Origin of the sequence: Kitasatospora sp. NPDC057936, from assembly GCF_042887525.1 — a bacterium.
In the GTDB taxonomy this organism is placed as follows: Bacteria; Actinomycetota; Actinomycetes; order Streptomycetales; family Streptomycetaceae; genus Kitasatospora.
This window is the reverse complement of record NZ_JBHVPD010000005.1, coordinates 111,467-193,123: the sequence shown is the minus strand read 5'-3', so window position 1 is coordinate 193,123 and position 81,657 is coordinate 111,467. Positions and strand designations below refer to the sequence as shown.

Here is an 81,657-nt window from a genome sequence, read left to right as displayed (position 1 = left end):
GGAGAGAATGCTCCGGAGCGCGCGGGAAGTCGGCGGGATGAGGGCGGCGCGGAAGGTCGGCAGGATCGACTTCCCGTGCGGGGGAAGGAGGTTGGCGAGGGCGCGGGAGGGCCTGGGGGCGGGCTGTGGCGGTCCGGAAGGCGCGGGAAGTCGGCGGGGGCGACTTCCCATGCGGGGGAAGGAGGTTGGCGAGGGCGCGAGAGGACCTGGGGGCGGGCTGTGGCGGTCCGGAAGGCGCGGGAAGTCGGCGGGGGCGACTTCCTGTGCGGGGGCTCGGGGGTGGGGGCGGAGGGAACGTTTCTGCTGGGGGCTAGTGTGGCGGGGCTGACTGGGGGGTCATGACCGGGGACCGCCCACCCGTTTGGTGGAGGTCCTGTTGCCCGCGCTGGTCGGGAGGGTGCGGCGGTGGTACGGGCGGCTGTTGGACGGGGACGCTCGGGCCGGGCGGGACGCGCTCGTCGTGCTGCTGGTGCTCACGGTGGTGCTCGGGCTGCTGCCGCTCGCGTTGCCGTACAGCTGGCCCCCGTCGGCGCTCGTGCTGCCGCTCGTGGTCGGCGGGCTCGTGCTGCCGCGCGGGCGGTTGCTGGTGCTCGTGTGCGCGGCCCTCGCGGGCAGTGCGCTCGGGGCCGCCCTGCAGGACCCGCACTGCGTACGGCTCGGGGTGACCCTCGTCCTCGCCGCCACCGGGGCGACGGTGCTGGTCGCGAACCGCTTCCGGCACCGGCTCGGGCTGCGCGGCACCCAGGGCGACTCCATCCTCCTGGAACTCGCCGAACACGCCAGGACCCTCGCCCGGCTCCCCGACCGCCTCCTCGACTGGCACTTCGACAGCGCCCTCGCCCCCGCCGGCGGCACCTCCTTCTCCGGGGACTTCCTCCTCTGCACCCACCGCCCCGAGGACGACCTGCTGGAGCTCCTGCTCGTGGACGTGTCCGGGAAGGGCAGCCGGGCCGCCGCGCGGTCCACGCACCTGTCGGGCGCCTTCGGGATGCTGCTGGGGCGGGTGCCGCCGGAGGCGTTCCTGCCGGCGGCCAACGACCACCTCGTCCGGATGGGCTGGGACGACCACTTCGCGACGGCGGTCCACCTCGCGCTGCGTCCGGCCACCGGCGACTACCGCCTCTTCAACGCCGGCCACCCGCCGGCCGCGCGCTTCCGCCGGGCGGACGGCGGCGGCTGGGACCTCGCCGCGCACGGGGGCCCGGCGCTGGGCCTGATCCCCGGCGCCCCCTACCCGGCGTCGACCGGGCGGCTGGCGCACGGGGACTCGCTGCTGCTGTTCAGCGACGGCCTGGTGGAGGTGCCGGGCCGGGACCTGGACGAGGGTGTGCTCCGGCTGCTGGCCGCTGCGGAGCCGGAGCTGCGGACCCACCGCACGCAGCAGGAGCTCACGCGCGGCGCGGCGGAGCAGCTCGTACGGACCGTGGCGCGGGATGTCGCGGACGACCGGACCCTGGTGCTGGTGCGTCGGCTGGGGCCCGCAGGTGTACCCGCCCCCGACCTCCCCGGACGCGGAAAACGCTGAAGGGAGGGGAGGGAAGGGGAACGGAGCGGAGGGGAAGCAGGGAAGGACGCGGAGGCACGAAGGCCGCAGCGGCGCACGGCGTGGGAAGTGTGGGCTGCCGGCTGCTCGGGCCGTGAGCGATCGAACAAGGCTCGCCGGGGTGCCCGTGCGCCGCTGCGCGGACGCGGGGGAGGGAGAAGCACCGCCCCCGCGGGCAGGCGTCGCGCTGGGGGAAGGCGCGCGGGGGCGGGGGCTTGCCGGGGCTGCGCCGGCTCGGAGTGCGCGCGGGTCGGGTGGGGGTGGGAACCGGCGGTGGGGGTGGGGGCGTGGCAGGCAGGGTGGGGGGTCGCCGGGGGCTCGTGGGGTGGGGAAATGGGGTATGAAGAATCAATGGCTCCCGTCGAGGATGAGAACCGCGCGGTGCGCAGTGCGATGCGCTGCGTGCGGTTATTGCTGGGCTGCACGACGGCGGCCGAGATGCTGGCCACCGTCCTCGCCGACGGGCCCAGTTGGATCACCGGGGAGGGTTCCGCGCTGTACCTGCTGGACTCCGCCGGGATGCTGCGGCTGACGGCCTCGCACGGGCTGCCCGGGTGGGCGCACGAGCGGTACGGGACCATCGATCCGGGCAGCGACCTGCCGGCCGCGGCGGCGCTGCGGCTGCGGCGGCCGTACCTGTTGTCGCCCGAGCACACGAGTGCCGACTACCCGAACGAGGACGCCGGGCTCGGCACCGGGATGGTCGCGGTGATCACCCTGCCGATGATCGTGGACGAGCGGCCGATCGGAGTGCTGGCGCTGGCGCTGGCCCACCGGGGCACGGTGCCGCTGCGCGACCTGGACGTGCTGGAGACGATCGGCGACGCGTGCGCGCACCGGCTGGCGCACCTGCTCGATCACGCGGACGGCCGACTGCCGCAGAGCGCCCAGGCTCCGGCGGGGCCGGCCGGGGCACCGGGCCGCCCGGTGCTGTCGCTCGCCGCGCGGGCCGCGCGGCACGGGGCGTTCGAGCGGGACCTGGTGACCGGCGAGACCGCGTGGGACGCCGAGGCGTTCCGGGTGACGGGCCAGCCGGTGGCGCCGGACGGCTCGGCGCCGGAGCTGGAGCGGATCGTCCACCCGGAGGACCTGCCGGACGTGCGGGCGGCGATGGCGGAGGCGCTGGCCGTCGGGGGGCCGTACCGGATCGAGTACCGGGTGCTGCGCCGGGGCGGCGGGGTGGTGCGGGTCGAGGAGTCCGGCGAGGTGATGCTGGACGTCCACGACCGGCCGGTGCGCGTCGCGGGGCTGCTCGCGGAGCACGGCGACGCGCTCGCCGGGGAACGCGCGGGGCAGGAGGAGCCGCAGGACGGACCGGCGCGGCAGGACAAGGCCGGGGCGGCGCGGACGGCGCTGCTGCTGACGCTGACCCGGGCGCTGTCGCGGGCGGTGACCGTGCGGGACGTCACCGCCGCCGTGACGGACGTGGCCCGGCCGTCGTTCGGGGCCGCGAGCATCGTGCTGGACCTGGTGGACGAGGGCCGGCTGCTGCCGGTCACGCACACGGTCTACGGGGGCGCGCGCCGCTCGGAACCGACCCGGCTGGCGGACCTGTCCGAGGACGTGATGCAGTCCTCGCTCACCCGCTCCGCCCCGCTGTTCAGCGAACCCGGGCGAGGCGAACCCGGGCGAGGCGCGCCCGGAGGCACGACCGGAGGCCCGCCCGGGGGCCCGGCCGGGAGCCCGGCGGCCTGGGCGGTGCTGCCGCTGGTCGCGTCCGGACGGCAGGTGGGCTCGTGCCTGATCACCTTCGCCACCGAGCGGAACTTCGGCCGCGAGGACCGCACCCTGTACTCGGCGTTCGCCGGCATCCTGGCGCAGTCGCTGGAGCGGGCCCGGCTGTACGACACCCACCACCACCGCGCCGGCGAGCTGCAGCGCGCGATGCTGCCGCGCACGCTGCCCCGCCTGCCGGGCATCGCGAGCGCCGCCCGCTACCTGCCGAGCACCGAGGGGATGCAGATCGGCGGCGACTGGTACGACCTGCTGAAGCTGCCGGACGGCCGGATCGGTCTGGTGATCGGCGACGTGCAGGGGCACAACGCCGAGGCGACCGCGGTGATGGGCCAACTGCGCAGCGGCCTGCGGGCGTACGCGACGGACGGGCACGATCCGGCGGCCACCCTGGCGCGGACCAGCCGGCTGCTGGCCGAGCTGGACACCGAGCTGTTCGCGACCTGCCTCTACCTGACCCTGGACCCGGCGGACGGCCGGCTGACCGCGGCCCGGGCCGGCCACCCGGCGCCGGTGCGGATCGCCGGCGCGAGGGCGGTCGAGCTGGATCTGCCGGGCGGCCCGCCGCTGGGGGTGGACCCGGGGCAGCCCTACGACCTGACGACCGGCCGGCTCGCGGAGGGCGAGACGCTGCTGGTGTACACGGACGGGCTGGTGGAGGACCGCGAGGAGGACTACGACGAGTCGGTGCAGCGGATGCTGGACGGGCTGGAGCTGTGGGCCCGGCAGACCGGTCCTGGCCGGATCGGTCCGGCGCCCGCGCTGGAGCGGCTGGCGGACCTGCTGACCCTGAACGTGACGGAGCGCCGCTCCCGGCCGGACGACGTGGCCCTGCTGCTCCTGCACCGGATGTGATCCCGTCCGCAACACCGTGCACACGTTCCCCACACATCCCGGGGCGCGACTCGGCCATCCCGCACGTGTCCGAAGTGTCCGAGTAGGGAGGAACCGCGGGGGAAGTGTGGTCGCCCGGCGGCCCGGTCGGGGGCGAACGAGGTTGGATTGGCGCCGAATTGACTGGATATTGACGAGATCCGGTCACTTGGCGAGATCCGTTCACACCTTCGTAGGATCATCGCCCTAGAATTCGCCGCGTGACGATGACTCAGTGGTGCGCAACGGCAGCCGGCGTGCTCGCGGCGCTCGCCCTCGTGACCGCCGCCCGCTACCACGCGGTCTCCGTCACCCACCGGCGCCGGGCCGAGCGGCTGCGCCGCGACGTCGCCCGGCTCCAGGAGCAGCTGGCCGCCGAACTCTCCCGCCGGGGCGAGGAACTGGCCGTCGTCCAGCAGGAGCAGGAGCACACCGCCTCCACCCAGCGGGCCTTCCTCAGCGTGGCCCGCCGGATCCTCGTCATGGCCCACGACCAGCAGGCCCTGCTCGACGAGATGGAGCGCACCCACGACGACCCGGCGCTGCTGGAGGGCCTGCTCAAGGCCGACCACGCGGCGGCCCAACAGGCCCGGCTGGCCCAGACCCTGGCCGTGCTCTGCGGGGCGCGGGCCGGACGGCACTGGCCCGAACCCGTCTCGCTGGAGGACGTCGTCCGCGGCGCCCAGTCACGCATCCTGCCGTTCCAGCGGGTCGTGGTGCGCAGCCGGATCGAGACCGCCGTGGTCGGCGCCGCCGCCGAGGCGCTGATCCACGCCGTCGCCGAGCTGCTGGACAACGCGACCCGCTACTCCCCGCCCAGCACCCAGGTGTTCGTCACGCTGATGCCGGTGCACAACGGCGCCGTCATCGAGATCGACGACGGTGGCGTCGGCATGCCGGAACAGGCCGTCGCCAAGGCGGGCGCCGCGCTGGCCGGCGGCAGCACGCTGGAGGTGTCCCGGCTGGGCGAGGTGCCGCAGCTGGGCCTGGCGGCGGTGGGCCGGCTCGCCGAGCAGTACGGCTTCCGGGTCACGCTCAGCTCGGCGCCCTCCCCGTACGGGGGCGTGCGCGTGGTCGTTCTGCTGCCGAACGCGCTGCTCACCGAACCGCTTCCGCCGACCGTCCCCGGCCTCGGGCCGGACGACCGGGTGTTCGGCGCCGGCCCCTACCACTCCCCCGTGGTGGGCGGGCACCCCCTGCTGGACACCCCACCGCTCGCACCCCCCCTGGCCGCCGGGCCTCCCCCCTCCGCCGGTCTCCCCTCCGCCGGTCTCCCCGCCGGCGGTCCCCCCTTCGCCGGTCTCCCCGCCGGCGACCCGGCCCCGCCGCCGCTGCCCCGCCGGAGCCACCGGCGCGACCGTGCCGGCACGACCGCGCAGCACGCCGCTCCCCCGCCTCCGCCGCCCGCGCCGCCGTACCGCTCGGCCCGGGACGCGCAGGCGTTCATGGCGATGTTCCAGGCCGGCACCGCCAGCGGCCGCTCGGCCGCCCGGGCCCAGGCCCACGACGACCCGTTCCGTCCCGCGTCCCCCCGACTTCCCCAGCGCTCCGGAGAGTTCCATGACCACCACCCCTGATCTCGGCTGGCTCCTCGCCGACATCGTCGCCGTGCCCGAGGTCCAGCACGCCGTCGTCGTCTCCAACGACGGCCTGGAGATCGGCCGCACCCCGGGCATCGTGCGCGAGGACGCCGAGCGGCTCGCCGCCGCCTGCTCCGGCCTGCAGTCGCTGGCGCGCGGGGTCGCGGTGGGCTTCGGCGGGCCCGCCAGCGCCACCCGGCAGATCATCATCGAGTACGGGGGCGGGTACCTGTTCATCGTCGCCGCCGGGGCGGGCGCGCACCTGGCCGTGGTGACCGGCGAGGCGGTCGACGCCGGGCTGGTCGCCTACCAGATGCAGGTCCTGGTCGAGCGGATCGGCACCCACCTCACCAGCCCGCCGCGGGTCGACCACGCGGCGGGGGGCCCGCGGTGAACGGGCCGGTCCGCCCGTACGTCATCACCGGCGGCCGCAGCCGCTCCACCCGGCCCGAGCTGGCGGTCGAGAGTCTGGTCAGCGCCTTACCGGACCTGCCCGAACTCCCCGACCACGCTCCGCTGAACCGGGAGCACCGGCGCATCCTCGGCCTCTGCCGCAGCCTGCTGTCCATCGCCGAGGTGGCGGCCCACCTGGTGCTGCCGCTCGGCGTCGTCAAGGTGCTGGTCGGCGACCTGTGGGACCTCGGCGCCGTGCAGGTGCTCCCGCCCGTCCCGCAGGCCGAACGCCTGCCCACAACACTCCTGGAAGAGGTGCTCGTTGGCCTCCGCCAACTCCGCTGAAGCCGTGCCCGCCGAAGCCGTGCCCGCCGAGGTGCCCGCCGACCCGCAGTACCTGCCGTCCTCCGTCCAAGGGGCGGTGAAGATCCTGGTCACCGGCCCGTTCGGGGTCGGCAAGACGACGCTGGTCGGCTCGCTCAGCGAGATCACCCCGCTGCGCACCGAGGAGACGATGACGGCCGCGAGCAGCGGCGTCGACGACCTCGCGGGGCGCGGCGACAAGACGACGACCACGGTCGCGCTGGACTTCGGCCGGATCACGCTCAACCCGCGGCTCGCGCTGTACCTGTTCGGCACGCCCGGGCAGCAGCGGTTCTGGCCGCTGTGGGAGGACCTGTCGCGCGGCGCGCTCGGCGCCATCGCGATGGTCGACCTGCGCCGGCCGGACGAGAGCTTCGAGGTGCTCGGCCGGCTGGAGGAGCAGCGGATCCCGTTCGCGGTGGCCGTCAACGTCTTCCCGGACACGCCGACCTACCCGGAGGAGGAGCTGCGCTCGGCGCTCGACGTGCTGCCCGAGGTGCCGATCCTCTACTGCGACGCGCGCGACCGGCGGCAGTCCTACGACCTGCTGATCGACTTCGTGGACCACCTGCACCGGACGTCCGTGCTGGAGCTCCAAGGATGAACGCGCCCGAACCGCCGACCACGTCCGGGTGCCCCGTCGGCCACGGCGGCGGCCTGCCCGCCGGAGTGCCCGCGGGCGGCCCGCTGACGCCGCTGTACGGCGCCGCCGTCGCCGAGGACCCGCACGGCCTGTACGCCCGGCTGCGCGCCCGCTACGGACCGGTCGCGCCGATCGAGCTGGAGCCGGGGGTCGAGGCCTGGCTCGTCCTCGGCTACCCCGAGCTGCTCGAACTCACCCGCAACGAGACGCTGTTCTCCAAGGACTCGCGCCGCTGGCGGGTGCCCGCCGAGGGCCGGCTGGCGGCCGACTCCCGGCTGCTGCCGATGACCGCGTGGCGCCCCACCCTGCTCAACCTGGACGGCGCCGAGCACCAGCGGCTGCGCGCCGCCGTCGCGGACACGCTCGCCCAGATCGACCACCACCAGCTACGCGGCACCACCGAGGCCGCCGCCAACGGACTCATCGACAGCTGGGGCCCGGACGGCACCGCCGACCTGGTCGCGCAGTACGCCCGCGCGCTGCCCCTGCTGGTCTTCACCCAGCTGGTCGGCCTGCCCGCCGCGGCCGGCCCCCGGCTGATCGAGCTGATCAGCCACTTCGTCGACAGCGGCGCCGAATCGGTGCGCGCCAACGCCGAGTTCCAGGCCATCCTGGTCGACCTGGTGCGCCGCCGCCGGGCCGCCCCGAGCGCCGACCTCACCTCCTGGCTGCTCGCCCACCCGGCCGGGCTGACCGACGAGGAGGCGGTGCACCACCTGGTGGTGCTGCTGGTCGCGGGCAACGAGACCAGCATCAACTGGACCGGCAACACCCTGCGGCTGCTGCTCACCGACCGCCGCTTCCGGGCCACCCTCACCGGCGGCCGGCTCACCGTCTCCGACGCGCTGGAGGAGGTGCTCTGGCGCGACCCGCCGACGCAGAACTTCCCCGGCCGCTGGGCCACCACCGACACCGTGCTCGGCGGCCAGTACATCAGCGCCGGCGACATGCTCGTGCTCGGCCTGGCCGCCGCCAACGCCGACCCGGCCGCCCAGGGCGTCGCCGCCGCCGCGCACGGCTCGCTCGGCGGCAACCGCGCCCACCTGGCCTGGGGCGCCGGCCAGCACGTCTGCCCGGCGCAGCACCCGGCCAGGATCATCGTCGAGACCGCCGTCGAGACCCTGCTGCACCGGCTGCCGGACCTCCAGCTCGCCGTCCCGCCGGTCGAACTGGCCTGGCGTCCCTCCCCGTGGTCGCGGGCACTGCTCAGCCTGCCGGTGCTCTACAGCGCCTTCACCCCGCCCCGACCGCCCGCCCCCGAGAGGCCCGCATGGACACCGCCGACGCTCCCCGAGGAACCGGCCCCCGGCCCGTCCGACTCGACCCCTTCGGACGGGACCAGCACAGCGAGAACGCCCGGCTCAGGGACGCCGGCCCGGCGGTCCTGGTGGAGCTCCCTGGCGGGGTGGTGGTCTGGGCGATAACCCACCACGACACGCTCCAGGCGCTGCTCGCCGATCCGCGCGTCGGCAAGAACGCCCGGCTGTGGACGGACTTCCGGGAGGGCCGGCTGCCCGAGGGCTGGCCGCTGCTCAACTTCGTCACCGTGCCCGGGATGGTCACCGCCGACGGCGACGACCACCGGCGGCTGCGCGGGCTCGTCAGCCAGGCCTTCACGCCGCGCCGGATCGCCGACCTGGCGCCCGCGATCGACGCGCGGGCCGTCGCCCTGCTCGACGCCGTCGCCGAGCTGGAGGGCCCGTTCGACCTGCGCGCGCACTTCGCGTACCCGCTGCCCATGCAGGTGATCGGCGAACTGCTCGGCCTCGCCGTCGAGCAGCAGGACGACCTGCACGAGCTGTCCGACACGCTCGTCTCCAGCTCGGCCACCCCGGCCGCCGCCGTCGCCGCGCAGCGGGACCTCAACGCGCTGCTCGCGTCCGTCGTCGCGGCCAAGCGGGCCGAGCCCGGCGACGACCTGACCACCGACCTGATCGCCGCGCGCGAGGCCGGCGACGGGCTGAGCGAGGCCGAACTCGTCGGCACGCTGCTGCTGATGCTGGTCGCCGGGCACGAGACCACGCTCAACCTGATCACCAACGCCGTCCGCGCCCTGCTGGCCCACCCCGAGCAGCTGCGGCTGGTGCTGGACGGCGAGCAGCCGTGGTCGGCGGTGGTCGAGGAGACGCTGCGGTACGACTCCCCGGTCGGGCAGTTCCCGCTGCGGTACGCGATCGAGGACATCGAGGTCGGGGACGTGGTGATCCGGCGCGGGGAGGCGATGCTCGCCTCGTACGCGGCGGCCGGGCGCGACTCCGGGCACCACGAGGACGCCGACGCCTTCGACCTCACCCGCCGGCCCAACCGGCACCTGTCGCTCGGGCACGGGCCGCACTTCTGCCTCGGCTCCGGGCTGGCCCGGCTGGAGGCGGAGACGGCGCTGCGCCACCTGTTCGAGCGCTTCCCCGGCCTCGCCCTCGCGGAGGACGCGGAGGGCGCGGAGCCGGAGCCGATCGCCTCGTTCGTCAGCAACAGCGTGCGGACCCTGAGGGTGACGGTCTGAGCCGTCCGGTTACCCGAGGGCGGCCCGGGTCGTTCGGCAGGGCATGAAGAAACTCGCCACCCTGGCCGCCCTCACCATGGCGGGCCTCGCGCTCGCCGCGCCCGCCGCCTCCGCCACCAGCCAGACCGCCGCTTCCCCGGACGCCGCCGGCGGTCTCACCGACGGCCTCACCGTCTCCCCCGCCGACCTCGCCATCCACACCGCCGGCCAGCTGCCGGTGGTCGGGCACACCGCCCAGGAGGTGGAGAAGATCGGGACCAACCAGATGACCCACCCCGGGCTCAGCGGGCAGATCGGCTGACCGACCCCCGTGCGGTCAGCCCGTCCGCCGTCGCCGGCAACGGCGTTCAGCCCTGGAAGAGCCCGTTGAGCTCCGGGTAGGTCAGCCCGCCGTCGAGGGCGGTGTACGTGCCGCTCGCGTACACCTCCTCGGCGGCCCGGCGGACCGCCGCGAACGCCACCTTGGCGAGGCCGGGACCGAGGCTCACCCGCGCGACGCCGAGCTTCGCCAGCTCCGGGACGGACGGCGAGCCGGGCGCGGCCAGGACGTTGAGGGGGGCGGGGACCGCCCGGACCAGCGCGGCGATCGTCTGCGGGTCCGCCACGCCGGGGGCGAAGACGCCGTCCGCACCTGCCTCGACGTAGGCCCGCAGCCGGCGCACCGCCTCGTCCGGCCGGCCCTCCGGCTCACCGAGCTGGTGCAGGAAGACGTCGGTCCGCGCGTTCACGAAGAGCGGCACGCCGGCCGCGTCCGCCGCCGCCCGGGCCGCCGCGATCCGCTCGGCCGCCTCGTCGAGCGGACGGCCCTCGTCCTCCAGGTTCACGCCGACGGCGCCGGTGCCGAGCAGCGCGGTCACCGTCTCGCCGACCCCGGCGGCGGTCCGCGCGTAGCCGCTCTCCAGGTCGGCGGTGACCGGCTGCTCCACAGCGCGGACGACCAGCGCGGTCTGCGCCAGCACCAGGTCGCGGTCGGCGCCGCCGCCGTCCGGGCTGCCGAGCGTCCAGGAGACGCTCGCACTGGCCGTCGCGACGGCCCGGGCGCCGGCGTCGGCGACCAGGCGGGCGCTCACCGCGTCCCAGGCGTTGGCGAGCACCAGCGGCTCGCCGGCGCGGTGCAACTCGTGCAGGAGCCGGGCCTTGTCCTGCTGGCTCGTCACGGCGGTTCCCCTCACTTCGCGGCCGGGCTGAGGCGCGAGGTCACGCCGATCCGGTTCCAGGCGTTGATGGTCGCGATCAGGGCGATCAGCTGGGCGAGTTCGGCCTCCTCGAAGTGGGCGGCGGCCTCGTCGTAGACGGCGTCCGGCACGTGCCCCCGGGTCAGCAGGGTGACGGACTCGGTGAGCGCCAGGGCGGCGCGCTCCTTCGCGGTGAACCACGGGGTCTCGCGCCAGGCCGGGAGCGAGATCAGGCGGTGGTCCTGCTCGCCGCCCTGCACGGCGTCGGTGGCGTGCATGTCGATGCAGAAGGCGCAGCCGTTGATCATCGAGGCGTGGACCTTGACCAGCTCGGCGAGCCGGGGGTCGAGGCCGGTCCGGGAGGCGCGGTCCACGGCGATCATCGCGGAGTAGTACTCGGGGGCGAGCCGGTGCATCGCGAGGCGCTGAGCGGGCGCGGGGACCGGCGCGTCCGCGCCCTCTGCGGTCCCGTGCGCCGCGGTCTCGTTCGTCGTCGTCATGATCACCAGCCTAGGGACGGAGTGGCCCTACCGCCTGGTGCATTCACGTGCGGCGTTCCTGGGCCACTTTCCGGGCCCCCACCACTGTTCCGATAGGCGAACTGGCGTGCGAGGATCGCTGAACAGAGCGAAACCGGGGGACAGGATCGTGTGTACGGCGTTCGTCAGCATCGAGCCGGGGTCTGCGGTGCCCGTCCTGCTCCTCTCCGTCCGGGACGAGTACCTCGGGCGCCGCTGGCTCCCGCCGGCCCACCACTGGCCGGAGCACCGGGGGCTGGTCGGCGGGCTCGACCTCGCCGCCGGCGGCACCTGGCTCGCCGCCGACCCCGGGCGGCGCTCTGCCGCCTGCCTGCTCAACGGCTTCGGGCCGCTCGCCCCCGCCGAGACGCGGCTCTCCCGCGGCCGGCTGCCGCTCACCGCCGTGCGCGAGGGCGGCGTCGGCCACCTCGACCTCACCCCGTACGACCCGTTCCACCTCGTGCTGGCCGGTCCCGACGGCGCCCGGGTGGCCAGTTGGGGCGACGGGCGGCTGGTCGAGCACCACCTGCCCACCGGCCTGAGCGTCGTGCTCAACGACGGCCTGGAGGGCCGCGCCCACAGCCGGACCACCTCCGAGCGGATCCGCGCCGTGATGGCCGCCCGCGCCGCGCACTTCCGGGCCCGCTTCGAGGCCGAGCCCCGGCCCGAGCCGGGCGGCGCCGGGACCGTCGAGGACGCGTGGGGCGCCTGGCTGCCGGTCGTCTCCGGGGACGGGCTCGCGCCGGACGACGACGCGGCGCTCGTCCAGCGGCGCGACTTCGGCGACGGGCGGATCTGGGGCTCGTCCTCGATCTCGCTGCTCGCCCTCGGACCGGACCGGCTGCGCTACGACTTCGGGCCGGCGCCGGTGGCCGCCGGGGAGGCGGCGTGGCAGCGGGTGGCGCTCGGCTGACCCGGGCCGGTTCGGGGGCCGTCGGCGGATTCGGGGCCCGTCGGCGAACGAACGCTTGAACCTGCCGCAGCGGGAGGTTGCATCGTGGTGCCTCGTCGACCACGAGGGAGGACCACGATGAACCGCCCCCGCCCCGCGGACGTGCTGCCCGCCGCCCTGCTGGTGGCCGGCACCGCGCTCGTCGCCGCGGGCGCCGCGCTGGCGCTCAGCCACGCGGCCGAGCGCGCCGTGTCGTCCGGGGTGCTGCTCGCCGTGTGGGTGCACGTGCTGCTCACCCACGCGCCGGCCGCGCACCCGGCCGCCGCCTGAGCGGGCGCCCGAACGCCGGGTGCCCGAACGCCGGTCGCCCGGCCCGGGTTTCGGCGAGACGTCCACTCGGTGAATTTCCGGCCTCAGACCTGCCGGGCGTCTACATCCCCGTAGTAGCTTCGCCGGGGCTCCCCCTGATCAGACCTCCGAGCGAAGGTGCGCGATGTCCACCCTGACCTACCCGGAAGCGATAGGCGTCGGCCTGCTGCAGGGTGTGACGGAACTCTTCCCGGTCTCCAGCCTGGGCCACAGCATCCTGCTGCCGGCGATCATCGGCGGGAAGATCCAGCACGACCTGGACATGACCGCCGAGGGCTCCCCGTACCTCTCCGTGCTGGTCGGCCTCCACCTCGCCACCGCGCTCGCGCTGGTGGTCTTCTTCTACAAGGACTGGCTCCGGATCATCAGCGGCCTGATCAGCTCGATCCGCCACCGCCGCGTGGAGACCCGCAACGAGAAGCTGGCCTGGCTGCTCATCGTCTCCACCATCCCGGTCGGCATCGCCGGCCTCGCCTTCGAGAAGGCCCTGCGCAACGCCCTCGGCAAGCCGATCCCGGCCGCCGTCTTCCTCGCCCTCAACGGGCTCGTGCTGCTCGGCGCCGAACGCCTCAAGCGCGGCGGCACCGGCCGCCGGCGGGCCGGCCACGCCGCCCCGGTGGCCGACGAACCCGGACTGGACCCGGCGATCGCCTCCGACCACCGGCTCGCCCGGCTCGGCTACAAGCAGGGCGTCTGGATCGGCGCCGCCCAGATCCTCGCGCTCTTCCCCGGCATCAGCCGCTCCGGCGTCACCATGAGCGCCGGCATCCTGCGCGGGCTGCACCACGAGGACGCCGCCCGGTTCTCCTTCCTGCTCGCCACGCCGGTGATCATCGCCGCCTCGGCGCTCAAGGTGCCCGAGCTGTTCAAGCCGGAGAACTCCGCCGTCCTCGGCCCGGTCGTGGCGGGCAGCATCGCCGCCTTCGTCGCCGGGTACGTGTCGGTGCGCTTCCTCACCAAGTACTTCGAGACCCGCAGCCTGACGCCGTTCGCGATCTACTGCTTCGTGGCCGGCGTCGGCAGCGCGGTCTACCTCTCGCTCTAGTTCCTCACAACTCCTGGAGGACGGCCGCGAGTTCGTGCGGCTGGGAGAACATCGGCCAGTGGCCGGTGTCCAGTTCGACCAGCCGCCACCGCTCGCCCGCCAGCAGCTCGGCGGCCCGGCCGAACGGCTCGGGCCAGTCCAGCAGGCACTTGACGTACGTCACCGGCAGCTCGGGCAACGCGTCGCCCAGCACGGCCGGTTCGGTCAGCGAGGCGCCCGGGTGCGGCGTCGAACCGGCGACGATCCGGGCGACCTGCTCGTCGGTGAGGCCCTGGCCGGCGAAGTCCCCGGCCGCGAGCGGCGGCCACCAGCCGCCGTTCCGCGCGATCGCCACCGCCACCTCCTGGCCGTTCCCGGCCACCGAGACGAACGACTCGCCGTCCCGCGGCACGTCGGCGTCCACGAACACCACCCGGGCCAGCCGCTCGCCGATCCGCTCGGCGGCCTGGCCCACCGGGATGCCCGAGTAGCTGTGCCCGACCAGGACGACGTCGCGCAGGTCGAGCCGCTCCACCTCGGCCACGATGTCCCGCACGTGGACCTCCTGCCCCGCCGGAGCCACCCCGTGCCTCTCCGCGAGCCCGGACAGCGTCAGCGGGTACGCGCCGTGCCCCGCCGCGCGCAGCTCCGCCGCCACCTCGTCCCACGCCCACGCGCCGAGCCACGCGCCTGCCACGAGTACATAGTTCGCCATGGGCGGCACGGTAGCGCGGGGATGTGACACCACGCAGGCGGAGCCCGCCGACGGACGACAGGCCCACCCGGGTCCGACCGGTCTCCGGCCGGGCGCTACCGTGACCGGCCGTGATCAACGAAAACCCGCCTCCGACCGTCTACGCGCTGTCGAGACGCAACGCGCTCCTCCTCCTGCTCGCCTCGCTCGGCTTCACCGTCGGCGGCGCGCTGCTGCTCTGGCACCACGCCACCGTCAAGGGCCTCGTCGGCGGTGCCCTGGCCGTGCCGTTCTTCGGGTTCTGCTCCTTCGCGCTCGCCCGCCGGCTCGTCCGCAACCGGCCCGAACTGGTGCTGGACGCCGACGGCCTGGAGCACGTCCAGCTCGGCCGCATCGCCTGGAGCGAGATCGCCGCCGTGGGGATCCGCAGCATGACCGTCCGCGGCAGCACCCAGCGGATGATCGCGGTCGTGCTGCACGACCCGGCGGCCTACCTGGCCCGCGCGCCCCGGCTCGTCCGGGCGAGCGCCGGCCTCAACCGCTCCCTCGGGTACGGACCCGCGAACATCGCCGCCAACACCATCCCCGTCCCGCTCGAAGAGGTCCTCGCGGCGATGCACCGCCACCACCCGCGGCTCGGCGCCGACGCGGGATAATCCCGTCGATGAGCACTTCGTGGAGCGCGTTCGGCGGCGACCTGCACCTCGACCTCACCGGGCGGCGCGCCGCCGGGACCGGGCTGCGGGCCGCCCTGGAGGACGCGCTGCGCGAGGCCGTCCAGGACGGGCGGCTCGCCCCCGGCACCCGGCTGCCGTCCTCACGCGCGCTCGGGGAGGACCTCGGGATCGCCCGCAACACCGTCGTGGAGGCGTACGGGCAGCTCACCGGCGAGGGCTGGCTCACCTCCCGGCAGGGCTCCGGCACCACCGTCGCGGAGCGCGCGGCACCCCGGCCGCCGGCGCCCAGGGCCACCCCGCCGGTGCGGGAACGCCCGGCCGCGCGCCACGACCTGATGTCCGGCCGGCCCGACCTGTCGCTCTTCCCGCGCACCGCCTGGCTCGCCGCCGCCCGCCGGGCGCTGGCCACCGCCCCGCACGAGGTCCTCGGGTACGGCTCGCCGCTCGGGCGCCCCGAGCTGCGGGAGGCGCTGACCCACTACCTGGCGCGCGTGCGCGGGGTCCGCACCGACCCGGACCGCCTGCTGGTGTGCAGCGGCGTGACGCAGGGCCTGGGGCTGCTCTGCGCGGCCCTGCGGGACCGCGGGGCCGGCGCCCTCGCCGTCGAGGAGTACGGCCTGCCGCCGCAGCTCGCCGTCGCCCGGGCGGCCGGGCTCGCGACCGTACCGCTCCCGCTGGACGACGCGGGCGCCCGGGTGGAGCTGCTCGACGACCGGGTCGGGGGCGTCCTGCTCACCCCCGCCCACCAGTTCCCCACCGGCGCGCCGCTGGCCGCCGACCGGCGGGCGGCGGCGGTGCGGTGGGCGCGCGAGCACGACGGGTACGTCGTCGAGGACGACTACGACGGCGAGTTCCGCTACGACCGGCAGCCGCTCGGCGCGATGCAGGCGCTCGACCCCGAGCGCGTGGTGTACGCCGGGACGGCCGCCAAGAGCCTCGCCCCGGGCCTGCGGCTCGCGTGGCTCGCCCTGCCGGACGCGCTCGTCGAACCGGTGGCCCGGCTGAAGCAGCTCGCCGACATCATGTCGCCGGTGCTCGACCAGCTGACGCTCGCCGAACTGATCGCCTCCGGGACGTACGACCGGCACGTGCGGCGCTGCCGGCTGCACTACCGGCGGCGCCGCGACCGGCTCGTGGCCGCCCTGGCCGAACACGCCCCGCACGTCCGCGTCACCGGCATCGCGGCGGGACTGCACGCGGTGCTGCGACTGCCGGCGGACGGACCGTCGGAGGCCGAGCTCCTGGCGCGGGCGGCGGCCGCCGGGGTGTCGCTCAACGGGCTCTCGTGGCACCGGGCGGACGGGGGCGTCGCGAGCGGGCCGCCGTCGCTGGTGATCGGGTACGGGACTCCTGCGGAGCACGCGTTTCCGGCTGCGCTGTCGGCGCTGTGCACGTTGCTGCGCGGCAGGTGAGTGCAGGGTGCTGCGCGGCGGCTGGGTGCGGCTCCGCGCCTTCCGTTTCGCGCAGTTCCCCGCGCCCCTTTCGGGGCCCAGGGAACGAGAGAGAGGGGATTGAGGAGGATGGCTAGGGGACAGGGACGCGGGGATCGGAGCGGCTGTCCCATGTCTCAACTACTTGTTGCGGCCGCCGAGTTCGAACAGCAGCATGATGAAGCCGGCGAAGGCGTGGATGCCCGCGGTGTAGATGACCAGGCGGACGGCGACGCGGCGGTTGGCCCACTTGCCGGCGTCGATGGTCTTGGGGGCCTCGGGCGTCGAGGTGTGGGTGGTCGGGTCAGCGGCCATGGTTGCCTCCTCAGTGCGGTGCGGCAGGGCCGCCGCCGAGGCAGAGTTCGCCACCGGGGCTCTGCAGCAGGGTGTGGACGAAGAGCAGCTCGACCCCGTGCGCCGACTCGGCGGCGATGCAGTGCGGGGTGAGCGAGTCGAAGTGGGCGGAGTCGCCGACGGCCAGGTGGTGGACGCGGTCGCCGAGGGTCAGCCGCAGGGCGCCCTGGAGGACGTACAGCCACTCCTCGCCCGGGTGGACCCGGACGACGGCGTCCTGCACGCCCGGCGGCACGTGGACCCGCAGGGCCTGCATGGCCCGGCCGGGGGCGCCGGCCCGCCGGTAGCCCCAGCCGCCGGCCCGGCCGGGCTCGATGACGCCGCCGCGGACCACCGGGTCGGGTTCGGTCATCGCCTCGCCCAGCAGCCCGGAGACGGACGTGCCGTAGGCGCGGGCGAGGCCGAGCAGGACGGGCAGCGACGGCTGGCGCCGGCCGGTCTCCAGCCGGGACAGATAGGCTGGGGACAGTCCGACCCGGGCGGCCGCCACCTCCAGCGTGAGGCGGCTGCTGTGCCGGTGCTCGCGGAGCCTGGCGGCGAGGCCGGCGACCTCCTGGTCGTCGAGCTGCTCGCCTGCGGCGGGGGCGCCGGTGGGGCTGGTGGTCATGTGACCAGTGGACACCTCGCGTGCCGCACGGGCAAGAAATTTGCCCCTCAGGCAAATCCGCGCGGAGGGCTCAGGGCCGCGGGATGTTGCGCAGGTTGCTCCGGGCCAGGTCGATCATGCGTCCCACCCCGCCGGAGAGCACCGTGCGGCCCGCCGCCAGGGCGAAGCCCTTCAGCTGGGCGGCCGTGATGTGCGGCGGGATGGACAGCGCGTTCGGGTCGGTGACCACGTCGACCAGCGCGGGCCCGGGCCGCTCCAGTGCCTCGGCCAGCACCTCCCGCACCCGGGCCGGCTCGGTCACCCGTTTCGCCGGGATGCCCATCGCCCGCGCGATCCCGGCGTAGTCCACGTCGCCGTTGTCGATCTGCCACTCGGGATAGCCGGAGACGAGCATCTCCAGCTTGATCATGCCGAGCGCGCCGTTGTTGAAGACCACGGTCTTCACCGGCAGCCGGTGCTTGGCCACCGTGAGCAGCTCGCCGAGCAGCATGCCGAGCCCGCCGTCGCCCGCCATCGCGATCACCTGCCGCCCGGGGCAGGCGAGTTGGGCGCCGATCGCGTGCGGCAGGGCGTTGGCCATCGAGCCGTGCAGGAAGGAGCCGATCACCCGGCGGCGGCCGTTCGGCTGGAGGTAGCGGGCGGCCCAGACGTTGTTCATGCCGGTGTCCACGGTGAACACCGCGTCGTGGGCGGCCACGTCGTCGAGCACCGAGGCGACGTACTCGGGGTGGATCGGCAGGTGCGACTCGATGTCCCGGGTGTAGGCGCCGACGACGTCCTCCAGCGCCTTGCAGTGCTTGCGCAGCATCTCGTCCAGGAACGACCGGTCCGGCTTCGGCTCCAGCAGCGGCAGGACGGCCCGCAGGGTCGCGGCGACGTCCCCGTGGACGGCCAGCTCCAGGACCGTCCGGCGGCCCAGCCGGGTGGCGTCGTGGTCGACCTGGACGGTGCGGGCCTGCGGGAGGAACGAGTCGTACGGGAAGTCGGTGCCGAGCAGCACCACCAGGTCCGCGCTGTGCAGGGCCTCGTGGCAGGCGCCGTAGCCGAGCAGGCCGCTCATCCCGACGTCGTACGGGTTGTCGTGCTGGATCCACTCCTTGCCGCGCAGCGAGTGGCCCACCGGCGCGTTCAGGGCCTCCGCCACGGCCAGCACCTCGGCGTGCGCGTCCCGGACGCCGGCGCCGCAGAACAGGGTCACCCGGCGGGCCGGGTTGAGCAGTTCGGCGAGCGCCCGCACCTGCGCCCAGGGCGGGGCGGCGACGGCCTGCTCGGTCAGGAAGTGGCCGCTGCCGGTCGGGCCGGCGGCGGGCAGCGCGGCGACGTCCCCGGGGAAGGCGAGGACGGAGACGCCGCGGGCGCCGAGCGCGTGCTGGATCGCGATCCGCAGCAGGCGGGGCAGCTGGGCGGGGGTCGAGAGCATCTCGCACCAGCTGCTGCAGTCGGTGAACACCCGCTCGGGGTGGGTCTCCTGGAAGAACCCGGTGCCGATCTGCCCGGACGGGATGTGGGAGGCCAGCGCGAGGACGGGCAGGCCGCTGCGCTGGGCGTCGTACAGGCCCTGCACGAGGTGGGTGTTGCCGGGGCCGCAGGAGCCGGCGCAGACCGCGAGCCGGCCGCTGAGCTCGGCCTCGGCGGCCGCGGCGAACGCACCGGCCTCCTCGTTGCGGACGTGCACCCAGCCGATGCCCTCCGCGCGGCGGATGGCGTCGACGACCGGGTTGAGGCTGTCGCCGACGACGCCGTAGACCCGCTCCACGCCGGCCTGCCGGAGCACTTCCACCATCTGTTCGGCCACGCTCGCCACGGGGTCTCCTCGATCGGCTGCCGGATGACGCGGGACACCTGCACCCTCCGGGGAGGGGGGTGCAGGTGCACGGCGGGGAGGCCGAACGGGTGAACGGGCGGAGGCCCGGAAGTCGGGCCGCCGCTACTCCGCCGCCAGGTGGTCGGGGTTCTGGCCGCCGACCTTGCCCGCCGCGAGACCGGCCTGGGGCTGGCGGCGGGCGGGTTCGCGGCCGGGGGGCTGGGCGCAGCGCTCCTGGGCGGGCGGGGCGGTGGTCGGGAGGGTGACCGGCTCCCCGGCTTTCAGCTGGACCGTCTCGCCGTCGTGCCGGAGGTGGATCACCTCGCCCCGGCGCAGCGTGTAGGTCGTCCCGTCGTGGGTGATCTCGACGCCGAGCAGCATGCCGCGGACCATCAGCGAGAAGCCGAGCTTGGTGAGCCCGGCGGGCAGCCGGGGCCGGAAGGAGAGCGTCTCGCCGTGGTCGCGCAGGCCGCCGAGGCCGGCCACGAGGGCGATGCAGGCCCCGGCGAGGGAGGCCATGTGGAGGCCGTCGCGGGTGTTGCCGCCGAGGTCGTGGAGGTCCATGAGGGCGGCTTCGGCGGTGTAGTCGTACGCGAGGTCGAGCTGGCCGACCTCGGCGGCGATGACCGCCTGGGTGCAGGCGGAGAGGGAGGAGTCGCGGACGGTGAGGCGCTCGTAGTAGGCGAAGTTGCGGGCCTTCTGCTCGTCGGTGAAGGCGTCGCCGCGGACCTGCATGGCGAGCACGAGGTCGGCCTGTTTGACGACCTGCTTCCGGTAGAGGTCGAAGTACGGGTAGTGCAGCAGCAGCGGGTACTTCTCGGGCGGGGTGCGCTCGAAGTCCCAGACCTGGTGGTGGGTGAAGCCGTCGGCCTGGGGGTGGACGCCGAGGCTCTCGTCGTAGGGGACGTACATCGCGGCGGCGGCGTCGCGCCAGGCGGCGGTCTCCTCGGTGTCGACGCCGAGGTCGGCGGCCTCGCGGGGGTGGCGGCCGGCGGCCTCGGCGGCGGCGCGCAGGTTCGTCTGCGCCATGAGGTTGGTGTAGACGTTGTTGTCGGCGACGGCGCTGTACTCGTCGGGGCCGGTGACGCCCTCGATGCGGAACTTGCCGGCGGCGTCGTGGTGGCCGAGCGAGCGCCACATCCGGGCGGTCTCGACGAGGAGTGCGAGCCCGTACTCGCGCTCGAACTCGACGTCGGCGGTGGCCCGGACGTAGCGGGCGACGGCGGCGGCGATGTCGGCGCCGATGTGGAAGGCGGCGGTGCCGGCCGGCCAGTAGCCGGAGCACTCCTCGCCGCGGATCGTCCGCCAGGGGAACACCGCTCCGGCCAGGCCGAGTTGGGCCGCTCGCTCGCGGGCGAGCGGGAGGGTGGTGTGCCGCCAGCGCAGGGCCTGGTTGACGGCGGCGGGCAGGCAGTAGGTGAGGACCGGCAGGACGAAGGTCTCGGTGTCCCAGAAGCTGTGGCCGTCGTAGCCGGGGCCGGTCAGCCCCTTGGCGGGGATGGCGCGCTCCTCGCTGCGGGCGCCGGCCTGGAGGACGTGGAAGACGGCGAACCGGACGGCCTGCTGGAGTTCGACGTCGCCCTCGATCTCGATGTCGCTGGTCTTCCAGAACTCCCGCAGGTAGTCGGCCTGTTCGGCGACGAGGCCGTCCCAGCCGGTGTACCGGGCGGCGGTCAGCGCGGCCTCGACCTGGTCGCGGACGGCGGGCAGCGAGCGGGTCGCGGACCAGCCGTAGGACATGAACTTGACCAGCCGCAGGCGCTGTCCGGGGGCGAGGACGGTGGTGACGCTGATCCGGCACTGGTCGGCGCCGGCCTCGGCCACGGTGTCGAGCCGCTCCGGGCCCTCGATGACGTGGTCCATGCCGGCCGCGACCCGGATGCCGCTGTAACGGGTGCGGTGCACCAGGACGGCCTTCGTCCCGTCGGCGTGGTGGGCCTCGGGCTGGAGGGGCGCCTCCAGGACGGCGGCGGCGCGCGGGTCGCCCTCGGGGCCGCCGGGGAGCTGCTCGTTGGCGACGAGCTCGGACTGGAGCACGATCCGCACCGGGCCGTCGACCGCCTCGACGGAGTACTCGACGGCGGCGATGGCGCGCTGGGTGAGCGAGACGAGCCTGGTCGAGCGGACCCGGATCGTGCGGCCGGCCGGGGAGGTCCACTCGGCCTCGCGGTGCAGCAGGCCGTCGCGGAAGTCCAGCCAGCGCCGGTGGCCGAGGAGTTCGCCGTAGCGCAGGTCGAAGGGCTCGTCGTCGACGAGCAGCCGGATGATCTTGCCGTTGGTCACGTTGATGACGCTCTGGCTGGACTCCGGGTAGCCGTAGCCGCCCTCGCCGTAGGGCAGCGGGCGCAGTTCGAAGACGCCGTTGAGGTAGGTGCCGGGCAGGCCGTGCGGCTCGCCCTCGTCGAGGTTGGCGCGCAGGCCGATGTGGCCGTTGGAGAGCGCGAACACGGACTCGGCACGGGCCAGCGCGGCCGGGTCGAGGCCGTGTTCGGAAACCTGCCACGGGTCGACGACGAAGGTGTCGGACGCGGTCATGCCTGCTCCCCCAGCAGTTCGGAGAGGTCGTCGACGACCACGGTGGCGCCGTCCCGGCGCAGTTCGGCGGCCTGGCCGGTGCGGTTGACGCCGACCACCGCGCCGAAGCCGCCGGCCCGGCCGGAGGCGACACCGGCGAGGGCGTCCTCGAAGACGGCGGCGTGCGCGGGTTCGACGCCGAGGACCTTGGCCGCGTGCAGGTAGGTGTCGGGGGCCGGCTTTCCGGGCAGGCCCTCGCGCTTGGCGACGATCCCGTCCACGACCACGTCGAACAGGTCCTCGATGCCCGCGGCCCTGAGCACGTCCCGGCAGTTCGCGCTGGAGGAGACCACGGCGCTGGGCAGCCCGAGCGCGCGCAGCCGTCGCACGTAGGCCACCGAGCCGTCGTACGGCTGGACGCCCTGCTCGCGGATCATGCGCAGGACGGTGTCGTTCTTGGCGAGGCTGATGCCGTGCACGGTGGGGGCGTTCGGCGGGTCGTCGTCGGTGCCCTCGGGCAGGTCGAAGCCCCGGCTCCGCAGGAAGGCGCGGGTGCCGTCGAGGCGTGGGCGACCGTCGACGTAGGTGTCGTAGTCGGTGACGGCGTCGAAGGGGACGAACTGCCCGCCGGTGCGGGCTGCTTCGGCGCGCAGGAAGGTGTCGAAGGTGTCCTTCCAGGCCGCGGCGTGCACCACGGCGGTCTGGGTGAGCACCCCGTCGAGGTCGAAGAGGAAGGCGCGGATGTCGTCCGGTAGGCCCAGCATGGGTGCAGTCTTACCCGGGATGGCCCGTGATGCCGGGGAAGCCGCCGATTTCCCGGCGGCGCGTCGCGGGACGGGTGGCGGCATCGGGGCCTCCCGTGGGCTTGGGGGGCGGGGCGGGGCGGGGGCGGGTTCGGGGTACAGGACAACGATCGGCCCGCGGCGGCGATCCCGCCACCGGGCGGGGGCTCGGGCGGGGCTCGGCGGGCTCAGGTGGGGCTCGGGCGGGGCTCAGGCGGGGTCGTGGCGCCGGGCGGTGACGAAGTAGGGCTGGACCTTGCCGCTCTGCGCGTAGTCCTTGAGCCGGACGACCAGTTCCGCCCAGGTGCCGGCCACCATCGGGACGCCGTCCTCGCTGCCGGGCTGCCAGCCGCCGTGGCGGAACAGCAGCCGGGTGCGGTCGGGGGCGTCGGGCTGTTCGGCGAGGTCCCAGGTGATCCAGGTGCCGGCCCAGTGCGGCGGGAAGGCGCCGGTGTTCGCCCACACGACGCGGTCGAGGTCGGCGCGCTCGCGGCGCAGCCGGAAGGGCTCGGGGACGTCGGGGAAGTCGAAGAGCAGGATGTCGTCGTCGCGGTCGACGGCGGTGGTCCACCAGCTGGTGAGGCCGTCGTGGGTGTTGAGGGCGGCGAGGACGACGTCCCGGGGGGCGGCGATGTCGATCTGCAGGGCGATCTCGGGCATGGGATCCGCCTTTCGTGGCCCGCGGTCCCCCTCAGCCACCATGGCACGACCCCGGGACGGACGCGCCCCGGAGTCGTGCGATGCGGTGTACGGGTGCGGTCAGCCGCCGCTGCCGTAGGTGGTGTTCGCGCAGATGTCGTCGTCCGCGGAGCGGGCGTCGTTGGTGACGGTGGTGGGCAGCGGGGCCGGGGTGCCGGGGGTGCCGGCCGCGGGCGTGCCGCCGGGGGCGGCGGCGCCGTTGGCGGCGGCGAAGTCCTGGCCGACGATCACCGAGATGCCCCGCGAGCTGCTGGGCTCCAGGCTGGCGCCGGGGAACAGCGCGGCGACCTTCTCGGCGTTCGCCTTCTGGCTGGCGCTGTACTCGATCGTGGTGGTCTTGTACTTCGTGCTGGCCGCCTGGCCCGCCGTGGTGGCGGAGAACTTGGCGGCCTTGAGCTGCTCGGTCGCCTTGCCGGCCAGGCCGTTGGCGATCGTGCCGTTGTAGACGGCCACCTTCACGGACTCGTTGGAGGCGTCGCCGGCCGGGGCGGTCGAGGTCGGTGCGGCGGGCTGCGGCGAGCTCGGGGCGGCGGGGGCGCCGTCCTGCTGGCCGGTGGCGTTCTGGCCGTCGATGGTGTGGTCGGCCTTGAGGGTGTCCCAGAGCTTCTGGACGTCCGGCTGGACCAGGTCGATGTTGGCGTCCTGGGTGCGGTAGCGCCAGGGGGCCGTCACGAACTTGAGGTTGTGCATGTCGATGTTCTTCAGCGACAGGCCGAAGGACAGCAGCTTGTCGGCGGAGCTCAGCCCGGGGTCGACGGTCAGCGACTTGGTGGCGGCGTCGGCCAGCGGCAGCAGGTTGGTGGGGCTCAGCCCCTCCGACTTGATCTTGTTGGCGAGCGAGCTCATGAAGGCCTGCTGGCGCTTCATCCGGCCGATGTCGGAGCCGTCGCCGATGCCGTGCCGCAGCCGGACGTAGTCGAGCGCCTTCTGCCCGTCGACGGTCTGCTTGCCCTGCGGGAGGACGAGCTCGCCCTTCTTGTGCAGGTTGGGGTTGATGTCGCCCTCGTAGATGGCCTTGGGCAGGCACACGTCGACGCCGCCGACGGCCTTGGTCATCGAGGAGAAGCCGTTGAAGTCGACGACCATGGTGTGGTCGACCCGGATGCCGGTGAGCTTCTCGATCGTGTTCTGGGTGCAGGCGGGGTTGCCGGCGTCGCTGCCGCCGACCGAGAACGCCGCGTTGAACAGGTCGTTCCCGGCCTTGGTCCACTTGCCGTTGGGCAGCTTGCAGGACGGGATCTGGACGATCGCGTTGCGCGGGATCGAGATGCCGACGGCGTGCTTGTGGTCGGCGTAGACGTGCAGCAGGATCGTCGTGTCCGAGCGGGCGCCGCCGTCCTCGCCGCCGCCGAGGTCGGAGTTGGAGCCGCCGCGGCTGTCGGAGCCGATGAGCAGCACGTTGACCGGCTTGTTGCCGTCCGCGTCGGCCTGGGCCTCCGGCGGGCGGTCGGTGGCTATCGCGTCCGCGTCGAAGGACTTGATGTTGGCGTTCAGCTTGAAGTAGATCGCGCCGCCGGTGCCGGCGAGCAGCACCAGGACGCCCGCCGCCGACCAGGCGACGATCTTCTTCACGTTCTTCTTCGGCTTCCGGCTGTTGCGGGCCGCCGCGCGGCCGCCGCCGCCCGCGGACGGGGCGCCCTTGCCGCCCTTGCCCTGTGCGGCCCGGCGGGCCTCGGCCCGTCCGCCGGCGCGCGGCTGCGGGACGGCGCTGTCGCCGTCCGTGGTGGCCGCGTCGGGCGCGTCCTCGCCACGAGCCGGGCTCTCGCCCCGTTTGCCTGCCATCCGCGTACCTTTCACCGCCGGAAGCGCTGCCCGTGATGATCGGGCACACCGTACTCTGGGAGACGGTCGGGACCGCACCCGGGTTGCACAATACGAAGGCCATATAAGAACTACGGCCATCACCGGAGAATACAAGCCGGTCGATCGCGCACCGTGTGACCAAGGTCTCCGGGACAGGCGGCGCAGCGCGGGCGGGAGCCCGGCCCGCCGTGCGCGAACCGGGATCCCGGGAGGTGGGGCGGTGTCTCAGCTCTCGATCACGCGGCGGAACAGCACGGTGTCGAAGACGTCCTCCATGCGCACCGCGCGGCCCCCGCGCAGGGTCCAGGAGTGGATGAACGGCAGCGTCACGGTCGTGCCGCGCTTCGACGTGACCTCGCGCACACCGAAGACCACGACGCGGTCCCCGGCGGCCACGAACTCCTGTGGTCGCAGGCGCATTCCGCCGAGCACGGAGGGCACCTTCGCGAGGAACTCGCGCACGCCCGCGTGGCCGTGCTTGGTGCCGCCGAGGCCGTACTCGGCCATGCCGTCGGGGTGCACCCACTCGACGCGCGGGTCGAGGGTGTCCAGCAGCGCGGCGACGTCGCGGTCGTGGAAGGCCCGGTAGGCGCGCTCGATCAGGGCGCGGCTGCCGGTGGCGGCGGCATCGGCGGTGAGAGCGATGTCGGTCGGAACGGTGTCGGTGAGAACGGTGTCGGTCATGTCGGTCAGCGTCCCTTCGTCATGCTCTCGCCGCCCACGCGGCGGCCGTCCAGGTACTGCGGGTACATCACGCGCAGGGTGCGTTCGATGCCGTCGCGCCAGTCGACGGTGCACGGGCCGGTCAGCTTCCGGCGCAGCGTGGGATCGAACCGGTACGTCTCGCGGGTCACCTCGCTCGGGACGAGGTCCGCCGTCACACCGGTGAGCCGCTCGATGTGGCGGATGCAGTCGGTGACGCCGACGGACTGGTCGCCGCCCCAGTTGACGACGGTGGCCGGGGTGGCGGCGGCCGCCCAGAGGCGGGGCACCTGCGCCACCAGGTCGTCGGTGTGCAGGAGGGAGCACCAGTTCTGGCCCTCCAGCGGCACCTGGATCGGCTGTCCGGCCAGCATCGCCTTGAAGTACAGCATCGGCACGCCGCCGTAACTGCCGGGCCCGTAGGCGATGTTGAGCCGGGCGATGGTGGTGGGCAGGTCGAGCACCCGGGCGAAGGCGCGCACCGCGCCCTCGGTGGCGAGCTTGCCCATCGGGTAGGCGGGCAGCCAGTCGGCGGAGCCGTCCACCGGGTCGTCCTCGGTGTAGGCGTGGTCGAGGGTCCGGCGCTTGTAGAGCGCGCCGGTGGAGACGAACAGGAACGCCTCGGCGGTGCGGCAGTGCTCCATCAGGCGGCCGGTGGCGACGGCGTTGATCTCGGCGGTGGCGTTGAAGTCGCCGTCCTCGCCGCGGTGGACGGCGGAGTGCAGGACGTGGGTGAAGTCCCGCGGCAGTCCGGCGAGCGCCCGCTCGGAGCCGTCGGCCATGTCCCAGTGCCGGGTGCGGATGCCCCGGTCGGCCAGTGCCCGTTCGACGCCCGGCGTGCCGAACCGGCCGATGCACCAGACCTCGGCGTGTTCGGCGAGCGCCTCGGCGACCGGCCGGGCGACCTGCCCGGTGCCGCCGGTGATCAGGATCTTCTTCCCCCGCATGGTGCTGCTGTGCTCCTTCGTCATCGGTGCGCGGCCCGCCGGCGGGCCAGTTCGTCGGCCCCGGCGAGCGCGTGGTCCAGTTCGCGGCGCAGGACCGCCTGGAAGGCGGCCACGTGGCGCGGGCCCATCAGGGTGTAGTGCTCGCCCGGCACCTCCACGTACCGGTTCTCCTCGCGGGCGTGCTCGTCCCAGCGCCGCAGCTCGTTGTCGAGCCACTCCTGGCGGGTACCGCGCAGCGGGAGCGCGTGGAACACCGTCATCGAGCGGACGGCGCCGCTCGGCCGGTACTCCCGGCCCAGGCCGGTGAGGGTGTCGGCGATCTCCGCCCAGGCCGCGAACCGGTCGGCGTCCAGGTCGAGTTCGGCCAGCCGGTGCGGCGGGGCGAGGGCGACCAGCCGGGCGGCCTGCTCCTCGCGCGGCAGGTGCCGCAGCGCGTCGGGGAGGTCGACGGACTGCTTCTTGTCGATCAGTTCCAGGAAGAGCGCCAGGTGGGCGGCCGTCTCGGCGTACCCCAGCTCCTCCATGCGGTACTTGATGTGCGGCGGCAGGTTGAAGCTGCCGACGAAGTCGACCCGCTCGCCCCGCGCCTCCAGGACCTTGGCGATCTCGAAGGCGACGGCGGCGCCGTAGGAGTACCCGGCCACCGCGTACGGGCCCTCGGGCTGCTCGGCGCGGATCGCGTCCACGTAGGCGTCGACCATCTCCTCGAAGGAGACGAAGGGCTTCTCGCCGTCGTTGAAGCCGCGGGCGCGCAGCGCGTGGAACGGGCGGTCGCCGACGAAGTACCGGGCGAGGTTGACGAAGACCAGCACCTCGCCGACGCCGGGGTGGACGCAGAACAGCGGGGTCTTGTCGCCGCCGGTCTGCATCGGCACCAGCGGGTCGTACGGCCGGGCGGCGCCCGGGGCGGCGGCGGGCTCGGCGAGGCGGGCGGCCAGGGCGCGGACGGTCGGCGCGGTGAGCACCGTGATGACCTCCAGGCCGGTGACGCCGAGCCGCTCGGCCACCCTGGCGCGCAGCCGCAGGATGTCGAGCGAGGTGCCGCCGAGGTCGAAGAAGCCCGCGGTGGCGCTGATCGCGGCCGGGTCGCAGTCGAACAGCTCGGCGTAGATCGCGGCGAGGGCGAGCTCGACCGGGCCCTCGGGCGCGGTGTACCCGCCGAGCATGCGCGTCGTCAGGTCAAAGACGGCGGACTGCTGCCCGGCGTACGCCCCCTCCTCCAGGCGGCGGCGCATCAGGGCGCGCTGGATCTTGCCGAGGCTGGTCTTGGGGAACGCCTCGGCGGGCAGGGGCAGGACCAGGGCCGGCCGGAAGCCCCAGTGCGTGACGACGGTCGCGCGGACGGCGGTGAGCACCCGGTGCAGGGCGGTCTCGTCGCCCTCCGGCAGGTCGGGGTGGAAGGCGATCACCAGCTGCTCGGTGTCGCTGCCCGCCGGGCGGGTCGGGAAGGCGGCGACGTAGGAGCGGGCGACGCCGTCGAGCTGTTCGAGGGCGGCCTCGACGTCGTGGCTGAAGTACGTGACGCCGTTGACGATGACGCTGTCCTTGCTGCGTCCGACGAGGGTGAGCCGGCCGCCGTCGATCCGGCCGAGGTCGCCGCTGCGGAACCAGCCGTCGGCGGTGAAGGCCCCGGCGGTGGCCGCCGGGTCGCGGAAGTAGCCGCCGGTGATCATCGGGCCGGTCAGCTGGAGCTCGCCGACCGCGCCCTCGGGCAGCGGGCGGTCGTCCGGGCCGGCGATGCGGACGGACAGGCCGGGGACGGGGGTGCCCAGGTTGGCGAACTCGGCGCCGCGGTCGGTGGCCGGGAAGCCGTGGCGGGAGTAGACGCTGCCGGCACAGGTCTCGGTCATGCCGAAGGCGGGCCACAGGGCGTCCCCGGCCAGGCCGTACGGCGCGAGCCTCTCCAGAAACGTTTCTCCGGTGCTGACCAGGACGGCCTCGCCGCCGCTGATGATCTGCCGGACCCGGCTCAGGTCGAGCCGCTCGTCCCCGGCGTCCAGCCGGTCGGCGGCGGCGGAGACCAGGCCGAGGAGGAAGTTCGGCGCGAAGGTCATCGTCACGCCGTGCCGGGACAGCAGCCGCGGGAACTCCAGCGGGTCGGCGAGCACCGCGGCGGGGGCGACGTGCAGCTGGCGGGCGCCGACGGACAGCGGCAGCAGGTGGCACTCCAGCAGCGCGGCGACGTGGTCGAAGGAGACCCAGTTCAGCGTGACGTCGGCGGCGTCCAGCCGGTGCGCGGCGTTCTTGGCCGCCATCGAGGCCAGCAGGTTGGCGTGGCTGAGCATGACGGCCTTGGAGTTGCTGGTGGACCCGGAGGTCAGCATCAGCACGGCGGTGTCCCCGGGGGCGGCACGGTGCAGCTCCGCGGCGGGCTCGCCGGACAACTCCTCCAGGACGGCGAGCGGGCGGTCCCGGTCGGGCGGGAGGGCGGCGGCCAGGCCGGCGGTGGTGACCGTCAGCGGACCGTCCAGCAGGGCGTCGACGTGGCCGAGCCGGGCGGCCCACCGCTCCGGGTCGGCGGCGGCCGGCGCGGCCAGCGGGCACGGGACGAAGCCGCCGAGCACGGCGCCCCAGAACGCGGGCAGGAAGTCCTCGGCGCGCTCCAGGATCAGCACCACCCGGTCGCCGGGGCGCAGACCGCGGGCCCGCAGGCCGGTCAGGACGCGCCGGGCGGCGTCGAGCAGGGCCGGGTAGCTCTGATCGGTCGGACCGGCGCCGGCGGCGCCGGGGCCGTGGCCGAGGCCCGTCGCCGGATGCCGCTCGGCGACGTCCAGCAGCAGGTCGGTGAGGTTGGTGGGACGTGTCACGGGCCGTCTGTCTCCTGGCTTCGGGGCGCGCCGGGGCAGCCCGCCTGGCACGCCGAACAGGGGTGAGGACCACAGGGGTGCGGATGTCCGCAGCGTGGCGCGACCGGACGGTTCAGCGCGGGGACGCAGGCGACGGCACCGCCCGCCACCGCGCCGTCGCGCCGGTGGCCGGCCGGGCCGGCAAAGTTATGGGCCGAAAAGTCCCCGTCTGACGTATGGTCACGCCGCTTACCGTAAGGTCGGACCAGTCCAGGCCGGCCGGGCGAGTTCAGGGTTGGCCGGAAGGGGACAGGGCCGCGACCGGCGGTGAGGGGCGGGCTACTTCTCGTGAGGAAAACGGAATGCCGACCGCTCCTTTCCGGTGCCCGAGTGCAGGTTGATGCCAGGGCGGCTGGAGATTCGCCAGGTCGGTGGTGGGAAAATCCCGGCCTGATATATGCCCGTCGCGATGTCGTTCGCGATGTCGTTCGCGATGCCGTTCGCGATGTCCTTCGAGCCCACCCCGCGACGCACCCGCCGAGTGCGGGCTCAAAGGCCCTTGACCTGCGGTTTTGAGCAAAGGTTGACTGGCTTCGAACAGCCGAACTACTGTCAGTCGCAGGTGGTCTGATCAGGTGTCATCTGACATGTTCTTGATTAAACAGTTGAACGTCGAATGAACGGAAAGACCACCACCGTAAGGGGGGACGCAAGTGACCAGTGCAGCCGGTTCGCCGAACGGCCCTGGCCAGGAGGAATCGACGCCGGGCGATCACGCCGCGCACGTCGAAAAGACCCTGCTCCAGGCGCGGGCACTGATCGAATCCACCGTCTCGCTCTACCGGCAGCGCCCCGACCAGGGCCCCCCCGCCCCGCACACCGATGTCACCGCCCTCGGCGAGGCCGTCGAACAGCTCGTGCACGGCGCCCGGCACTCGGTCTGCGTCGCCGTCACCGGCACCGGGCCCTTCGAGCAGATCGCCCGCGACGCCCTGACCACCATGCGCCCCGGCACCGTCGTCCGGGTCCTCTGCGCCCCCGGCGTCGCCGACTGCGCCCTGGCCAAGCTCGCCCACGCGCCCGGCGCCCGCTTCGAGATCCGCGTCTCCGAGGCCGACCTGCGCGACATCGTCATCTCCGACGGCGCCGCCGCCCTCGTCCGCGCCTCCGCCGGCAACGCCAAGGGCCAGGCCACGCTGGTCAACGACCGGGCCGCGGTCCGCGCCCTGGAGCTGCTCTTCGCCGGCGCCTGGTCGCTCGGCCGCAAGCTCGACGACCACCTCGCGCTCAGCCCCCGCCTGCTCGGCGACCTCACCCGCAGCATCCTGGAGCGGCTGCGCAGCGGCTACACCGACGAGGCGGCCGCCCGCGACCTCAGCATGTCCCTGCGCACCTACCGGCGCCACGTCGCCGAGATCATGCGCGAACTCGGTGCCAGCTCCCGCTTCCAGGCCGGCGTGCGCGCGGTCGAGCTGGGCCTGCTCCACGAGTGACAGCCTGTCTTCGGCGCCCCTGCGGGCCCTGCGGGACAGGGCCGGGCGCCGTCCCCGACCACACGGGGAGGACCGCGGCCCACCAGCCGCGGCGCAGTGAGTAACACCAACGGGGAAACTGGTGAGTACGACGTGCCCATCGAGGCAGAGGACGAACTGGAAAGAGCACTCCTGGAAGTGCGGTCGCTGATCGAGTCGACGGTGGCCATCCACCGCGACCGCAGCCACCGGGCCCAGCAGATCGCCACGGTGGAGGGCGGCTACCGGGCGGTGCTCGACACCGCCGCCGCCCTCATCCGCAGCGCCGTGCGCAGCATCGACATCGTGCACGCGCGAATGCCCGGCGCCGAGGAACAGGAGCCCGGGCTCAGCGAGTTCGCCGAGCGAAGACTGATCTACGGCGCCGCCGAGACCATCTCCGTGCGGCTGCTGACGAACCCTTCGATGATCGACGAGGACTTCGTCCGCGAGCAGCTCGCCAAGGAGCGGCCGGTGGCGATCCGGGTGGCCCGGGTGCCCCCGCTCCAGGCGCTGCTGGTGGACGGCACGACCGCGCTGGTCGTCGCCGAGTCGGCCACCGGCGTCCGGGCCTCCGTCATCCGCGAGCCCAAGGTGGTCTTCACGCTGGGCTCGCTGTACGAGAGCGTGTGGCGCAACGCCGTCCCGGCCGGCGAGCGGATCGTCTTCGGCGACCGGGACCGGGCCGCGCTCGCCCAGCAGATCCTCGGCGCGCTGCGGGCCGGCGTCACCGACGAGGTCGCCGCCCGCGAACTCACCGTCTCGGTGCGCACCTACCGCCGGCACGTCGCCGAGATCATGGCGATGCTCGGCGCGCAGTCCCGCTTCCAGGCCGGCGTGCGCGCCGCCGAACTCGGCCTGCTGCGGCCCGCCCGGCCGGGGCCCGGCGGCGGCCCGGGCGCCTGAGGCCGCAACGTTCCACCGGGCGCCGGGCGAGTGGCAGCTTCCTGAAGGGTCTGTTGCCGCTCCCCCGGCGCCCTCGGTTGTATGGGCCGCGGAAAGGGGTCCGGGTACCGCACGCACCCGGAAATCCCCTTCCCGATGGCCTGCCGTACTCCCCCGAAACTGCCGGCCGTCGGCACGGGGACCCGCCCTCCGGAAAACCTCCGGCGGCGGGCCCCCGTACCCACCGGTGAATTCGGCGCGGAAGGCGGGTCAATGGACCAGAACCCGATCGGTCTGGTGTTCCCCGGCCAGGGGACGCAGAAAGCGGGAATGGGCGAGCCCTGGCGGGAAACCCCGTCCTGGGAAATCGTCACGGCAATCTCCGGGGTCACCGGGGAGGATCTCGCGGAACTGCTCCTGGACACTCCGGACGAACACCTGCGGCGCACCGACCTGGCGCAGCTCACCGTGTTCACGGTGGCCATGGTCGCGTACGCCGAGGCGGTGCGCCGCGGCGCGCTCGACGGGCCGGTGGCCGCCGTGGCCGGCCACAGCCTGGGCGAGTACGCCGCGCTCACCGCCGCCGGGGCGCTCACCCTGCCCGACGCCGCCGCGCTGGTGGCGGCCCGCGGCCGGGCCATGCGGGACGCCGCCGACGAGCGCCCCGGCACCATGGGCGTCCTGGTCGCCGCCCCGCTGGAGCAGGTCGCCGAACTCACCGACCGGATCCGGGCGCGGGGCGCCGAGGTGTGGGTCGCCAACGTCAACGCGCCCGGCCAGACCGTGGTCTCCGGCTCCGCCGAGGGCATCGAGCTGATCGGCGCCGAGGCGCCCTCGATCGGCGCCAAGATGATCCGGCTGTCCGTCGGCGGCGCCTTCCACAGCCCGTACATGGCGCCCGCCGCCGAACGGCTGCGGACCGCACTGAAGAACACCGCCTTCGCCCCGGCCCACCTGCCGGTCGTCGCCAACGCGGACGCCCGCGCGTACGCCGGCGACTGCGACTGGCCCGCCCTGGCCACCCGCCAGCTCACCTCGCCGGTGCTCTGGGAGCCCTCCGTGCGCACCCTCACCGGCGAGCTCGGCTGCCGCCGGCTGGTCGAGATCGGCCCCGGCAAGACCCTGGCCGGCCTGATCCGCCGGATCGCGCCGGAGACCGGGGTGGTGTCGCTGAACAGCCCGGCCGCGCTGGGCTGACCGGGGCCGGGAGGGGTCCGAGGACCGGCCCCAGCACCGAACCGGACAAGGAGAACCACCCCGATGACACAGGCCACCGAGAGCATCTGGCTGCGCCGGTACCCCACCGCGGCACCCCCGCGGCTGCGGCTGCTCTGCCTGCCGCACGCCGGCGGCTCGGCCGGCTTCTTCCACGGCTGGGGGCGCGCCTTCGGCGAGGACGTCGAAGTCCTCGCCGTGCGCTACCCCGGCCGCCAGGAGCGGATCGCCGAGGACCCGTGGACCCGCCTGGAGGACCTCGCCGACGCGATCACCGCCGAGCTCGCCCCCTGCCTCGACACCCCGCTCGCCCTGTTCGGCCACAGCATGGGCGCCACCGTCGGCTACGAGATCGCGCTGCGCCTCGCGCAGCGGCACGGCATCGCCCCGGCGCTGCTGGCCGTCTCCTGCCGCAAGGCCCCGCACCTGCTGACGCCGCGCACCGCCGCCTTCGGCAGCGACGACGACCTGCTCGCCGAGGTCGGCCGGATGGGCGGCACGGACGCCGCGCTGCTGGCCGACGAGGACCTGCGCGAGCTCGTCCTGCCCGCCATCCGCGCCGACTTCCGGGCCGTCGCCGGGTACGCGCCGCGGCCCGGCGTGCCGCTGCCCTGCCCGGTGGCCGGCTACGTCGGCGACGGCGACCCCGACGTCGCCCCCGACGAGGTCGCGGCCTGGGCCGGGATCGCCCCGGCCGGCTTCGACCTGACCGTCCTGCCGGGCGGCCACTTCTACCTGGTCGAGCAGCGCGAGGCGCTCGTCGCGGACCTCCGCGCACGGCTTTCCGCGACCGTCCGCCGCTGAATTCCCGGACGCCGGTGGCAGGTTGTTGCAGCCGCCGTTGTGGGCCCGGAAACCGGGCTCGCAGAATTCCATCCGCACGGTTATTCGATCCGGCGCGGCACCCCGCGCCGCATCCCGCACCACATCCGGCAATGCATTCCGCGCGGCCCGGGAACCGGGCCGGACAAAGGAGAAGACCATGACCACCGCCACCCGCGACGAGCGCCTCGAAACCATCAAGGAAATCGTCTGCGACATTCTGGAGATCGAGGAGGACGAGGTCACCGAGACCAGCCTCTTCAAGGAGGACCACGACGCCGACTCGCTCCGCGCGATCGAGATCCTCGCCGCCCTGGAGAAGGAGTTCGGCGTCGTGATCAACCAGAGCGAGCTGCCCCGCATGGTCAACCTCACGGGCGTCTACGAGGTCGTCTCGGAGCCGGCCGGCTGGTAGTCCCGACAACGCTGCGACGGATGGGGAGGGTCGCCATGACGGCGGCAGGAAACGGCACCGGGCACACCGGGCCGCAGCGGCACCGGGTGGTGCTCACCGGGCTCGGGGTGGTGTCCAGCATCGGCCTCGGCGTCCGGGAGTTCCTCACGGGGCTCCGCGAGGGCCGCAGCGGGGCCCGGCCCATCTCGGTGTTCGACACCGAGGGCTTCGCCCACGCCAACGGGTGCGAGATCACCGACTTCGACCCGCGGGACTGGATCCGCACGCTGGAGGTCGAACAGCTCGGCCGGGCCGCGCAGTTCTCGACCGCGGCGGCCCGGATGGCCCTGGAGGACTCCGGCCTCGACCTGGCACTGCTGCGCGGCCGGCGCGGACTGATCTCCATCGGCACCACCGACGGCGAGAGCTACGACCTCGACCAGCTGGTCGAGCGCGAACTCGCCGACGGCACCGGCACCTTCGACCCGACGGCCGCCCGGCGAGTGCCGGCCGGGCGGCTGTCGGCGGCCATCGCCCAGGAACTGGGCCTGACCGACGTCGAAGCGCTGACCATCCCGACCGCGTGCTCCGCGGGCAACTACGCCATCGGCTACGGCTTCGACGCCGTCAGCTCCGGCGAGGCGGAGTTCGCCTTCTGCGGCGGCGCGGACGCGATGTGCCGCAAGACCTTCACCGGCTTCTACCGGCTCGGCACCATCGCCCCCGACCGCTGCCAGCCCTTCGACGTCGACCGCAAGGGCATCCTCACCGGCGAGGGCGCCGGCGTGCTCGTCCTGGAGCGGCTGGACTCGGCGCTGGAGCGCGGCGCCACCATCTACGCCGAGGTGCTCGGCTACGGGCTGAACTGCGACGCCCACCACCAGGTGGCCCCGGACCGGGACAGCGTCGCCGAGCTGATGCGGCTCGCCCTGGACAACGCCGGCGTCAAGCCGCAGGAGGTGGACCTCATCTCCGCGCACGGCACCGGCACCAAGGCCAACGACATCACCGAGGCCGGCGCCATCCGGCAGGTGTTCGGCGACACCCCGCCGCGCACCGTCTCGATGAAGTCGATGCTCGGCCACAGCATGGGCGCCGCCAGCGCGCTCGGCGCGATCGGCTGCGCGCTCGCGATCCGCAACCGGTTCATCCCGCCCACCATCAACCACGTCACCACCGACCCCGACTGCGACGTCGACTGCGTGCCCAACCAGGCGGTCGAGGCCGACCTGCGGATCGTCCAGAACAACGGTCTCGCGTTCGGGGGCAACAACGCGGCGGTCCTGCTCGGGCGGTACGACGCGACCAAGGAGGCGTCATGACGATCCGCCCCATCATCGGGATGGGCGCGGTCGCCGCCACCGGCACCGGTGTCGGCGAGCTCTTCGAGAACCTGTGCGCGGGCGTCTCCGGCCGCGCCGAACTGCGCGGCTTCGACCGCACCAGGTTCCGCGCCCAGCACGCGTACGAGGTCGACGACCGCCCCGCCCCGGGCGAGGACGTCCCGGGCCGGGCCGGCCGGCTGCTGCACGAGGCGATCGCCCAGGCCGCCGCCGACGCGGGCCTCGGCGAGGACCTGTCCGGCATCCCGATCCTGGTCGGCACCGGCCTGCGCGAACTGCGCTCGCTGGAGCTGTGGTGGGCCGACGGCTCGCCGTTCGCCGACTCCGGGCTGCACTTCGGCACCGGGCTGAAGGAACGCTTCAACGCCGACGTCACCCACACCTTCTCCAACGCCTGCTCGGCCTCGCTGTACGCGCTCGCGCTGGCCGGCGACCTGCTCGACCAGGAGGGCCCGGACGCGCCCGACACCGTCATCGTGGCGGGGGTCGACGTCCTCACCGAGTCCATGTACGGCCTGCTGGAGCGCGTCCACGCGACGCCCCCGGACCGGGTGCGGCCCTTCGACCGCAACCGCACCGGCGTGCTGATGGGCGACGGCGCCGCCGCGATCGTGCTGCGCCGCACCGAGGAGGGCGCCCCGCAGGTGCACGCCCGGCTGCGCGGCGTGGCCGTCAACTGCGACGCCTTCCACGTCACCGCGCCCTCCCCGGAGGGCATCGCCGAGGCCATGCACGCCGCCCACCGGCTGGCCGGCGTCAAGCCCGCCGACCTCGACCTGGTGATGGTGCACGGCACCGGCACCCTGCTCAACGACGAGGCCGAGGCCACCGCCCTGGCCGCCGTGCTCGGCGACGACGCCTCCGGCCCGCTGATGACCGCGGTGAAGTCGATGACCGGCCACACCTCGGGCGCCTCCGGCCTGATCAACCTGATCGTCGGCGTCCGGGCCCTGAACGAGGGCCGGGTGCCGCCGACCGTCGGCCTGGAGGACCCGGTGGACGAGGCCGCGAAGTTCAGCTTCGTCACCGGCGAGGCCGCCACCGACCGGACGCTGCGGCTCGCGCAGCTGAACGCCTTCGGCTTCGGCGGCATCAACGCCGTGGCCATCGTGGAGGGGACCCGATGAACGTAGTGGTCACCGGCGCCGCCGTCCTGCTGCCCGGCACCGAGACGGTCCGCGCCCTCGCCGACGGGCCCGCCCCCGGCGGGGCCCCGGTGGAGCCGGCCGCGCACGTCGGCAAGAAGGGCCTGCGCTACAAGGACCGGGCCACCCAGCTCGGTTACGCGCTCACCGCCGCCGCGCTGCGCGACGCCGGACTGCTCGGCGCGGACGAGAAGGCGGGCATCACCGTGCCGGCCGTCAGCGTCGGCGTGGTCGCCAGCTCCAACTTCGGCAACCTGGACACCGTCACCCGCGCCCTGGACACCCTGCGCGAGGGCACCGTCACGGCCACCTCGCCGATGGACCTGCCGAACGCCTCCAGCAACGTCATCGCCTCCTCGGCGGCGATCCGCTACGGGCTGCGCGGCCCCAACCTGATGGTCTGCAACGGCGAGACCTCCGGCCTGGACGCGCTGCACTGGGCCACCACCCTGATCAACGCCGGCCGGGCCGAGCGCGTCCTCGTGCTCGGCGTCGAGCCGGACAACGAGGTGGTGCGCCGGCTGCTCGGCGGCGAGCGCGCCGTCGACGGCGGGGCGGCCCTGGTGGTCGAGTCCCGCGCGGCCGCCGCCGCCCGCTCGGCGACCGTCCGCGCCGTGCTCGGCGGCTACCGCCGCGGCGCCGCCGCACCCGACGAGCGGGGCCTGCGCTGGGAGCTGCCCGCGCACCTCGGCAAGGCCTCCGGCGCCGCCGGGCTGCTCCAGGTGGCGGCCGCGGTCGGGCTCTTCGACGCCGGCGAGCCGGGCCCGGTCCAGGCCGTCACCGGCGGCGCCGGCGACGACGCCCGCGCCGACCTGCTGGTGCTCGCCCCCGAAGCGGCATGAGCGGCGACGCCGTGGCGGGCGGGCCCGACCTGCGCCCGGTCTCCGTCGAGCGGCGCACCGACGGCACCGGCCCCCGCGTGCTGCTGCTGCACGGCCTGGCCGCCAACGACAGCGTGTGGGAGCCCGCGCTCCCCGAACTGCCGGACGGCCTGCAGATGTGGACCGCCCGGCTGCCCTGGCGCACCGAGACCATCACCGGCCTCGGCACCGAGACCGACCTGGCCGGCCGGCTCGCCCAGGCGCTGGAGTCGGTGCCCGGCGGCGCCGAGGTCGTCGTCGCGCACTCGATGGCGGCCAACGTGCTGCTCGACCTGCTGGACCGCGAACTGCGGGCCGGCGTGGACGCACCGCGCAAGTACGGCCTCCGCGCGCTCGTCCTGGTCTCGCCGTTCTACCGCTCGCGCGCCGAGCAGTTCGACTGGGAGACCATCAGCTACTACCTGAACGACTTCCACCTGATCATGGAAGAGGGAATCCGGGCCCACTCCGGCGGCCGGGTCCCGGCCGACCTGCGGCGGGCCATGGGCGAGCGGGTGCGCGAACGCGTCGGCCCGTACGGCTGGTTCCGCTTCTTCGACCTGTACCTGCGCACGCCCGCGCTGGCGGCCGGCCGGCTCGCCCTGCCCACCCTGGTGCTGGCCGGCGAGAGCGACTTCGCCGCCCCGCCCGGGGAGGGCGTGGCGCTCGCCGGGGCCCTGCCCGACGCCCGCTCCCTCGTCCTGCCCGGCTGCGGGCACTTCCCGATGCTCGACGCGCCCGGGCGGTTCGCCGCCGCCGTCGCCGAGTTCGTCCACACCGTCCCGGGCCTGTCGCCGTCCGACGGCCACGCCCGACCAACCGCCCTGGAGCTCCAGCGATGACCCTCGTCACGGACACCGCCGTCAAGGCGCTGCTGACCACCTCCACCGCCACCCAGGTCCGCCCCCGCTACGAGGGCTCCAACATCTGCACCTGGATCGGCTTCAAGCACGTCAACTACCTCGTCGAGGAGGCCGTCCTCGACCACTTCCGGCAGGCCGGGCTCCCGGCCCGCGCGCTCTACGAGGAGCACGGCCTCGGCCTCGACCTGGTCTCGATCGACACCCGCATCCTGCACGCCTTCCACATGGACGACGTGGCCGAGGCCGAGGTCGTGCCGTGGACCAAGGACGAGGACGGCACGATCGGCCTCAAGGTCGTCATCCGGGTCGAGCGCGACGGCGAGGTCCTCAAGGCCGTCACCTCCAAGGTCCGCGTCTCGCTGCGGATCGACACCTACCTGGAGGCGGCCGGCGAGGTGCCCGCGCTGCTCGCCCGCTTCGCCGTCGCCAAGCTCGGCGACGACCTGGAGCGCGCGGCCGGCACCACCGCCCCCGCCGAGGAGGAGGTCCTCGCCTCGCTGACGGCCGGGCAGAACGCGTACGCGTGGAAGTGGAACATCCCGTACCCGTACTGCCACTTCACCGAGCGCATCCAGATGTCGGGCTACCTGCGGCTGATGGAGGAGGGCAAGGACCGCTTCGTCGCGGACCGCGGCATCTCCATCAAGACCCTGCTGGACGACCGCAAGTGGATCCCGGTCGTGCCGCGCTCCGACATCCGCATCCTCGACGAGGCGCTGATGGAGGAGGACCTCTACACGGTGTACACCGTCGAGGAGGTCTTCAAGGACTTCACCTACACCTCCCGCATGGACTTCTACGTCCTGCGCGACGGCGAGCTGGTCAAGACCGCGACCGGCCGCATCGTGCACGGCTACGCGGTGATCGGCAACCGCCGCGACTGGAGCCTGGTGAGCTTCGACCAGCGCGTGCTCGACGCCGTCAACGGAGTGCAGCAGGCGTGAGCGAGCTCAGCGAGATTTCCGCGAGCGGGGTCGAGGTGTGGGAGGGCTCCACGCCGCGCCTGCTGCTCATCGAGAGCCAGGGCCGCGTCGCCCAGGACGCCGGCTTCCGGCGCGACGCGGTCGCCCAGGTGCTCACCGGGCAGTCGGCGCTCCTCTTCCTCGTCCAGGACGGCGTCGTGCTCGCCGTCCCGGGCAGCGACTCCGACCTCGACCGCTTCCAGGAGGAGGGCGGGGTCCTCGCCGCGGACAGCTTCTCGCTGGCCCAGCACGGCCTGGACGGCGCGGCCCTGCGCCCCGAGCTCCGGGTGGTCGGGATGGACGTCGTGGCGGGCTGGATCCTCGATCCGGCCGTCCGGGTGGTGTGGCACTGAGGTGGCCAGACGGATCCCGCACACGGACGTGCTCATCACCCTCATGGGTGCCCCCCACGCATCGGACCAGGTCACCACCGCCCTGCGGCTGACCCAGGCCCTGTTGGAGCGCGGTGCCACCGTGCAGGTGTGGACCTGCGGCTACGCCACCCTGCTCACCCAGAAGCCGCTCGGCCCGGACAAGCCGCGCAACCTCGCCGACTGGAACCGGGAGTACCCCTCCCTCGCCACGCTCGCCGGGGAACTGCTCACCGCCCACCCGGACCGGCTCCACTGGTACGGCTGCCGGTTCTGCAGCGACGACCGCGGCGCCGTGGACCACCTCCCCCAGGTCGTGCTCCGCCCGCCGGCCGGCTACGCCGCCAACGTCGCCGCCGCGGACAAGACCCTGCTGATGGGGGTGATCTGATGGCCGGCGACCCGACGGACCCGACGGACGGCCGGGTGCTGGCCATCGTCGAACGCGGCTACCGCGGCGCGCTCGACAAGCAGTTCTTCGACGAGCTGTACCTCGCCACCGAACTGCACCGCCAGCTCGGCGGACTGGACGTCCTGCTGCGCGGCTCGGCCGCCGGCTACGCCCTGGACGCCGCGCCGCCGCCCCCGCTGCGGATCGGCAACCGCACCGTCGACACGCTCACCGACCCCCGCCAGGGCCTGCGCACACTGCTCGGCGCGGGCGTGCGGGTGCTCGTCGAGGAGCCCGACATCGCGGCGCTGCGCTCCCCGCTGCCGCTCGTCGACGGCGTCGAGCTCGCCCCGGCGGGCGCGACCGCCGCGCGCTGGGGCGAGTACCGGATGGTCGTCTTCCTCTGAACGCCCCGCCCCACTGACCCCTTGACCGAAAGGAACCGGTGACGGTCATGACCACCCTCACCACGGGCGCCGGACGCCCGGTGATCACCGCCTGGTCGGCCGTGTCGCCCTACGGCATCGGCCGCACCGCCTTCACCGAGGGCCTGCGCGAGCGCCGCGGCACCGTCACCGCGCTCGGCGCCGAACACGGCACCACCCCCGACGGGACCGGCCACGTCGTGCCCGGCTTCGCGATCCGCGAGGTGCTCGGCAAGAAGGGCACCCGCTCGATGGACCGGGTCACCGGCCTCGCCGTCACCGCCGTCGGCGCGCTGCTCGACGACGGGCCGCGCAACCGGGCCGTCGGCACCGGCGAGGGCGCCGCGTTCGCCCTCGGCACCACCACCGGCAGCGCCCAGTCGATGATGGACTTCACCCGCGACTCGCTCACCGGCGAGCAGCCCTTCTTCGTCGACCCCGCGCGCTTCCCCAACACGGTGATGAACTGCGCGGCCGGCCAGAGCGCCATCTGGTACCAGCTGAAGGGCCCCAACGCGACCATCGCCGGCGGCCGCACCGCCGGCCTGCACGCGCTCAACTACTCGCGCCGGCTGCTCGGCACCGGCCGCGCCCGGACCGTCCTGTGCGGCGCGGCCGAGGAGTTCAGCCAGGCCCGGTCCTGGCTGGAGCACCACAGCGGCGACGCGGCCGAGGCCGGCGCGCCCGCCCTCGGCGAGGGCTGCGCGATGCTCCTCGTCGAGCCGTACGCCCCCGGGGACCCGGACCAGCCGGTGCTGGCCGAACTCCTCGGCGTCGAACTGCGCGTCGTCCTCGACGGCGACCCCGCCCCCGTGCTGGCCGCCGCCCTGCGCGCGGCGCTGGAGCGGGCCGGCGTCGAACCGGGGCAGGTCGCCGCGGTGGCCCGCTCCGGCGCGCCCGGCCGTGAGGGCCGCGGCGAGGCCGAGGCCGTCCGCGAGGTGCTCGGCACCGACGGGTACGCCGACCTGACGCTGACCGGGCTGATCGGCGACACCGGGGCGGCCGCGGCCGCCTTCCAGGCCACCGCCCTGCTCTCGTACGCGGCCGACCACCCGGCCGGGGCGGCCGGACGGATCGGCGTGATCACCTCCGTAGACCGCAGCGGCACCGTCGGCTGCGCCCTGCTCGGCCTGCGCTGAGCCCCGGCTCCTCCGCACTCCCCCGAACTCCTCCGAACTCCTCCGAACTCCTCCGAACTCCTCCGAAAGGAACGGCAATCGTGCTGGACAAGGAAGAACTCCGCGCCGTGGTCGCCCAGGTACTGGACGTCGACGCCGAGGAGGTCACCGACGACGCCCGCTTCGTCGACGACCTGGAGGTCGACTCGCTGATGGCCCTGGAGATCGTCGTCGTGCTGGAGAAGAAGTACGGCGTGAAGCTGCCCGAGTCGGACCTCAAGCAGATCACCACCCTGCGCAACGCCTACGACGTCCTGCTCGGCCGGCTCGACGCGGCGAAGGCCGCCTGATGCCCGCCGCCGGCCCGCTCGGCGGCGCGGTCGAGGTGCTGCCCGCCACCGACGGGCTGCGCACCGCGGCCCGCTTCCGGGTGGAGGACACCGAGACCGTGCTGCCCGGCCACTACCCGGGCTTCCCGATCTTCCCCGGCGTCTGCCTGGTCGAGTGCACCCACCAGGGCGCGCTCGCCACCCTGCCCGCGGAGGCGAAGGGCGCCGCGCTGGCCGCCGTGGAGTCCACCCGGTTCACCGGGCCGGTCTTCCCCGGCGACGAGCTGGAGATCGCCATGGAGTGGAAGCGGACCGCGGCCGGCGACTGGCAGTGCCGGGCCAAGCTGGCCACCGGGCGCGGCCCGGCGGCGAGCGTCCGGCTGCGCTACGCCCTCGCGGAGGTGGCGGCGTGACCGGCTTCTCCGTGCCGGGTGTGATCGGCCAGCGCGACATCCGCGCCCGGCTGCCGCACCGCTTCCCGATGCTCCTGGTGGACCGGGTCGTCGACCTCGTCCCCGGCGAGCGGCTGACCGCCCTCAAGGCCGTCACCTGCAACGAGCCCTGGTACGAGAAGCTCGGCGCGGACACCCCCGCCGAGGACTTCGCCTACCCGTCCTCGCTGCTGGTCGAGTCCTGGTGCCAGTCCGCCGGGGTGCTGGCCACCTGGGACGACCCCAACCCGGACGTGCTGAGCGGGCAGGTGATGCTCTTCGGCGGCATGACCGGCGTCGAGTTCCACCGCCCCGTGCTGCCCGGCGAGGTCCTGGAGCACGTCGTCCGGCTGGACCGCCGGGTCGACGACACCGTGCTGTTCGAGGGCGAGACCCGCTCGGCCGGCGAACCCGTGATGACCGTCGGCCGGATCGTGATGGCCTTCCGCCCCGCCGAGGCGCTGCGCCCGGCCACCGTCTGAGGAGAGAGCACCACCATGTCGGACACCACCAGCCGGGTGGCCCTGGTCACCGGCGGCTCGCGCGGCATCGGCCGGGCCACCGTCACGGCGCTCGCCCGGGACGGCTTCGACGTCGCCTTCTGCTACCGCTCGGACGACGAGGCGGCGCGCAGCCTGGAGAAGACCGGCGACGAGCACGGCGTGCGGATCACCGGCACCCGGGTGGACGTCGCCGACGGCGCCGCCGTCCGGGCCTGGATCGAGGCCACCGAGGACGGGCTCGGCCCGGTCGCCGCGGCCGTCACCGCGGCCGGCATCACCCGCGACAACCCGCTCGTCCTGATGGAGGACGAGCAGTGGCGCCAGGTCATCGACACCAACCTGGACGGCGTCTACCACGTCTGCCGCGCCGTGGTGTTCGGCATGATGAAGCGCCGCGGCGGCGCGATCGTCAACATCTCCTCGGTCGCCGGGGTCTACGGCCACGGCACCCAGACCAACTACTCGGCGTCCAAGGCCGGGATCATCGGCTTCACCCGCGCCCTGGCCAAGGAGAGCGGCCGCGCCGGCATCCGGGTCAACGCCGTCGCCCCGGGCTTCATCGAGACCGACATGGTCGCCGCGATGAACGACAAGGCCCGCAAGGAGGCACTGACCTCGATCCCGCTGCGCCGCATGGGCACCGCGGAGGAGGTCGCCGACCTGGTCGCCTACCTGGTCTCGGACAGGGCCGCGTACATCACCGGCGCGGTCCTCCAGATCGACGGCGGCATCACCATCTAGCCCGGACGGCCGGGCAGTTCGAACCACCCGTTCAGAAAGGCTGGAGGCGGCGATGGCACGACGTGCACCGCGCTGGTACTTCTCCTTCCGCAGCCCCTACTCCTGGATGGCCTACCGCGACCTGGTCGACCACCACCCGCAGGAGGCCGAGCGGATCGAGTGGCTGCCGTTCTGGGAGCCGGACCCGTCTGCCCAGGACGAGCTGGAGCAGAGCAACATCCGGCTCCCGTACGTCCCGATGTCCAAGGAGAAGCACCTCTACATCCTGCAGGACGTCCGGCGCCTGGCCCGGGCCCGCGACCTGGAAATGGTCTGGCCGGTCGACCCGGCCCCGCGCTGGGAGGTCTCGCACCTCGCCTACCTGGCCGCCGAACGGCGGGGCGTCGGGCGGGAGTTCATCGCCGAGACGTACCGCACCCGGTGGGAGCGCGGCGAGGACATCTCGCGGCCCGACACCATGCGCAAGATCGCCGAGACCATCGGCGCCGACCCGGAGGCGCTGGCCCGGGCCCACGAGGACCCGGAGATCCGCGAGCTCGGGATGGCCGCGCTGGGCTCCCTGCACCGCGACGGCGTGTTCGGCGTGCCGTTCTTCATCTGCGGCTTCGACAAGTACTGGGGCGTGGACCGGCTGCCGGACTTCCTCCGGCGCCTGCAGTCGCTCAAGGTCTCCTGACCCACCACCACCGAAGGAAGGGCCCACCATGGCCAGCAACCCGTTCGAGAACGACGACGCCCGCTACCTGGTCCTCGTCAACGAGGAGAACCAGCACTCGCTCTGGCCCTCCTTCGCCGAGGTCCCGGCCGGCTGGACCTCCGTGTTCGGCGAGGACGGCCGCCAGGCCTGCCTCGACTACATCACCGAGCACTGGACCGACATGCGGCCGAAGTCCCTGGCCGACGCCATGAACGCCGCCTGAACCACCCCGTCCGGCCGGCGGGCGGCGGGCGTTGGCAGCAATCTGCAACGCCCGTTGCCCGCGCTCGGGGCCCGGTGACAGCGTGGACGTCCGGCCGCCCCCGGGCGGCCACGCCCCCGGTCACCGTGCAGCCACCACGCAGCTTCCCAGAAAGCGATGCCGCTCATGACCCACTCCCTGGTGTGCCTGCCCTTCGCGGGGGGCGGCGCCGGCTTCTACCGCGGGTGGAAGAACCTCCCCGCCCACGCCCCGCGCATCGTCCCGCTCCAACTGCCCGGCCGCGAGGAGCTGTTCCTCGACGAGCCGTTCACCGACGCGGCGACCGCCGCCGCCGCGCTCGCCCCGCGGGTCGCGGAGCTGGCCGACGGTCCGGTCGCGCTGTTCGGGCACAGCCTCGGCGCGGTGCTCGCCTTCGAGCTCGCCCGCGCACTGGAGCAGCAGCCCGCGGTCGACCTCGTCCACCTCTTCGTCAGCGGCTCGCCCGGCCCGTGGACCCCGCGCACCTGCCGCGCCACCGGCCTGGACGACGACGCCTTCCTCGCCCGGGTCCAGGAGTTCGCCGGCTACCAGCACGACGCGCTGGCCGACCCGGACATGCGCGAACTGCTGCTGCCGATCCTGCGCGCGGACGTCGGGATGCACGAGGACTACCGGCCCGCGACGGACGAGCCGCTGCGCACCCCGATCACCTCGCTGCGCGCCACCGGGGACACCCTGGTGACCCGCGAGCAGGCCGGGGAGTGGCGCGCGGCCACCACCGCCGCGTTCCGGCTGGTGGAGCCGGAGGGCGGCCACATGTACCTCACGGAGTCGCCGCTGCCGGTGGTCGACGCCGTCGCGGCCGCGCTCGCCGCTCCCTCGGGCGCCGCCTCGTGAACGAGCCCGCCACCGGCCGGCTGAGCGGCAGGACGGCCCTCGTGACCGGCGCCGCCCGCGGCCTGGGCCGCTCGTGCGCCGTCCGGTTCGCCGCCGAGGGCGCCGACCTGGTGCTGGTCGACGTCGCCGGGGACCTCGACGGCGTGCCCTACCCGCTCGGCTCGCAGGGCCAGCTGGCGCACACCGCCGAGCTCTGCCGGGCGCACGGCGCGGCCGTCCACACCGTCGCCGCCGACGTCCGCGACCCGGCCGACGTCACCCGCGCCGCCGAGCAGGCGCTGGACCGCTTCGGCACCGTCGACGTGCTGCTCAACAACGCCGGCATCGCCGCGCCCTCGGGCAAGGCCGTCCACGAGATCGCCGAGGACGAGTGGGACCTCATGGTCGGCATCGACCTCACCGGCGCCTGGCGGATGATGAAGGCGGTCGTGCCCGCCATGGTCGAGCAGCGCTCCGGCAGCGTGATCAACGTGGCCTCCACCGCCGGGCTGGTCGGCTACCGGCACTTCGCCGGGTACGTCGCCGCCAAGCACGGCCTGATCGGCCTCACCAAGGCCGCCGCGCTCGACTACGCGCCCTTCCGGGTCCGGGTCAACGCCCTGTGCCCCGGCTCGGTGCGCGACGACCCGCTGCACGAGGGCCGGATGCTCGCCGAGATCGCCCGCTCGCTGGACGTCGCCGTCGACGAGCACGAGGAGATCTTCGTCCAGGCGCAGCCGATGAACGCCCTCATCGAGCCGCAGGACATCGCCGGCGCCGCGCTCTGGCTGGCCGGCGACGACTCCCGGCAGGTCACCGGGACCACGCTCACCGTCGACGGCGGCTTCAGCGCCCGCTGACCGCCCGCCCACGTCCCGCACGCCCGTTCGCCCCACCGTCAGGAGTGTCCGTCCATGTCGAGAAGTCAGGCCGCGTCCTGCCACAGCCTGGTGGTCCGGCTGCCGGGCGCCGTCGAGGCCGGGGAGCTGGCGCGGCGGCTGCGCACCGCCGCCGGCCGGGCCCGCGCCGAGCTGGCGGGCCTGCCGCTGTGGGAGGAGCGGGTGGGCCTGCCCGCCGGCCACCCGCGGGCGGCCGCCCGGGCCCGGCGCGAGGCCGAACGCCCGCTGCGGGCCGCCGGGCCGCCGCTGCGCGCGGTGCTGCTGCGCTACGCCGACGACGCGGCGGACCTGGTGCTCGTCGCGCGGCACGAACTGGCCGTCGACGGTGCCGCGTTGACCTTCGCCGAGGCCGAACCCGGGGCCTCCGCCACGCCCGTCCCGCCTGTCGCGCTGGAGTGGGGCCTGGGCGAGCCAGCCGCGGCCGGGGCCGTCGCGGAGCTCCCGCTGCCGGACGGCCTGCCGGGTGACGCCACGCTGCTCGTCGGCGCCGCCGCCCTGGTGCTCGCCCGGTACGGCACGGGCGCTCCGGTGGACGAGGCGCAGGACGTGTCGGCCTACCTGGCCGGACGACCCGCGTACGAGGGCGGCGTGCTCGACCTCGGCGGCATCGGCGTGCTGGTCGAGGAGGCCCGCGCGGGCCAGTGGCGGGTGGCGCAGCTGGCGCCGGCACTGCCCGGCCTGCTGCACCTCACCGTCGGTGCGGACGGCACGGCGGCCGGGGTGCTGCGCCACCGGCCGAGCGAGCTGGCGCCGGTCGTCGCCTCGCGATTCGCCGACCACGTCGCCCACGTGGCGCGGCAGTTGGCGGCGGACCCGGGCCGGGCGCTGGAGACCGTCGAGCTGCTCACCCCGGCCGAGGCGGAGCACGTCCTGGCCCTCGGTGTCACCCCGCCGGCCGGGAGCCCCGCGTCCGCCGTCCGCACGATCGACGGGCTCTTCGCCGACGTGGTCCGCGAGCGGCCGGACGCCGTCGCGCTCACCGCCGGCGAGACGAGCCTGCGCTACGCCGAGCTGGACGCCCTCGCCGAGCGCACCGCCGCCGGGCTGCGCGCCCTCGGCGTGGCCCCCGGCTCGATGGTCGGCGTCGCCCTGGAGCGCGACGCGGACCTGGTGATCAGCCTGCTCGGCGTGCTCAAGGCCGGCTGCGCGTACGTGCCGATGGACCTGCGCTACCCCGAGGACCGGCTGCGCTACACCGTCGGCAACGCCGGGGCGGGCGTCGTCATCGGCACCGGCGGGGGCCTCCCGGCGGACCTGGACGGCGTGCGCGTCGTCACCCCGGCGGAACTGCGCGCGCTCGGCGACGCGGCCCCGGCCGCGCCCCGCGCCGAGGACGGCGCCGCGCCCGCCTACGTCATCTACACCTCCGGCTCCACCGGCCGCCCCAAGGGCGTCGTCATCCCGCACCGCAACGTCGCCGCGCTGGTCGAGGCCACCCGCGGGGACCTGCGGCTCGGCCCGGACGACGTGTGGACGCTGTTCCACTCCAGCGCCTTCGACTTCTCGGTCTGGGAGATCTGGGGCTGCCTGCTCACCGGCGGCCGGCTCGTCGTCGTCGACCACTGGACCACCCGGGACCCCGAGCTGTTCCACGCCCAGCTGGTCCGCGAGCGGGTCACCGTCCTGAGCCAGACGCCGTCGGCCTTCGCCCAGCTGGTCGAGACCGACCGGCCGGCGCCCGCCGACGCGCTCGCCGTGCGCCTGGTGGTGTTCGGCGGCGAGCCGCTGGACGTGCGGATGCTCGCCCCCTGGTTCGCCCGGCACTCGCCCACCGCCTGCCGGCTGGTCAACATGTTCGGCATCACCGAGACCACGGTGCACGTCACCGCGCACACCGTGACCCCGGCCGACGTCCTCGCCACCGGGCGCAAGGTCGGCCCGGCGCTGCCCGGCTGGTCGCTGTCGGTGCGCGACCCGCGCGGGCGGCTGCTGCCGGTCGGCGTGCCCGGCGAGATCTGGGTGGGCGGCGCCGGCGTCGCCGACCGCTACCTCGGGCAGCCGGAGCTGACCGCCCGGCGGTTCGTCGAGGACCCGTACGGCGGCGGCCGGATCTACCGCAGCGGCGACCGCGGCCGGCTGCGCCCGGACGGCGCCCTGGACCACCTGGGCCGGCTGGACAGCCAGGTCAAGGTGCGCGGCCACCGGATCGAGCTGGACGAGATCCGCAACGTGCTGCTGGGCCACCCCGACGTGACCGGCGCGGCCACCGTGCTCAACCACGAGACCCCCGGCGACGCGGCCACCGCCCGGATCGACGCCTACGTGGCGCTGCGCGGCACGGCCGCCCCGGCCGACGTCCTCGCGCACGCCCGCGGAGTGCTGCCCGGGTACATGGTGCCCGCCTCGGTCACCGCCGTGCCGGCGATCCCGCTGACCATCAACGGCAAGGTGGACACCGCCGCGCTGCCCGCGCCCGGCGCCGCCGCGGCCCCGGCCGGGGCCGGCGCGGCCACGGCCGGTGCGGACCCGCTGACCGACCAGGTCCTCAAGCTGTGGAGCCACGCGCTCGGCGCCGAGGTCGGGCTCCAGGACAATTTCTTCGAGCTCGGCGGGAATTCCCTGCTGGTGATCCGGGTGCTCCGGGAAATGCGCGACCAGGGACTCCCCAAGGTGACCACCCAGGACTTCTACCGGAACTCGACGGCGGGCCGGTTCGTGGAACTCGTCCGGGACGCCAGGGGCTGATACCGGGAAGAACGGAAAGGCCCGAAAGCAAAGGGCCCCGGGCTGACCGCCCGGGGCCCTTCAGGCCGTTCCGTCGACGCGTTTCTTGACCGCCGCCAGGAGCGCGATCCGAATCATTCCGCTGGGAATGCGGATGACCTTCCAGTACCGCCCGAAACTGCGTTTCGCCGCGTCGTCGGTGGCCAGGATCCTGGTCTCGGTGGAGAGCACCCCGCCGGCGCAGCGCAGGGTGAAGACGACCTTGGTGCAGCCCGGCTCCGCGTAGTCCCTGAAGACCTCGGCCATCGGCTGCTCCGGGGTGACGGGACCGGCCGGCGAGCCGATCCCCCCGTACACCAACTCGTCGTCGGACAGGGCGAGTACGGTCTCGCCGCCCATCGCGAAGTCGTCCAGGACCCGGCCGTCCGGGCGCAGCTTGTTCTTGGTGAACGCGAGCAGGAAGCGGGCCACCGGGGCCTCCCGCCAGGTCATCTCGCGGGCCGCCGCCAGCACCTCCTCCGGGGGCGCGGTGACGGCCACCCAGTGGTGTTCGCGGAAATGCCATTCCGGCATGTAGCGGTCGACCAGCTCCCCCTTCGGAGGGGTCGGCCCGGACTCCTTCGTGCCGTTCTCCTTCATGCCGCGACGCTAGCACGCGGCCCGGCGGCCACCAAGGCGTGGCAGCTTTCTGCAAGCGGCGTTGTCCGGGCTTCGGGGCCGCTGTTAGACATGGTTTCCGGTTGGTTTTCGTCGAGGTATTGAGGGTGAGTGGCCGTGTCCGACCTCCAGGATGTCCTGCTGCCGCTGACCGCCGCCCAGTCGGGTGTCTGGTACGCGCAGCAGCTGAATCCGCAGAACACCATCTTCAACACCGGCGAATTCCTGGAAATCGGCGGTCCGGTGGACGCGGGGCTGTTCGAGGCGGCGCTGCGCCGGGTGGTCGCGGAGGCGCAGACGCTGCGGCTGCGCTTCACCGGGACGGAGACCGGGCCGGCGGCGCGGATCGTGCCGGCCGAGGAGCTGGAGTGGTCCCTGCACGTGGTCGACGTGAGCGCGGAGGCGGACCCGTGGGCCGCCGCCCGGGCCTGGATCGCCGCGGACTTCGCCCGGCCGCTGGACACCGAGCACGACCACCTGTTCCTGTTCGCGCTGTTCAAGGTGGCCGAGGACCGCCACCTGTGGCTGCACCGCTACCACCACCTGCTGGTCGACGGCTTCACCGTCAACATGGTCGCCCGGCGCACCGCCGCCGTGTACTCGGCGCTCGCGGCCGGCGAGGAGGTCCCCGAGAGCCCCTTCGCGCCGCTCGGGCAGCTGCTCGCCGAGAAGGAGGAGTACCGCGACTCCGAGCGCCGGGCCGCCGACCGCGCGTACTGGACGGAACGGATGCGGGGCTGCCCCGAGCCGGTCAGCCTGTCCGGCGAGCAGCCGCGGCTGGCCCGCTCGCTGGCCCGGCACACCGCCCACCTCGACCCGGCCGGCACGGACCGGCTGCGCGAGCTCGCGAGCGAGGCCGGCGTCACCTGGCCGCCCGCGCTGGTCGCCGCCGTCGCCCTGTGGCTCGGCCGCCTCACCGACTCGCCCGAGGTCGTGCTCGGCCTGCCGGTCTCCACCCGGCTCGGCCAGAGCGCCCGCAGCGTGCCCGGCATGGTCTCCAACGTGCTGCCGCTGCGCATCGCCGTCGAGCCCGGCGCGACCGTCGAGGAGCTGCTCGCCGGGGTCTCGCGCGAGATGCGCGCGGCGATGAAGCACCAGCGCTACCAGTTCGAGGACCTGCGCCGTGACCTCGGCATGCTCGCCGACGACCGCCGGCTGGTCGGCCCGCACGTCAACATCATGATGTTCGACTACGACCTGCGGTTCGGCGGGCACCCGGCCCGCCCGCACAACATCTCGATCGGCCCGGCCGACGACGTGTCGTTCATCGTCTACGACCGCGGCACCGGCGCGGGCCTGCAGATCGACTTCGACGCCAACCCGGACCTCTACGGCGACGGCGAACTCGCCGCCTACCAGCGGACGTTCCTGGACTTCCTGCACCGCCTCGGCACCGCCGCGCCCACCGACCGCGTGGACTCCGTCGCGCTGGACACCGCCGGACTGCCCTCGCGCACCCGTGCCACCGCCGGTGACGCGGACGGCCAGGCGGCCCCCGCCGTCGCCCGCGCCCCGCGCACGGCCGCCGAGGATGCGCTGTGCCGGCTGTTCAGCGAGGTGCTCGACGAGCAGATCGGCTCGATCGACGACAACTTCTTCCTCCTCGGCGGCAGTTCGATCCAGGTGACCCGCCTGGTCGGCCGGATCCGCAAGGAGCTGAAGGCCGAACTCACGCTGCGCACGGTCTTCGAGCACGCCACCGTCGCCACCCTCGCCGAGGCCCTCGGCCTGGGCGCCGGCACCGCCGCCGAGCCCGCCCCCGCCGCCCGCGCCGCGCTCACCGCCCGCCCGCGCCCCGAGCGGATGCCGCTGTCCGCCGCGCAGAACCGGCTCTGGTTCCTCAACCAGATGGAGAGCGGCAGCGGCCGCGCCGCCTACAACGACGGCCTCACCGTCGAGCTCACCGGCCGCCCCGACGCCGACGCGCTGCGCACCGCCCTGGCCGACGTCGCCGCCCGGCACGAGAGCCTGCGCACCGTCTTCCCCGTCCTCGACGGCACCCCGCACCAGCACGTGCTCGACCCCGCCGACGCGCGGCCCGCGCTCCACGTCACCGAGGTCGCCGACGAGGACGACCTGGACGAGCTGCTCGCCGGCGCCGCCGCCCTCGGCTTCGACCTGGCGGACGAAGTCCCGGTGCGCGCCCACCTGTTCACGCTCTCCCCCGAGCGGCACGTGCTGCTGCTGGTGGTCCACCACATCGCCGGCGACGGCTGGTCGGTCGCCCCCTTCACCCGCGACCTCAGCCTCGCCTACGCCGCCCGCCTGCGCGGCGAGGCCCCGCGCTTCGCGCCGCTGCCCGTCCAGTACGCCGACTACACGCTGTGGCAGCGGGAGCTGCTCGGCGACGAGCGGGACGGGCGGAGCCTGCTCGCCCGGCAGATCGAGCACTGGCGCGCCGCCCTCGCCGAGCTGCCCGAGGAACTCGCCCTGCCCGCCGACCGGCCGCGCCCGGCCGTGGCGAGCCACCGCGGCGGGCGGACCGCCTTCGAGCTCGACGGCGAGACCCACCGGCGGCTGCTCGCGCTCGCCCAGGACTCCGGCGCGAGCCTCTTCATGGTCGCCCAGGCCGCGCTGGCCGCCCTGCTGCACCGCGTCGGCGCGGGCGACGACATCCCCGTCGGCACCGTCATCGCCGGACGCACCGACGAGGCACTGAACGAGCTGGTCGGCTTCTTCGTCAACACCCTGGTACTGCGCACCGACGTCTCCGGCGACCCGACCTTCCGCGAACTGGTCGACCGCGTCCGCGAGTTCGACCTCACCGCGTACGGCCACCAGGACGTGCCGTTCGAGCGCCTGGTCGAGGTGCTCAACCCGGTGCGCTCGCTGGCCCGCCACCCGCTCGCCCAGGTCACCCTGGCGCTGGCGGACAACGCGGCGCCGCTGCTGGAACTGCCCGGCCTGGAGACGGCGATCCGCCACCTGGAGACCGACACCGCCAAGTTCGACCTGTCGCTGCGGCTCGCCGAGCGCTTCGACGCCGAGGGCCGCCCGGCCGGCCTGGCCGGCGGCTTCGAGTACGCCCGCGACCTGTTCGACGAGGTCACCGTCCAGGTGCTCGGCGAGCGCTTCCGCCGCCTGGTCGAGGCCGTCACCGCCGACCCGGCCGTCCGCGTCGGCGCCGTCGACCTGCTCGGCGACGCCGAGCGCGCCCGGATCCTCGGCGAGTGGAACGACACCGCCCTCGACGTCCCGGCCGCCACCACCCCCGCACTGTTCGCCGCGCAGGCCGCCCGCACCCCGAACGCCCCCGCCCTCCTCCACGAGGGCACCGGGCTGAGCTACCGCGAGCTCGACGAGCGCTCCGCCCGGCTGGCCGCGCTGCTCGCCGAGCGCGGCGCGGGCCGCGGCCGGACCGTCGCGGTCGCCCTCGGCCGCGGCGTGGACACCGTGGTCAGCCTGCTCGCGGCGATGCGCACCGGCGCCGCCTACCTGCCCGTCGACCCGGCCTACCCGGTCGAGCGCATCGCCTACATCCTCGACGACGCGCGCCCGTGCCTGGTGGTCACCAGCACCGCGCTCCAGGCCGCGCTCCCCGCGGACGACGACACCCCGCGGCTGCTCCTGGACACCGTCGAGCTGCCCGCCCAGCCGCTGGCCGACGGGCCGCTGACCGTGCACGACGCCGCCTACGTCATCTACACCTCCGGCTCCACCGGCCGCCCCAAGGGCGTCGTGGTGAGCCACCGCGGCGTCGCCAGCATGGCCGCCGCCCACCGGCTCCGGTTCGGCGGCGGCGCCGGGCACCGCGTGCTCCAGTTCTCCTCACCCAGCTTCGACGCCTCCATGTGGGAGATCCTGACCACCCTGGTCAACGGCTCGGCGCTGGTCCTCGCCCCGGCCGGACGGCTGGCCGCCGGCGAGCCGCTGGCGGCCCTGCTGGCCGAGCAGCGGGTCACCCACGCGACCCTCCCGCCGGTCGTGCTCGCCGCCATGGGCGACGCCGCGCTGCCCGCCGGGATGACGCTGGTCACCGCCGGCGAGGCCTGCTCGGCCGAGCTCGTGGCCCGCTGGGCCGACGGCCGCGCCATGGTCAACGCGTACGGCCCGACCGAGTCCACCGTCTGCGCCACCATGTCCGCGCCGCTCGTCCCCGGCGCCGGCGCGCCCACCATCGGGCGGCCGATCACCAACACCCGGGTGCTCGTCCTGGACACCGGCCTGCGGCCCGTCCCGGCCGGCGTCGCGGGCGAGCTGTACCTCACCGGCGCCGGCCTCGCCCACGGCTACCTCGGCCGCCCCGGCCTGACCGCCGAGCGCTTCACCGCCAACCCGTACGGCCCGGCCGGCTCGCGCATGTACCGCACCGGCGACCTCGTGCGCTGGACGGCGCACGGCGAGCTCGACTACCTCGGCCGGGTCGACGACCAGGTCAAGATCCGCGGCTTCCGGATCGAGCTCGGCGAGGTCGAGGCCGCGCTGCTCGGCCACCCGGCCGTCGCCCAGAGCGCGGTGATCGTCCGCGAGGACCGGCCCGGGGACAAGAGGCTCGTCGGCTACGTCGTGCCGCCCGCCGGCGCCGTCGCCGACCCGGCCGAGCTGCGCGCCCACGTCGGCGCCGCGCTGCCCGACTACATGGTCCCGGCCGCCGTCCTCGTCCTGGACGCGCTCCCGGTCACCGCCAACGGCAAGCTCGACAAGCGCGCCCTGCCCGCCCCCGACTTCGGCGCGAGCACCGGGCGGGCGCCCGAGACCGCCCAGGAGCTGCTGCTCGCCGGGCTGTTCGCGGAGGTCCTCGGCCTGGAGTCGGTCTCCGCCGACGACAGCTTCTTCGACCTCGGCGGGCACTCCCTGCTCGCCACCCGCCTGGTCGGCCGGATCCGCACCGAGGCCGGCGCCGAACTCACCGTGGGCGCCCTCTTCGAGGCGCCGACCGTCGCCGCGCTCGCCGCCGCCCTGACCGGCGCCGCCGGCGCCAGGGCCGCCCTGCGGCCGCAGGCCCGACCAGCGCGCGTCCCGCTCTCCCACGCCCAGCGCCGGCTCTGGTTCCTCGGCCACTTCGACGGCCCCAGCGGCACCTACAACCTCGGCCTCTCGCTGCGCCTGCGCGGCCGGCTCTCGGCCGACGCCCTGGCCGACGCGCTCGCCGACGTCACCGCCCGCCACGAGGCCCTGCGCACGCTCTTCCCCGACACCGACGGGCACCCCGAGCAGCTGGTCCTCGACTCCGCCGACCCCGCCGCCCGGCCGCGGCTGCACCGCGCCGAGGTCACCTCCGGGCGGCTCGACGCCGCGCTCTCCGAGGCGGCGGCCGCCGGCTTCGACGTGACCGCCGAAATCCCGCTGCGCGCCCACCTGTTCACCCTCGCCGAGGACGACCACGCGCTGCTGGTGGTCGTGCACCACATCGCGGCGGACGGCTGGTCGATGGCACCGCTGGCCCGCGACCTGTCGGTGGCGTATGCGGCCCGACTGGGCGGCAGCGCACCGGAGTTCACGCCGCTGCCGGTCCAGTACGCCGACTACACACTGTGGCAGGCCGAGGTCCTCGGCGACGAGCACGACCCGGCCGGCGAGCTCAACCGGCAGATCGACTACTGGCGCACGGCGCTCGCGGGACTGCCCGAGGAACTCCCGCTGCCCACCGACCGGCCCCGCCCGGCCCGGACGAGCTACCGCGGCGAGACGGTGCCGTTCGACGTGCCCGGTGAACTGCGCGCCCGGTTGGAGGAGTTGGCCCGCGAGAGCGGCACCAGCCTCTTCATGGTCGTCCAGGCCGCACTCGCCACGCTGCTGCACCGCCTCGGCGGCGGCGAGGACATCCCGCTCGGCTCGCCGATCGCGGGCCGCACGGACGAGTCGCTCGACGACCTCGTCGGCTTCTTCATCAACACGCTGGTGCTGCGCAACGACCTCTCGGGGCGGCCGAGCTTCCGCGAACTGCTCGGCCGCGTACGGGAGACGGCGCTGGCCGCCTACGCCCACCAGGACGTGCCGTTCGAGCGCCTCGTCGAGGCCATCAACCCCGAGCGCTCGATGGCGCGCCACCCGCTGTTCCAGGTCTCCTTCCAGCTGCAGAACATCCCGTCGGACCGGCTGGTGCTGCCCGGCGTCGCCGTCGAGACGCAGCCGATCCGGCTGGACACGGCGAAGTTCGACCTCTCGTTCACGCTCGCGGAGTCGGCGGAGGGGCTGGCGGGGAGCGTCGAGTACGCCGTCGACCTCTTCGACCGGGCGACGGCGGAGGCGTTGGGCGCGCGGCTCGTCGCGGTGCTGGAGGCCGTCGCGGCGGATCCGTCGGTCCGGGTCGGTGACGTCGACGTCCTGACCGAGGACGAACGCGGGCTCGTCCTCGGCGAATGGGCGGGCGAGAGTGTCGAGTTGGCCCCGGCCACCTTCCACGGACTCTTCGAGGCCGCCGTCGACGCCACGCCCTCGGCGCCCGCGATCGCGAGTGGCGAGCTCGTGCTCACCTATGCCGAGGTGGAGGAGCGGGCCAACCGGCTCGCCCACTGGCTGCGCGCCCAGGGCGTCGGTGCGGAGAGCATCGTCGCGCTGCTGCTGCCGCGATCCGTCGACATCGTCATCGCCCAGCTCGGTGTGCTGAAGGCCGGGGCGGCGTACCTGCCGATCGACCCCGACTACCCCAGCGACCGCATCACCTACATGCTCGACGACGCCAAGCCCGCACTCGTCCTGCACGAACTCCCCCCTGTTGAGGGTGAATCGGCGGAACGCCCTCACGTTGTCCTTGACCAGGCGAACCCGGCGTACCTGATCTACACCTCCGGCTCCACCGGCCGCCCCAAGGGCGTCGTCGTCACCCACACCGGCATCGCCGCCTTCGCCACCGCCGAACTCCAGCGCTTCGACGTCACGTCGGACAGCCGCGTCCTCCAGTTCGCCTCCCCGAGCTTCGACGCCTCGGTGTTGGAACTCGTCATGACCTTCGCCGCCGGCGCCACCCTCATCGTGCCCCCGCCCGGCCCGCTCGCCGGAGACGTCCTCGCCGACGTCCTGACGAACGAGCGCGTCACCCACTCCCTCATTCCCCCGGCAGCCCTCGCCAGCGTCCCCGCTGGGGACTTCCCCCACTTCCGCAGCCTCATCGTCGGCGGCGACGCCACCTCCGCCGAACTCGTCGACCGCTGGGCCCCCGGCCGCCGCATGACCAACGCCTACGGCCCCACCGAATCCACCGTCGCCGCCACCATCTCCACACCGCTCGCCCCAGGCACGGGTGTGCCCTCGATCGGCACGCCGATCCCCAACACGCGCACGCTGATCCTCGACGAACACCTCCGCCCCGTCCCGCCCGGCGTCCCCGGCGAGCTCTACCTCGCGGGCGCCGGACTGGCCCGCGGCTACCTCGGCCGCCCCGCCCTCACCGCCGAACGCTTCACCGCCAACCCCCACGGCCCCGCCGGCACCCGCATGTACCGCACCGGCGACCTCGCAAAGTGGGCCCAAGACGGCACCATCGACTACCTCGGCCGCACCGACGACCAAGTCAAAATCCGCGGCTTCCGCATCGAACTCGGCGAAATCGAAACCGTGCTGGCCCGCCACGAGGGCGTCGCCCGAAGCGCCGTCATCGTCCGCGAAGACCAGCCCGGCCTCAAGCGCCTCGTCGCCTACATCGTCCCCGCCACCCCCGGCACCCTCGACACCGAAGCCCTCCGCGCCCACCTCGCCGCCGCCCTGCCCGACTACATGGTCCCGTCCGCCTTCGTCACCCTCGACGCCCTCCCCCTGAGCGTCAACGGCAAGCTCGACCGCAAGCAACTCCCGGCCCCCGAGTTCACCGGCACCACTCGGGGACGGCAGCCCGTCGGCAGGGCGGAGGAGGTCCTCTGCGGGATCTTCCGCGACCTGCTGGGCGTGGCCGAGGTGTCCGTCGAGGACGGCTTCTTCGAGCTGGGCGGCGACAGCATCGTCTCCATCCAGCTGGTCAGCCGGGCCCGCAAGGCCGGGCTGATCTTCACCGCCCGCGACGTCTTCACCCACCGCACCCCGGAGGCCCTGGCCGCGGTCGCCACCACCGCCACCGTGCTGCCCACCGAGGAGGCGGGCGCCGGGCTCGGGCTCGTGCCGGAGACACCGATCGTCGGCTGGCTGCGCGAGGTGGACGGCCCGATCGACGGGTTCAACCAGGCGATGCTGGTCCGCACCCCCGCGGCGGCCACCTTCGAGCGCCTGGCGGACGCCCTCCAGGCCGTACTCGACCACCACGACGTGCTGCGCGCCCGGCTGGTCCGCGGCGCCGACGCGTGGAACCTCGACGTCCCCGAGCCGGGCGTCGTCCGCGCCGCCGACGTCCTGCGCCGCGCCGAAACCGCCGACCTCGCCGCCGAGGCCCGCGCCGCCCAGCTGCGACTGGCCCCGGACACCGGTGTGATGCTCCAGGCCGTCTGGTTCGAGGACACCGCCCGCCTGCTCGTCATGGCCCACCACCTGGTCGTGGACGGCGTCACCTGGCGCATCGTCCTCCCGGACCTCGCCCACGCGTACGAGGGCACCGCTCTGGAGCCCGTCCCCACGTCCTTCCGCCGCTGGGCGCAGCAGCTCACCGCGCTCGACCGCTCCGCCGAACTCCCGCTCTGGCAGGCCAAGTCGGCCAGCGAGGACGCGCCGCTCGCCGTCCTGGACCCGGCCGTGCACACCGCCGCGACCGCCCGGCACCTGAACCTCACCCTGCCGTCGGACGTCACCGCCGCCCTGCTCACCGACACCGCCGCGCGCTACCGCGCCACCGTCAACGACGTCCTGCTCACCGCGTTCGCGCTCGCCGTGAACGCCTGGCGCCCCGGCCAGGGGACGGGTGTGCTCGTCGACCTGGAGGGCCACGGCCGCGAGAACGTCGTCGAGCACGCCGACACCACGCGCACGGCCGGCTGGTTCACCAGCATGTTCCCCGTCCACCTCGACCCCGGCACCCCCGGCGACCCCGGCCGCGCGCTCAAGGCCGTCAAGGAGCAACTGCACGCCCTCCCGGACAACGGCATCGGCCACGGCCTGCTGCGCGGCGCGCTCGACGACGCCCCGCGCCCCCAGCTCGGCTTCAACTACCTCGGCCGCTTCACCGCCGCCGGGGAGGACGCCGACTGGACGCTGTGCACCGACGCCGACCTCGGCGACGGCCGCGACCCCGCCATGCCGCTCGCCCACGCCATCGACCTCAACGCCGCCACCCTCGACACCCCCGAAGGCCCGCAGCTCACCGCCGACTGGTCCTGGCCCGACGGCCTCTTCACCGAGGACCGCGTCCACGAGCTCGCCGAGGCCTGGTTCACCGCCCTGCGCACCCTCGCCGCCACCGACGGCAGCGGCCTCACCCCGTCCGACGTCCGCCCGCTGGTCGAGGTCTCGCAGGAGCAGATCGACCGCCTGGAGGCCGACCACGGCCCCCTCACCGACCTCCTCCCCCTCTCCCCCCTCCAGCAGGGCCTCTACTTCCACGCCACCTACGACACCGACGGCCAGGACGTCTACACCGTCCAACTCGCCCTCGACATCGAAGGCCCGCTGGACGTCCCCGCCCTGCGCGCCGCCGCCACGGCCCTGCTCGCCCGGCACGGCACGCTGCGCGCCGCGTTCCGCCAGGACGGCTTCGAGACGCCGCTCCAGGTGATCCCGGCCGCCGTCGAACTCCCGTGGCGCGAGCTGGACTTCACCGGCCGACCAGCGGACGCCGACGCCTGGACCGCCGAGGACCGGGCCGAGCGCTTCGACCCGGCGCGCGCCCCGCTGATGCGCTTCGCCGTGCTGCGCACCGGCGCCGACCGGCACCGGCTGGTGCTGACCAACCACCACATCCTGCTCGACGGCTGGTCGATGCCCGTCCTGGTCAAGGAGCTGTTCGCGCTCTACCGGGGCGAGGGCGCGGCCCTGCCCCGGGTCACCCCGCACCGCGAGTACCTGGGCTGGCTGGCCGGCCAGGACTGGTCCGTCGCCGAGGACGCCTGGCGGCGGGCGCTGGACGGCCTGGCCGAGCCCACCCTGGTCGCCCCGGCGGACCGGGACGGCGCCGCCGGCACGCCCGACCGCGTCACCGCCGAGCTGCCGGCCGAGCTCACCGCCCGCCTCACGGCGGTGAGCCGGGCCCGCGGCACCACGCTCAACACCCTGCTCCAGGCGGCCTGGGCGCTGGTCGTCGGCCAGCTGACCGGCCGGGCGGACGTGGTCTTCGGCGGCACCGTCTCGGGCCGTCCGCCGCAGGTCGCCGGGATCGAGTCGATGATCGGCCTGTTCATCAACACGCTGCCGGTCCGGGTCGCGCTCGACCCGGCCGAGACGCTCGGCGCCCTGCTGGACCGGCTCCAGGAGCAGCAGGCCGCCCTGCTGGACCACCAGTACCTCGGCCTGACCGACCTCCAGCACGCCACCGGCCTCGGCGAACTCTTCGACACCCTGGTGGTGTTCGAGAACTACCCGCTCGACGCCGACGTGCTGGACTTCGGCCGCGGCCTGCGCGTCACCGGCCTGGCCGGCCACGACGCGACGCACTACCCGCTGATCCTCACCGCCGTGCCCGGCGAGCGGCTCCAGCTGCGCCTGGACCACCGCACCGGCGCGTTCGACGCCGTCGCCGCGACCGCCCTGCTGGAGCGGGTGGCCGGTGTCCTCACCGCCGCCCCCGGCCTGCTGGACGCGCCCGTCGGCCGGATCCCGCTGCTCGCCGCCGAGGAGCGGGAGCGGCTGGTGCACGGGCTGAACGACACCCCGCGCAACCCCGGCGCGGCCGTGCCGGTGATCACCCGGCTCTTCACCGAGCTGGCCGGCTGGGCCCCCGCCGCCGAGGCCGTGGTCGCGGACGGCGGCAGCCTCTCCTACGGCGAACTCGACGCCCGGGCCAACCGCCTGGCGCACAAGCTGCTCGCCGCCGGGGTCCGCCCCGAGGACCGGGTCGCGCTGCTGATGGAGCGCTCGCCCGAGCTGGTCGCCGCGATCCTCGGCGTGCTCAAGGCGGGCGGCGCGTACGTGCCGCTCGACCCGCGCTTCCCGGCCGCCCGGATGCGGCACATCCTGGCCGAGACGGGCGCCGCCGTGCTGATCGCCGACGCGGCGGACGACGCGGCCGGGTACGGCCTCGACGAGGACGCGGACCTGACCGTCCTGGAGGCCGCCACCGCGCTCGCCGAGGGCCCCACCCACGACCCCGGCGTGGACGTCCGGCCCGGCCAGCTCGCCTACGTGATGTTCACCTCCGGCTCGACCGGCCTGCCCAAGGGCGTCGGCGTGACCCACCGCGACGTCGTCGCGCTCGCCGAGGACCGCCGCTTCGAGTCCGGCCACGAGCGGGTGCTGCTGCACTCGCCGACCGCCTTCGACGCCTCCACCTACGAGCTGTGGGTGCCGCTGCTCGGCGGCGGCCAGGTCGTCGTCGCCCCGGCCGGGGACCTCGACGCCGTCCGCCTGCGCGAGACCGTCACCCGGCACGGCGTCACCGCGCTGTGGCTGACCGCCGGCCTGTTCCGGCTGATCGCCGAGGACGGCCCCGGCTGCCTGGCCCGGGTCGGCCAGGTGTGGACCGGCGGCGACGTCGTGCCCGCCGCGGCCGTGCGCCGCGTCCTGGCGGCCTGCCCCGGCCTGACCGTGGTCGACGGCTACGGCCCGACCGAGACCACGACCTTCGCCACCACCCACCGGATCGGCTCCGCCGCCGAGGTGCCGGCCGCGGTCCCGATCGGCCGCCCGCTGGACGGCATGCGGGCGTACGTGCTGGACGCCGCCCTGCGGCCGGTCCCGCGCGGCGTCGCGGGCGAGCTGTACCTGGCCGGAGACGGCCTGGCCCGCGGCTACCTGAACCGCCCCGGCCTGACCGCCGAGCGCTTCACCGCCGACCCGTACGGCCCGGCCGGCTCGCGCATGTACCGCACCGGCGACCTCGTGCGCTGGAACGCGGCGGACGCGCTCGACTACCTCGGCCGCACGGACGACCAGGTCAAGGTGCGCGGCTTCCGCATCGAACTCGGCGAGATCGAGGCCGTCCTGGCCCGGCACCCCGCCGTCGCCCAGGCCGCCGCGATGGTCCGCGAGGACGTCCCCGGCGACCAGCGGCTCGTCGCCTACCTGGTGGCCGCGCCCGGCGCCCGGATCGAGCCGGCCGAGCTGCGCGCGCACGCCGCCGACGGCCTGCCCGGCTTCATGGTGCCGTCCGCCTACGTCACCCTGGAGACGCTGCCGTTGACCGGCAACGGCAAGGTGGACCGCCGCGCGCTGCCCGCGCCCGCGCTCACCGCCTCGGCCGGCCGCGCCCCCCGCACCCCGCAGGAGGAGATCCTGGCCGGACTGTTCGCCGGGATCCTCGGACTGCCCGCGGTCTCCGTCGACGACAGCTTCTTCGACCTCGGCGGGCACTCGCTCCTCGCCACCCGCCTGGTCAGCCGGATCCGCCCGGTGTTCGGCGTCGAGCTGGCCGTCCGCACGCTCTTCGAGGCGCCGACCGTCGCCGCGCTCGCCGAGCGGATCGCCGTGGCCGGACACGCCCGCGCCGCCCTCACCGCCCGACCACGGCCGGAGGAGGTCCCGCTCTCCCCCGCCCAGCGCCGGCTCTGGTTCCTCAACCGCTTCGAGGGCGCCACCGCCTCCTACAACCTGCCGCTCGCGCTGCGGCTGGAGGGCGGGCTCGACCGGGCCGCGCTGACCGCCGCGCTCGGCGACGTCACCGACCGGCACGAGAGCCTGCGGACCGTCTTCCCCGAGTTCGACGGCCGCCCCCGCCAGTGGGTGCTGCCCGCCGGCACCACCGCGCTCAGCCTGCCGCTGACCGAACTCACCGACGGCGAGGGCGCGTTGGACGCCGCGCTGGCCGGGGCGATCGCCGCGGGCTTCGACCTCACCACCCAGCCCCCGCTGCGCGCCGAGCTGTTCCGGATCTCCGCCACCGAGCACGTGCTGCTCGTCGTGCTGCACCACATCGCCGGCGACGGCTGGTCCCTCGCGCCCTTCGCCCGCGACCTCGGCACCGCCTACGACGCCCGCCGGGCCGGCACCGCCCCCGCGTGGGAGCCGCTGCCCGTCCAGTACGCCGACTACACGCTCTGGCACGCCGAGGTGCTCGGCGACGAGGGCGACGGGGACAGCCCGCTGGCCCGTCAGGTCGAGCACTGGAAGCAGGCCCTCGCCGGGCTGCCCGAGGAGCTCGCGCTGCCCGCCGACCGGCCGCGCCCGGCCGACGTCAGCTACCGCGGCGAGTCCGTCCCGCTGGCGCTGCCGGCCGAGGTGCACGAGCGGATCGCCGCCGTCGCCCGGGCTCACGACGCGAGCGTCTTCATGGTCGTCCAGGCCGCCGTCGCCGCCCTGCTGCACCGGCTCGGCGCCGGGGACGACATCCCGCTCGGCAGCGTCATCGCCGGGCGCACCGACGAGGCGCTCGACGAGCTGGTCGGCTTCTTCGTCAACACCCTGGTGCTGCGCACCGACCTGACCGGCGCCCCGACCTTCGCCGAGCTGCTGGCCCGCGTCCGGGAGAGCGACCTCGCCGCCTACGCCCACCAGGACGTGCCGTTCGAGCGCCTGGTCGAGGTGCTCAACCCGGTCCGCTCGCTGGCCCGCCACCCGCTGTTCCAGGTGATGCTGGCCTTCCAGAACAACGCGGCGGCCACCCTCGACCTGGACGGGCTGCGCGCCACCGCGCTGCCGGTGCGGCTGTCGGCGGCCAAGTTCGACCTGCTGTTCTCGCTGGAGGAGACCTTCACCGCCGACGGCGGACCGGCCGGGCTGACCGGTGTCCTGGAGTACTCCGCCGACCTCTTCGACCGGACCACCGCCACGTCCCTCGGCGACCGCCTCGGCCGGCTGCTCGCAGCCGTCACCGCCGACCCGGACCTGCCCGTCGCCGCCGTCGAGGTGCTGACGGACGCCGAGCGCGCCCTGGTCCTGGACGGGTGGAACGACACCGCCCGCCCGGTCGCCGAGACCACCGTGCCGGAGCTGTTCCGCGCACAGGCCGCCCGCACCCCGCAGGCCCCGGCGGTGCTGCACGCCGGCACCGAACTGTCCTACGCCGAGCTCGACGCCCGCGCCAACCGGCTGGCCCGGCTGCTGATCGCCGAGGGCGCGGGCCCGGAACGGTTCGTCGCGCTGACCCTGCCGCGCACCGCCGACCTGGTCGTGGCGCTGCTCGCGGTGCTCAAGTCCGGCGCCGCCTACCTGCCGGTCGACCCCGGCTACCCGGCCGACCGGATCGCCCACATGCTCGACGACGCGCGGCCCGCGCTGGTGCTCACCAGCACCGAAGCGGCCGGCGCGCTGCCCGCGGACGTCCCCGCGCTGCGGCTGGACGACCCGGCCGTGCGCGAGCGGCTCGCCGCCCTCCCGGACGGCGACGTCACCGACGCCGAGCGGCCGCTCCCGCTGGACCCGCGCCACCCCGCGTACGTCATCTACACCTCCGGCTCCACCGGCCGCCCCAAGGGCGTCGTCATCCCGCACCGCAACGTCGCCGACCTCGCCGCCTGGGCGGCCTCCGACATCGGCCCCGAGCGCCTGTCCGACGTCCTCGCCGCGACCTCGCTCAACTTCGACGTGTCCGTCTTCGAGCTGTTCGGCCCGCTGCTGTCCGGCGGCCGGATCGAGCTGGTCCGCGACGTGCTCGCGCTGCTGGACGCACCCGAGGGCCGGCACTACGGCCTGGTCAGCGCCGTCCCGTCGGCGCTCGCCCACACCCTCGGCCAGGCCGGCGCCCCGCGCTTCGGCGCCGACCTCGTGGTGCTGGCCGGCGAGGGCCTGGCCGCGCACACCGCGGACGCGATCCGGGCCGCCGTACCCGGCGCGCGCCTCGCCAACATCTACGGCCCCACCGAGGCCACCGTGTACGCCACCGCCTGGTACGAGGGCGAGGACGGCGCCGGGCGCACCCCGCCGATCGGCCGCCCCCGCCGCAACACCCGGGCGCTCGTCCTGGACGCCGGCCTGCGGCCGGTCCCGGCGGGCGTCGCGGGCGAGCTGTACCTGGCCGGCGAGGGCCTGGCCCGCGGCTACCTGAACCGCCCCGGCCTGACCGCCGAGCGCTTCGTCGCCGACCCGTACGGCCCGGCCGGCTCCCGGATGTACCGCACCGGCGACCTCGTGCGCCGCAACGCCGACGGCGAGATCGAGTACCTCGGCCGCACCGACTTCCAGGTCAAGGTGCGCGGCTTCCGGATCGAGCTCGGCGAGATCGAGGCCGTGCTCGCCAAGCACCCCGCCGTCGCCCAGGCGGCCGTCCTGGTCCGCGAGGACACCCCCGGGGACCAGCGCATCGTGGCTTACGTCGTCCCGGCGAACGGCGCCGAACCGGAGCCCGCCGAGCTGCGCGCGCGGGCCGCCGCCGCGCTGCCGGAGTACATGGTCCCGTCCGCCTTCGTCCCGCTGGAGCGGCTGCCGCTCAACCCGAACGGCAAGCTCGACCGGCGCGCCCTGCCCGCCCCCGACTTCGGGGCCGCGGCCGGGGCCGGGCGGGCCCCGCGCGACGAGCGCGAGGAGCAGCTGGCCGGCCTGTTCGCCGAGGTGCTCGGCGTGCCGCGGGTCTCGATCGACGACGGCTTCTTCGACCTCGGCGGGCACTCGCTGCTCGCCACCCGGGTGGTCAGCCGGGTGCGGACCCTGTTCGGCGTCGAGCTGCCGGTGCGCGCCCTGTTCGAGACCCCGACCGTCGCCGCCCTCGGCGAGCGGATCGGCGCCGCGGGCCGGGCCCGGCAGGCGCTCACCGCCCGGGTGCGCCCGGAGTCGGTGCCGCTGTCCGCCGCGCAGCGCCGGCTGTGGTTCCTCAACCGCTTCGAGCAGCGCACCGGCACCTACAACCTGCCGCTCGCCGTCCGCCTCACCGGCCCGCTCGACGCCGCCGCCCTGGCCACCGCCCTCGGCGACCTCACCGCGCGGCACGAGAGCCTGCGGACCGTCTTCCCGGACGCCGACGGCCGGCCGCGCCAGCAGGTGCTCCCCGCCGCCGGGGCGCGCCCGGTGCTGCACACCGCGCCGTACGACGCCGCGGCGCTCGCCGCGGCCGCCGCGCTGGACTTCGACCTCGCCGCCGAAGTGCCGCTGCGCGCCCACCTGTTCGCCGTCTCCGCCACCGAACACGTGCTGCTCGTGGTGATCCACCACATCGCCGGCGACGGCTGGTCGATGGCCCCGATCGCCCGCGACCTCGCCGCCGCCTACGCGGCCCGACTGGACGGCCGCGCACCGGAGTTCACCCCGCTGCCGGTCCAGTACGCCGACTACACGCTCTGGCAGGCCGAGGTCCTCGGCGACGAGGCCGACCCGGCGAGCGAACTCGCCCGCCAGACCGGCTACTGGCAGCGCACCCTCGCCCGGCTGCCCGAGGAGCTGGCCCTGCCCGCCGACCGGCCGCGCCCGGCCGAGCAGAGCTTCCGCGGCGACACCGTGCCGCTGCACCTGCCCGCCGACGCGCACGCCGCGCTCACCGCGCTGGCCCGCGAGGCCAACGCGAGCGTCTTCATGGTCGTCCAGGCCGCCCTGGCCGCCCTGCTCGGCCGGCTCGGCGCCGGCGAGGACGTCCCGATCGGCTCGCCGATCGCCGGGCGCACCGACGAGGCCCTGGACGAGCTGGTCGGCTGCTTCGTCAACACCCTGGTGCTGCGCACCGACCTGACCGGCGACCCGACCTTCCGGGAGCTGGTCGGACGGGTCCGGGAGACCGACCTCGCCGCCTACGCCCACCAGGACGTGCCGTTCGAGCGCCTGGTCGAGCTGCTCAACCCGGAGCGCTCGCTGGCCCGCCACCCGCTGTTCCAGGTGATGCTCTCGCTGCAGAACAACGCGGCGGCCGAGCTCGTGCTGCCCGGACTGGCCGTCGAGCCGCACCCGGCCGTGGTGGACGGCGCCAAGTTCGACCTGTCCTTCCAGCTGGCCGAGGAGTTCAGCGCCGACGGCACGCCGGCCGGCGTCGGCGGCCGGATCGAGTACGCGACCGACCTGTTCGACCGGGACACCGCGGCCGTCCTCGCCGGGCGGTTCGCCCGCGCCGTGACCGCCCTGGTCACCGCGCCGGACCGGGCGCTGTCCGAACTCGACCTGCTCACCGCCGAGGAGCGCCGCCGCGTCCTCGTCGAGTGGAACGACACCGCCCGCGAGGTGCCCGCCACCACGCTGCCCGCGCTGTTCGAGGCGCAGGCCGCCCGCACCCCCGGCGCCCCCGCCCTGACGGCCGCCGGCGAGCGGCTGACCTTCGCCGAACTCGACGCCCGCGCCAACCGGCTGGCCCGCCTGCTGGCCGGGCGGGGCATCGGCCCGGAGCGCTTCGTCGCCGTCGCCCTGCCGCGCACCGCCGACCTGGTCGTCGCGCTGCTCGCCGTCATGAAGGCCGGCGCGGCCTACGTCCCCGTCGACCCGGCGCTCCCGGCCGGGCGCATCGCCCAGCTGCTCCAGGACGCCGGCACCGCCGCCGTCATCACCGGCGACGGCGCCCGCGACGCACTGCCCGCCGACCGCGGCGGCGAGCGGATCGACCTCGGCTCCCCGGCGGTCGTCCACGAGCTGCGCGAGCTGGCCGGCACCCCGCTGACCGACGCCGGGCGCACCGCCGCCCTGCGGCCCGCGCACCCGGCGTACGTCATCCACACCTCCGGCTCGACCGGCAAGCCCAAGGGCGTCGTCGTCCCGCACGCGGGCCTCGGCAACCTGTTCCACCACCACTTCACCGAGCTGTACGCGGCGGACATCGCCGCCGCCGGCCGCCCGCTGCGCGCGGCGCTCACCGCCGCCGTGTCCTTCGACGCCTCGCTCGACCCGGTGCTCTGGCTGGTCGCCGGCCACGAACTGCACCTCGTGGACGACGACACCCGGCGCGAGCCGCAGGCCCTGATCGGCTACGTCCGGGAGCACCGGATCGACTTCCTGGAGCTCACCCCGTCCTACGCCGAGCAGCTCGTCGAGCAGGGCCTGGTGCGGGACGCGTCGGCCCGGCCGCGGATCCTCGCCCTCGGCGGCGAGGCCGTGAGCCCGGCCCTGTGGCAGGAGCTCGCCCGCACCCCGGGCGTCACCGGCTACAACCTGTACGGCCCGACCGAGGCCACCGTCGACAGCGCCACCGCGAGCACCGCGGACACCGCGCGGCCGCTGGTGGGCCGCCCGGTGGCGAACGCCCGCGCCCTCGTCCTCGACGAGCGCCTGCGGCCCGTCCCGGCGGGCGTCGCGGGCGAGCTCTACCTCGCGGGCGCCGGACTCGCGCGCGGCTACCTCGGCCGCCCCGACCTCACCGCCGAACGCTTCACCGCCGACCCCTACGGCCCGGCCGGCAGCCGGATGTACCGCACCGGCGACGTCGTGCGCTGGACCGCCGACGGCCGGCTCGACTACCTCGGCCGCACCGACGACCAGGTCAAGATCCGCGGCTTCCGCATCGAACTCGGCGAGATCGAGACGGTCCTGGCCCACTACGAGGGCGCGCTGCGTTCGGCCGTGGTCGTCCGCGAGGACCAGCCCGGCATCAAGCGCCTGGTGGCGTACGTCGTGCCGCGCGGCGGCGCCCTCGACGAGGCCGTGCTGCGCGCCCACCTGGCCGCCGCGCTGCCCGCGTACATGGTCCCGTCCGCCTTCGTCGCGCTCGACGAGCTGCCGCTGACGGTCAACGGCAAGCTCGACCGCCGCGCCCTGCCCGCGCCCGAGTACCGCGGCACCGGCCGCGGACGGCCGCCGCGCACGCCGGGCGAGGAGGTCCTCTGCGGGATCTTCCGCGACCTGCTGGGCGTGGCCGAGGTGTCCGCCGAGGACGGCTTCTTCGAGCTGGGCGGCGACAGCATCGTCTCCATCCAGCTGGTCAGCCGCGCCCGCAAGGCCGGGCTGGTCCTCACCGCCCGCGACGTGTTCCGGCACCGCACCCCGGAGGCGCTGGCCGCCGTCGCCGGCACCGCCGCCGCGCTGCCGGTGGAGGAGCCCGGGGCCGCGTACGGGCTCGTCCCGGAGACGCCGATCGTCGGGTGGCTGCGCGAACTCGGCGGCGCCGTCGACGGGTTCAGCCAGACCATGGTCGTGCGGACGCCCGCCGGCGCCACCTTCGAGCGCCTGGCCGACGCGCTGCAGACGCTCCTGGACCACCATGACGTGCTGCGCGCCCGGCTGGTCCGCGGCGCCGACGCGTGGAACCTCGACGTCCCCGAGCCGGGCACCGTCCGCGCCGCCGACGTCCTGCGCCGCGCCGAGGGCGCCGACCTCGCCGCCGAGGCCCGCGCCGCCCAGCTGCGACTCGACCCGGACGCCGGTGTGATGCTCCAGGCCGTCTGGTCAGAGCAGCAGGGCCGCCTGCTGGTGATGGCGCACCACCTGGTGGTGGACGGCGTTTCGTGGCGCATCCTGCTGCCGGACCTCGCCCACGCCTACGAGGGCACCCCGCTGGAGCCCGTCCCCACGTCCTTCCGCCGCTGGGCCGAGCAGCTCACCGCGCTCGACCGCTCCGCCGAACTCCCGCTCTGGCAGGCCCAGTCGGCCGGCGAGGACGCGCCGCTCGCGGAGCTGGACCCGGCCGTCCACACGGCGGCCACCGTCCGGCACCTGTCGCTGACCCTGCCGTCGGACGTCACCGGCACGCTGCTCACCGACACCGCCGCGCGCTACCGCGCCACCGTCAACGACGTCCTGCTCGCCGGCTTCGCGCTCGCCGTGAACGCCTGGCGCCCCGGCCAGGGGACGGGTGTGCTCGTCGACCTGGAGGGCCACGGCCGCGAGAACGTCGTCGAGCACGCCGACACCACGCGCACGGCCGGCTGGTTCACCAGCATGTTCCCCGTCCGCCTCGACCCGGGCACGGCCACCGACCCGGCCCGCGCGCTCAAGGCCGTCAAGGAGCAACTGCACGCCCTCCCGGACAACGGCATCGGCTACGGCCTGCTGCACGGCGCGCTCGACGACGCGCCCCGTCCGCAGCTCGGCTTCAACTACCTCGGCCGCTTCGCGGCGGGCGAGACGGACGCCGACTGGGCGCTGTGCACGGACATCGCGCTCGGCGACGGCCGCGACCCCGCCATGCCGCTCGCCCACGCCATCGACCTCAACGCCGCCACCCTCGACACCCCCGAAGGCCCGCAGCTCACCGCCGACTGGTCCTGGCCCGACGGCCTCTTCACCGAGGACCGTGTCCGCGAGCTCGCCGAGGCCTGGTTCACCGCCCTGCGCACCCTCGCCGCCACCGACGGCAGCGGCCTGACTCCGTCGGACGTCCGCCCGCTGGTCGAGGTCTCGCAGGAGCAGATCGACCGCCTGGAGGCCGAGCACGGCCCCCTCGCCGACCTCCTCCCCCTCTCCCCCCTCCAGCAGGGCCTCTACTTCCACGCCACCTACGACACCGACGGCCAGGACGTCTACACCGTCCAACTCGCCCTCGACATCGAGGGATCCGTCGACCGGGACGCGCTGCGCTCGGCGCTGCGCACCCTCCTCGCCCGGCACCCGAACCTGCGCGCCGCCTTCCGCCAGGACGGCACCGCCGCGCCGCTCCAGGTGATCCCGGCGGACGTCGAACTCCCGTTGCGCGAGGTGGACTTCACCAACCTGCCCGAGGACGGGCGGGCGGCGGCGGCCGACCGGCTCACCGCCGAGGACCGCACCCGGCGCTTCGACCTCGACCGGCCCCCGCTGATGCGTTTCACCCTCATCAGCACCGCCGCCGACCGGCACCGGCTGGTCGTCAGCCACCACCACCTGCTGCTGGACGGCTGGTCCATGCCGGTCTTCCTCGGCGAGCTGTTCGCCCTCTACGGCACGCGCGGCGACGCCGCCGGGCTCGCCCGGGTGACGCCCTACCGCGACTACGTGGACTGGATCGCCGGCCAGGACCGCACCGCCGCCGAGGCCGCCTGGCGGCAGGTGCTGGACGGGCTGGAGGAGCCGACGCTGCTCGCCGCCCCCGACCCGTCCCGCGCCCCCGTCCTGCCGGTCCGCACCCGGCTGGAACTGCCCGAGGAGCGGACGGCCGCGCTGGCCCGCTTCGCCCGGGAGCGCGGGGTCACCGTCAACACCGTGGTCCAGGCCGCGTGGGCGATGGTGGTGGGCCGCCTGACCGGCCGCGACGACGTGGTCTTCGGCGGGACGGTCTCGGGCCGTCCGCCACAGGTCCCGGGCGTCGAGTCGATGGTCGGCCTGTTCATCAACACCCTGCCGGTGCGCGTGGCGCTCGACCCCGCAGAGCGCTTCGGCGCGCTGCTGGAACGCCTCCAGGACCAGCAGGCCGGGCTCATGGACCACCAGTACCTGCCGCTCGCCGACCTCCAGCGGATCGCCGGGCTCGGTGAACTCTTCGACACCCTCGTGGTGTTCGAGAACTACCCGCTCGACGCCGACGGGCTGCGCACGGCCGCCGGCGGGCTCGGCATCGTGGGCGGCGACAACCACGAGTCCACCCACTACCCGCTGAGCCTCACCGTGAGCCTCGGCCGCTCCCTCGGCCTCGACCTCGCGCACCGGCCCGACCTGCTCCCGCAGGAGCGGGTGGACGGGCTCGCCGCGACCTTCGTCCGCCTGCTCGGCGAGGCCGCCGCGCTCGCGGAGGAGCCGGTCGGGCGGCTGCGGCTGGGCGAACCGGCGGGCGAGGCGCTGGTCCTCGGCGCGTGGGCCGGTTCGACGGAGGCGGCGCCGGTGCTGGAGCCGCTGCTCGGGCGCTTCGCCCGGCAGGTCGCGGCGACGCCGGACGCCACCGCCGTCATCAGCGGCGATGAGCGGCTCAGCTACGCGGAACTCGACTCCCGCTCCAGCCGGTTGGCCCGCCTGCTCGTCGAGCGCGGCGCCGGGGCGGAGGGCTACGTCGCCGTCGCCCTGCCGCGCACCGCGGACCTGCTCGTCGCCCTGCTCGCCGTCCAGAAGTCCGGCGCCGGCTACGTCCCGCTCGACCCCCAGCACCCCGCCGAGCGCCTCGGCTACGTCCTGGAGGACGCCCGGCCCTCGCTCCTGCTCACGACGCGGGAGACCGCCGCCGCCCTCCCGGCGACCGGCACCCCGGTGCTGTTGCTCGACGACGCGGCGGTCTCCGAGCAGCCGGACGGGCCTCTTGAGCTGGTCCACGACGGCCGGACGCCCGCCTACGCGATCTACACCTCGGGCTCCACCGGCCGGCCCAAGGGCGTCGTCATCCCCCGCGCCGCGCTCGACAACTTCCTCACCGACATGTCGGCACGCGTCCCGATGGACGGCACCGACCGGCTCGTCGCGGTCACCACCGTCTCCTTCGACATCGCCGCCCTGGAGCTCTACCTCCCCCTCCTCAACGGCGCCGCCGTCGTCATCGCGAGCAAGGACGAGGTCCTCGACCCCGAAGCCCTCGCCGCCCTCATCACCAAGACCGACGCCACCGTCCTCCAAGCCACCCCCTCCCTCTGGCAGACGCTCACCGCCCAGGTACCGCAGGCGCTTTCCGGCCTGCGCATGCTGGTCGGCGGCGAAGCGGTACCGGGTGCACTCGCCGAGGCGATGGCCTCGGCCGGGCGGTCGGTGCTCAACGTGTACGGCCCGACGGAGACGACCATCTGGTCCACCACCGCCGTCCTGGACGGCACCACGGCCAGCCCCTCCATCGGCCGCCCGATGCTCAACACCCGCGCCTACATCCTCGACTCGGCCCTGCGCCCCGTCCCCGAAGGCACCCCCGGCGAGCTCTACCTCGCCGGCACCGGCCTCGCCCGCGGCTACCTCGGCCGCCCCGCCCTCACCGCCGAACGCTTCACCGCCGACCCCCACGGCACCCCCGGCACCCGCATGTACCGCACCGGCGACCTCGCAAAGTGGGCCCAAGACGGCACCATCGACTACCTCGGCCGCACCGACTTCCAGGTCAAGGTCCGCGGCTTCCGCATCGAACTCGGCGAAATCGAATCCGTCCTCGTCAAACACGACAGCGTCACCCGCGCCGCCGTCGTCGTCCGCGAAGACCGCCCCGGCGTCAAACTGCTGGTCGGCTACGTCGTGCCGGACGGCACCGCCGACCCGGCCGGGCTGCGCGCCCACGTGGCCGCCGAGCTGCCGGACTACATGGTCCCCGCCACGATCGTCCTGCTGGACGCGCTGCCGCTCAACACCAACGGCAAACTCGACCGCAAGGCCCTCCCCGCCCCCGACTTCGCCGACCGCACACCCGGCCGCGCACCCGCCACCGAACGCGAGAAACTCCTCGCCACCCTCTTCGCCGACGTCCTCGGACTACCCGTGGTCGGCGCCGACGACAGCTTCTTCGCCCTCGGCGGCGACAGCATCACCTCCGTCCAACTGGTGGGCCGCGCCCGCCTGGCCGGCCTGGTGCTGACGCCCCGCGAGGTCTTCCGGCACAAGACGGTCGAGGCGCTGGCCGCCGCCCTGCCCGAGTCCCCGGCCGAGCTCGCGCTCGCGCCCGACCCGGAGGGCGCGGACCCGGCGGTCGGCGCGCTCCCGGCCACCCCGATCATCCGCTGGCTGCGCGAACTCGGCGGCCGAATCGACGGGTTCAACCAGTCGGTGCTCGCGCCGGTGCCCGCCGGGCTCACCGCAGACGTGCTGTCGGCCGTGCTCCAGGCCGTCCTGGACCACCACGACGCGCTGCGCGCCCGCCTGGTCCGCGGCCCGTCGGCCTGGACCCTGGAGGTGCCGCCGAAGGGCGCGCCGACGGCCGCCGGCCTGATCCACCGGGTCGACGTCGCCGGCCTCACCGCGGCCGAGGCCGCCGCCCGACTGGACACCGAGGGCCGCGCCGCCCAGGACCGGCTCGACCCGGACGACGGCGTCATGGTCCAGGCGGTCTGGTTCGACGCCGGCCCGCAGGCCCCCGGCCGGCTGCTGCTCGTCCTGCACCACCTGGTGGTCGACGGCGTCTCCTGGCGGATCCTGATGCCGGACCTGATGGCCGCGTACGAGGCCGTCGCGGCCGGCCGGGAGCCCGTCCTGGCGCCGGTGTGGACCTCCTTCCGGGCCTGGGCCCGCGGCCTCGCCCGCGCCGCCCTCACCCCGGAGCGCACCGCCGAACTCCCGGTCTGGACCGCCATGCTGGCCGGCTACCAGGAGCCCCCGCTGGGCACCAGGGCGCTCGACCGCACCCGCGACCTCGCGGCCGGCGCCCGGCAGTACACCGTGACGCTGCCCGCCGACGTCACCGGCCCGCTGCTGTCCACCGTGCCCAGCGTGCTCGGCACCGGCGTCAACGAGGTGCTGCTCACCGCGTTCGCGCTCGCCGTCACCGGCTGGGACCGCGCCCGCGGCCGGGAGCGGTCGGCCGGCGTCCTGCTGGACCTGGAGGGCCACGGCCGCGAGGAACTGCTCGCCGGGGTCCTGCCGGACGCCGACGTCTCGCGGACGGTCGGCTGGTTTACCAGCATGTTCCCGCTGCGGCTCGACCCCGGGGTCGCCGCCGCCGACTGGCCGGAGCTGCTGGCCGGCGGCCCCGCCGCCGGGCGGGCCCTGGCCGCGGTGGCCGGACAGCTCGCCGTCCTGCCCGACAACGGCGCCGGGTACGGGCTGCTGCGCCACCTCAACCCGGAGACGGCGGGCGTGCTCGCCGCCCTCCCCGAGCCGCAGCTCGGCTTCAACTACCTGGGCCGCTTCGGCGCCGGGGACGGCGAGGACGACGGCGACGGCGGCCTCGGCGGCAGCGACGCCGCGATGCCCGCCGGCCACGCCCTGGAGCTCAACTCGCTGGCCCAGGACCGCCCGGACGGCCCGCACCTGGTGGCCTCCTGGAGCTGGCCCGGCGAGCTGTTCGCCGAGGACGAGGTCGCCGCCCTGGCCGCCGCGTGGTTCTCGGCCCTGCGGGCGCTGGTCGCCCACGCCGCGGACCCCTCGGCCGGACCGGTCGAGGCCCTCGCGCCCCGGCCCGCCGCACCGGCTCCCTCGGCTGCACGGCCCGCACCGCTGCTGGATCTCGACCAGGACGAGATCGACGCGTTCGAAGAAGACTTCGAGTTCTGAGTTGGAGAGAAGCGACATGACCAAGGCAGCGACCACGGCAGCGACCACGGCGGCGACGACGGCGGCGACGACGGCGGCGACGATGGCGGCGACGACCAAGGCCAAGCCACGCATCGAGAGCATCCTGCCGCTCTCTCCGCTCCAGCAGGGCCTGCTGTTCCACGCCCGCTACGACACCCAGGGCCCGGACGTCTACACGATGCAGCTCGCGCTGGACATCGAGGGCGAGCTGGACACCGACGCGCTGCGCGGCGCCTGCGCCGCCCTGCTGCGCCGGCACGCCGGCCTGCGGGCCGCGTTCCGGTACCGCAAGAACGGCGAGCCGGTCCAGCTGATCCCGTTCGAGGTCGCCCCGGACTTCACCGTCGTCGACCTCACCGGCCGACCATCCGGCGCGTGGGCGCACGCCGCCGAGGCCGTCGCGGCCGAGGACCGCGCCCGCCGCTTCGACCTCGCCCGCCCGCCGCTGATCCGCTTCACCCTGGTCTCCCAGGGCGCGGACCGGCACCGGTTCCTCGTCACCGTGCACCACATCCTGGTCGACGGCTGGTCCCGGGCGACGGTCATCGGCGAACTCTTCGAGCTGTACGGGCTGCTGCGGCGCGGCTCCGACGAGCGCGCGCTGCCGCCCGTCGCCCCCTACCGCGACTACCTCACCTGGGTGGCCGCCCAGGACCGCGCCACCGCCGAGGCCGCCTGGCGGGAGGTGCTCGGCGGGCTGGAGGAGCCGACGCTGCTCGCCGCCCCCGACCCGTCCCGCGCACCGGTCGTCCCGGTCGCCACCCGGGCGGAGCTGCCGACGGCGCAGACCGCCGCCCTGGTCCGCTGGGCCCGCGAGCGCGGCGTCACCGTCAACACCGTCGTGCAGGCGGCCTGGGCGATCGTCCTCGGGCGGCTCACCGGCCGCGACGACGTGGTCTTCGGCGGGACGGTCTCGGGCCGTCCGCCACAGGTCGCGGGCATCGAGTCGATGGTCGGCCTGTTCATCAACACCCTGCCGGTGCGCGTGGCCCTCGACCCGGCCGAGACCTTCGGCGCCCTGCTGGAGCGCCTCCAGGACCAGCAGGCCGGGCTCATGGACCACCAGTACCTCGGCCTCAGCGACGTGCTGCGCACCGCCGGGCACGGCGAACTCTTCGACACCCTGCTCGTGTTCGAGAACTACCCGGTGGACACCGAGGGCCTGCGCCGCTCGGCGGGCGGCCTCGGCGTCGTCGACGGCCGCAACCACGAGGGCACCCACTACCCGCTGAGCCTCACCGTCGGCCTCGGCGGCACGCTGGCGCTGGACCTCGCGCACCGGCCCGACCTGCTCTCGCAGGAGCGGGTCGACGGGCTCGCCGCTGCGCTGCTGCGCCTGCTCGGCGAGGCGGCTTCGGTGGCCGAACTTCCCGTCGGGCGGCTGCGGTTGTCGGACGGGACCCGAGTGCTCGACGCGTGGGCCGGTTCGGCGCAGGCGGCGCCGGTGCTGGAGCCGCTGCTCGGGCGCTTCGCCCGGCAGGTCGCGGCGACGCCGGACGCCACCGCCGTCATCAGCGGCGATGAGCGGCTCACCTACGCCGAACTCGACGCGCGCTCCAGCCGGTTGGCCCGCCTGCTCGTCGAGCACGGCGCCGGGGCGGAGGGCTACGTCGCCGTCGCCCTCCCCCGCTCCACCGACCTGCTCGTCGCGCTGCTCGCCGTCCAGAAGTCCGGCGCCGGCTACGTCCCGCTCGACCCCCAGCACCCCGCCGAGCGCCTCGGCTACGTCCTGGAGGACGCCCGGCCCTCGCTCCTGCTCACGACGCGGGCCACGGCGGAGGGCCTGCCCGGCACGCCGACGCTGCTGCTCGACGATGCGGCAGTGCGGGAGCAGCTCGCCGCCCAGTCCGCCGAACCGCTCCGGCTTCAGCACGACGGCCGCACCCCCGCCTACGCGATCTACACCTCGGGCTCCACCGGCCGGCCCAAGGGCGTCGTCATCCCCCGCGCCGCGCTCGACAACTTCCTCACGGACATGTCGGCACGGGTGCCGATGGACGGCACCGACCGCCTGATCGCCGTCACCACCGTCTCCTTCGACATCGCCGCCCTGGAGCTCTACCTCCCCCTCCTCAACGGCGCCGCCGTGGTGGTGGCGAGCAAGGACGAGGTCCTCGACCCCGAAGCCCTCGCCGCCCTCATCACCAAGACCGACGCCACCGTCCTCCAAGCCACCCCCTCCCTCTGGCAGACGCTCACCGCCCAGGTACCGCAGGCGCTTTCCGGCCTCCGGATGCTGGTCGGCGGCGAAGCGGTACCAGGTGCGCTCGCCGAGGCGATGGCCTCGGCCGGGCGGTCGGTGCTCAACGTGTACGGCCCGACGGAGACCACCATCTGGTCCACCACCGCCGTCCTGGACGGCACCACGGCCAGCCCCTCCATCGGCCGCCCGATGCTCAACACCCGCGCCTACATCCTCGACTCGGCCCTGCGCCCCGTCCCCGAAGGCACCCCCGGCGAGCTCTACCTCGCCGGCACCGGCCTCGCCCGCGGCTACCTCGGCCGCCCCGCCCTCACCGCCGAACGCTTCACCGCCGACCCCCACGGCACCCCCGGCACCCGCATGTACCGCACCGGCGACCTCGCCCGCTGGACCCCCGACGGCACCATCGACTACCTCGGCCGCACCGACTTCCAGGTCAAGGTCCGCGGCTTCCGAATCGAACTCGGCGAAATCGAATCCGTCCTCGTCAAGCACGACAGCGTCACCCGCGCCGCCGTCGTCCTCCGCGAAGACCGCCCCGGCGTCAAACTGCTGGTCGGCTACGTCGTCCCCGCCGCAGGGACGACCCCGGACCCGGCCGCCCTGCTGGCCCACATCGCCGCCGACCTGCCCGACTACATGCTCCCGGCCACGATCGTCACCCTCGACGCCCTGCCGCTCAACACCAACGGCAAACTCGACCGCAAGGCCCTCCCCGCCCCCGACTTCGCCGACCGCGCACCCGGCCGCGCCCCCGCCACCGAACGCGAGAAGCTCCTCGCCACCCTTTTCGCCGAAGTCCTCGGACTACCCGAGGTCGGCGCCGACGACGACTTCTTCGCCCTCGGCGGCCACTCGCTCCTCGCCACCCGCCTGATCAGCCGGATCCGCGCCGAGCTCGACGTCGAACTGCCCGTCCGGGCCCTCTTCGAGGCGCCGACCGTGGCCGCCCTCGCCGAGCGGGTCGGCGGCGCCGACCGCGCCCGCCAGGCGCTCACCGCCCGCCCGCGGCCCGCCACCGTCCCGCTCTCCCCCGCCCAGCGGCGGCTCTGGTTCCTCGGCCGGTTCGAGGACGCCGGCGGCACCTACAACCTGCCGATGGCGATCCGCATCTCCGGCGAGCTGCACGTCCCGGCGCTGCGCGCGGCCCTCGCCGACGTCGTCGCCCGGCACGAGAGCCTGCGGACCGTCTTCCCGGACACCGACGGCGACCCGCGCCAGCACGTCCTCGCCCCCGCCGAGGCCGCGCCGGCCGTCCCGGTCGTCGGCGCCACCGAGGAGGAGCTGCCCCGGGCGCTCGCCGCCACCGCCGCCCGGGACTTCGACCTCACCCGCGAGATCCCGCTCCGCGCCCGCCTGTTCGCCCTCGACGGCACCGAGTACGTGCTGCTGCTCGTGATCCACCACATCGCGGCCGACGGCTGGTCGATGGCCCCGCTCGCGCGCGACCTCTCCACCGCCTACCGCGCCCGCCGCGGCGGCACCGCGCCGGACTGGCAGCCGCTGCCCGTCCAGTACGCCGACTACACGCTGTGGCGCCAGGAGGTGCTCGGCGACGAGCACACCGCCGGCGGCGAACTCGCCCGCCAGATCGAGCACTGGCGCACCACCCTGGCCGGCCTCCCCGAGGAACTGGCCCTGCCCACCGACCGCCCCCGCCCGCCCGAGATGACCCACCGCGGCGGCACCGTCGGGCTCACCGTGCCCGCAGACGTCCACCGCGCGCTCGCCGTCCTCGCCCAGGGCCACCGCGCGAGCGTCTTCATGGCCGCCCAGGCCGCGCTCGCCGCCCTGCTCACCCGCCTCGGCGCGGGCGAGGACGTCCCGCTCGGCACCCCGGTGGCCGGCCGCACCGACCAGGCGCTCGACGAGCTCGTCGGCTTCTTCGTCAACACCCTCGTGCTGCGCACCGACACCTCCGGCGACCCGACCTTCCGCGAGCTGCTCGACCGCGTCCGCGAGGCCTCGCTGGCCGCCTACGCCCACCAGGACGTCCCGTTCGAGCAGCTCGTCGAGGTGCTCAACCCGGGCCGCTCGCTGGCCCGCCACCCGCTGTTCCAGGTGATGCTCTCCTTCCAGAACACCGCCGAGGCGAGCCTCGACCTGGACGGGCTGCGCACCACGTCCCAGCCGGTCGGCCTGCGGATGTCCAACTTCGACCTGTCCCTCGTGCTCGCCGAGCGCTTCACCGCCGACGGCACGCCGGACGGCCTCGCGGGCGGCGTCGAGTACGCCACCGACCTGTTCGACCGGGAGACCGCCCAGGACCTCGCCGACCGCTTCGTGCGGCTGCTCGCCGCGCTGGTCGCCGACCCGGACCGGCCGCTCTCCGCCCTCGACCTGCTCACCGCGGACGAGCGCCGGCGCGTCCTCGTCGAGTGGAACGACACCGCGAGCGACCACCCCACCGGCACCGTCCCCGGCCTCTTCGAGGCGGCCGCCGCCCGCACCCCCGACGCCACCGCCCTGGTCTTCCGGGACACCGCGCTCACCTTCGCCGAACTCGACGCCTGGGCCAACCGGCTGGCCCGCCGGCTCGTCGCCGACGGCGTCCGGCCCGAGCAGGTCGTCGCCGTGCGGCTGCCGCGCTGCGCCGAGCACGTCGTCGCGCTGCTCGCGGTCATGAAGGCGGGCGCCGTCTACCTGCCGGTCGACCGCGACTACCCGGCCGACCGCATCGCCTACATGACCGACGACGCCCGCCCGGTCGCCGAACTCGCCGACCCCGCCGAGGTGCTGGCCGTCCGGGACGACGCCCGGTGGTCCGCCGCCCCGCTCACCGCCGCCGAGCGCTCCGGCGCCCCGCGCCCCGACAACGCCGCGTACGTCATCTACACCTCCGGCTCCACCGGCCGCCCCAAGGGCGTCACCGTGCAGCACCGCAGCGTCGTCAACCTCTACCACGACCACTTCGAGCGCCTCTACGCCCGCGAGATCGCCTCGACCGGCGGGCGCCGGCTCAAGGCCGCGCTGGCCGCGTCGTTCTCCTTCGACGCCGCGATCGACCCGCTGCTGTGGCTGCTGCGCGGCCACGAACTGCACCTGATCGACGACGAGGCCCGGCACGACCCCGCCGCGCTCGCCGCCTACGCGCGCCGGGTCGGCGGCATCGACCACTTCGACACCACCCCCGGCCACTACCAGCAGCTCCACGAACTCGGCCTCACCACCGACGGATCCGCCCGCCCGCTGGTCGTCGCCCTCGGCGGCGAGGCGCTCGGCGAGGCGCTGCGCGCCGAACTCGCCGGGATCGACGGCGTGGTGACCTACAACCTGTACGGGCCCACCGAGACCACCGTCGACGCCGTCGGCCAGCGGATCACCGACGCCGGCCGGGTGCTGATCGGCCGCCCGCTCGACAACTACCGGGCGTACGTCCTGGACGCGGCCCTGCGCCCGGTCGCCCCCGGCGTGCCCGGCGAGCTGTACCTGGCCGGGGCCGGACTCGCGCGCGGCTACCTCGGCCGCCCCGGCCTCACCGCCGAACGCTTCACCGCCGACCCGTACGGCCCGGCCGGCTCCCGCATGTACCGCACCGGCGACCTCGCCCGCTGGACCCGCGACGGCCGCCTCGACTGCCTCGGCCGGGCCGACGACCAGGTCAAGGTGCGCGGCTTCCGGATCGAGCTCGGCGAGGTCACCGCCGCCATCGAGGCCCACCCCGACGTCGCCGTCGCGGCCGTCGTCGTCCGCGAGGACCGCCCCGGCATCCGCGAGCTGGTCGGCTACGCCGTCCCCGCCGCCGGGCGCGCCGTGCCCGCCGCCGAGGAGCTGCGCCGCGTGCTCGACGAGCGGCTGCCCGACTACATGGTCCCGGCCGCGATCGTCCCGCTCGACCGCCTCCCGCGCACCGTCAACGGCAAGCTCGACCGCGCCGCCCTGCCCGCTCCCGGCCCGCGCGCCGCCGGCACCGGCCGGGCGCCGCGCACCGCGCAGGAGAAGGCGCTGTGCGCGATCTACGCCGAGGTCCTCGGGCTGGAGAGCGTCTCGATCGACGACGGCTTCTTCGACCTCGGCGGCCACTCGCTGCTCGCCGTGCGGGTCGCCGGCCGGGTCCGCGCCCGGCTCGGCGCCGAACTCCCCGTCCGCGCCCTGTTCGAGGCGCCGACCCCGGCCGCCCTCGCCGAACGCCTCGGCGACGCCGCGAGCACCCGCCCGGCGCTGACCGCCCGGGTGCGGCCCGAGCCCGTGCCGCTGTCCGCCGCCCAGCGGCGGCTCTGGTTCCTCGACCGCTTCGAGGGCCCCGGCGCGACCTACAACCTGCCGATCGCCGTCCGCCTCACCGGGCCGGTCGTCCCGTCGGCTCTTGAGGCGGCCCTCGCCGACGTCACCGCGCGGCACGAGAGCCTGCGGACCGTCTTCCCCGACGCCGACGGGCGGCCGCAGCAGCTGATCCTGCCCGCCGACGCGGCCCGGCCGGAGCTGCTCCGCGCGCCGTACAGCGCCGAGGCGGTCGCGGCGGAGGCCGGGCGCGGCTTCGACCTGGCGCGCGAACTGCCTCTGCGAGCCGGACTGTTCACCGTCTCGGACGAGGAACACGTGCTGCTGGTGGTCGTGCACCACATCGCGGCGGACGGCTGGTCGATGGCGCCACTGGCCCGCGACCTCTCGGTGGCGTACGCGGCCCGACTGGGCGGCAGCGCGCCGGAGTTCACGCCGCTGCCGGTCCAGTACGCCGACTACACACTGTGGCAGGCCGAGGTCCTCGGCGACGAGCACGACCCGGCCGGCGAGCTCAACCGGCAGGTCGACTACTGGCGCACAGCACTCGCGGGACTGCCCGAGGAACTCCCGCTGCCCACCGACCGGCCCCGCCCGGCCCGGACGAGCTACCGCGGGGACACCGTCACGTTCACGGTCCCCTCCTCGGTTCATGGTCACCTCGCGGCGCTGGCCAAGGAGACGGGCACCAG

At 74.8% G+C, this 81,657-nt stretch carries 54 protein-coding genes (1 of these 54 running past the window's edge); 39 read left to right on the top strand and 15 right to left on the bottom strand.

Annotated features, from left to right (window positions below; translation table 11 throughout):
- Positions 1-376: 376 nt before the first annotated feature.
- The 9 genes from ACFVU9_RS04900 (at position 377) to ACFVU9_RS04860 (ending at position 9,933) form a co-directional block, all read left to right on the top strand.
- Positions 377-1,525 carry a PP2C family protein-serine/threonine phosphatase gene (locus ACFVU9_RS04900; RefSeq protein WP_387589957.1) on the top strand — a complete coding sequence of 383 codons (1,149 nt, stop codon included), beginning with the start codon at positions 377-379 and terminating at the stop codon, positions 1,523-1,525.
- 369 nt (positions 1,526-1,894) lie between these two features.
- The gene (locus ACFVU9_RS04895) at positions 1,895-4,132 is read left to right on the top strand and encodes a SpoIIE family protein phosphatase (protein ID WP_387589954.1); all 2,238 of its coding nucleotides are present in this window, start codon (positions 1,895-1,897) and stop codon (positions 4,130-4,132) included.
- Between the two features lie 245 nt (positions 4,133-4,377).
- Positions 4,378-5,727 (top strand): sensor histidine kinase, encoded by a 1,350-nt coding sequence (locus tag ACFVU9_RS04890; protein ID WP_387589967.1) that lies wholly within the window; start codon positions 4,378-4,380, stop codon positions 5,725-5,727.
- A complete protein-coding gene (locus ACFVU9_RS04885) occupies positions 5,711-6,124 on the top strand; it encodes a roadblock/LC7 domain-containing protein (RefSeq protein ID WP_363648005.1) in 414 nt (137 codons plus the stop codon). The genes ACFVU9_RS04890 and ACFVU9_RS04885 overlap by 17 nt, the downstream gene beginning before the upstream one ends.
- On the top strand, positions 6,121-6,468 hold the full coding sequence (locus tag ACFVU9_RS04880; protein WP_380436874.1) for a DUF742 domain-containing protein: 348 nt from the start codon (positions 6,121-6,123) through the stop codon (positions 6,466-6,468). Before ACFVU9_RS04885 ends, ACFVU9_RS04880 begins: the two co-directional genes overlap by 4 nt.
- 4 nt (positions 6,469-6,472) lie before the next feature.
- The gene (locus tag ACFVU9_RS04875; RefSeq protein ID WP_380436872.1) at positions 6,473-7,090 is read left to right on the top strand and encodes an ATP/GTP-binding protein; all 618 of its coding nucleotides are present in this window, start codon (positions 6,473-6,475) and stop codon (positions 7,088-7,090) included.
- Positions 7,087-8,553, top strand: a complete 1,467-nt coding sequence (locus ACFVU9_RS04870; RefSeq protein WP_380494031.1) for a cytochrome P450 — start codon at positions 7,087-7,089, stop codon at positions 8,551-8,553. The genes ACFVU9_RS04875 and ACFVU9_RS04870 overlap by 4 nt, the downstream gene beginning before the upstream one ends.
- Entirely contained in the window at positions 8,517-9,632 is a 1,116-nt protein-coding gene (locus ACFVU9_RS04865) for a cytochrome P450 (RefSeq protein WP_387589948.1), read from the top strand. Before ACFVU9_RS04870 ends, ACFVU9_RS04865 begins: the two co-directional genes overlap by 37 nt.
- Positions 9,633-9,675: 43 nt before the next feature.
- Entirely contained in the window at positions 9,676-9,933 is a 258-nt protein-coding gene (locus ACFVU9_RS04860; protein ID WP_387589945.1) for a hypothetical protein, read from the top strand.
- 46 nt (positions 9,934-9,979) lie between these two features.
- On the opposite strand, the gene ACFVU9_RS04855 is transcribed toward ACFVU9_RS04860, so the two are convergent.
- Positions 9,980-10,789, bottom strand: coding sequence for an isocitrate lyase/phosphoenolpyruvate mutase family protein (locus ACFVU9_RS04855; RefSeq protein WP_387589942.1), 810 nt, complete (start codon positions 10,787-10,789; stop codon positions 9,980-9,982).
- A gap of 11 nt (positions 10,790-10,800) precedes the next feature.
- Positions 10,801-11,307: a carboxymuconolactone decarboxylase family protein gene (locus tag ACFVU9_RS04850; protein WP_380436862.1), complete on the bottom strand. Its 507-nt coding sequence runs from the start codon at positions 11,305-11,307 to the stop codon at positions 10,801-10,803.
- A 148-nt stretch (positions 11,308-11,455) separates the two neighbouring features.
- Here ACFVU9_RS04850 and ACFVU9_RS04845 point away from each other — a divergent pair, with 148 nt between their 5' ends.
- The 3 genes from ACFVU9_RS04845 to ACFVU9_RS04835 all read left to right on the top strand — a co-directional run bounded on the left by ACFVU9_RS04845 (position 11,456) and on the right by ACFVU9_RS04835 (position 13,631).
- Positions 11,456-12,238: an NRDE family protein gene (locus tag ACFVU9_RS04845; protein ID WP_387589939.1), complete on the top strand. Its 783-nt coding sequence runs from the start codon at positions 11,456-11,458 to the stop codon at positions 12,236-12,238.
- Between the two features lie 117 nt (positions 12,239-12,355).
- Positions 12,356-12,547, top strand: coding sequence for a hypothetical protein (locus tag ACFVU9_RS04840; protein ID WP_380436858.1), 192 nt, complete (start codon positions 12,356-12,358; stop codon positions 12,545-12,547).
- Between the two features lie 163 nt (positions 12,548-12,710).
- Entirely contained in the window at positions 12,711-13,631 is a 921-nt protein-coding gene (locus ACFVU9_RS04835) for an undecaprenyl-diphosphate phosphatase (protein ID WP_380436856.1), read from the top strand.
- Between the two features lie 4 nt (positions 13,632-13,635).
- On the opposite strand, the gene ACFVU9_RS04830 is transcribed toward ACFVU9_RS04835, so the two are convergent.
- The gene (locus tag ACFVU9_RS04830) at positions 13,636-14,325 is read right to left on the bottom strand and encodes an alpha/beta fold hydrolase (protein WP_380505579.1); all 690 of its coding nucleotides are present in this window, start codon (positions 14,323-14,325) and stop codon (positions 13,636-13,638) included.
- 110 nt (positions 14,326-14,435) lie between these two features.
- Between ACFVU9_RS04830 and ACFVU9_RS04825 the strand changes: the two genes are divergently transcribed.
- Both ACFVU9_RS04825 and ACFVU9_RS04820 read left to right on the top strand, forming a co-directional pair.
- Positions 14,436-14,960: an STM3941 family protein gene (locus ACFVU9_RS04825; protein WP_387589935.1), complete on the top strand. Its 525-nt coding sequence runs from the start codon at positions 14,436-14,438 to the stop codon at positions 14,958-14,960.
- An 8-nt stretch (positions 14,961-14,968) separates the two neighbouring features.
- The gene (locus ACFVU9_RS04820; protein ID WP_387589932.1) at positions 14,969-16,393 is read left to right on the top strand and encodes a PLP-dependent aminotransferase family protein; all 1,425 of its coding nucleotides are present in this window, start codon (positions 14,969-14,971) and stop codon (positions 16,391-16,393) included.
- 159 nt (positions 16,394-16,552) lie between these two features.
- On the opposite strand, the gene ACFVU9_RS04815 is transcribed toward ACFVU9_RS04820, so the two are convergent.
- From ACFVU9_RS04815 to ACFVU9_RS04765, 11 genes are all read right to left on the bottom strand, one after another.
- Positions 16,553-16,726 (bottom strand): DUF6126 family protein, encoded by a 174-nt coding sequence (locus ACFVU9_RS04815; protein WP_329927495.1) that lies wholly within the window; start codon positions 16,724-16,726, stop codon positions 16,553-16,555.
- Positions 16,727-16,736: 10 nt separating this feature from the next.
- On the bottom strand, positions 16,737-17,372 hold the full coding sequence (locus tag ACFVU9_RS04810) for a helix-turn-helix domain-containing protein (RefSeq protein WP_380436848.1): 636 nt from the start codon (positions 17,370-17,372) through the stop codon (positions 16,737-16,739).
- Between the two features lie 70 nt (positions 17,373-17,442).
- Positions 17,443-19,155, bottom strand: coding sequence for a pyruvate dehydrogenase (locus ACFVU9_RS04805; protein ID WP_387589964.1), 1,713 nt, complete (start codon positions 19,153-19,155; stop codon positions 17,443-17,445).
- Between the two features lie 144 nt (positions 19,156-19,299).
- Complete coding sequence (locus ACFVU9_RS04800; protein ID WP_387589928.1) at positions 19,300-21,711, bottom strand: glycoside hydrolase family 65 protein; 2,412 nt, start codon at positions 21,709-21,711, stop codon at positions 19,300-19,302.
- A complete protein-coding gene (locus tag ACFVU9_RS04795; protein ID WP_380494011.1) occupies positions 21,708-22,454 on the bottom strand; it encodes an HAD family hydrolase in 747 nt (248 codons plus the stop codon). The genes ACFVU9_RS04800 and ACFVU9_RS04795 overlap by 4 nt, the downstream gene beginning before the upstream one ends.
- Before the next feature lie 228 nt (positions 22,455-22,682).
- Positions 22,683-23,132, bottom strand: a complete 450-nt coding sequence (locus tag ACFVU9_RS04790) for an SRPBCC domain-containing protein (protein ID WP_380436842.1) — start codon at positions 23,130-23,132, stop codon at positions 22,683-22,685.
- Between the two features lie 99 nt (positions 23,133-23,231).
- A complete protein-coding gene (locus ACFVU9_RS04785; protein WP_380436840.1) occupies positions 23,232-24,953 on the bottom strand; it encodes an LCP family protein in 1,722 nt (573 codons plus the stop codon).
- A 246-nt stretch (positions 24,954-25,199) separates the two neighbouring features.
- Entirely contained in the window at positions 25,200-25,658 is a 459-nt protein-coding gene (locus ACFVU9_RS04780; RefSeq protein ID WP_387589923.1) for a nuclear transport factor 2 family protein, read from the bottom strand.
- 5 nt (positions 25,659-25,663) lie between these two features.
- A complete protein-coding gene (locus tag ACFVU9_RS04775; RefSeq protein WP_380436836.1) occupies positions 25,664-26,623 on the bottom strand; it encodes an NAD-dependent epimerase/dehydratase family protein in 960 nt (319 codons plus the stop codon).
- 20 nt (positions 26,624-26,643) lie between these two features.
- Complete coding sequence (locus tag ACFVU9_RS04770) at positions 26,644-29,430, bottom strand: AMP-binding protein (protein ID WP_380505590.1); 2,787 nt, start codon at positions 29,428-29,430, stop codon at positions 26,644-26,646.
- Between the two features lie 318 nt (positions 29,431-29,748).
- Positions 29,749-29,931 carry a hypothetical protein gene (locus tag ACFVU9_RS04765; RefSeq protein WP_387589918.1) on the bottom strand — a complete coding sequence of 61 codons (183 nt, stop codon included), beginning with the start codon at positions 29,929-29,931 and terminating at the stop codon, positions 29,749-29,751.
- A gap of 191 nt (positions 29,932-30,122) precedes the next feature.
- Between ACFVU9_RS04765 and ACFVU9_RS04760 the strand changes: the two genes are divergently transcribed.
- The 23 genes from ACFVU9_RS04760 (at position 30,123) to ACFVU9_RS04650 (ending at position 49,077) form a co-directional block, all read left to right on the top strand.
- Positions 30,123-30,902: a DNA-binding response regulator gene (locus ACFVU9_RS04760; RefSeq protein ID WP_380436830.1), complete on the top strand. Its 780-nt coding sequence runs from the start codon at positions 30,123-30,125 to the stop codon at positions 30,900-30,902.
- A gap of 132 nt (positions 30,903-31,034) precedes the next feature.
- Positions 31,035-31,826, top strand: a complete 792-nt coding sequence (locus ACFVU9_RS04755; RefSeq protein ID WP_387589915.1) for a LuxR family transcriptional regulator — start codon at positions 31,035-31,037, stop codon at positions 31,824-31,826.
- A gap of 252 nt (positions 31,827-32,078) precedes the next feature.
- Entirely contained in the window at positions 32,079-33,002 is a 924-nt protein-coding gene (locus ACFVU9_RS04750) for an ACP S-malonyltransferase (protein WP_380436826.1), read from the top strand.
- Positions 33,003-33,065: 63 nt separating this feature from the next.
- Positions 33,066-33,824, top strand: coding sequence for a thioesterase II family protein (locus tag ACFVU9_RS04745; protein WP_387589911.1), 759 nt, complete (start codon positions 33,066-33,068; stop codon positions 33,822-33,824).
- Positions 33,825-34,002: 178 nt separating this feature from the next.
- Positions 34,003-34,257, top strand: a complete 255-nt coding sequence (locus ACFVU9_RS04740) for an acyl carrier protein (protein WP_380436822.1) — start codon at positions 34,003-34,005, stop codon at positions 34,255-34,257.
- 35 nt (positions 34,258-34,292) lie between these two features.
- Entirely contained in the window at positions 34,293-35,558 is a 1,266-nt protein-coding gene (locus tag ACFVU9_RS04735; protein WP_387589907.1) for a beta-ketoacyl-[acyl-carrier-protein] synthase family protein, read from the top strand.
- Positions 35,555-36,706, top strand: coding sequence for a beta-ketoacyl-[acyl-carrier-protein] synthase family protein (locus tag ACFVU9_RS04730; protein ID WP_387589904.1), 1,152 nt, complete (start codon positions 35,555-35,557; stop codon positions 36,704-36,706). Before ACFVU9_RS04735 ends, ACFVU9_RS04730 begins: the two co-directional genes overlap by 4 nt.
- Positions 36,703-37,566, top strand: a complete 864-nt coding sequence (locus ACFVU9_RS04725) for a beta-ketoacyl synthase N-terminal-like domain-containing protein (protein ID WP_387589901.1) — start codon at positions 36,703-36,705, stop codon at positions 37,564-37,566. The genes ACFVU9_RS04730 and ACFVU9_RS04725 overlap by 4 nt, the downstream gene beginning before the upstream one ends.
- Complete coding sequence (locus tag ACFVU9_RS04720; protein ID WP_380505602.1) at positions 37,563-38,426, top strand: alpha/beta fold hydrolase; 864 nt, start codon at positions 37,563-37,565, stop codon at positions 38,424-38,426. Before ACFVU9_RS04725 ends, ACFVU9_RS04720 begins: the two co-directional genes overlap by 4 nt.
- Entirely contained in the window at positions 38,423-39,391 is a 969-nt protein-coding gene (locus ACFVU9_RS04715; protein WP_380505605.1) for a hypothetical protein, read from the top strand. Before ACFVU9_RS04720 ends, ACFVU9_RS04715 begins: the two co-directional genes overlap by 4 nt.
- Positions 39,388-39,762 (top strand): hypothetical protein, encoded by a 375-nt coding sequence (locus tag ACFVU9_RS04710; protein ID WP_387589897.1) that lies wholly within the window; start codon positions 39,388-39,390, stop codon positions 39,760-39,762. Before ACFVU9_RS04715 ends, ACFVU9_RS04710 begins: the two co-directional genes overlap by 4 nt.
- 1 nt (position 39,763) lies before the next feature.
- Positions 39,764-40,171 (top strand): hypothetical protein, encoded by a 408-nt coding sequence (locus ACFVU9_RS04705; protein WP_380436808.1) that lies wholly within the window; start codon positions 39,764-39,766, stop codon positions 40,169-40,171.
- Entirely contained in the window at positions 40,171-40,578 is a 408-nt protein-coding gene (locus ACFVU9_RS04700) for a hypothetical protein (protein ID WP_380436806.1), read from the top strand. The genes ACFVU9_RS04705 and ACFVU9_RS04700 overlap by 1 nt, the downstream gene beginning before the upstream one ends.
- Before the next feature lie 47 nt (positions 40,579-40,625).
- On the top strand, positions 40,626-41,735 hold the full coding sequence (locus ACFVU9_RS04695; RefSeq protein ID WP_380436804.1) for a beta-ketoacyl synthase N-terminal-like domain-containing protein: 1,110 nt from the start codon (positions 40,626-40,628) through the stop codon (positions 41,733-41,735).
- An 80-nt stretch (positions 41,736-41,815) separates the two neighbouring features.
- Entirely contained in the window at positions 41,816-42,064 is a 249-nt protein-coding gene (locus tag ACFVU9_RS04690; RefSeq protein WP_359971072.1) for an acyl carrier protein, read from the top strand.
- Positions 42,064-42,456, top strand: a complete 393-nt coding sequence (locus ACFVU9_RS04685) for a 3-hydroxyacyl-ACP dehydratase FabZ family protein (RefSeq protein WP_380436801.1) — start codon at positions 42,064-42,066, stop codon at positions 42,454-42,456. Before ACFVU9_RS04690 ends, ACFVU9_RS04685 begins: the two co-directional genes overlap by 1 nt.
- A 68-nt stretch (positions 42,457-42,524) precedes the next feature.
- A complete protein-coding gene (locus ACFVU9_RS04680) occupies positions 42,525-42,956 on the top strand; it encodes a 3-hydroxyacyl-ACP dehydratase FabZ family protein (protein ID WP_380494066.1) in 432 nt (143 codons plus the stop codon).
- 15 nt (positions 42,957-42,971) lie between these two features.
- On the top strand, positions 42,972-43,718 hold the full coding sequence (gene fabG / locus ACFVU9_RS04675; protein ID WP_380436799.1) for a 3-oxoacyl-[acyl-carrier-protein] reductase: 747 nt from the start codon (positions 42,972-42,974) through the stop codon (positions 43,716-43,718).
- Between the two features lie 52 nt (positions 43,719-43,770).
- Positions 43,771-44,394, top strand: a complete 624-nt coding sequence (locus tag ACFVU9_RS04670) for a 2-hydroxychromene-2-carboxylate isomerase (protein ID WP_387589891.1) — start codon at positions 43,771-43,773, stop codon at positions 44,392-44,394.
- A gap of 28 nt (positions 44,395-44,422) precedes the next feature.
- Entirely contained in the window at positions 44,423-44,638 is a 216-nt protein-coding gene (locus ACFVU9_RS04665) for an MbtH family protein (protein WP_387589888.1), read from the top strand.
- 156 nt (positions 44,639-44,794) lie between these two features.
- Entirely contained in the window at positions 44,795-45,514 is a 720-nt protein-coding gene (locus ACFVU9_RS04660) for a thioesterase II family protein (protein WP_387589885.1), read from the top strand.
- Positions 45,511-46,353 (top strand): mycofactocin-coupled SDR family oxidoreductase, encoded by an 843-nt coding sequence (locus ACFVU9_RS04655; RefSeq protein ID WP_380436791.1) that lies wholly within the window; start codon positions 45,511-45,513, stop codon positions 46,351-46,353. Before ACFVU9_RS04660 ends, ACFVU9_RS04655 begins: the two co-directional genes overlap by 4 nt.
- Before the next feature lie 54 nt (positions 46,354-46,407).
- Positions 46,408-49,077 carry an amino acid adenylation domain-containing protein gene (locus tag ACFVU9_RS04650; protein WP_387589882.1) on the top strand — a complete coding sequence of 890 codons (2,670 nt, stop codon included), beginning with the start codon at positions 46,408-46,410 and terminating at the stop codon, positions 49,075-49,077.
- Between the two features lie 60 nt (positions 49,078-49,137).
- Here the strand turns inward: ACFVU9_RS04650 and ACFVU9_RS04645 are convergent, their stop codons facing one another.
- Entirely contained in the window at positions 49,138-49,695 is a 558-nt protein-coding gene (locus ACFVU9_RS04645) for a hypothetical protein (RefSeq protein ID WP_380436787.1), read from the bottom strand.
- 135 nt (positions 49,696-49,830) lie between these two features.
- Between ACFVU9_RS04645 and ACFVU9_RS04640 the strand changes: the two genes are divergently transcribed.
- Together ACFVU9_RS04640 and ACFVU9_RS04635 are read left to right on the top strand one after the other, a co-directional pair.
- Positions 49,831-74,520 (top strand): non-ribosomal peptide synthase/polyketide synthase, encoded by a 24,690-nt coding sequence (locus ACFVU9_RS04640; protein WP_387589879.1) that lies wholly within the window; start codon positions 49,831-49,833, stop codon positions 74,518-74,520.
- Between the two features lie 16 nt (positions 74,521-74,536).
- Positions 74,537-81,657, top strand: partial view of an amino acid adenylation domain-containing protein gene (locus ACFVU9_RS04635; protein WP_387589876.1) — the 5' portion only. It continues 3,121 nt past the right edge of the window; 7,121 of the gene's 10,242 nt are visible here — the first part of the coding sequence; its start codon is at positions 74,537-74,539; its stop codon lies beyond the right edge, outside the window.

Bases quoted from the DNA above. Each gene is read 5' to 3' on its own strand.
- ACFVU9_RS04895 (WP_387589954.1), top strand. From the start codon at position 1,895: ATGGCTCCCGTCGAGGATGAGAACCGCGCGGTGCGCAGTGCGATGCGC.
- ACFVU9_RS04890 (WP_387589967.1), top strand. From the start codon at position 4,378: ATGACTCAGTGGTGCGCAACGGCAGCCGGCGTGCTCGCGGCGCTCGCC.
- ACFVU9_RS04885 (WP_363648005.1), top strand. From the start codon at position 5,711: ATGACCACCACCCCTGATCTCGGCTGGCTCCTCGCCGACATCGTCGCC.
- ACFVU9_RS04870 (WP_380494031.1), top strand. From the start codon at position 7,087: ATGAACGCGCCCGAACCGCCGACCACGTCCGGGTGCCCCGTCGGCCAC.
- ACFVU9_RS04860 (WP_387589945.1), top strand. From the start codon at position 9,676: ATGAAGAAACTCGCCACCCTGGCCGCCCTCACCATGGCGGGCCTCGCG.
- ACFVU9_RS04850 (WP_380436862.1), bottom strand. From the start codon at position 11,307: ATGACGACGACGAACGAGACCGCGGCGCACGGGACCGCAGAGGGCGCG.
- ACFVU9_RS04840 (WP_380436858.1), top strand. From the start codon at position 12,356: ATGAACCGCCCCCGCCCCGCGGACGTGCTGCCCGCCGCCCTGCTGGTG.
- ACFVU9_RS04835 (WP_380436856.1), top strand. From the start codon at position 12,711: ATGTCCACCCTGACCTACCCGGAAGCGATAGGCGTCGGCCTGCTGCAG.
- ACFVU9_RS04830 (WP_380505579.1), bottom strand. From the start codon at position 14,325: ATGGCGAACTATGTACTCGTGGCAGGCGCGTGGCTCGGCGCGTGGGCG.
- ACFVU9_RS04820 (WP_387589932.1), top strand. From the start codon at position 14,969: ATGAGCACTTCGTGGAGCGCGTTCGGCGGCGACCTGCACCTCGACCTC.
- ACFVU9_RS04815 (WP_329927495.1), bottom strand. From the start codon at position 16,726: ATGGCCGCTGACCCGACCACCCACACCTCGACGCCCGAGGCCCCCAAG.
- ACFVU9_RS04810 (WP_380436848.1), bottom strand. From the start codon at position 17,372: ATGACCACCAGCCCCACCGGCGCCCCCGCCGCAGGCGAGCAGCTCGAC.
- ACFVU9_RS04805 (WP_387589964.1), bottom strand. From the start codon at position 19,155: ATGGTGGAAGTGCTCCGGCAGGCCGGCGTGGAGCGGGTCTACGGCGTC.
- ACFVU9_RS04800 (WP_387589928.1), bottom strand. From the start codon at position 21,711: ATGACCGCGTCCGACACCTTCGTCGTCGACCCGTGGCAGGTTTCCGAA.
- ACFVU9_RS04795 (WP_380494011.1), bottom strand. From the start codon at position 22,454: ATGCTGGGCCTACCGGACGACATCCGCGCCTTCCTCTTCGACCTCGAC.
- ACFVU9_RS04790 (WP_380436842.1), bottom strand. From the start codon at position 23,132: ATGCCCGAGATCGCCCTGCAGATCGACATCGCCGCCCCCCGGGACGTC.
- ACFVU9_RS04785 (WP_380436840.1), bottom strand. From the start codon at position 24,953: ATGGCAGGCAAACGGGGCGAGAGCCCGGCTCGTGGCGAGGACGCGCCC.
- ACFVU9_RS04780 (WP_387589923.1), bottom strand. From the start codon at position 25,658: ATGACCGACACCGTTCTCACCGACACCGTTCCGACCGACATCGCTCTC.
- ACFVU9_RS04775 (WP_380436836.1), bottom strand. From the start codon at position 26,623: ATGCGGGGGAAGAAGATCCTGATCACCGGCGGCACCGGGCAGGTCGCC.
- ACFVU9_RS04750 (WP_380436826.1), top strand. From the start codon at position 32,079: ATGGACCAGAACCCGATCGGTCTGGTGTTCCCCGGCCAGGGGACGCAG.
- ACFVU9_RS04745 (WP_387589911.1), top strand. From the start codon at position 33,066: ATGACACAGGCCACCGAGAGCATCTGGCTGCGCCGGTACCCCACCGCG.
- ACFVU9_RS04740 (WP_380436822.1), top strand. From the start codon at position 34,003: ATGACCACCGCCACCCGCGACGAGCGCCTCGAAACCATCAAGGAAATC.
- ACFVU9_RS04735 (WP_387589907.1), top strand. From the start codon at position 34,293: ATGACGGCGGCAGGAAACGGCACCGGGCACACCGGGCCGCAGCGGCAC.
- ACFVU9_RS04730 (WP_387589904.1), top strand. From the start codon at position 35,555: ATGACGATCCGCCCCATCATCGGGATGGGCGCGGTCGCCGCCACCGGC.
- ACFVU9_RS04725 (WP_387589901.1), top strand. From the start codon at position 36,703: ATGAACGTAGTGGTCACCGGCGCCGCCGTCCTGCTGCCCGGCACCGAG.
- ACFVU9_RS04720 (WP_380505602.1), top strand. From the start codon at position 37,563: ATGAGCGGCGACGCCGTGGCGGGCGGGCCCGACCTGCGCCCGGTCTCC.
- ACFVU9_RS04715 (WP_380505605.1), top strand. From the start codon at position 38,423: ATGACCCTCGTCACGGACACCGCCGTCAAGGCGCTGCTGACCACCTCC.
- ACFVU9_RS04700 (WP_380436806.1), top strand. From the start codon at position 40,171: ATGGCCGGCGACCCGACGGACCCGACGGACGGCCGGGTGCTGGCCATC.
- ACFVU9_RS04695 (WP_380436804.1), top strand. From the start codon at position 40,626: ATGACCACCCTCACCACGGGCGCCGGACGCCCGGTGATCACCGCCTGG.
- ACFVU9_RS04685 (WP_380436801.1), top strand. From the start codon at position 42,064: ATGCCCGCCGCCGGCCCGCTCGGCGGCGCGGTCGAGGTGCTGCCCGCC.
- ACFVU9_RS04680 (WP_380494066.1), top strand. From the start codon at position 42,525: ATGCTCCTGGTGGACCGGGTCGTCGACCTCGTCCCCGGCGAGCGGCTG.
- fabG (WP_380436799.1), top strand. From the start codon at position 42,972: ATGTCGGACACCACCAGCCGGGTGGCCCTGGTCACCGGCGGCTCGCGC.
- ACFVU9_RS04670 (WP_387589891.1), top strand. From the start codon at position 43,771: ATGGCACGACGTGCACCGCGCTGGTACTTCTCCTTCCGCAGCCCCTAC.
- ACFVU9_RS04665 (WP_387589888.1), top strand. From the start codon at position 44,423: ATGGCCAGCAACCCGTTCGAGAACGACGACGCCCGCTACCTGGTCCTC.
- ACFVU9_RS04660 (WP_387589885.1), top strand. From the start codon at position 44,795: ATGCCGCTCATGACCCACTCCCTGGTGTGCCTGCCCTTCGCGGGGGGC.
- ACFVU9_RS04650 (WP_387589882.1), top strand. From the start codon at position 46,408: ATGTCGAGAAGTCAGGCCGCGTCCTGCCACAGCCTGGTGGTCCGGCTG.
- ACFVU9_RS04645 (WP_380436787.1), bottom strand. From the start codon at position 49,695: ATGAAGGAGAACGGCACGAAGGAGTCCGGGCCGACCCCTCCGAAGGGG.